Source organism: Lichenihabitans sp. Uapishka_5, assembly GCF_033947565.1.
Lineage (GTDB): Bacteria > Pseudomonadota > Alphaproteobacteria > Rhizobiales > Beijerinckiaceae > Lichenihabitans.
Genome location: NZ_JARPVX010000004.1, coordinates 55,606 through 149,928 on the forward strand (window position 1 = coordinate 55,606; position 94,323 = coordinate 149,928).

Below are 94,323 nucleotides of genomic sequence, written 5' to 3' on the forward strand. Positions count from 1 at the left end.
CTGCTCGAAGTGTCGATGATCCATTCGGTCGCCGGCTTGCTGGCCGATGGGCAACTGAGCGACCGACGACCGTTCCGCGCCCCGCATCATTCGGCCTCGATGCCGGCGCTCGTCGGTGGGGGCATTCATGCGCGGCCGGGCGAGATCTCGCTGGCCCATCACGGCGTGCTGTTCCTCGATGAGCTGCCCGAGTTCTCCGCCCCGGTGCTCGATTCGTTGCGCCAACCGCTCGAAACGGGAACGGTGTCGATCTCCCGCGCCAATGCCCGCGTCACCTACCCGGCCCGCTTCCAGCTCGTCGCCGCCATGAACCCGTGCCGCTGCGGCTACGCCCAGCAGCCCGACCAGACCTGCCGGCGTCAGCCGCCCGAGCGCTGCATGGCGCAATACCTGTCCCGCTTGTCCGGGCCGCTGCTCGACCGCATCGACCTGCAGATCGACGTGCCCCCTGTGTCGGCCGCCGACCTCATCCTGCCGCCGCCGACCGAAGGGTCGGCCGAGGCCCGGGCCAGGGTGGCGGCGGCGCGGCAGCGTCAATCCGAGCGCTACCTCGCGGCTGGCCTGCCGCCTGCCACCACCAATGCCTCGGCGCCCGCCACGGCCGTCGAGGCGGCGGTGGCGATGACCGGGGAGGCGGAAGCCTTTCTGCGCAAGGCTTCGGAGAGAACCCAGATGACGGCGCGCGGCTTCCACCGGCTGTTGCGGCTGGCCCGCACGCTAGCCGATCTGGACGGTTCGGTGCCGGTCGCCCGCGCCCATCTGGCGGAAGCCCTGTCCTACCGGCGCACACCGACGCGGCTGCCGGCGCCCGCTTAAGCAGAGGTTAAGGCGATGCCAACAAAGCGGATCGATCGGGGAACGCCGACGCAACGAAGCTCCCTCTAGGGTCGCCCCACAGCGCGGCCGATGCACGGCAGGCTGGGAGGAGCGCCCATGCCGATCGGCAGCCTGTTCGGCATGGCTCTAGTGACCGTTCTGGCGATCGCAGTGACGATCGGTTCGACGGTGCGGCACAACCGGAACGGCCGCGCCTGGAGGCGTGAGCGGGAGCGGCTCAGCGACGAAATCTTGGAGCTCCGGGCCGCCACGGCGGGGCGCGACAAGGCGGAAGCCGCCAACGAGGCCAAATCGCGCTTCCTGGCCATGGTCAGCCACGAGATCCGCACACCGCTGAACGGCATCATCGGGATGGCGGACCTGCTCAACGGCACCGGGCTGAGCGACGAACAGCGGACCTATGTGTCGGCCGTTCGCATGTCGGGCGAGGCCCTGGCCGATCTGATCGACGAAATCCTTGATTTTTCCCGCATCGAAGCGGGCCGGCTCGACCTTGCGCAGGACTGGTTCAACCTGGCGGACCTCATCGCCGGCGTCGTCGAACTGCTTGGCCCCAAGGCGCAGAACAAGGGCCTCGAGATCGCGGCCCACATCGATCGCGCTTTGCCGAGCCAGATTTTCGGTGATGTCGCCCGGCTGCGTCAGGTGCTGCTCAACCTTGCCGGCAACGCCGTCAAATTCACCAATACGGGCGGTATCGGCCTGCGAGTCGAGCGCGATGGCGACCGCATGCACTTCAGCGTGTCCGACACGGGACCCGGCGTGCCCCTCGAACGACGCGAGGCGATCTTCGCCGAGTTCGAACAGGCCGATAATTCCACCACGCGGCGCCACGGCGGCACCGGGTTGGGGCTCGCCATTTCGCGCCGTATCGTGACGGAGATGCATGGCGCGTTGCGCTACAGCCCACGGGAGGCGGGCGGGTCGGTGTTCGGCTTTGCGCTGCCGCTTTCACCATCGGAGGCGCCGTCCTGCCAGGATGCCGATTGGCCGAGCCTCACGGGGCGGCGGGGCCTGATCGTCTCGGCGGCGCCCTTCATGGCCGCGTATCTGGCCGAGGATCTCGCGGGCTGCGGCCTGGAAGTCGTGCTGTCGCCCGATGCTGGGGCTGCCATGCGCGCCCTCGCAGGCGAAGCCGTGCGCCCCGATTGGGTGTTCGTCGACGGTGGGCTCGGCCCGGCGGTAGCGCGCGATGCCGTTGCGGCGGCGCGGACCGCGGGCGTCGCCCAGGTCATCATGCTGCTGGCGCCCCGCGACCGCCAGCCAGGGGCGGGCGACCTGATGAGCTTGGGAGATGGCTGGTTGGTCAAACCCGTACGCGGGGCGTCGCTCGTCGAACGGCTGCGGCCCGAGGAGCGCTTGCAGCGTGTGCCGCCGCCTCGGTTGTCTGGGCCGCCATCGCAAACCCGCGTGCCGCAGGTGTTGTTGGCGGAAGACAACCCCATCAATGCCCTGATCGTGCAGCGAACGCTCGAGCGGCTCGGCGTCCGGGTCACCCATGTGGCCGATGGTCACGAGGCGCTCGCGGCGGCCCTGGCGGTGACCGATCGGCAGGCAAGCCCGTTCGATCTGATCCTGATGGACGTCAATATGCCAGGGCTCGACGGGCTCGACGTGACGCGTCGCCTTCGGGCCAGGGAAGCGACCCTCGACGCCCACAGGGTCCGCATCGTGGCCCTGACGGCCCACGCGCTTGGTGAACAGCACGCCGCCTGCCGGGCTGCCGGCATGGACGACGTGTTGACGAAGCCGCTCGATCCACGACGCCTCGGCGCCTTGTTCGACAGCGAAACGGCCTGGCAGGCGGCCGGCTGATCGGAACCTGACCGTATCGGCCGGTTGTCCCGATTGCGCCCGCAGGGCTGTGCGATCCGCGATTCGGCTGCGATTTCGCCACGGAACCGTCGTCTTGGCTTGTTTGAACGGACCCCGCCGCCACGCGCCGGAAATGCTCCCGGTTGGTCCGGCCTCCGTCATGGCCGCTTAGGCTGCCATTAACCAAACTCGGTTTCAGTAGGGCTGTGGCGAAACTGGCTCGTTTCCGAGAACGGGCGCCCGATGCATCGCTGGAACGGCCGCGCTCGCGCGGTCCCTGGAGATCGCACCGGACGCATCGGCGGAACCTGCAACAGGATCGCGGACCGGTCCTAGGGCTCTGGTGAATGACGGACGCGACCTTCTATACGGCCTATGACGACATGCCGCCGGTGATCCGGTTGCGCCGTGGCCGCAAGGCGCGTCGTAGCGGCGGCGCCGTCGCTCCCCGGTGGGTGCTGGCCACCGGGCTGACGATCGTCAGCGCACTACCGGCTCTCGCTCCGGGCCACCGACACGGGCCGGCCGTCGTGGCTCAGACCCCCTCGCCCTTGCAGACTGCCGCGGCCTTGCCGATGCCGCCGCAGATCGCCACCGGGCCTTTGCTGCAGGCGGCCTACCTGGCTGGGGCTCCCCTCGGCTTCGATGCCGCCGCCCCGCTGCCGACGCGCTTCATCTCCGCCGACACGCCTGTCATCACGGCGACGGCCGAAGCCGCGGCTCCGACACCGCAGCGCGCCGCCCTCGTCGCATCCGCCGTCGAGCCCGCGACTCCCGGCCCGCAGGCCATGGCAGCGGCCGACCAGGACGACGACGAGGCCATCCTGCCGCCCGTCCGTACCACGCCGCTCATCGTCGCCGATGTGCCGGTGCCGATGCCGCGGCCGAGCGACTTCGCCCCGACCGTGACGCATCTGCCGCCATTCCGGGCCGACCGCCCTGTGGTGGCGACTGCCAAGACCATGCCGCCCGCCGCCCGCCCGACCGTGACGGCCGACAACCGGGGCTTCCTCGAAAAATTCTTCAGCATGGGCGGGCAGGCGCCCGCCACTCCGGCCCTTGGCTATGCGGCCCCGGAAGATGGGTTCTTCTCGTCGCTCCGCGGCGGCGGGGAAAACCCGACGCGCGGCTACGGTTCCGCCACCGCGGTCTACGAGATCGCCAGCCACACCGTGTTCATGCCGGACGGCAGCCGGCTGGAGGCTCATTCGGGCCTCGGCGCCCGGCTCGACGATCCGCGTTTCGTGCATGAGCGGATGCGGGGCCCGACGCCGCCCGCCACCTACTCGCTGACCATGCGCGAAAGCCTCTTCCACGGCGTGCAGGCTTTGCGCCTCAGCCCGATCGACAGCGGCGTATATGGGCGCAATGGCCTGCTGGCCCACACCTACATGCTGGGCCCGAAAGGCGACTCGAACGGCTGCGTGTCGTTCCGCAACTACCAGGCGTTCCTGCGCGCCTTCCAGAGTGGCGACATCAGGCGCTTGGTGGTTGTGGCAAAGCTGTCCTGAGCCGCGTCCAGCGCCAATATAATAGCGCCGCCGTGGCGCAAAGGCCGGCCGTCAAGCCGACCCAGACACCAGGGGCGGCGGCCCGCACCGCCAGGGCGGCCGCCATCGGCAGGCCGACACCCCAATAGCCGAGAAGCGCGATCACCATCGGCCCCCGGCTGTCCCGCAGGCCACGCAGCATGCCCGACAGCACCACCTGGGCGCCATCGGCCAGCTGGAACAGCCCCGCGATGCCGAGCAGCACCGCCGCCGAAGCGGCCACCTGGGCGCCGCCCTCTTCTCGCGCATCGACGAAAAGCGCGATCAAGGGTGCAGGCAGTCCGATCAGCAACAGCGCCGATACGGCCATGGTACCGATGCCGAGCATCAGGGCCACGGCGCCAGCCCGGCCGACCGCAGCGCCATCATGGGCGCCCGCCGCCTTGCCGACCCGCACGGTCGCGGCTTGGGCGATGCCGAGCGGCACCATGAAGGTGAAGGAGGCGATCTGTAGCGCGATGGCATGCGACGCCAGCGCGGCCACGTCGTAATGGCCGATCAAGGCCGTGGCGGCCGTGAACATGCCGACTTCGAGCATGATGCCGATGCCGATAGGGCCGCCGAGGCGCCACAAATCCGCACAGGCCCGAAACGGCGGCCGTCCGAACCCGGGCACGATCCGGAAGGGACGGATGTGCCGATCGAGCATCGTCACGGCCAGCAATCCCCCGGCCATCACGATATTCGACGTGACGGTGGCGATGGCCGACCCGTTGATTCCCATGGCCGGCAGGCCGGCATGTCCGTCGATCAACAACCAGTTCAACAATGCGTTGAGCGGCACGGCCGCGAGGCCGATCACCACAGTCCAGCGCGGGCGCTCGAGCGCCGCCAGCACGGAGCGCAGCGACAGGTAGATGAGGGCCGGCAGCAGCGACCATTGCAGCACGTGCAGGTAGGATGCTGCGGCGGCACTGAGCTGCGGGTCTTGCCCGGCCAGCCGGAACAATGGCTCGCACCACCAGAGCAGCACCCAGATCGGTACCACCAGGGCGAGGCTGTTCCACAGGCCCCCTTGCGCCAGGCGACCGATGGCGCGGGCCCGGTCAGGCGAAGCCTCGCCGCGCTCCCGCGCGATGAGGGGCGACACGGCAGCCGCAAGCCCGATGCCGAACATCAAGCAAAGATTGTAGAAGGCCAGCGCGATTGTGCTGGCCGCCAGCGCCTCGGGCGCGATGCGGCCGATCATGGCGGCGTTGGTGAGGTTCAGCGCCATTTCGATGGCGTTGGTCAGGATCAAGGGGACGCCGAGCCCGAGACAGGCCCGAAACTCGTCCCGCCAGGGTGTGGCGGCCATACGGGTCGATACGAAAAGCATGCCTTTCCATACGACCCGCGGCCCCCGGAGGCCATGCCTATCGGCCAGTACGGGATGCGGTCAGCGGTCCTGCGACGACGTAGGCCCGTTCAAGCTTATCAATGGGGCGGGCCGCGCCGTCGGCAGGCGATGCTGATGCTGCGCCTCAACAGCCGTTGCAGATGGTCATCATGCGATCGATGCGCTTGATCTCCGCATCGATGGCGCGGTCGCTGGAAACGGGGTCACGTGCCGCATCCGGTCCACGCTGCGCCTTGGCGTGAACGGCATGGATCGGCTTCTCCCCTGCGGTCGTCTCGGCGCTCTGGGCAAAGCTCGCCCCGGAACTCAGGCAGAGCAGCCCGGACATCAGGATCGTCGCGATTTTCATCGTCTCATCCTCCCTGGTCGCGGGCAGGCTTGGCCCGCAAAGGAAAGATTAGGCTCGCGCCAGAAAGGCGTCGATGGAGCTGCGATCAGGTCTTCGTGATGATCGGCGGCGACGAATTCGGTTCTAGTCGAACAGGTGCGGGCAACGAAGGCGTAGCGCCTGCGACAGTGCAAAGGTCTTCATGTCGGCCGGCGTGCGGCCCTCAAGAATGGCCGTCAGGTCTGCCAGGGGCGTCTCGACCACGGTGATGTTTTCGTTCTCTTCCAGCAGGCCGCCGCCCGGTCCGGTGCGATCGGACACGCCATAGGGTGCGAGGTAGAGCGAGATACGTTCGGTCGACAGGCCGGGGCAGCTCCACAGCGTGGCCACGAACTCGAGAGTGCCGAGACGAACGCCGGCTTCCTCCTCGGCTTCGCGACGGATGGCGGCTTCGGGCGCCTCGCCGGGCTCGATCAGGCCCGCCGGAACTTCCAGCAAGGCCGGCGCCTGGACGAACAGCACCGGGGCGCGGGGCATGCTGACGAGAAGAACGACCCGGCGTTCCGGGTCGTAAGGCAGCACCGCGACGGCGGTGCCATGATCCTCCACCTCGCGGGTAAAGGTCTGCGCGCCGTCGCTGAGGGTCAGTTTATGGATCGTGGTCCAGCCGCGATAGACTTCCTTCCGCCCCTCGATCGTGACCGTCATGCGGGCGCCCCTTCAGTGCCAGGTCGGCAACGCCGCGACGGCGGCCTTGCCGGATCGCAGCGAGCCCTCGATGGTCGAGGGCAGGCCGTTCTGCACCCAGTCGCCCGCCAACACGAGGTTGCCGAGCGCCGTCGCGTGGCCGGGCCGCAGAGCGTCCTGCTCGGGCAGGGCCGCAAAGGTGGCGCGCTTCTCGGTGATGATCTTGTGGGTCGGCATCGATTGACCGGGTCGGCCGAGGGCGGTTGCCACCTCGCCCCAGATCTGCCGGGCCAGCGCGTCCTTGTCATGGCCAAGGAAGCGGTCGGCATCGCTGATCGTCACAGACACGCGGTTGGGAAAGCGGAAGATCCATTCCGTGGCGCTGTTGATCGTGCCCAGCATGGTCGGGAACCCGTCGGGGGCATCGGTCAGGAAATGCGCGTTGACGATGGAGCGGAACGCCGTCGGCACGCTCAGTTCCGGCAGCAGGATCTTGGCCACCGGCGCCGTGACGGCCAGGACCACCCGGTCGTCCGGGCCGAGCGCCAGCTGTTCGTCGCCGAAATCGAGCCCGACCACCCGGCCATCGCGCACTTCGAGGCGGCGCAGACGGCGGTCGAACCCGACCGTGACGCCGCGCTTGGCCAAGGTCGCCAGCGCGGGTTCGACCAACGCTTCGGCCAAGCCGTCATGGGCGATCAGCGGCCGGCAAGCGCCCGCTCCCTTGGCGAGCGTTTCCCGGATCACGGTAGCGGCGAGGCCGGCGGCCGAGTCCTTCGGCTCCGTGTTGAGCGCCGCCACCAGGAACGGCCGCCACAGCTTGTCATAGAGCGGACCCGAACACAGCATGGCCTGGCCGATCGGGATGCGGGACTTGGCACGCAGCAGCTTGGCGAGCGCCAGATAATCCGACCAGCCCGTGCCCGGCACCCGCCGGCCCGGCACGAAGATCCACCAGGGCAGGGGGCCGGCGTTGGGACGCACCTGCCACCGCTCGCCCGATGCGATGTCCATGAAGTCGAACACGGCGTCGGCGGGCCCGGACATCTTGTGCTCGGCCCCCGTCATACGCAGGTGGTCGCGCACGGCGGTGTTTCCCGACAACACGAGGTGGTTGCCGTTGTCGATCGTCAGGCCGAGGTCACGGTCGAAATAGGAGCGGCAGCGACCACCCGCATGGCGCGCCGCCTCGTGGATCACGATCGTGGCGCGGGCGGGATCGAGCGCCAGGGCGGCCGACAAGCCCGCCAGCCCGGCACCGACCACATGCACGGTGGGTTTTGGCATCACACCAGACCGTGACGCAGCAGGGCGAGGATCAAGCGGCTTTTCGGCACCTTCACCCTGTGGCGCGGCACAGCGAACCCCTGCTGCTCGAGCCGTGCCAGGATGAGGCGGTAGACGGCACCCATCAGCCGCGGCGCCCGTGTGGCACGGCGACGCTCACGCGCCATCAGGGCATCGGCGGCATCGAATTGTCCGCGGGCGCGCTTCAACAGGATGGCACCGACCTGCGGCAGGTTGGGATGAGCCAATACCGCGGTCGGCGTGGTGATCGGGATGCCGGCCTGCTCGAGCAGCTCGCGCGGCAGGTAGAGGCGCCCCATGGCGGCATCCTCGTCGAGATCGCGCAGGATGTTGGTCAATTGCAGGGCGCGACCGAGGTGGTGGGCGAGGTCTTCGCCCCGCTCAGGCGAAACGCCGAACACCTTCACCGACAGGCGACCCACCGCGCTGGCGACGCGGTCGCAATACAGGTCGAGCGTCGCCTCGTCGGGCGCCTGGATGTCCTCACGGCCATCCATCTCCATGCCGTCGATGATGGCGAGGAAATCGACGCGCGCCAGCTTGAAGTGGCGGATCGGCTCCAGCAGCCCGATGGTGGCGGCCGTGGTACGGCCCGCATAGGCGGCCTCGATCGCGTCACGCCATCGCTTCAGCCCGGCAAGGCGTTCGGGGCGGGTGCCGCCTTCGTCCGCCACATCGTCGACCGCGCGACAGAAGGCGTAGATCTCGTACATGGCCTGGCGCTGCGCCTTGGGCAGCACCCGCATGCCGGCATAAAAGGACGACCCCGAGGCTTGCCGGGCCGCGGTGGGGAATTGTGCCTCGTCGTGCTGCACGCCGGCGCTCACGAAGGCCGCGCCGCCGTGGCGAGGCGTGCGCCCGGGTGGGTGAGACGACCGGCGGCGGCCCGCAGGGCCCCCATCAGTGCGATGCCGGCGAAGGCCGCCTTGTTGTGATGCACGGTCTGGCTCAACGGGTCGTGGGTCTGCAGGGTGCGGGTGAGATGGCGCGCGAGGGTGATGATGACGCCCGTCTCGAGGCTGAGCCTGAAGTCGCGCACCTGACGCGGCAGCGGAGCGCCTTCGTCGAGCAGCACCAGCGTGCGGGTCGCAAGATCGCTCAGCACGCCCCGCAGCGCCGGGGACGCCTTGGGCTCGGCCAGGGCCGCATGCGACACGCCTGCATTCGCCAGCATGTCGTCCGGAATGTAGACGCGGTCGAGGTCGCGGTAATCTTTGCCGCAATCCTGGATGTGATTGATCACCTGCAGGGCCGCGCAGACGGCGTCCGAAGCCGGCCATGTGGCCTCGCTTTCCCCGTGCAGGTCCAGCACATAGCGGCCGACCGGCATGGCCGACAGCGAGCAATAATGGATCAGGTCGGCCCAGTCGGCCGTGCGCGGCTTGGTGCAGTCGAGCTTGAAGGCGGCCAGCAGATCGAGAGCGTGGCGGGGCGACAGCCGGCGCTCGGCCAGCACGGCCCGCAGCGGCCGGGCCACAGGCTCGGTGTCGGCGCGGCCGAGCAGGCAGGCTTCCATGCGGTCCAGCACCGCGAGCTTCTCGTCCGACGACAGGGTGGCGTGATCGGCCACATCGTCGGCGGCCCGCACGAAATCGTAGAAGGCCATCACGGCGGGCCGGTGCCGGGCTGCGATCAGGTGCGACGCGACGGGGAAGTTCTCGTCAGTGGCGCCCTTGCCGGACGCGGCATCGGCTGATGTCGTCATGAAACCGAGGTGATCCAGGTGGGGCGGGCGAAAGCGTGGCGACGGCTACCGGATCGGCCGGAGTGAACCCCGCTTCGCTCCAACAGCCTTGGACTGTCTATTCGCCGTTTTCTTAAGGTCAAATCGCGGCGAAAGCCACAGGATCATGCGGCCCGGCGCCCGTCGAGCAGCCCGGCTGACCGGAACCAGGCGATGGCGTCGCCGAGCGCTTCCCGATAGGGCCGCGCCCGGTAGCCAAGCTCCCGTTCGGCTTTGGCGGAGGAAAAATACATGCGGTATTTCGCCATCTTCAATCCGTCGACGGTGGCGAAGGGCTCCTTGCCGGTGAAGCGCGCCACGAGCTCGGCCGCATAGGCGAGCGGAAAGATCGGCGCGCGGGGCAGCTTCACGGTCGGCGGCTTGCGGCCGACCAGGGTGGCGATGTCGCCCAGCATGGTGCCGAGGTCGACGTCCTGCCCACCCAGGATGTAGCGTTCGCCGATGCGGCCCTTCGTCCAAGCCAGCAGATGGCCGGCCGCCACGTCGTCGACGTGGACGAGGTTCAGGCCGGTGTCGATGAAGGCCGGCATCCGGCCGGTCGCAGCTTCGACGATGATGCGGCCCGTCGGCGTCGGCTTCACGTCGCGCGGGCCGATCGGTGTCGACGGCTGCACGATCACGGCCGGCAGGTTGTCGCGCCCCACCATCTCCTCGACCAGCCGCTCGGCCAGGGTTTTCGACCGCTTGTAGGCCCCGATCGCATGGGCGGGGTCTTGCGGTGCGGTTTCGTCGACCGGGACGCCGTCCCGGCGCAATGCCAGCGTGGCGACGCTGCTGGTATAGACGATGCGCTTCACCCCGGCGGCTTGCGCAGCCTGCATGATGGCCCGCGTGCCTTCGAGGTTCGAACGCACGATCTCCTGGGGATCGGGGGCCCAGAGCCGGTAATCGGCCGCCACATGGAACAGGTCGCTGACGCCCGCGAGTGCGTGCGCCAGCGACGCGGGGTCGCGCAGGTCGCCTTCGACGATCTCGGCCCCGAGACCGGCCACGTTGGTGCGCGGGCTCGAGGGGCGGACCAGAAGCCGCAGCCGATGTCCTTGCGCCAGCAGCGCCCGGGCGACGGCCGATCCGACGAAACCGCTCGCGCCTGTCACAAGAATGGGGGCGTTCGTCATGGAGCCATCTTCCGCAAGGGGCGATCGTACCGGGCCTGTCTACAGGCGCGGGGCGGCATGCGGGAGAGTGAAAATGGGCTTCGAGCCAGGGTGGCCACTGGCGCCAATGAGAAAGGCGCCACCCTTTCGGATGGCGCCCTTGCGGATGATGGCATTGGATCCGGCGGCGCCGGATCGCTACTGCGATCAGGCTGCGGCCTTGGACGACTCGGTCGGCACCGCCGCGATGGTCTTCAGCACCTGCGAGGCGATCTGGTAGGGGTCGCCCATGGAATTCGGGCGGCGATCCTCGAGATAGCCCTTGTAGCCATTGTTGACGAAGCTGTGCGGCACCCGGATCGAGGCGCCGCGGTCGGCGATGCCCCAGGAGAACTGGTCGATCGAGGCGGTCTCATGCTTGCCGGTCAGGCGCATGTGGTTGTCGGGGCCGTAAACGTCGATATGCGCCTGACGGTTCTTGGCGAACTCGTCCATCAGGGCCTCGAAATACGCCTTGCCACCGACATCGCGCATATGGGCGGTCGAGAAGTTGCAATGCATGCCCGAGCCGTTCCAGTCGGTATCGCCGAGCGGCTTGCAGTGCCATTCGATGTCGATGCCGTATTGTTCAGTCAGACGCAGCAGCAGGTAGCGGGCGATCCACATTTCATCGGCGGCCCGCTTGGAGCCCTTGCCGAAGATCTGGAATTCCCACTGGCCCTTGGCCACTTCGGCGTTGATGCCTTCGTGGTTGATGCCGGCCGCGAGGCACAAATCGAGGTGTTCCTCGACGATCTCGCGCGCCACGCTGCCGACGTTCTTGAAGCCGACGCCGGTGTAATAAGGGCCCTGGGGGGCCGGGTAGCCGTTCTCCGGGAAGCCGAGCGGCCGGCCGTCCTCATAGAAGAAATATTCCTGCTCGAAGCCAAACCACGAACCCTCGTCGTCCAGGATGGTGGCGCGCTTGTTGGACGCATGCGGGGTCTTGCCGTCCGGCATCATCACTTCGCACATCACCAACGCGCCGTTGGTGCGGGCGGCGTCAGGATAGATGGCGACCGGCTTCAGCACGCAATCCGAGCTGTGGCCTTCGGCCTGCATGGTCGAGCTGCCGTCGAAGCCCCACAAGGGAAGCTGCTCGAGCGTCGGAAAGCTGTCGAAATCCTTCAGCTGGGTCTTGCCGCGCAGGTTCGGGGTCGGCGTGTAGCCGTCGAGCCAGATGTATTCGAGCTTGTACTTCGTCATTCCTCGTCTCTCATCAGCTCTGGGACGCGATGCCCTGCGCACCCGCCGGAGCGTGTCGCGGGTTCGGGCGACATTAAGCATTGGGCGTGCCAAATTTTCCGCGAACCCTGACGGTTTCGCAAGATGTGGCAGTAGAAGGATCGAAGTTAGATGCTCAATAAACAAGCAATCACTGAATGTTTATCGGGCAGTTGGTGCAAGCTGCAAGCAAATCTGGCACACTCGCAATCCGCCATTGATTGGCGGCCGGAGACAGACGATGACCGATGTTCCGCCTCGCTGCACCGCTAAAATCTACCGCTTTCCCACCCGCCTGCGCGTGGCGGTCCCCGATGGAACGCCCCCGGGACGCGTGGCACCGGCTCGGCTTTATGCGTTCTGCGAAGCCGGAAGCGGCTGGTACCACGAAGCCGCGATCCAGGATGATCCTCGCGGCCGTAAGTCCTGACGCCTTTCAGACGCCGAAGATCGACCAGCCCATCGCCTTTGTGAGGCGTTCCAGGGCCAGACGCCCCAGGTGCGAGTTGCCGGCGCCATCGAGGCCCGGCGCCCAGACCGCAATGGAGGCATGGCCCGGCGCCACCGCAAGGATGCCGCCACCGACGCCGCTCTTGCCGGGCAGGCCCACCCGGTAGGCGAAATCGCCGGATCCGTCATAATGGCCGCAGGTCAGCATCAGGGCGTTGATGCGGCGGGCGCGCTCGGCCGACACCACGCTATAGCCGGTCGAAGGGTTGCGGCCCGAATGGGCCAGGAAGCGTCCCGCCATGGCGAGCTGACGGCACGACATCGCGATCGCGCAATGGTGGAAGTACACCCCGAGGGTGAAATCCACCGGGTTGTCGATGATGCCGAAGGATTTCATGTAATTGGCCAGCGCGGTGTTGCGGAACCCCGTGCGCCGCTCCGAGGCCGCGACCGCCTTGTCGATGGCGATGCTGGTGTCGCCGGCTAGGAACTGCATAAATCGCAGGATCTCGCCGAGCGACTCGCGTGGTTGGTGGCCCGACACGATGAGGTCCGTCACCGCGATGGCGCCCGCGTTGATGAACGGGTTGCGCGGCCGGCCCCGTTCGCGCTCGAGCTGGACGATGGAGTTGAACGGGTTGCCGGAAGGCTCGCGCCCGACGCGGGTCCACAGGTCGTCGCCCGCCATGCCGAGCGCCAGCGTCAGGGTGAAGACCTTGGAGATGCTCTGGATGGAGAAAGGCTGGTCGGCATCGCCGCCAGCTGCCACGCGGCCGTCTTCGAGGATCACCGCGAGGCCGAACTGGTGCGGGTCGACGCGGGCGAGCTCGGGGATGTAGCGCGCCACCTCGCCGCGGTCGGTGCGGTGCCGCATTTCGGTGGCGATCTCCTGGACGATGGCGTCGATGTCGGGCAAGGCGGGGCTCCTGCGGCAGCGCTTGCGACGGAACACGGCGCAACCCGCAAAGGCAAGATCCGGACCGGCCCCGGATCGTCGGCCCCTAGCCGCGTGCCGCCTTCGGCCGCCGCCTGGAGCTGCCGGCATAGTGTTGCCGGAAAGACGCCTTAGGCGGAGCGCATGCTCCGCTTCCTCGAGACGATCGTCGAACCCACCCGCAACGTGGGCGTCGAACAGCCGCCGACGCGCCTGCTCGGCTTTTACTGGCACTATGCCCGGCAGGCGAAGCCGCTGCTGCTGGCCTTGTTCGCGGCGGGGCTTTGCGTGGCGCTGCTCGATGCCTCGGTCCCCTGGTTCATCGGCCACCTGGTGCGCTACATCGCGGCCGCGGCGCCCGCCGTTTTCCTCAGCCAGCATGGCGGCTTTTTGGTCGCGATGGCGATCGTGGTGCTGCTGGCACGGCCGCTGGCCATCGCGGCCCAGAACCTCATCTCGAACATCGGCATCGTGCCGAGCGTCACCAATCTGGTGCGCTGGCAAAGCCATCGCTACGTGGTGCGCCAAAGCTGGCCCTTCTTCCAGAACGACTTCGCCGGGCGGATCGCGGCCCGGGTGATGGAAACCGGGCCGGCGGTGCGGCAAAGCACGGTGGCGGCCATCACGGCCGTGTGGGGCATCCTGGTTTATGGCTTAAGCGCCCTCGGGCTGCTCGGCTCGGTCGACCTTTGGCTCTGCCTGCCGATCGCGTTCTGGTTCGGCGCCTATGCGGTGCTGCTGCGCCTCGTCGTGCCGCGCATCCGCGACCGGTCGCGGAAGAACTCAGAAGCGCGCTCGCTCGTCACGGGCCGCGTCGTCGACAGCTACACCAATATTCTGACGCTCAAGCTCTTCGCGCGGCTGCACCACGAGGACGCTTATGTGCGGGATGCCGTCGATGCACATACGCGGGTCTACCGCAACCAGCTGCGCATGATGTCGCTGCTCACCATCGGGCTGCAGATCCTCAACGCCCTGATGCTGTTCGGCGAGGTGGCGCTGGCGATCGCGCTATGGCGCCGCGGCGCCATCGATGTCGGCACGGTCGCAATGGCGATCCCGCTGACCTGGCAGATCGCCTCGGCGGCCGGTTGGGTTGCCACCCAGGTGACTGACATCTTCGAGCATATGGGCACCATCCAAGAGGGCATGATGACCATCGCGCGCCCGGTGGCATTGAGCGATGCGACCGACGCCGGCGCGCTGCAGGTGACCAAGGGGGCGATCCGCTTCGACCACGTGCGGTTCGGCTACGGCCGCGACGAGTCTCTGATGGCGGACCTCGATCTCAAGATCCGGCCGGGCGAAAAGGTTGGCCTTGTCGGGCGTTCGGGCGCCGGCAAAACGACGCTCACCAACCTGCTGCTACGCTTCCACGACGTCGAGGGTGGCACGATCACGATCGATGGCCAGGACATCGCCGGCGTGACGCAGGAAAGTCTGCGCGGCGCCATCTCGGTCGTGACGCAGGATACCTCGCTGCTGCATCGCTCCATCCGCGAGAACATCGCCTATGGCCGACCCGATGCGGCATTTTCAGAGATCGTCGACGCCGCCAAACGGGCCCACGCGCACGACTTCATCCTCGACCTCGAGGACTGGCAGGGGCGGCGCGGCTACGACGCTCAGGTGGGCGAACGGGGCGTCAAATTGTCGGGCGGCCAGCGGCAGCGCATCGCGATTGCCCGGGTGATCCTGAAGGACGCACCGATCCTCATCCTGGACGAAGCCACCTCGGCGCTCGACAGCGAGGTCGAGAAAGCCATCCAGGAAAGTTTCGCGGTGTTGATGGCCAACAAGACCGTCATCGCCATCGCGCATCGGCTGTCGACCATCGCCCGGATGGACCGCCTGATCGTGATGGATCGCGGCCGCGTGCTGCAGGAGGGCACCCATGCCGAACTGCTGGCCAGCGGCGGGCTTTACGCCGACCTTTGGAGCCACCAGTCGGGCGGCTTCATCGAAGAAGCCGCCCCGTTGCCGGTTTAGCGCCCGGCCAAGTGATGGCGCCTATCGACCGGCTGGTTCATGCCGACGCCACGAGGGCTCGCGTCACTGGCTGGTGGAGCCGGCGCCCGTGCCGCCCTGCATGCCGGAATTTGCCCCGCCCTGCATGCCGCTTGTGCCCGACATGTTGCCGCTCCCGTTCATGCCGGAGCCGCTCATGCCCGTGCCGCCCATCCCGGTGCCTGCACCGGCCGGTGGCATTGCGTTGGACCCGGCAGCCGCGCCACCCCCCGACATCGATCCGGAGGACATCGCATTGGTGCCCGAGCCGCCAGTTGCCGACGATGTGCCGGCGTTGCCGGTCTGCGCCATCGCGGCGCCGATAGAGAACACACAGGCCGCGGTCACGGCCACGAAGGTGATGGTCTTGGTCATGGAGAACTCCCTGAAGCAACAAGGGCTTTGCCGCGACACATCCTAACTTGAGTTATGTGTCAGTGGCTTGGCTCTGTTGGTTCAACCTGTCCGGGACGCACCCGTTCCCCGGCATCGCTCCAGCGTCGTATCGGTCGCAGGCGGGAACCGATCCCGTTCAGGCGGAGTCCGCGACCGGCTGCAGATCCGACCGGGCAAAGCCGAGCGTCACGGCGCTGCCGCGTTCGGGCGGCGGCGACGCGGGATTGTTGAACGTGTCCAACGACACCCGGGTCCCGCCGACATCGACCTTGATGCGGACGATGGCCCCCAGGAATGCCACGTCCTCAACCGTGCCGCGAAGGCTGTTCTCGCCTTCGCGCGGCTCGAGCGTCACGGCTTCCGGGCGTAGTGCCAGCGTCATGGCGGTGCCGGCTGCGCCGAGAGTGCCGCCCGTGCGCACCATTTGGTCGCCGACCGCGACGACGCCGTTTGCGGCATCGCGCACCGTGCCCTGCAGCAGGTTGAGGTGACCCACGAAGGAGGCCACGAAGCGCGTCGCCGGCTTGTTGTAGACCTCGAAGGGCGTGCCGACCTGCTCCATGCGGCCCTCGCTCATCACCACGATGCGGTCCGACATCGACAAGGCTTCCTCCTGGTCGTGCGTCACATAGATGGTGGTGATGCCGAGTTCGCGCTGCAGCGTGCGGATGTCGTCACGCAGCGACACGCGGATCTTCGCATCGAGCGCCGACAACGGCTCGTCGAGCAGCAGAATCTGCGGCTTGGTGGCGATGGCGCGGGCCAGCGCCACGCGCTGCTGCTGGCCGCCGGACATCTGGTAGGGGAAGCGGTCGGCGAGCTGCGGCAGCTTGATGAGGTCGAGCATCTCGCCGACGCGGCGCTTGATGGCGTCGGCCGGCTGCCCCGCGACCTTCAAGCCGAAGGCGACGTTCTGCGCCACCGTCATATTGGGGAACAACGCGTAGCTTTGGAACACCATGCCGACTTTGCGCTGGTTCGGCGGCAGATGCGTCACGTCGCGTCCATCGATGCGGATTGCGCCGGCTGTCGGGGTTTCGAAGCCCGCCACCATGCGCAGCGTCGTGGTCTTGCCGCAGCCGGACGAGCCCAGGAACGACACGAACTCGCCACGTGCCACCTCGAGGTCGAAGCGCTGCACCACCGCATGGGTGCCGTAGACCTTGCGCAGGCCGTCGAGGTCGAGAAAACTCATCGGAGGGGTCTCAAGGCCGCGCCGCGACGCCGGTGCGCCGGTCGCGAGCGAAGATCTGGATCAGGCCCATGCAGGCCCAGGTGATCGCGAAGGCGATGATCGACAGTGCGGCGGGCTCATAGGCCCGGTTGGCCCCGACGAGCTGCAGGTAAGGGCCAAAGGCCGGCCGGTCGAGCAGCGCCGCGAAGGTAAATTCGCCAATCACGATCGCGAAGGTCAAAAAAGCGCCCGAGATGATGGCGACCCGCACGTTCGGGAAGATGATGGTGAACAGGATGCGCGGCCAGCGCGCCCCGAGACTTTCGGCAGCCTCGGTCAGGGTGCGCACGTCGATGGTGCGCAAACCGGTGTCGACCGAGCGGTACAGGTAGGGCAGGGCGAGGGTGACGTAGCCGCAAACGAGCAGCAGGTTGGTGCTGCCGGGCGTCGCGGTCAGGGGCAGCCAGGACGAGGAATTGTAGATCCGAAGGTAGCCGAACACGATCACGATGGCCGGCACCACGAGGGGCAGCAGCGTGACGAATTCCACCACCGGACGCAATCCGGGAAGGCGGAGCTGGATCACATAGGCGGTCGGCACCACCAGAAGCACGCCCACCACGATGGTGGCGAGCGCCACCAGGGTCGAATAGCCGAACGAGGCCTGAAAATGCGGGTCGCCCAGGACGTTGCGATAGGCGTCGAAGCTATATTGCCCGCGCCTGACCCGCAGCGAGAACTCGAAGGTGGCGATCAGCGGCAGCAGGAAATACACCGCGCCGAGGGTCACGGCCAGCCAGGGGCCGATGCGGCTCGCCTTCATCGCAGCCACCGTTCGCTGCGGGTTCGCAGCACGATATAAGCGAGATTCGACAGCCCGGTGATGACGATCATGCCGAGCGCCAGCGCATAACCGAGGTTCTGGTTGTGCAGCACGTCGCCGCGGATCTGGGCGTAAAGCAGGATCGTCACGATGTTGAGGGTCGAGCCCGTCAGTCCATAGGCGGTCGCGACAGCGCCGAAGCTGTTGGCGAACAGCAGAAGCGTGGCGCCGAGCAGGCTGGGCCAGATCACCGGGAAGGCGATCATCCGCCAATATTGCCATGAGCTGGCACCGAGCGTCTGCGCCGCCTCGCGCCATTGGGTCTTCAACCCGTCGAGCGCCGGGGTCAGGATCAGCACCATCAGCGGGATCTGAAAATACAGGTAGGTGAGGGTCAGCCCCCAGAAGCTCAGGATGTTGAAGCCGCTGCGGTAAAGGTTGAAGCCGAGGCTGCCGAGAAACACGGTGACGAGGCCGAGCCGCCCGAGCGTGGCCAGAAACGCAAAGGCGAGCGGCAGTCCGGCGAAGTTCGAGGCGACGCCGCTAAAGGTCATTAGCGTCGGCCTGAGCCAACCCGGCAGTCCATTCAACACCACGGCGGCGGCCAGGATGCCGCCGAGGACCGCGCCACCGAGCGCCGAGGCGGCGCTGATCTCGATCGAGATCCAATAAGCCGACAGGATGTTGGGCGCGAACAGGTCGCGCAGGTTTTGCAGGGTGAAATGACCATCCGGGTCCTGAAAGGCGCCGACGATGAGAAACAAGGTCGGCAGCAGCAGGAACAAGGTTGCGAAGGCAAAGAACGGCAGCACGCCGATCCAGGCGAGCGGCACGGCTGGCCCCCGCCGCGGCGCCGGCGCCGCGACCGGTATCGCCAGAGCTTCGAGGGGCTGCTCCATCGGCGGGCTGTCGTTCCTAAGGGAGGAAACCGGTCGCATTCCCGGCGGCACAGAACCCGTCACTGCGAGCGGAGCGACGCAATCCACAACCGCGGCGCCGCCTGGATTGCTTCGTCGCTACGCTCCTCGCAATGACGGGAGTGGGCCTACTTGACGTTGGCGCCGACGACCGAATCCCACTTCTTGGTGATATCGGCCTTCGAGCTGTTCTGTTGATCGAGCGTCGGGAACACCGCATGGGCATAGGCCTCGGCCGGCGGCAGCTTGCTCATGATCGTGGCGTCGACCTTGCTGCCCTTCACGAGATCGGCGAAGCGCACCGGGTGGCAATAGCCCCTCAGATAGCCGTTCTGGCCTTCGTCCGAATAGATGTACTCGAGCCAAAGCTTGGCGGCATTCGGGTGCGGCGCGTAAGCCGAGATTGCCTGCACGTAGACGCCCGCCACCACGCCGGTCTTCGGCACCACCACGTCGACGTTCGGGTTGCCCTTCAGCGTGTCGCGGTCGGTCAGGGCGTTATAGTCCCAGCGCACCACGATGGGCGTCGCGCCTTGGGCCAGCGAAGCGGCCTTGCCGATGGTCGGCACGAAGTTGCCGGCCTTGTTGAGCTTGGCGAAATAGTCGAGGCCCGCCTCGGCGGCCTTGCCGGCATCGCCCTTGCCGGCCGAAAGGCCCGCCGCGTAGACGGCCTGGATGGCCTGGTTCGAGGTGCGCGGGTCGCCGGCCAGCGCCACCGAATTGGCGTAGTCGGCGCCGAGCAGGTCGGACCAGTCGGCCGGCGACTGCTTGACGATGTCCTTGTTCACCTCGAAGGCCAGCACGCCGTAATAATCGCCGGTCCAATAACCGTCGGCGTCCTTCTGGTCGGCCGGGATCGAGTCCCAGGTCGAAACCTTGTAGGGCTGGGTGAGCTTGTCCTGCTTGGCCTGTGGGCCGAACGACAGGCCGACGTCCACCACGTCGGGAGCCTGCGAGCCCTTGTTGCCCTGGTTGGCCTTGATGGCCTCGATCTCGTCGCCCGAGCCGGCATCCGGGTTGAGCTCGTTGACCGCCAGGCCGTATTTGGCCTTGAAGCCGTCGATGAGCCCACCGTAGCCGCACCAATCATGCGGCAATGCGATCACGGTGAGCTGGCCTTCGCCCTTGGCGACCGTGACCAGGGCGTCGGGCGCCTGCGCCTGGGCGGCACCCGTGGCAACCAGCAGCCCCAGGGCCGTCGACCAGAAAAGTCCGTGATGGGCGCGTGTCATGGAAACCCCTGCCTGAAGAAGACGGGCTGCGGTAGCAGCGCTGTCTGACAGCTATATGTCAGTCCCCAGGCTTGCGGTTTGCTCCGAGCGACATATCCCCACGTTTGCGCGCCGAGCCCTCAAGGGTCCTCGTGGCCGAACACGGCGTTGATGACCGCGACAGCCTCCGGGGTGGTGGCGAGCTTGGCGTTGAAGCCCTGTGCCCGGGCGGCCCTGCATTCGGCCAGGAACGCATCGCGATCGGGCGCCATGCTGGCCGAATCGATGGCCGCCACCTCGGCGGCGCGTGCCGCGAAGAGCGTGAAATGCCGCATCGTTTCGAGCGGCCCCGGCAAGGCCGTGCCGTCGTGGCGGCTGCCGAGATCGGCCGCGAGGTCTTCGGCGCTCCAGGTCAGGCCCACCAGCCGCGGGCTGGCCTCGACGTAGCTGCCGAGGCTGAACAGCGCCTTGGCTCGCGCCCCGGCACCCGCGATGATGCCCGTCTCGCCGTCGCTGAGCCCATGCTCCGCCTCGAACACCGCCAGCTTGGCGCCAAGGTGCTGCACGTCGGCGCCCGAGCGGCTGCCGGCCAGCAGGACGCCGTCGGGCTCGCCGATCATCACGGCCGCGAGGTCGAGCCCGAGCGCCGCATCCTCGAGATTTTCGACCCGGACATAAAGGAGCGGCCGCGTCGGCCAGAGTTGCGCCGCGCGCAGCACATCGCGCGCGTTCAGGCGGGCTCGCTCGCGAGCGGACGCATCCTGCCCGCTTGCGGCAAGGTCCAGCACCAGGGCGTCGGCACCCGCCGCGACGGCGCGGTCGATGGCCGAGGTCTCGTCCATCGGCACAAGAAGAAGCGATCGCATGAAGAACCCTTTCCGCACCGCCAGCGTGGCGGCCCTTAAGGGCGCCTTTACCATAATCGGAGGATCATCCCCCTGGGACGACCGGCCTTCCGGGTCCGCGTCCGGGATCGGCCATCAATGCAGCTGCATCGCTTTCACCAATGGGTCGCCGCCGCCCCGGCCCAGGCGCGTGCCGAGGCCGCGAAAGCGCTGATCGACGCTTATGGCCACATCGGTGCCGACCGGTGCCGGGCCGAGCGTCTCGACCGCATGGTCGCCGTGTTGCTCGACGATGCGTCGGTGGCGGTGCGCCGCAGTCTGGCCGAGGCGGCGGCGCGTTCGCTCGACGTGCCGCGCTGGGTCGTCGTGGCCCTGGCGCAGGACGATACGCCGGTAGCGACGCCGGTGCTGGCGGCCTCCGCCTTGTTGTCGGACGCCGATCTAGTCGAGGCGGTGGCGACCGGCGATGCCGAGTGCCACTGCATCGTGGCCGCCCGTGTCCGTGTCCCCGAGGTTGTGGCCGCCGCCATCGTCGAAGCCGGCCATCGGGACGCCGTATTAAGTCTTCTGGCCAACGCGACCGCGGTTGTGACACCCTGCGTGCTGCGGCGCATCCTGCACCGGTTCGGCTGCGACGCTGAAATGCGCGAGGCGCTGCTGAACCATGCCCACCAGGACCCTGCCTTTCACCACGAGCTCGTCCTCGCCGGCACCGAGGCGCTGACGCGCTTCGCGCTCGATTGCGATTGGATGTCCCCCGCCCGGGCCGAAAGCCTGCGTCGCGAAACCCACGACAAGAGCGTCGTCACCATCGCGGCCGGATGCCGCGACGTGGCCGGCCCGGACGGGCCTGTCACCCTGGTGATGCACCTGCGTTCCCGAGGTCAGCTGACGCCCGCCCTGCTGCTGCGGGCCTTGCTGAGCGGCAACCTTGACCTGTGCGAGGCGGCACTGTCGAACCTGTCCGGCATCGCGCCCGCACGCTGTGCCGGCCACATGCGGGCGCCGTTCGGGCTCGGCTTCGCGTCGCTCTACGCCAAGGCCGCGATGCCGGCGCCCCTCCTGGCCGTGTTTCGGGCCGCCTTGCAGGCCGTGACGTTGATCCCGGGGCGCGACGGCCAGGACCCCGCCTTGTCGCGTGACGCCATCGGTCGCGTGCTGGAGGTGTGTTTGAGCGACGACGCGCCGGAACTCGCCCGGGTGGCGGCCCTGATGCGCCGCTTGGAGGCGGAAGCCTTGCGGGAAGGCGCCCGCCTGGTGTCGGTCGAGCAAGGGGAGCCGATGCGGCATCCGGCGGCGCCCGACATCGCCGTTCTCAGGGGACCTCGCTGGCGCCGCCCGGTGGTCTTGAGCGCCGCCGCCTGATCGGCTGCGCGCGTCCGGCCCTTAGTGGCCGAACTGTTCCCGCAGAATGCGCTCGTCGAGCGAATGGCCGGGATCGTGCAGCAGCACGAGGCCGATGGAATGATCCATGCGGATCGACAAGCGCAGCACGTTGCGCACCTCGAACTGGTCGGCAGCTGCCACCACGGGCCGCTTTTCGGCCTCGAGAACATCGATCGTCACCTCGGCCCTGTCGGGCAGCAACGCCCCGCGCCAGCGTCGCGGCCGGAAGGCCGAGATCGGCGTCAGGGCCATCAAGGGTGATTCGAGCGGCAGGATCGGCCCGTTGGCCGACAGGTTATAGGCCGTCGAGCCGGCCGGGGTGGCGATCATCATGCCGTCGGCCACCAGCTCCTCGAGCCGCTGCTTGCCATCCACCGACACCCGCATCTTGGCGGCCTGAAAGGTTTGTCGCCACAAGGCGACCTCGTTGATGGCCCGCGCCTCGGCCATCGTGCCGTCGATCGATTGCGCCACCATCAACAGCGGATGCACGATCGAGGGTTTCGCGGCGGCGATGCGCTCCGGCAGGTCGCCGACCGCGTAATCGTTCATCAGGAAGCCGACCGTGCCGCGGTTCATGCCGTAGATGGGTTTGCGCGACCCCATGGCCTGGTGCAGCGCCTGCAGCATCAGGCCGTCGCCGCCGAGCGCCACCAGCACGTCGGCCTCGGCCAGGGGAACGCCGCCATAGGTGGTCTGCAGCTCGATCAGCGCCGCGTCGGCCTCGGGAGTTCCCGACGACAGAAATCCGAGGCGTGGCACCGCCGCCATCGGTTCAGCCCGCTGCATCCAAAGATCCCCTATCGGCCGAACTGTTCCCCTCGGAGCGTCGAGACCCTAGAAGAATGGGGAGCACCGGTAAAGCCGCGGCCGATCCGCGAGAAGGAGCCGACTATGACGCGCTATGCGATCTTCGCCACGCCAGGAGCCGATTCGGAGCTTTGGCAGCTCGGCTCGTCGGTGCTCGGCTATGACGCCGTGACGGGCCTCGATGTGCCGTTTCCCGAACATCCCCTGTTCCATGATCCGCTGAGCCTCGCCTGGAGCGCCGAGCCGCGGCGCTACGGACTGCACGCGACCTTGAAGGCGCCCTTTGCCTTGGCCGAGGGCCGCACGGCGACGCAATTGCGCGATGCCCTGGCGGCCTTCGCTGCGACGCGGCACCCGGTGGCGATCGATCTGACCTTGTCGGTGGTCGGGCATGTCCTGGCGCTCGTGCCGGCCGAGCCGCTCGAGCCGCTGCAACACCTCGCCGATGATTGCGTGCGGCACTTCGATCCGTTCCGTGCCCCGCTGACGGCCGAGGATCGGGAACGTCGCCATCCGGAAGGGTTGATCGAGCGTCAGGTCGAGTCGCTCGACACCTGGGGCGACCCTTACGTGTTCGACGATTTCCAGTTCCACCTGCCGCTGACGGGCGATCTCGACCCGGCGGACCGGCACCGCCTCGAGCCGGTCCTTCGAGGCCTGCTTGCCGCGGTACCGTTACGGCTGACGGTCGATGCCGTGTCGCTGGTCGCGCAGGAAGACCCCGAAGGACGCTTCAAGGCACGCGATCGGTTCGCCTTCGCGGGTTGAGCCTCAGGGCTCGGCCTTCAGGCCCGCCGCCGCGATGCCGGCCAGCAGGGCGGCCTCGTCATTGTCGGACAGGTCGCCCGAAGCACCCGCCGCGCCCACCAGCGTGCCCGCACCGTCGCGCAGCAGCACGCCGCCCGGCACCGGCACCAGGCTGCCACCCACCACATGGCTGACGGCTGCGATGAAGGTCGGCTGATCCTCCGCCCGCTTCGTGATGGCCCGCGACCCCATGCCGAGCGACAGCGCTCCGAAGGCCTTGCCTTGGGCGATCTCGAAACGCTTCAGCGAGGTGCCATCCTCGACGGCTGCGGCTTTGACGACGCCGCGCGCATCCAGCACCACGAAGGCGAGGGGCTTGAAGCCGCGCGTCCGCGCTTCCGCCATCGCGGCGGCGATCAGGGTCTGGGCGGTATCGAGCGTCAACTGCATGGGCGGATCTCCGATCGGGGGCTTGGGCGTCATTGGGCCTGCAGCCATTGCCCTGTCTCGTCCGAGACGACGCAAAGGTCCAGCAGGCGTTGCACCGCCGCAGCCGTGCGGAAGTCCGGCGCGCCGGTCCGGCCCGACATCAAGGCATCGGCGAAGCGCTTTTCGTTGCGCGGCGTCGGCGGCGCCTCGCACGGACGCCAGGTCTGGGTTTGCAGGTCGGGGCCGAGACACACGGACAGCCGCGAATCGGCATGGTTGGCCCACACCTTCACGGCCCCCTTGTCGCCATAGATCGCCAGATTGAGGTCGTTCAGATTGCCGGACGCGAAGCGCGTCATATGGATCGACGCCAGGGCGCCGTTGCTCATCTCGGCCGTGATGGCGACGGAATCGTTGGCATCGAGCGTATAGGCGCCGATACGCCCGCCTTCCGCCTTGTCGAAGGTCTTCAAACGCGCCTGCAGGGCCTTGAAGCCGAGGCCGCTGCCGTATCCGGTGAAATCGAGGAGATGCACCCCGATGTCGCCCAGCACGCCCATCGAGCCATGCGCCGACGACAGCCGCCACAGCCAGCGCTCCTCGGTGCGCCAGTCGCCCCAATGGGCTGCCGTCAGCCAGCTTTGAAGGTAGCTCGATTCGATGTGCCGCACGGCGCCGATCTCGCCGGCATCCACCATGGCGCGGGCTTTTTGCAGCGCATGGGCGTTGCGATAGGTGAGGTTGACCATCCCGACGAGACCGGCCGCGTCCGCGGCTTCGGTCATCCGCAGCGCGTCGGCTTCGTTGGTGGCGAGGGGCTTTTCGCAGAACACGTGCTTGCCGGCCGCGATCAGTTTCAAGGTCGTGGCCGCATGGACGGCATCCGGCGTGGCGTTGACGGCGGCGTCGAACGCTCCCCAACCGAGGGCGTCGTCGAGGCTGCCGAAGCTGTGCGGAATGCCATGCTCGGCCGCATAGGCGGCGGCACGCTCACGATTGGTGTCGGCTGCCGCCACCAGCTCGCAATCCGGCAGCAGGCCGAATTGCTCGCCATGGCGGTGCGCGATCGATCCCGTGCCAAGGATGAGAATGCGCTTGCTTTCGCTCACTTGAAGCCTGCCTCGCCGGCCGCATGCAGCGAACCGCCGCGTTGCTCGATCGGCTCGGGCGCCTTGCCGATCGGACGGTTCGGCGCCTGCTCGACACCGACCCAGGCGGGTGCCGGGTTGTGGGCCCAGCGCACCGCATTGCGCAGCACCTGCTGCACGTCCTTGTCGTGGTAGATCGGATAGGTCTCGTGGCCGGCACCGAAGTAGAAGATGCGGCCAGCGCCCCGCTGGTAGGTCAGCCCGGAGCGGAACACTTCGCCGCCCTGGTACCAGGACACGAACACGGTCTCCAGCGGCTCGGGCACGAGGAAGGGCTCGCCATACATCTCGGAATTTTCGAGCACCAGCGCTTCGCCGATGCCGTGGGCGATCGGGTGGCTCGGGTTGATGGCCCAAACCCGCTCGCGCTCACCGGCCTCGCGCCAGCGCAGCGAGCAAGGCGTGCCCATCAGTCGTTTGAAGATCTTCGAGAAATGGCCGGAATGCAGCACGATCAAGCCCATGCCTTCCCAGACCCGCTGGGCCACGCGCTCGACGACGGAATCCTCGACCCGGCCATGCGCCTTGTGGCCCCACCAGACCAGCACATCGGTGCGGGAGAGGGTGTCGGCCGATAGCCCATGCTCGGGTTGGTCGAGCGTCGCAGTGCCGGCTTCGATGCCTGAATCCTGGCGCAAGGCGGCCGCGATGGTGGCGTGAATGCCGTCCGGGTAGACATCCCGCACGACGGCGTTTTCGCGTTCGTGCAGGAACTCGTTCCAGACCGTGACCCTGGTGGCCATGCTCATGCCCTTCCGCTTGGGAGACCCCCCGATGCCGAGAAGGTGGAGCGACAGGTCGCCGGAACAAGTCGAGCCCGTCTCGGTGTAACCGCGCCTGTCAGCCTGGACGCCGGGCTCCTTCGCCACGGCGCCTTCGTTGTCCGTCCGCGAACCATTGGGACGTTGCGGGCGGTCTCAGTTCTTCCGCGTCGAGGCCTGGTAGATTTCATCGACCGATCGCGCCAGCGTGTCGTCGAACTGGGTGTCGCTCATGCCGTGCTGCAGCCCTTCGGCCAGCGCGCGGGAGAAGCTTGCGATCATGCCGTGATTGTCGGCCAGCAGCTTCGAGGCTTCGTCGCGCGAATAGCCGCCCGACAACGCCACCACCCGCACCACGCGGTCGTGCTTCATCAGCGGCAGGTAGAAATCCGGCACGCTCGGGATGGTGAGCTTCAGCATCACCTTGCGGTCGGCCGGCAGAGCGTCGAGTGCCTTCGACAAGGCGTCGCGCAGCAGGGCCTCGGCTTCGGCCTTGGTGGTGCTCTTGATCGACACCTCCGGCTCGACGATCGGGATCAGCCCGTGGTTGCCGATCTGGGCCGCCAGTTCGAATTGTTGCGCCACGACGGCCGCGATGCCGGTCGGCGAGGCGCTCGAGATGGTGGAGCGCATCTTGGTGCCGAAGACGTTGAGCTTGACGGCGCGCGCCAGCAACGGATCGAGGTCGGGGATCGGCTTCATCAAGCAGACGCCGTCCTTTTCCTCGGCAAGCCCCTTGTCCATCTTGAGGAACGGCACGACGCCGCGCTTTTCCCAAAGGTAGCTCGGCACCGGCATGCCCTCGGCATCGCCATCCATGGTGCGCTCGAACAAGATCGCCCCGATCACCTTGTCGCCCGTGAAGGCCGGCGCCGTCATGATGCGCACCCGCATCTCATGCATCAGCCGGTACATCTCGACATCGCCCTGGTAGGCGGTTTCGGGGATGCCGTATTGCTTGAGCGCGCCGGGCGTCGAGCCGCCGCTCTGGTCGAGTGCGGCGATGAAGCCTTGCTTCTCCGCCATCTGGGTCAACATCTGAGCTTGGGCCATCGTCGTCCTCCACCTCGGTTGAAACCGGCGTGGACGCCGGTCACTCGATCGTTCCCTGTCCGGTCGCGTCTGCGCGCAACGCCCCAAGGTCTACGCGATGGCGGCGCGCAAGATCAATCGTTCGCGGAGGCATGACGCCACGCCGCGCAGCCCGGAACCTGTTCGGCCGCAAAGGGTTCTGCAGCTATCGACCGTGTTCGAAACTCGCTCATCCGGCGCACACCGTCACGCTCGACCTTATTCCACGGTTCAGGAGGTTCGTGATGCATTCCAAATCGAAAAAGCTCGGCCTGGCCGGCATGGCAGCCTTGGTGCTCGGTGCCACCCTGGCCTCGACGGCACCGGCCTCGGCTTTCGGCCGGCATGGGTTCTATCGGGGCGGTCATCGTGGGCTCGGCGTCGGTGCGGCTGTCGGCGTCGGGCTTGGCGCTGCGGCGTTGGGCGCGGTGGCTGCATCGGCCGCAAGCGAGCGTTACAACGGCTATCCGGTCTACCGTGACGGCACCCACCCGGCTTATGGATATGATTATTATCCGGACCACGGCGGCTATTACGGACCTTATTGAGGTCAACCGTCCACCACGGCCATCCCAAGCTTCCCTAGGTCGCCCGGGATGGCCGCCTGTCTCGTTGCCGCCCGCATGGCTCTTCCTCGGCCCAGCGTCTGCACACACCCCTTGGAGTTGACCTCGTGATCACGGTCCGTCGCCTCACGCTCACATCCCTTGTCGCATTGTCGGCGCTCGCCTCCCCGGCCAACGCCTCCGACGCCAAGGGCGCTCTGGGCGCTGCGGTCAAGAAGGTGGCCGGCACGACCGGCAACGCCACACTCGAGCGCGTCGCCCATTTCGACCATCAGGTCACCGGCGTGGCCGCAACCGAAAACGGGCGGGTGTTCGTCAATTTCCCGCGCTGGTCCGAGGATGCGCCGATCTCGGTTGCCGAGATCAAGGACGGCAAGCCCGTGCCGTATCCCGACGCCGAATGGAACCGCTACCGTAACGCGGCCCCGCTGTCGCCAGCCGACCATTTCGTGTGTGTCCAGGCCATGACGGCGGATGGCAAGGGCAACCTCTGGGTCATCGATCCGGCGGCGCCCAACACCGAATTCATCGTGCCGGGCGGTCCGAAACTGGTGAAGATCGACCTGAAGACCAACAAGGTCGTGCAGACCTTCGCGTTCGGCACCGACGTGGCACCCCAGGGCAGCTACCTGAACGACGTACGCTTTTCACCCGATGGAAGGTGGGCCTACATGACCGATTCCGGTGCCACCGGCGCCCTGGTGGTGGTGGATCTGACGACCGGCAAGGGTCGGCGCTTGCTCGAAGGCGATGTGTCGACCATGCCGGACAAGAGCGTCAAGGTGGTGGTCGACGGAGTGACGCTGCAGCAGCCCGACGGACGTGGGGTGCAATTTGCGGCCGACAGCATCTCGATCGATCCGAAGGGCGAGTTCCTGTACTGGCAGCCGCTGACCGGCAAGGTGCTGTATCGCATCGCCACCGCAACCCTGCAGGATGCAGGCCTGTCGCCCGAGGCCGTCAAGGCCAAGGTCGAGAAGGCGGCCGACAGCCAGCCGAATGACGGGTTGTGGACCGACAGCTCCGGCCGGATCTTCTTCTCGAACCTCCACGACAGCGCCATTACGACGCTGGAGCCCGATGGCAAGAAGACCACCCTGGTCGCCGACCCGCGCCTGCGCTGGCCCGACACCTTCGCGGAAGGGCCCGACGCCACGCTCTACGTGACCAACTCCGCCATCAACGACTCGCCACGTTTCAACGCCAAGGGCTGGAAGAGCACGTCGTTCAACCTTTGGAAAATCGTTCCGAAGGACAAGAACCTCGTGGCCACCAACCCCGCCTTCGGAAAGTAGGTCAGCGCGGCATCGGCGATAGCGCTCCGAGACGGACCAGGTGCGGCCAGAGGGCCGCGATGCTGGTGTCAGTTTCGGAGTGCCAGTTCGGCGGAGCTTCGGTGACTGGTGTGCGTCCGTCGCCCGGCACCATGTGGACGATGTGGAAGCCGTCCGTCTTCAGGCGCTTCAAAAAGGCGGGAAGCATGGCGGCGGTCTGCGGCTTGATGTCGTGAAGCAGGATGATGCCGCGTCCTGCCTTGGTCAGGCGGTCCATCATCAGGGCAAGTTCCTGCTCGGGCGTCATCTTGATCCAGTCGGAAGCCCAGAGGTCGGCGCCGAACACCGTCACATGGCGTGACGCCAGCCAGGCATCGAGGGCTTCCGTGTCGGCAAAACCCGGATAACGGAAGAACGGGACGCGCGGGGTCGCGTCGTCGATCCCGAACCCAGCCGTGTTGACGGCGCGAAACCCTTTCTCGATATCCGCTTCGGCGGCCGGTTCAGCCAAGCCCCGCAGCGTGATCTCGGGATGCGAAAAGCTGTGCGAGCCGACATTGTGCCCGGCCGCCACCTCGCGCTTCACGAGGTTCGGGGCCGCCAGGGCGTTGCGACCGATCAAGAAGAACGTTGCGCGGACGCATTGCGCGGCAAGAGCGGCCAGCACCGCCGGTGTGGTGCGTCGCGACGGGCCGTCGTCGAAGGTCAGCACCACCTCGTGATCCCCGAGCCCCAGGGTCTCGTGGTAGGTCTTCAACCCGAGGTCGGATGGTCCCTGGTTTCCGATGGTCATGATCCGCGATGTGCCGAGCGCATCCGGGCCGCAGGCGGGAGGCGCTGGCGACGCGCCGGCCCAAGCGGATCCCGACAGCATGACGAAGGCCGGGGCGAACAGAAACGCACGAAACAACACGGGAAGGCTCGGATTGATGGATGCCAGTGGGTGTATCATGGCGGCACGCGCGATCGTCCCATCAAAGCCGCACGGCTGGCGTGCGAGCCGGTGCGACGCCGCTGCGGCATTTTCGTTTGCCGCGTCGTTAAGCGGCCGTTACGACCTTCTGCCTAGTTTGAGCCCTTGTTCTCGGTAAGGTCTCGACCCCGTATGACATTGTCGAAACTCATCTGCATCTGTCTCGGGGCCTTGGCGCTCGCCGGCTGTTCGACGGTGGAGATGAGCGGCATCGGCCACACGCATCTTCCCGCCAACCTGCCGCAGCCTGCGGATTTCGTCGTGCACGGGATCGACGTGTCCAAGTACCAGGGCCTGATCGACTGGGATCGGGTGCGCGATTCCGGTGTGAAATTCGCCTGGATCAAGGCGACCGAAGGCGGCGACAACGCCGATTCGCAGTTCCGCCGCAACTGGCAGCTCGCCAAGGCGGCCGGCGTGCCGCGCGGTGCCTACCATTTCGTGTATTGGTGCCGCCCCTGGCAGGAGGAGATGCGCTGGTTCGAGGCCAATGTGCCGGTGGAAGCCGATGCGCTGCCGCCGGTGCTCGACGTGGAGGCGACACCGACCTCGAAATCCTGCAAGCGCACGCTCTACCGCGAACAGGTCCTGGCCGAGATGCGCCAGATGCTGCAGGAGATGGAGCGCCACTTCGGCAAGCGCCCGGTGATCTACAGCACCGTCGACTTCTACGCCGGCATCCTGGCCGGCGGCGGCATGTCGGATTATCCGATCTGGGTGCGCAGCACGAAATATTCCCCATCCATCAAATACGGGGATCGCCGCTGGCACTTTTGGCAATACCAGTCGGATGCCCGCGTGCCCGGCATCCAGGCCAAGGTCGACCGCAACGCCTTCTTTGGCAGCCCCAAGCAATGGGAAGCCTTTCTCGGGGGCAGCGGGCTACCGATGGCCTATTAGCGGCGCCACGCCAACAGGGCGCCGCCCCAGCGCCTACAAGGCCTTCGGGTTGCCGGGGAGGATCTCGAAGGCATCGGCCGTGCCGTCGGCATCGGTGAAATGCCCTGTGTCGGCCGCGACCGACACCTGCAAGCAAGCGTGGTCGTCGTCGTCGGGATAATCGAAGCAGACCTGCGTGCCGTCCTGGTTCCATCGTCCCGTGGTGGCGCCGTCGCCGTCGAGGCGCCGCAGCGTGCCGTCGGGGGCATAGAACTCCGTGTAGCTGCCGCCCTTGGTGGTCACCACCACGGTGTTGCCGACAAGCTTCTGCCAGGCCGCCGAGCCGTTCAGCGTTGCCTCCTGGGCGCGGCTGGTCGTAATCCCGAGCAGCATCAGGGCCGCCAGCGCGGTGGCGCGAGATCGGTGAAACGTGGCCATCTTGTTCTCCCCGGCCGGGGTGCCATAAGTCGCGCTGCCGCTCAAGCGAGGCCTGCCGGTCCTGCCGGCCGGACGGACCACACAACGATGACGCGTAATAAGCGCCAGGGCCACCAAGGCTTGCTCCCGCGGTGGGCCGCACCTGCATTGACCAGCCTGCGTGGCTGATCCGATGTTCTTCGTCCTATCGAAGCTGATCTGGTTCGTGGTCGCGCCCGCCAATCTTCTGATGCTCGCCAGCCTCTTCGGGCTTGTGGCGATCGGGCTGGGATGGAGCCGCGCCGGGCGGGTCGCCACCACGGTCGGGGTCGTCGGGCTCGCGGTGCTGGGCTTCTCGCCGCTGGGCGCCCTGATCCTGCGGCCGCTCGAGGATCGCTTTCCCGCGCCACCGGCCGACATGGTGGCCCCGGATGGGCTCGTGGTGCTAGGTGGCTCGACCGACGAAACCATCAGCGCGGCCCGCGACCAGCCGACCGTTTCGGATGCGGCCACGCGCATCACGGCCGCGGTCGAACTGGCGCGTCGCTATCCCGCGGCGCGCCTCGTCTTCTCGGGCGGTTCGGGGCGCCTGCTGCCGCATGCCCGCACCGAGGCCGAAGACACGCGCCGCCTTTGGATCGGCATGGGTGTCGATCCGGGGCGCATTACGCTCGAGGACCGATCCCGCAACACGGACGAGAACGCACGCTTCACGGCCGCGCTCGTCAGGCCCGCGCCCGGCGCCCGCTGGCTGCTGGTGACCTCGGCCTTCCATATGCCCCGTTCGGTCGGCCTGTTTCGTGCCGCCGGCTTCCCGGTGATCGCCTATCCGGTCGATTATCATACGACGGACACGGGCGACGACCTTCTGCCGCCACGCGGCCTCGCGTCCGGGCTGGCGCGCTTCGAGATCGCAGCGCGCGAATGGGTCGGCCTGTTAGTGTATCGGGTCACCGGGCGCACCCACGACCTGTTTCCCCGGCCGGATGGCGTAGCGGAGGAGCCCAAGCCGGTCGGCTGATCTCTGGTATCAGGACTTTCGGCTTGTTCTCGGGAAGCCGCCGCCGCATGACGGACTTCCTGAGCGACGCGGAGCTGTGAGATGGCCTGGACCCTGTTTATCGGCAACAAGGCCTATTCGTCCTGGTCGCTGCGGCCCTGGATCCTGATGCGCCATTTCGGCATCCCGTTCACAGACAAGACCATCCCGCTCGACCAGTCGACAACGGGGGAGGAGATCAGGCGTCATTCGCCGACCGGCCGCGTGCCCCTGCTCGAGGCCGACGGCGTCAGGGTCTGGGAGTCGCTCGCCATCATGGAGTTCCTGGCCGAGCGTTTTCCCGACTTGGCGATCTGGCCGGCCGACCCTGAAGCACGCACGCTGGCCCGCTCGCTGGCTTCTGAGATGCATGCCGGCTTCCAACGGCTGCGGCAGACCTGCCCGACCAACTTTCGTCGGCCGCAACGCGCCATTGCGATCCCGGACGATGCCCGCCGCGATGTCGACCGCATCGAGGAGGCCTGGGCCGGCGCTCGGGAACGCTGGGGGCAGGGCGGCCCCTTCCTGTTCGGCGCCTTCACGGCGGCCGACGCCATGTTCGCGCCCGTGATCAACCGCCTGTGGACCTATGCGATCCCGGTGCGGCCCGAGACCGCGGCCTATATGGCGGCCGTCATGGCATTACCGGCCTGGCACGCCTGGATCGAGGGCGCCGAGGCCGAGCCCTGGTTTATCGACAGGTATGAGGCGATCTGACGATTCGTCTCGTGGCTTCGCGGCTGGGCCTGCGCTAGACCACGCCGATGCCCCTCCACCTGCTGAAACTCTGCGTCGGCGCCGAATCGATCGACGACCTGGAAGGCTGGATTGCGGCGCGCCTCGAAACGCAACGCGCCGCCGGCGAGGCGACTGAGCAAAAGCACACCACTCGCATGGTGCCGACTCGCACGACTGAGCTGCTCGACGGTGGCTCGTTGTTCTGGGTCATCAAGGGCCATATCGCGGCCCGCCAGGAGTTGGTGGCCATCCGCCCGTTCACCGACGACGGCGGCATCGGCCGCTGTCATCTCGTGCTCGTGCCGACCGTCATCCCGGTCGACCCCCGTCCGTGCCGACCGTTCCAGGGCTGGCGTTACTTGCAGCACGACACGGCGCCGCAAGACCTCGGATCGTTCGGGCGGGACGTGGTCGGGCTGCCGGAACCGCTCCGCCGCGAATTGCGGCTGCTCGGGCTGTTGTAGCCCCGAGCCTCAGCGTGGAACGCCGTCCGCCTCTGCATTGGCCGGATCGGCCAGGAAGCGTTCCAGCCAATGAATGTCGTAGTCGCCGTTCTGCATGTCGGGATTGCGCACGAGACGGCGGAACAGCGGCAGGGTGGTCTCGATGCCGTCGATGATGAATTCGTCGAGTGCGCGTCGCAGGCGAAGCAGCGCCTCCGTGCGGGTCCGGCCGTGGACGATCAGCTTGCCGACAAGCGAATCGTAGTTCGGCGGGATCGTGTAGCCCTGATATACGGCGCTATCGACCCGCACACCGAGACCGCCCGGCGGATGGTAATAGGCGATCTTGCCGGGCGAAGGCCGGAAGGTCAGCGGGTTTTCGGCATTCACCCGGCATTCGATGGCATGGCCGGAGAAGCGGACATCCGCCTGGGTCAGCCCAAGCGGAGCGCCGGCCGCGATCTTGATCTGCTCGTTGACGAGATCGATCCCGGTGATCATCTCGGTGACCGGATGCTCGACCTGGATGCGGGTGTTCATCTCGATAAAGTAGAACTGCCCGTTCTCGTACAGGAACTCGATCGTGCCAGCGCCCAGATAAGCGAGCTTGCGCATGGCATCGGCGCAGATCTCGCCGATTTCGCTGCGCTGGTCTCCGTCGAGCGCTGGGGACAAGCCTTCTTCCCACACCTTCTGGTGCCGGCGCTGCAGCGAGCAATCGCGTTCGCCGAGGTGGACGGCCGCACCGCGCCCGTCACCCAGCACCTGCACCTCGATATGGCGCGGCTTTTCGAGGTATTTCTCGAGATATACGGCGTCGTCGCCGAAGGCGGCCTTTGCTTCGCGCCGGGCGGAAGACAGCGCTTCCGACAGGTCGGCCGCCGTGCGGGCCACCTTCATGCCGCGACCGCCGCCGCCTGAGGCCGCCTTGACCAGCACCGGAAAGCCGATGTCGGCCGCCACGCGGGATGCTTCGGCATCATCGGTGACGCCGCCTTCGGATCCCGGCACGCAGGGGATGCCGAGCGCGCGGGCGGTCTTCTTGGCCTCGATCTTGTCGCCCATCACCCGGATATGCTCGGCCTTCGGGCCGATGAAGGCGATGTCGTGCTCGGCCAGGATCTCGGCGAAGCGCGCGTTCTCGCTCAGAAAACCGTAGCCAGGGTGGATGGCATCGGCGCCGGTGATCTCGCAAGCCGACAGGAGGGCCGGGATGTTGAGATAGCTGTCGCGGGCCGGCGGCGGCCCGATGCAGACGCTTTCATCCGCCAGCTTGACGTGCATGGCATCGGCGTCGGCGGTGGAATGCACCGCCACGGTCGCGATGCCGAGCTCTTTGGCGGCGCGCAACACCCGCAGGGCGATCTCGCCCCGGTTGGCGATCAGGATCTTGTCGAACATGGCCGAACTCCAGCGGGCGCTCAGGCGATGACGATCAAGGGTTCGCCATATTCGACGGGCTGGCCATCTTCGACCAGGATGGCCGAGATCGTGCCCGACTTGTGGGCCACGATATCGTTAAAGGTCTTCATCGCTTCAACCAGCAGCACGCGGTCACCGGCCTTGACGCTGGCGCCAACGTCGACGAAGGGCTTCGATTCCGGGTTGGCGCGGCGGTAAACGGTGCCGACCATCGGCGACTTGAGCAGCGAAGCGGGATCGATCTCGGCCGGGGCTTCCTCGACCACTGGGGCGGCCGCCAGGGCCGGCGCGATGGCCGCGGGCGCCGCCACATGCGCCATCATGGGTGCCACCGCAGTGGTCTTGGACCGGTGATGCCGTGTCAGGCGAATGCGCAGGTCGCCCTTCTCGATCTCGATCTCGGCGAGGTCGGTCTCGCTGACGAGTTCGGCCAGCTGCCGCACCAGATCCGCATCGATCAGCGAAGCATCCGCCTGGGCATCGGACGAGGAAGAAGGCTTGGCGCGCACACGCAGACCGTTTCGGATCATCGTTGGAACAACTCCCGGCGTCCCGCACGCGTCGAAGCGTCGGGCGGGGCCGTCAGAAAGAAAGCATCGCGACGCCGGCAGGCTCGATGCGCCGTATCGGCCCGAGGGGCCGGAACCGGAAGGGCTTCAAGGATCGTCACGCGACACAAGGACATGGTCGAGCCTCCATAGACCCGCTCCGGAGCGATGGAAAGAACCGGAGCGGCGCCAAAGGCCGCTTTTCTCAGGAACAGGTCGACTTCCCGCATTTGGCGACGTTGTCGACGTGCTCCTTCAGCTCGTCATAGCCAACCGCGCCCACCACCACATCGGACCCGACCACGAAGGATGGCGTACCGGTGAGGCTCAAGGCGTCGGCCAGTTGCAGGCTCTGCTGTATGCCGGCCTTGATCTCCGGCTTCGCCAGATCCTTGGTGAGCTGATCCATGTCGACGCCCGAATCCTTGGCGGCCGCGAGCGCCTGCGCTTTGGCAACGGGACCATGGGTCGAGAGCAGCTTATAATGGAAGGCCCAGAACTTGTCGCCATTCAGCTGGGTCCGCACGGCGCCGGCCACCTGGGCGGCTTCGACCGAGCCCGGGCCAAGCACCGGGAAGTCGCGCAATACCACCCGCATGTCCGGGGTGGTCTTCATCAGCTTGGCCATGTCGTCGAGCGCGCGCTTGCAGTAGCCGCAATTGTAATCGAAGAACTCGACCAGCGTGACCTTGCCGTTCGGATTGCCCACCACCTCGCCATAGGGCGAGTTCAGCAGGGCATCCGACTGGTCGCGCATGATGGTCTCGCGCTTGGCCGCCTCCTGGGCCTTGTCGCGCTTGTCGAGCTCGACCATGGCGTCGCGCAGCACCTCCGGGTTCTGGACGAGGTAATCCTTTACCAGCGCGCCGATCTCGGCCTTCTGGGCCGGGTTGAATTCCGCGGCCTGCGTGGCCGGGGTCATGGCCAACAGGGCGGCCCCGGTTGCGGCCGCTGCCAGCCAGCGGCGCGTTCGGCGGGAAGGCTCGAGAAAAAACATCGGGAACTCCTGGTCGGCCGGACGCAAGAACGGCGATCGCATGCACAAGTGGGCTCAGCATGGACCTTCGCATTATGTCGATCTCGGGGCTATGGCCCGTTCGGCGGGGCGGAGCCCTTGCCGCGCAGCCCGGCTGTATCCAGGCGAGCATCCAGCCCGCTACAAGCGGCCGCATTGCAGTCTCGCGCCCTCAAGGGTCTCCATGTTTCAAGCTTCGCGTCGTAGCGCCGTGTCCCCCTTTCTGGCCATGGATGTGCTGAGTGCCGCCACCCTGAAGGAACGCGCCGGCGAGCGGGTGATCCACATGGAGGTGGGGGAGCCCGGTTCGCCCACCCCGCTTCCCGTGCGGGCCGCCGCCCAGCGCGTGCTCGAAGCCGGTCGCGTCGGCTACACGGAAGCCCTCGGCCTGCCGGCCCTGCGGGCCCGCATCGCGCAGCATTATGCCGATTGGTACGGCGTTTCGCTCGATCCGGCCCGCGTCGTTGTGACCACGGGCTCGTCCGGCGGCTTCACCTTGAGCTTCCTGGCCTTGTTCGATGTCGGGGCACGGGTCGCCATCGCGGCGCCGGGTTACCCGGCCTATCGCAACATCCTGCAGGCGCTCGGCCTCGTGGTGGTCGATCTGCCGACCTCGAAGCTAAGCCGCTATGCCGTGACGGCCGAGATGATCCGCCGCGCCCATGCCGAGCAGCGGCTCGACGGCGTGCTGCTGATGAGCCCCGCCAACCCGTCCGGCACCATGATGCTGCCGGAAGAGCTGGCTGCCGTCGCCGCGACCTGCGAGGGTCTGGGCATCCGGTTCATCTCGGACGAGATCTACCATGGCCTGACCTATGAGCGTCCAGCCGAGACGGCGTTGCGCTCTTCCGACAGCGTCGTGGTGGTGAACTCGTTTTCGAAATATTTCTGCATGACGGGATGGCGGGTCGGCTGGCTGGTGGTGCCGGAACCCCCGGTGCGCACCATGGAGCGCCTGCAGCAAAGCTTGTCGATCTCGGTGCCCACCCTCAGCCAGGTGGCGGCGCTGGCAGCCTTCGAGGCCCAGCCGGAGCTCGAACGCATCCGCGACGCCTATGCGGCGAACCGGCAGGTGCTGCTCGAGGCACTGCCACGCCTCGGCTTCACAGACCTGCATCCGGTCGATGGAGCCTTCTATTGTTACGCGGACGTCAGCCGGCTGAGCAACGACTCGGTCGAACTCTGCCGCCTGATGCTCGACCAGACCGGGGTGGCGGCGACGCCCGGCATCGACATCGATCCGGAACGCGGCCGCAGCACCCTTCGGCTGTCCTTTGCGGGGCCGCAGGCCGACGTCGTCGAGGCGGTGCAGCGGTTGGAAACCTGGTTGCCGCGCCTTTGAAGGAAAGATCGCCCAACCCTTTCGGGCGGGCGATCTTCGGGCTCATTCCCCCGTGATGGTGGCCTTGGCGCGCTGCCACCAGCCGGACCGCTTCGGCCGGGAAGGCTCGTCGGCATCCGGCTCGGGCGTTGCGGCCGGGGCTGTCAGGCCCTCGTCGCCGGCCGGGGCTTCGGCCGCAGTCACGAGTCCGGGCAGGGCCGGTTCTTCGGCCGGCGTCTCGACAGCGTCGGCGGGGTGGTTCTTCACCGTGTCGGCGCCGATGTCGCGATCGGCCGAAGGTGCATCCATGGCGTAGGCTTCGGTCGGCGGCACGTCGGCCGGCACGGCGAGATCGAGGCTCGGCTCTTCCACCACGGCCCGGCTGCGCGACCGGCGTGACCGGCGCGGCGCCGCGGGAGCAACCTCGGCCTCCGGTGCCTTTTCGGCGGCTTCGGCCTGCGGCGCGGCGCGACGACGGCTGCGACGGCGCGGGGTCGGCTCCGCGACCGCCTCCGCCCCTTCGGCCTCGGTCACCTCGGCCTGGGCCGCAACCGGCTCGGCAGCCGCTTCAGCCACCGCCACGACCGCATCGTCAGCCGCCACAAGGGCGGGAGCCGGCGCGTTTCGCGCGTCCGACGCGATGTCGTCGTCGGCTCGAAAATCGCCCTCCGGGAGGTCGCCTTCGGCGCGGGCCAGGACTTCCATGCCGGTATCGGAGGGCTGATCGCCATCGGCCTCGACGCTGGACGGACCACGATCCCGGCCGCGACGCCGACGGCGGCGGCGGCGCCGGCCGCCCCCTTCGCCCTCGCCATCCTCGTTAGACCCAGCTTCGGACGCGGTGACGTCGGTCTCCAAGCTTTCCGCGGTCTCCTCGACCACGACCTCCGCTTCGATCTCCTCGACCTCGACTTCGAGGATTTCGTCTTCGGTGCCGCCGTTATAGCCGAGCGCCTCGCGCTTCGGCGCGACCACCGGCGTGGCTTCCTCACCGCGATCAATGGCGTGGTAGACGGTGCCGGTCAGCGACGCATCGGCCGTCACCGTCAGGCTGACGCCGAAGCGGCTTTCGAGATCCGTCAAATGCGGACGCTTCTGGTTCAGGATGTAGAGCGCCACGTCCATCGGGGTGCGAACCACGAGGTTAAAGGCGTTCGAGCGGATCAGATTGTCTTCCAGCACGCGCAGCACATGCAGCGCGATCGAGGATGTCGAGCGCACCGTGCCGGCGCCCATGCAATGCGGGCAGAGGACGGTGGAGCCTTCCAACACGCCCGTGCGGATGCGCTGGCGCGACATTTCGAGCAGGCCGAAATGCGAAATACGGCCGATCTGGATGCGGGCGCGATCGTTCTTCAGCGCATCCTTCATGCGCTTCTCGACCGCCCGGTTGTTGCGGCTTTCATCCATGTCGATGAAATCGACCACGATGAGGCCCGCAAGGTCGCGCAGCCGGAGCTGGCGGGCCACCTCGTCGGCAGCCTCGAGGTTGGTGCGGACCGCCGTGTCCTCGATATTGTGTTCGCGGGTCGAGCGACCCGAGTTCACGTCGATGGCGACCAGCGCCTCGGTCTGGTTGATCACCAGATAGCCGCCCGACTTCAGCGTGACCTGGTTCGAGAACATGGCGTCGAGCTGCGCTTCGGCGCCCGACTTGGCGAAGATCGGCTGCGGATCGCGGTAGGCCACGACGCTGCGGACCTGGCTCGGCATCAAGAGCCGCATGAACTCCTTCGCCTCGCGGTAGCCCTCGTCGCCGGCCACCACGATTTCATCGATCTCCTTGGAATACAGGTCCCGGATGGCGCGCTTGATGAGCGAGCCTTCCTCGTAGACCAGCATCGGAGCGGACGAGCGCAGCGTCAGTTCGCGCACCGTTTCCCACATGCGCAGGAGGTATTCGAAGTCGCGCTTCACCTCGCCTTCGCCTCGCGCGGCGCCCGCCGTGCGCAGGATGATGCCCATGCCTTCCGGCACCTCGAGCTCGCCCGCGATCGCCTTCAGGCGCTTGCGATCGTCCGAATCGGTGATCTTGCGGGAAATGCCGCCCCCACGCGCCGTGTTGGGCATCAGCACCGAATAGCGGCCGGCGAGCGACAGATAGGTGGTCAGCGCCGCGCCCTTGTTGCCGCGCTCTTCCTTGACGACCTGCACCAGCAGGATCTGCCGGCGCTTGATGACTTCCTGGATCTTGTAGTGCCGGCGCAGCCGCGGTGCGCGGACCGGCACGTCCTCGAGCGCGTCGCCGCCGAGCTGTTCGACCGCCTCGTCCTCGTGGGCGTCCTGGTCGTCGGTGTGGGCGGTTTCGTCCTCGCCAGCCTCGGGACGGCCGGGCTCGTTGACTTCAAGCGTCTCGACAGTCGGCGTTGCGACGTCTTGCACAAAACCGGCTTCGACGGCCGGACTGTCCTCGACGATGCGGTGATCGTCGGGCTCATAGGCGCTGGCCGGGATGGCCGGGCTACGCGCTGCATCGTCCGGGTTGCCACGGTCGGGCTCGGACGCCTCGCCCTCGGGCGTGGCCTGCTCATCGATCGGCGCGGTTTCGTCCCGGACGGCTTCGGCCTCGGCAGCAGCTTCGGGCGTCAGCAGGGCTTGCGGCTCGACGTCGTCGGACGCGACGGCCACGCCCGGCTGCTCGGAGGGCGAAGCGTCGTGCGCCTCGCCAGCACCCTGCCCATCAACGGGAGCTGCCTCGGACTCGGGGGCCGCACCCTCCTCGCCGCCGCGACCACGGCCGTTATGCCGCCGGCGACGGCTGCGCCGCGGCGCGGTCTGGCGCTGCTCGTCGTCTTCCTCGCGATGGGCACGGGCTTCCTCGTCGAGGAGGGCCTGCCGATCGGCAACGGGGATCTGGTAATAATCCGGGTGGATTTCCGAGAAGGCCAGGAAGCCGTGCCGGTTGCCGCCGTATTCAATGAAGGCAGCCTGGAGCGAAGGTTCGACCCGGGTGACCTTGGCGAGATAGATGTTGCCGCGGAGCGGCTTCTTGGAAGCGGATTCGAAATCGAAGTCTTCGACGCGGTTACCGCGGAGCACTACGACCCGGGTTTCCTCCGGGTGCGCGGCATCGATAAGCATTTTGTTGGCCATGGGAAACTCGTTTTGGGCGCGTGGCCGAGCCGGAGACCTCAGCGACCGGCCGACCTGAGGTCGGTGGCGTCGAGTGCAGTCCCATGCAGCGGCGTCGCACGAAAGGATGGGGAAAAGCGTGGTGGTCCGTCCAGAGCCGGACCGGTGGAACGGTGTGGCCGAAATCGGCCGGGCGGTCCGCCATGGCTCCCGAGGGGCCGACGAAGCGGAGATGACCCGCCGCTTGCTGCGGCGCGCCTTCCGTCTTCATCGTCATACCCCGATCCGGGAGGCTCATGGCCTACAACCCTTCAAACCAGCGACCGCGAATGGATCACTTCATTCGGGCGGGCGACATGCGACCGTAGGCCGGCGTGAAATGCCGAGCGGCACCGCAAACCCCTGAACCATCAAGGAGGCGGACCGTGCCCCGTGCCGGTCGCATCGACGAAGACTGCGCTTCCATCGACCGCGACCTGTTGCGTCGAAGCCCGAATGCAAGGGAGATAATCAGCTTGCCATCGGTTTGGCAAGGATGGGTCGCCGGGTTGGTGTCCGACAGCCCCGCATGGCCGTGGTTGGAGCAGGAGAATGCGAAAGCCTCACTCGAGCCATGATCTCGGCCAAGAAGCCGTCCCGGTGCTGTTGGCAGAGGCAGACTTGTAAGCGTGGCACGCCTTGATACAACGTCGACCGTGCGGTTCCGGCCGGCGGTGCGATCCGTCCATGACCGCAGGAGCGGGGCGCCAGGGCCGTGATGGCTTTCTCGTCCGGCTTGCGGCCACAGGACCACGTGTTGCTGATCGATCTCGGCGTCGAACCCCCCATCGAAGCGAGTGGCCGGCGCCATGCCGCCTTCGACCGGCGGCGCGTGTCGCTGCGCTGGATGTTCGGCACCATCCTGACGGGCCTGGTCGGTGGCGGGCTGATCGGCCTCGCCATCTACGCGTCGCTCGAACAGAACGCGATCGCGCCCCGTCAGCCTGATTTTGTCGCGAGCGTACCCGTCGAGCCCGCGAGCGGGCCCGACGACGGGCCGCGTCGCGCCGACCGCCTGATCAAGAACGCCGACATCGTGGCCGACAAGCAGACCTTCTCGGCGCCTGTCACCGTGGCGGTGGGCGACAAACAGGTGATGCGCACGCAAAGTTTCACCCGTGTGTCGACGACGCTGGCGCTCGCCCCGACGGGCTTCGCCGACCAGGTGCCGGACTTCAACCCGATGAAGCTGCTGGCGGGCAATGACCAATCGCCGGCCGAAGGGCCGATCGATCCCGGCCCCGCCCTCGACGACAGCGACATGTCTTTCACGGTGAAAGACCTCTCGACCGCGGACCCGAGCCACTTCAGCGGCGGCCTCGGCAAGGAGGAGGTGCAGGCGCAGGTGTCCGAATTCCTGCGCGGGGCCGAAAGCCCCAGCGACAAGCTCACCATGCTGCCGGCGCAGATGCTGTTGATGCGTACCAGCCGCGCCAGCTTGAATTTCGCCGGCACGCTCGGTTTTGCGGCGCCGGAAAACCCTTTGGCGAACCCGTTCTCCTCCATCGAGGTCAAGATGGTGCCGGAGAACGTCACCGTGGTGCAGCAATCGATGCGCGGCCACGAAGGCGCCGACACGGCCGAGCGCCTGGTGGTGCTCCGCCACGGCGAGACCCTGGAAGGCGTGCTGCAGGCCAATGGCGCCGATGCGGCTGCCGTGCGTGGCATCGTGACGGCTTTTGGCGCTCGTCGCGGCGAGGCCCCGGTGGCCGAAGGGCGCCGCCTCCGGTTGCTGATCGTCGGACGTAGCGGCAAGTCCGCCGGCCAGATCGCGCGTGTGGCGGTATATGCCGACGAGACCCTTGAGACCACGGTGGCGCTCGAGGATTCGGGTGACTACGTGCAGGTGTCCCGCCTCGAAGCCAAGCCGGTCGTGGCCGCGAAGCCGAAGGACGACGATGACGAGGACGACGATGCCGGCGGCATGCGGCTTTACCAGAGCTTGTACGAAACGGCTCTGAAACAGGGCATCCCGAAGCCCATCATCGACGACCTTGTTCGCATTTTCGGCAACGATGTGGATTTCCAGCGCTCGGTGTCGGCCGGAGACACCCTGGACTGTTTTTATGCCGACGCCGACCAGGACAGCCATGACGAACTGCTGTTCGCCTCCGTGACGGTCCATAACGAGAGCTATCGCTATTACCGCTTCCAGGATCCCGAGGGCAGCGTCGATTATTTCGACGAGAATGGCCGTGCCACGCAGAAATTCCTGATTCGCAAGCCCGTGCCGGTCGGCGAGGTGACGTCCGGCTTCGGCATGCGGTTCCATCCGGTGCTGGGTTACAGCCGACCCCATACGGGGGTCGATTGGGGCGCCCCGATCGGCACGCCGATCCTGGCGGCAGGCAGCGGCGTGCTGCTCACGGTCGAGCGGAGCTCGAGTTATGGCAACCATATCGAGATCCAGCATCCGAACGGCTATGTGACGACCTATTCGCACATGTCGGGATTCGCGCGCGGCATGGCGGACGGCACGCATGTGCGGCAGGGCCAGGTGATCGGTTACCTCGGCCAGACCGGGCTCGCGACGGGACCGCACCTGCACTACGAAGTGATCGTCAACGGCCACTTCGTCGATCCGATGCGGGTGAAGCTCGCCCGGACCCGCGAAATGGACGGCAAGATGATGACGAGCTTCAAGAAAGAGCACGACCGCATCAATGCCCTGATGGCGAGCGCCCCCAACGCGATGCCGGACCTCGGCACGCACGCGGCCGCCAATTAGGCCGAACTCGGGCGCTCGTCCGCTGCCTCTCTGACGCGCTCAGCGGCTTGATCGTGGAGATCGTGACCTGCACGCGTGCATCGACACCATCAGGATCCGCCGCAGCAACCTTTGCCCGAATCTCTGACGCCAGGATAAAGCGTGAGGCAACGCTCGACCGGGCTCTCGCCGGTGACGTAGCTGATCGGCTCGGTTTCCCGCTAACAATTGTGGTATGGGCCTGTTGTGCACTTTGGCGGGCGGTTCCGTGCTGATCGCGAAGCAGGACGGCACCGGGCGCCGCGCGGTACTTTCCGGTGCGCCCAGGGTCTTCGGAGGGGGCGCCGGCTCTGCGGCAACGTGCGCAGCCTCCAGGGCTTGGCCAGCCGCGTTGCCTCGTGTGTCGATGCGTCGGTCGCAGCGTTGCGGCTCGTGAGTTGAGGGAACGGCCATGATGAAGTCTGACGATCCCTGGTTGCCGTTCAGCCTCGGTTTTGCAGGCCTGATCCCGTTCTGGGGGCTCGCTCTCGCGCATGGGGCCGGCGTGCCGCTCGGAGCCAGCACGGCGGCGCCGCTGACGGCGCTCGCCACCTATGCGGCGACGGTCCTGTCGTTTCTGGGCGGCATCCGCTGGGGCCTCGCGATCCGCACCGATAATCAATCTCTTGCGGCCCGCGATTATGCGGCTTCGGTGATCCCGCAGATCCTCGGCTGGGCGGCGCTGGCGCTTGCGGATCCCTGGCGTCTGGTGACCCTGGCAGGGCTGCTGGTGGTGCTCGGGCTGCTCGACCACGACCTTGTCACGCGCGGCATGGCGCCGGCCTGGTTCGGCCGGCTGCGCTTCGTGCTGAGCGTAGGGGCCGGCGCGGCGCTGTTGCTGGCCGCAAGCGGCTGAGCGCGGGCGGCTAGCGCTCCAGGCGAAGGCGCCGCTCGAGTTCGACGAGGTCGAAGTCCCGGGCCACGAAGCCGTCGAAGGCCCGCTGCATCGTGGCCGATACGCTGCGGCCCTCGATGGTGGCGACCAGCAGGGCTTCGCGCACCAGTGCCGGCCGGTCGGGCTCGCCGACCGCCTGCAGGAACGTCACGTCCAATCCATCGAGGACGGCCGCGGTCAAGATGCCGGACCGGTACGCCCCCGTGTCGATCGAGATCCGGTGCGGCCGCATTTCGGGCTTGTCGCCCATGATGGTGTGACCGTGCACGACCCGTCGCGGCAGCAGGCCGTCGTGATGCAGGAACTCCTCGCGAATCCAGATCAGGTCGTGCTGGAGTTGGTCCTCGATGGCGATGCCGGGGCGGATGCCGGCATGCACGAAGAGATAGCGGCCATTGTCATGGAATAACGGCAGGCTGGCCAGAAAGGCGGCATGGCGGTGCAGGCCGGGATCGGTACGCCAGGCCCCGTCGCGGTCCGTCCCATAACTGCGGATCGTGTGCCAGAACAGCTGCCAGGCCCAGTCGGGCACCTCACGCCCGTCCGTGACGGCATGGACGAATAGGTCGTCGTGGTTGCCGCGGATCGGCACGAAGGAATCTCCCGCGCGGCGCGGGCCGGCCATCACGCGCTCGACCACGCCGAACGAATCGGGGCCGCGATCCATGTAATCGCCGGTGAAGACGATTTTGGCGGGCGTGCCGCGGCGGGCCGCATCTGCCTCGATGAGGGTCAGCAGCTGGTCGAGCAGGTCGAGCCGGCCGTGGATGTCGCCGATCGCATAGGTGGTGGGAGCCATGCCGTGCCGTGTAGGGATTGCGCCACGACCTTGCAATGGCGCTTCGTGCATGGGCCCGCGTCTCCGCCGACGCGAGGACAGGCTCGGCGATCCCGCCTATGGTGCATTGCGGACCGCCCGATGCGGCGGGGTCACGCGAGGAGGGGCGGCATGGCGGTAGCGGAAGGGCATTGGCCCCAAGCCAGAACGGCGATCCTCGATTGGCTGGTCCGAGACCTGTCATCCCAACCTTTCTTCGACAATCTGCTGGTCGACCTGTGTACGCGGCTGCATGCCGAGGGCGTGCCGATCGCCCGTTCCATGCTGATCGTGCGGACCAACCACCCGGAGTGGATGGGCGCCCGGATGATCTGGCGCCCGGGACTCGCGCAGGCCGAAATGCGCACCGTCGACTACGACGCCCTGCTGCAGGACGCCTACCTGCAAAGCCCGTTGAAGGCGGTGCACGACGGGGTCGACGTCCTCCGGCGCCCATTGGCGTCGACCGACCCCACCGAGGATGATTTCGCCCTCCTGACCGACCTGCGCCGCGACGGGATGACCGACTACGCGATCTTCGCGCTGTTGTTTACCCGAGGCGAGCGCCACGCCATCAGCTTCGCCTCCGATCGGCCGGGCGGTTTTTCGCCGGACGACATGCGGGTGCTGACCGACATCCTCCCGGTCGTCACGCTGTTGATCGAAAGCCGTATGCGCAATCGGCTTGCCCGAACGTTTCTCGAAACCTATGTCGGCCCGCATGCGAGCCGCGAGATCCTGGCGGGCGCGACGCGGCGCGGCAGCGGATCGACGGTTGAAGCCGTCATCGTGATCTGCGACCTGCGCGGCTTCACGTCGATTTCCGAGCTTTGGCCGCGCGACGACGTGATCGCCATGCTGAACGAGTATTTCGACGCCGTATCCGAGCCGGTGGACCGGCATGGCGGCGAGATCCTGAAGTTCATGGGCGACGGCCTCCTGGCCATCTTCCCGCTGTCGCGGCCCGAGGCGCCGGCCGAAGCCCTCCAAGCCGTTCTGGAGGCCCGCGTCGCCATGACGGCCCTCAACCACCATCGCGAGCAACGCGGCCTGCAGCGGCTCGGCTACGGGGTCGGGGTTCATGTCGGCGACGTGATGTACGGCAATATCGGATCCCGCAAGCGGCTCGACTTCACGGTCATCGGGCCGGCCGTCAACGTCGCGTCGCGGCTCGAATCACTGACCAAGTCGGTGGGGCATTCGATCCTTCTGTCCGGCGCCTTTGTGGCGGCGGCCGGCCTCGACGACGAGGTCGAGCCGTTGGGGGCGCGCGATCTGCCGGGCGTCGCGCGGCCGACCGATGTGTTCGCCCTGAAGGACGAGCCGGGCGCCTGACGCGTCGGTCTGCCGGCAAAGCGCGGCAGGAAGTCAACACGGTTCACGAAACCGCCACATGGCAGCCATGGCGACCCGATGTCATGCTGGCATCTGGCCCGGGTTGTGCAAGACTCAGCGATGAAGCCCATGGGGAACGTGGGGGGGAGCCCAGGGGCATCAGGTATCCGGCAGTCCGAGTTTTCTCGGAGGGAAGGACCACATGTCGATGGAAGACGTCTTCGAGAGCTTCGCCCGATCCTACGATTCCCGCAAAGCGGCCGAGATGTCGCTTTCGGACTACCTGCAGGCGTGCCGCAACGATCCGATGATGACGGCTTCGGCCCCCGAACGCATCCTGGCGGCGATCGGCGAACCCACCATGATCGACACCGCCCGGGAAGCGCGCCTCGGTCGTGTGTTCATGAACCGCACCATCCGGGTTTATCCCGCCTTTGCGGAATTCTACGGCATGGAGGAAACGATCGAGCGGATCGTCTCCTTCTTCCGCCACGCCGCCCAGGGGCTCGAGGAGCGCAAGCAGATCCTTTACCTGCTAGGGCCTGTCGGCGGCGGCAAGTCGTCGTTGGCCGAGCGCTTGAAGGCGTTGATCGAGGCCTATCCGGTTTATGCCCTTAAGGCCGGCGACGAGGTGAGCCCCGTCTTCGAAAGCCCCCTCGGATTGTTCGACCCGGACCGCATGGGGCCCATGCTGGAGGAGCGTTACGGCATCCCCAAGCGCCGCCTCACCGGTTTGATGAGCCCCTGGGCGGTCAAGCGTCTCGACGAGTTCGAAGGCGACATTTCGCGCTTCACCGTGGTCAAGATGAACCCGTCGCGGTTGCGCCAGATCGCGGTCGCCAAGACGGAGCCCGGCGACGAGAACAACCAGGATATCTCCTCGCTGGTCGGCAAGGTGGATATCCGCCGGCTCGAGACGCTGAGCCAGGCCGATCCCGATGCCTACAGCTATTCGGGCGGCCTCAACCGCGCCAACCAGGGCATGCTCGAATTCGTCGAGATGTTCAAAGCGCCGATCAAGATGCTGCATCCGCTGCTGACCGCCACCCAGGAAGGCAATTACGTCGGCACGGAGAACATCGGCGCCATCCCGTTCACCGGCATCATCATGGCCCACTCGAACGAGGCCGAGTGGCAGAGTTTTCGCACCAACAAGAACAACGAAGCCTTCATCGACCGGATCTACGTCATCAAGGTGCCGTACTGCCTTCGCGTCACGGAGGAAAAGCTGATCTACGAGAAGCTGATCCGCGACTCCGAACTGACGGGAGCCCCTTGCGCGCCGGGTACTCTCGAGATGCTGGCGCGTTTCTCGGTGCTGTCGCGCCTCAGGATCCACGAGAACTCGAACCTGTTCTCGAAGATGCGGGTGTATGACGGCGAAAGCCTGCGCGAGGTCGATCCGCGCGCCCGATCGATGCAGGAATACAAGGATTCGGCCGGCGTCGACGAGGGCATGGACGGCATCTCGACGCGCTTCGCCTTCAAGGTGCTGGCCGCGACCTTCAATCACGACGTGTCCGAGGTGGTGGCCGATCCGGTGCACCTGATGTACGTGCTGGAACAGTCGATCCGCCGCGAGCAATTGCCGGCCGACACCGAGAAGCGCTACCGCGAGTTCATCAAGGCCGACCTCGCGCCGCGCTATGCCGAGTTCATCGGCCACGAGATCCAGAAAGCCTATCTCGAATCCTACCACGACTACGGGCAGAACCTGTTCGACCGCTACGTCGATTACGCGGATGCCTGGATCGAGGACCAGGACTTCAAGGATCCCGACACCGGGCAACTGCTCAACCGTGAGTTGCTCAACGGGGAGCTCACCAAGGTCGAGAAGCCGGCCGGCATCGCCAACCCCAAGGACTTTCGCAACGAGGTGGTGAAGTTCTCGCTGCGGGCCCGGGCCGGCAACGGCGGCCGCAACCCGTCCTGGACCAGCTACGAGAAGATCCGCGAAGTGATCGAGCGCCGCATGTTCAGCCAGGTGGAAGAACTGCTGCCGGTGATCTCCTTCTCGTCGAAACGCGATAGCGACACCGAAAAGAAGCACGGCCAGTTCGTCGAGCGCATGGTGGCGCGCGGCTATACCGAGCGACAGGTGCGCCGTCTCGTCGAATGGTACATGCGGGCCAAGCAGGCCGGATGAGTGGCGCCGGGCCGAGAAGCGATCAGCGATGAACATCATCGATCGACGCCTCAATGCGAGTGGCAAAAGCCTTGCCAACCGCCAGCGCTTCCTCAGGCGGGCAAAGGCGCTGGCCCAGAAGGCCGTCCGCGAGTCCACCAAGGACCGGTCGATCAAGGACTTCGACCAGGGTGGGGAAATCCGCATCCCGGTCGACAGCCTGCGTGAACCGCGCCTGCACCGCTCGGGGCAGGGCGGCACCCGCGAGGGACTGCTGCCCGGCAACAAGAAGTTTGTGCAGGGCGACACCATTCCGAAGCCGAAGGGCGGCGGCGGGGGGCCTGGCCAGGAAGGCGGCGAGGACGGGGAGGGCGAGGACGAGTTCCGGTTCGTGCTCAGCCAGGAGGAATATCTCGATCTGTTCTTCGACGACCTGGAACTGCCCGACCTCGCCAAAAAGACCCTCGCCAAGACCGAAAGCGTCGCGCTGCATCGCGCCGGCTATTCCACCTCAGGCTCACCGGCCAACCTGTCGCTAACCCGCACCATGCGCAACAGCTTGTCGCGGCGGGTCGCGCTCAATCGGCCGAAATCGGCCGACGTGCTGGCCATGGAGGCCGAGATCGAGGCGCTCGAGCGCAGCGGCGAGGAGCCCGGCCGGCTGATGCGGTTGCGGGCCGAACATGCGCATCTCGTATCGCGCGCCCGCCGGGTACCCTTCATCGACCCGATCGACATCCGGTTCCGCCGCTTCCAGGCGGTGCCGAAGCCCGTGGCCCAGGCGGTGATGTTCTGCCTGATGGACACCTCCGCCTCGATGACGGAGCCCATGAAGGATCTGGCGAAGCGCTTCTACGCGCTGCTCTACATCTTCCTGAAGCGGCGTTACCGCCACGTCGAGCTCGTGTTCGTCCGACACACCCACGAGGCCGAGGAGGTGGACGAGGACACGTTCTTCCATTCGGCCGAAACGGGCGGCACCGTGGTGTCGAGCGCCCTCGCCGAGATGGTGCGGATCGCCAAGGCGCGCTTCCCGACCGAGGACTGGAACATCTACGCGGCCCAGGCATCCGACGGCGACAATTCGGCCAGCGACACGGCGCGCTGCACGACCCTGCTGCGCGAGGGTGTGCTGCCGCTCTGCCAGTATTTCGCTTATCTCGAAGTCGGTCGCGACAGCGAGGCGAGCCAGATGGGCTTCATCCCCCGTGCCACGGAACTTTGGCGCACCTACGAGGCCGTGAACGACGGCGGCGCCGATTTCGCCATGGTGAAGGTTAACCACCGCAACGAGATCTATCCCGTGTTCCGCCGCCTTTTCGAACGCAAAGGTAGCGATGCCAGGAGGCAGCCCGCATGACGACCGCGATGCTTCAACGCTCGCCCTTGCTGTTCGAGGGCAGCGACTGGGACTTCCCGATGATCCAGCGCATCCACGATGCGGTGGCGACCATCGCGCATGGCGAATTCCGGCTCGACACCTACCGGAACCAGATCGAGATCATCACCACCGAGCAGATGCTCGACGCTTATTCGAGTGTCGGCATGCCGTTGTTCTACAAGCACTGGAGCTTTGGCAAGCAATTCGCCCAGCACGAGGCCGGCTACCGGACGGGGCTGCGCGGCCTCGCCTACGAGATCGTCATCAATTCGGACCCGTGCATCTCCTACATCATGGAGGAGAACACCGCCGTGATGCAGACGCTGGTGATCGCCCACGCGGCTTTCGGGCATAACCATTTCTTCAAGAACAACTACCTGTTCAAGCAGTGGACCGACGCCAACGGCATCCTGGCCTATCTGGATTTTGCCAAGGGCTATGTGGCCGAATGCGAGGAGCGCTACGGGCATACGGCCGTCGAGCGCACCCTCGATGCCGCCCATGCGCTGATGTCGCACGCGGTCCACCGTTACCCGCGCAAGCGCAAGCCCGACCTCGCCTCGGAGGAGCGGCGCGAGCGGGATCGCCGCATCCACGGCGAGCAGATGTACAACGACCTGTGGCGCACCGTGCCGACCGGCGCCAAGGCGAAGCCAGGGCGCGGCGACGAGGAACGCCGCAAGGCATTGCTCGAGCTGCCGCAGGAAAACATCCTTTATTTCCTGGAGAAGACGGCACCGCGTCTGGCGGCCTGGCAGCGCGAGATCATCCGCATCGTCCGCCACATCGCGCAGTATTTCTACCCGCAAGGGCAGACCAAGCTGATGAACGAGGGCTGCGCCACCTATTGCCATTATCGGCTGATGGGCCGGTTGTTCGAAACCGGCCAGATCAACGAAGGCGCCTATCTCGAATTCCTGCAGTCACACACCAATGTGGTGATGCAGCCGGACTACGACGACCGGCGCTACAGCGGTATCAACCCCTACGCGCTTGGCTTTGCGATGATGCAGGACATCGAGCGCATCGTGGTCAGCCCGACCGACGAGGATCGCGCCTGGTTCCCCGACATCGCAGGCGTCGGCGAGCCCTTCGAGGTGCTGAAACACGTTTGGGCCAACTACCGGGACGAAAGTTTCGTCACCCAGTTTCTCAGCCCGCGCCTGATCCGGCAGTGGAAGCTGTTTCAGGTGGTGGATGAAGGCGACAAGGCGAAGGCCTGGCGCGTCGCCGCGATCCACGACGAGCGCGGCTACCGCGGCCTGCGGCGTGCCCTCGGGCGGCAATATGACATTTCGCACATCGACGCCGACATCCAGGTGGTGGACGTCGACCTCGGCGGCGACCGTCGCCTCAAGCTGCAACACAGCGTGCTGAACGGCCAGACGCTCGAGGCCCGCGAAGCCCGCGAGGTGATGCAGCATCTCGCCGACCTGTGGGGCTACGATGTGACCCTGGAGGAGATCGACCCGGCCACGGGCGCGGTGTTGAAGGACCACGCCGCGAGCGCCCGGCCGAACTTCTTCGGCTGACGAGGTCCGTCGGCCAGGGAGCCTGTGGGGTCAGTCGAGGCCCTCGACGATCCGCATGTCGCGCTCGGCCGCCCCGTCGAGAGCCGCGATGGCCTTCTGGTAGGCGGGATCGGCGTAGAGCGCCTTGGCGGTCGCGAGATCGGGGAATTCGACCACGACGGTGCGCTGCAACTGCCCGCCCTCGTAGGCCTCGATCGCCATGCCGCGCACCAGGAAGCGACCGCCTGCCGCCGTGATGGCCGGGCCGGCGAGCTTCGAATAGGCGGCGAGCTTGTCCGGATCGGAGATCGCGCGGTACTGCACCACCAGATAGGCCTTCGGCATAATCAAACTCCCGTGCGTGGCTCGATCAGGTTTGGGGGTCGAGCGGGGCCGTGCCGGTCGGCGTGCCGTCGGCCGCCAGCGTGATCTTCTCGATCCGCATCTCGGCGGCTCGCAGCAGCGACTCGCAATGTTTGCGCAGATGCTCGCCCCGCTCGTAGATGGCGATCGAGTCTTCGAGCGTAACGTTGCCCTTCTCCAGGCGGGTCACGATGTCTTCGAGTTCCGCCATGGCCTTTTCGAACGGCAGGGTCGTCAGGTCGGGGGTGGCATCGGAAGGCTGCATGGCGAGCCTCATGCCGGCATTGGCGGGCGCCCGTCAAGCGCGCCGGTCGCGGGCGCATCCTCGAGGTCGAGCGCAAAGCAGGTGCCTTCGAAGCACTCGGCGCCGCGTCCGATGGCGGCCACGGCCTCCACCATGCGGCCATTTCGTCGGAGTGCGGCATCGGCAAGCGCCACGAGGTGCCGATTCGGCGTCGCGGTGGGCGAGGCTGCCCGCAGGCGACGCGCATGCGTGTCCTCGGTCACGTCGGGCACCAGACAACAGAGCGCGATGAAGGCCGCCGCGGTGGAGCGGCTGACCCCGGCATAACAATGGATCAGCATCGGTTCGGCCCGGTCCCAACACGCCAGAAACGCCAGCAGATCGTCGATGTGGCGTTGTTCGGCCAGCACATAGCTCGGGGTGGCCTGCACGATGTCGGACAGCGCGAGATGCAGCCGCCGCTCCGGTGCGACCCCCGGGAAGGCAGGGACGCGGTGTGGCAGGACCAGAAGCGACACGGCCCAGCCCGCCCGCGAAGCGGCCAGCACTGCGTCGACATGCGCCAGGGGGCAGACGTGGATCTGGCTCATCGACGCTCGATCACATTGGATTTGGACAAGGCCGCGAACCGCGCCAGGAATGCGCTTTGGGCACGGTCGGCCGGCCAGGGTTCGAGCGCGTCGGCTTCGAGCGGGGCCGCCGAAAATGGAGGTCCGAAGAACGCCGTCGCCTCGTCGTCCGCGAAGCCCGCGAGGGCGGTGGCCTCCATGCGGGCCACGGCTTGGTCGGCCCGCTTAATGATCTCGGCCGCAGCCGCAGCCGCGGCCGCGATGCCGAAGCGGGCCTGGATGGCCCCGAGCACACGATGCTCCACGGCCTTGTAGTCGTTGCCGAGCGCCGCCTTGAAGGGTGAGATGAGGTCGCCCACCACATATTCGGCCGCGTCATGCAGCAGGGCGGCCAACCGCTCGGCCGCCGGCGCATCGGGCGACCCGATGGCGAACACCCGCTCGACCAGCAACGAATGCTGCGCCACGGAGAACACATGGGCGCCGAGCGTCTGCCCGTTCCAGCGGGCCACGCGGGCTAGACCATGCGCCACGTCGGCGATCGCGATGTCGTCGGGGCTCGGCGCCAGCAGGTCGAGGCGGCGGCCGGACAACATGCGCTGCCAGGCGCGCGGCGGGGTTGCCGCACTCATGGGCGTCCCTCCGGCTGCGGCCCGCAGGCCGCATGGCGGAAGCAGCCGACCAGATGGTCGTTCACCATGCCGACCGCCTCCATGAAGGCGTAAAGGATGGTCGGGCCGCAGAACCCGAGGCCGTTGCCGCGAAGGTGGGCCGCCATGGCGCGGGACGCGGCGGTCTCGGTCGGCACATCGGCGGCGCTCGCAAAGGCGTTCTGCACCGGGACGCCGCCGACGAAGCTCCATAACAGGGCCGAGAAGCCGCCGCGCTCTTGTTCCGCCAACCAGAACCGGGCCGTGGCGATCGTATTGACGATCTTGGCCCGGTTTCGGACGATCCCGGCATCGGCCATCAGCCGCGCCACATCGGCCTCGCCGTAGCGGGCGATGCGAGCCGGCTCGAAGCCGTCGAAGGCGCGCCGGAACGCGTCGCGCTTGCGCAGAATGGTGATCCAGGACAGCCCGGCCTGGAAGCCGTCGAGGATCAGCTTTTCGAAGAGCGCACGGTCGTCCCACTCGGGCACGCCCCATTCGGCGTCGTGGTAGCCGACATAAAGCGGGTCATACCCGGCCCAGCCGCAGCGCAGGCAGCCGTCTTCGTGGCGCACCGGCGTCGTGGGGCGTGGGGGGGGTCGGGACGGGGCAGCGGCCATGCCGATCTTTTAGCTGCTCCGGATTGGTTTCTGAACCCGCGATCGCGGCGGGCTTTCGGTCACTGAGTTCTGGTTGGGCTCAAGGCGGCTTCAGATCTCGCGAACGACGTTCCGGAAGGCATCAACCAACGCGCCATCGAGTTTCGGCCCGAGCGACGTCAGATAGGCCGTGGCCGCCCTGGTGCTGACGGCCGCCTTGTAGGGCCGGCGTTCGATCAGGGCCGCGTAGATGTCGCAGATGGTGACCATGCGGACGAAGCGCGACACCTGGGTGCCGGCCTGACGGTCGGGATATCCGGACCCGTCGAGAAACTCGTGGTGGTGGCGCACGATATCCAGGATCGCCGGGTGATAGCCCTGCTGGCTTTCCAGCAGGGCATGGCCCAAGGCCGCATGCGACCGCACCAGCGCCATTTCGGCGAGCGTCAGCGGCGTGGTCTTGTTGAGAACAGTCCGCGGAATGCGGGACTTGCCGATGTCATGCACGAGAGCCGCCTGCGACAGCAGGTGCTGTGCCTTGGGCGGCAGGCCGAGTTCGATCGCAAAGGCGGCCACGAGGCCCGCAACAAGCAAGCAGTGCTGATAGGTGACGTCGTCGTGGGTCCACACCACATCGAGCCACGCCTTGATCCTGACCTGCTCGATGGCGGTCAGAAGAATGCCGCCCGCCTCCTCGACCATCGCGGGTGCGATTACCTGACGCTCGGCGCGTTTGCCGATGACCGCGCCAAGCACCGTCTCGATCAGGCAGACGCTGGCGGCGGCCTCGCCGACCGGCCTCGGACCAACTGCCATCTGTGGCCGCGTCGGCATGAGCGCCCGCACGGCCCGGATCAGCGTGGCGGGATCGACCTGCACCGGCATGGTGGTGGTCGCCCCCGCCATCGTGGCCTGTGCCTGCGTAAGATGGCTCGGGTCGCGCAGGAGGCCCAGCACCGGCACATCGACTGTAAGGGCGAGCCGCGCCAGGGCGAGCCGCGTCGCCTCGACGGAGGCGGTCGAGTCGAAAGCCACGTCGCAGATGACGAGCCGGGGTTCCACCCGGGGGATCTCGCTCAGCGCGAGCGGCAGAACGGTGCAAGGCGCGACCTCGGCGAGGATGCGCTGCAATCGTCGTGCTTCGCCGAGTCGATCCGTCAGAAGGAACAAGTCTCAGGGGCTCGCAAGTCAATCGGACTACCGAGCCGGATATATCGGGCAGTTCTTTCCAGGAGCTTGATCGAACTGACGCTACGTCATCGCCGCTTCACGGAGCCAAACCGAGCCCGTCAGATGGTCGCGACGCCCCGATTGGCGACGCCGCAGAAGGGTGAAGAAGCTGGTGGTGCGGCCGGAGCAGGAAGCGGCGTGCCACCGCGCCATAACCGTCGTACACGAGGCCGCCGTTCTCGGCCACGAGCCGGCTTCGGTTCTCGCGGTACCAGCGCGGCAGCTCGTACCACGGCATGCAGGGGCGCTCGTGGTGAGCGGCGTGCAGGTTGTTGAACAAGAACAGGGGGCCGAAGAACCAGGCGTTTTCCACGATGGCCGTGCGCTCGTGGACGGCATCCTGAGCGCGGTGCTCGGCAAAGGAGCGCAACAGGAGGATCGACGTGCCGCCATAGACCGCTGCCACATAGGCGAACGGGTTCACATGGCAGAGGCCGAACAGCCAGATCGACAGGGCCAAGGAGGCGACTGCGTGCGAGCGCCAGATGCGGCGCCTCAGCCGATCGCCACCCCGCATCGCCCGGACCTCCGAACCGATGTAGCGCGACACGTTCCACAGCGGTCCGAGCAGCAGCCGACCGGCCAGGGTGCTATGGACGTGAACCCACAGGCGACCCACCGGGCCGAGCGCCTGCCATTGCGCGGGCGTCCAATAATAGCTTTCCGGATCGTCGAGCGGATCCGTCAGGCTGTCGTCGCGATGATGCAGCAGGTGAGAGATCCGGTAGGATTCGAAGGGCAGCCACAGCGCCAGCGGTACATTGCCGAGCGCCCGGTTGACCTTGCGCCATGGGGTGGGGTGTCCGTGGATGAATTCGTGCTGCAACGACGAGTGCCACGCGATCAGCAGCGCCAGAGCCGGAATGATCACACCGGCCGGCAACGAAGCTGACCACCAGGTCAGCCCGACGAAGCCCCCATACAGGAGCGCGCAAAGAGCGATCGAGGGCCATTCCAGCGACTTGGTCCGGTGGCGGGTCATAGCGATCTCGCGGCCAGCACGGTGATTCGTGCCTGCTCGATCTGAGGCAACCCGGTGACGCGACTCAACGCGATGCTTGTCGCATAAATCCCGATCTGTTTACGATCATCACGATCCGCGACACTTTACATTTGATGCCACGGTGCGATGACGAAAACCCACACTGCCGTCGTGTTTCGGCGCCGCCTGGAAGAGGTGTTGGCGCGCTCGCCCCGATCGGCCTCGGCTTTTGCGCAGCAGGCCGGCATCGATCGATCGACCCTGGCGCAACTGCTCACCGCCGACGAGCCCCGCCTGCCGCGTGCGGAAACCCTGGTGGCCGTGGCGCGGCAGGCCCGGGTTTCGGTCGACTGGCTTCTCGGCCTCAGTCAGCGCGAGGAAACCGGTGCCGAGATCATCGGCGCCTTGTTGCAGGTCGAGGAACCGGGCCAGGGTCCGGTGGACGATCACTTCATGGCCTGGCTGAAGGAAGCGGAAGGGTTCCGTGTCCGCACCGTGCCGGTGGCGCTGCCCGACTTCCTGAAGACCGAGGCGCTGTTGCGCTTCGAATACCGCCGCACCTTCGAGGGCGCCTCTGCGGTGCAACTTGCGGCCGTGCAGGCGCGGCTCGACTTCATGTGCAACCCGGACAGCAACGTCGAGGTGGGGCTTGCGCTGCAATCGTTGCAGATGCTGGCCCGGGGGGAAGAGCGCTGGGCGGGGTTCCCGGCTGGGGCACGCCGCGAACAGATCGCCCACATGAGCCGCATCTACGCCGCGTCCTACCCAAGCCTGCGGCTCTACCTCTACGACCTGCGCGAGGTGTATTCGGTGCCGTTCACGGTATTCGGCGCCAAGCGGGCGGTGGTGTTCCTCGGGCCGAGCTATTTCGTGATGAACGGCGCCGACCACATCCGCATGTTCGCCCGCCGCTTCGACGACCTGATCCGCCATGCAGTGGTGCAACCGCACGAGGTCGGTCGCACCCTTGAGGCGCTGACCGGGCTGGTGTCCTGAGCCGACGCCGAGACGGTTTCAGCCGCGCGGCGGCATGCCGAGCCGCAGGGCGACCGAATCGGCATGGGCGTCGAGCCCCTCGGCGCGGCCGAGCGCCACGGCGGCCGGGCCGAGCGCCGCGAGGCTGGCCGCGTCGCAGCGCAGGATCGAGGTGCGCTTCATGAAGTCGAGCACCCCGAGACCCGAGGAAAAGCGCGCCGACCGTGCTGTGGGCAGCACGTGGTTCGAGCCGCCCACATAGTCACCGATGGCTTCGGGGGTGTGCCGGCCGAGGAAGATGGCCCCCGCATTGGTGATCGCCTCGCTCAAGGCGTCCTCATCGGCCGCGATGATCTCGAGGTGTTCCGGGGCGAGGCGGTCGACGAGCGGCACTGCGTCGGAGAGCCGAGGCACCTGGATGATAGCCCCATAGTCCCGCCAGCTGGCGCCCGCGATCGCGGCGCGGGGTAGGGCTGCCAGCTGCCTCATCACTGCGGCCTCGACCGTACCCGCAAAGGCCGCGTCATCGGTGATGAGGATCGATTGCGCCACGGCATCGTGTTCGGCCTGGGCCAGCAGGTCGGCCGCGACCCAGTCCGGGTCGGCGGTCGCGTCCGCCAGGATCACCACCTCGGACGGGCCGGCGATCATGTCGATGCCGACGGTGCCGAACACCCGGCGTTTGGCGGCCGCCACATAGGCGTTGCCGGGGCCGACGATCTTGGCCACCGGAGCGATCGTTTCGGTTCCGTAGGCCAGGGCCGCGACCGCCTGGGCGCCACCGACGCGGTAAATCTCGTCAACACCTGCCAGTTGCGCCGCCACCAGCACCAGCGGATTGAGCACGCCATCCGGCGACGGCACCACCATGACGACCCGCGAGCAGCCGGCGACCTTGGCCGGCACGGCGTTCATCAGCACCGACGACGGGTAGCTGGCCGTGCCGCCCGGCACATACAGGCCGACCGCCTCGATGGCGCGCCAGCGCCAGCCGAGATCGACGCCGAGCGCGTCCGTATAGCGCAGGTCGGCCGGCTTCTGGCGCTCGTGATAGGCCACGATGCGATCGCGGGCGAAGCCGAGGGCGTCCCGTGCCCCCTTTGGGGCCGCCTCCACCGCGGCCGCGACCTCGTCGGGGCCGATCCTAAGGGGGAGGCAGTCGAGGTCGACGCGATCGAAGCGGAGCGAGGCGTCGTGCAGGGCCGCGTCGCCGCGCCGACGGACATCCGCCATGATGACGGCCGCGGCACCGTCGACCTCTTCGCTCACTTCGCGTTTGGTTCCAAGCAGCCGAGCGAAGGCGGCGTCGAAGTCGGGGTCGGTCAGCTTCAGGCGGAACGGCATGCTAGGCTCGCGGGGGACGCGGGATCGGTTCCCCCGTGCCTAGCCCGGCAGCGTCACGTCGTCGAGATCGTGGCGGGGATGTTTATCGACGGCCCAGCAGGGCCCAAGGTCGCGCATCTCGGCCTCGAGGCAGTCCACGTCGAGCTTGATCATGCGCCCGCCCGCAAAGGTTAGCAGCACGTCGCCGGCCGGCGCATCGGTGGCGGCGAACGACACCGTCAACAATTGCAGCGCGAGGTCCGGGTCGGCCTGCTCGAAGCCGATGCGACGCACATGCCGCACGTGAGAAAAATGAAAGCCCGTTTCCCGGCGTGCCGGCTGGCCGATGGCAACATTGTCCCAATCGATCCGGCACGCCACGAGCGCGAAATGACGTGACCTCGGCAAGAACGCCATGTCGCCAAGCTTCATGTCGGCATCCTGAAGATGCGCCGACATGACGCCGAGGTCCTCCTCGTCGAGGACGGCGAAGTGCAGGCCGCTGGGGCCGGCCGATGCGGGGCGTAGGGTCATCTCTGCGGCGTCGCGTCCATTGCTTCGACAAGAATAGGCGCGGGGTGAGGTGAGGCAAGGCCAGGACCCCGCTCGTGCACCCCGGCAGGGAACTTACACGGCGTTGAAACGTCCTTTCGGTGCGGACCCACAACAATGCACGGGGACGAATCCGCAGCCCTGAAAGAGGATACGACCCGATGCGCATCTTGAATTTTATCGGCGGCGCCGCCCTGGCCGGCCTGATGATGGCCACGTGTACGCCCGCCTCGGCGCAGCCGATGGACGGCGCCATGGCTCGCCCTGGCATGCACCACCGCATGATGCGGCATGATCGCATGATGCGCCATCACGAGCGCCGCATGATGCATCATCGCATGATGCGCCACCGGATGATGCGTCACCGCATGATGCGCGACGGCATGTAAGACCGAGCGGGTCGGCGCGAGCCGATCCCCGAACGGCCGGCCTCGCGCCGGCCGTTTTTTTGTCAGTGGCCGGTCGAAAGGCGCTCGATGCTGGCGCCGCACTGGCTCAGCTTGCGTTCGAGCTGCTCGAAGCCGCGGTCGAGGTGGTAGACGCGGTTGACGATGGTTTCGCCCTCCGCCGCCAGCGCCGCGATGACCAACGACACGGACGCCCGCAGATCGGTCGCCATGACGGGCGCCCCCTTCAAGGTCTCGACGCCGTCCACGATGGCGGCATCACCATCAAGGCGGATGTGGGCCCCAAGCCGCGCCAATTCCTGCACATGCATGAAGCGGTTCTCGAAGATGGTCTCGGTGATGCGCGACGTGCCGCGCGCCTTGGTCATCAGGGCCATGAACTGCGCCTGAAGGTCGGTCGGGAACCCCGGAAACGGTTCGGTCGTCACATCGACGGCCGTGATGCCGGCGCCGTTACGGGCGACACGCAGGCCCTCTTCGGTCGTCGTCACCGTCGCTCCTGCGGCCTGCAAGGTGTCGAGAGCCCCTTGCAGCAGCTCCGGCCGTGCGCCCTGCAGCAGCACGTCGCCGCCCGTCATCGCCACCGCCATCGCATAGGTGCCGGTCTCGATGCGGTCGGGCAGCACCGCATGACGGGTGCCGTTGAGCTTGGCCACGCCCTCGATCTCGATCGTGGCCGTGCCAGCGCCCTTGATGCGGGCGCCCATCTTCGTGAGGCAGGCCGCGAGGTCGACCACCTCCGGCTCGCGGGCGGCGTTGTGGATCACCGAGGTGCCGTCGGCCAGCACCGCCGCCATCAGGGCCGTGTGGGTACCGCCGACCGTGACCTTCGAGAAATCGATCTCGGCGCCCTTCAGGCCGCCCGACGGCGCCTTGGCCACCACATAGCCGGCCTCGATGTCGACCTTGGCACCGAGGCGCTCGAGCGCCGTGATCAGCAGATCGACCGGGCGCGTGCCGATGGCGCAGCCGCCCGGCAGCGACACGCGCGCTTCGCCCATGCGGGCCAGCAGGGGCGCCACCACCCAGAAGCTCGCCCGCATGGTGGAAACGAGCTCGTAGGGTGCCGTGGTATCGACGATGTGGCCGGCCTGCAGATGAACGGTCTGGCCGGTCACGGCTTCTTCGCCGGCGCGCTTGCCCTGGATCGAATAATCAACGCCGTGGTTGCCGAGGATACGCACGAGGGAACTGACGTCGGCCAGCCGCGGCAGGTTCTCAAGCGTCAGCGCTTCGTCGGTCAGCACGCTGGCGATCATCAGCGGCAGCGCGGCGTTCTTGGCGCCGGAAATCCGTATCGTGCCGTTCAAAGGCCGGCCGCCTACCACGCAAATGCGATCCATGGGTCCTCGCTCGATCGGCGCCGGGGTTGGGGCGCCCTCAGGTCTCGGTTGCCGACCTGTCTTCGGGAGAGGGCGACGGCATGCCGTCGCGGCTGCGGGCCTGATCCTTGCGGCGCTTCAGGTTGGCCCGCAGGGCCTGGGCCAGCCTTTCGGCCCGCCGTGCCGCCTCGTCCCCGGCCTGATCCCCTGTCTTCGGAGGTTCGCGCACCGTCAGCTGTCCTGCACGGAGGCCTGTCTAAGCGCATCGGCGCCGACCGGCAAGTCGGGCAGGCTCGCGGCGGCCGGCGTGGCGCCGCTCAGCGCGGCCTTGAGCTTGGTCTTGTCGAGCTCGCCTTCCCAACGGCTGATGACGATGGTGGCGACGCCATTGCCGACGAGGTTCGTCAGGGCACGGCATTCGCTCATGAATTTGTCGATGCCGACCAGCACCGCCAGCGACGTGATCGGGATGTCGGGCACCACCGTCAGCGTCGCCGCCAGGGTGATGAAGCCGGCGCCCGTGACGCCCGAGGCGCCTTTGGAGGTCAGCGCCGCCACCAGCAGGATCTGCAGCTCCTGGGCCAGCGTCAGCGGCGTGTTGGTGGCCTGGGCCAGAAACAGGATCGACAACGTCATGTAGATGTTGGTGCCGTCGAGATTGAAGCTGTAGCCGGTGGGGATCACCAGTCCCACCACCGACTGCGAGGCCCCGAGGCCGCGCATCTTCTGGATCATGCGCGGCAGCACCGTCTCGGACGAACTGGTGCCGAGCACGATCAGCAGTTCGTCCCGGATATAGGCCACGAAGCGCAGGATCGAGAACCCGGACCACCAGGCGATGCTGCCGAGCACCACCAGGATGAACAGGATGCTGGTGCCATAGAAGGTGGCCACCAGGGCGCCGAGGCTGAGCAGCGACTTGATCCCGAAGGCACCGATCGTATAGGCCATCGCGCCGAAGGCCCCGATGGGGGCGAAGCGCACGATGATGCCGATGATGCGGAAGAACATCGCACCGGCCGCGTCGATGGCGCTCGAGATCTTCTCGCCTGTCTGGCCGAGATTGGCCACCGCGATGCCGCTCAGCACCGAGATCAGCAGCACCTGCAGCAGGTCGCCCTTGGCCAGAGCGCCGACGAAACTGTCCGGGATGATGCCGAGAAGGTGGGCCGCGATCGAGTCCTGCTTCGCGGCCGTGACGTAATTGGCGACGCTGCTGGCGTTGATCTTCGCGGGGTCGATGTTGAAGCCGGCGCCCGGCTTGACGACCTCGGCCACGATGAGGCCGAGCACCAGCGCGACCGTCGACACCACCTCGAAATAAACGATAGCTTTCAGCCCGACGCGCCCGACCCGCCTGAGGTCGCCCACCGTGGCGATGCCGTGCACAACCGTGCAGAAGATCACCGGCGCGATCATCATGCGGATCAGCGCCACGAAGGCGTCGCCGAAGGGTTTCATCGCCGTGCCGGTCGCAGGCGCCGCAAAGCCCAGCGCCACGCCGATCGCGATGGCGATCAACACCTGGACGTAAAGGTTCCGGTACCACACCGGGCGCGGCGCGATCGGGCCCAGTCCCACAGCCGCTTCACCCATGACGCATCCTCCGCTCCCGGCCGCTTGGTCCAATGGTGGGGTGCGGCATTGATGTTGCGCTCGGCATCGTCGGCCTTGGCGGCACTGGCGATCCCTGGCTCGCTTCACCATGGCAAGCTTTGTCGACCCGGGCAACACGGGGGACAGCCCGGCTGTTGCGTCGAGCCGGTCGAAACGGACGGCACTCCCCTGGAAATTCGAAGAGCGTTCTCGTCGCATCAGTCTGTGTGTCGAGGTTGGTGGCTCACCCCGTCGCCATGCCGATGCGCCCGACACCCGGAAGCTTGAGGGCCGGACGGCGAAGGTCGAAGCCGATCACGCCGCCCAGCAGGTTGAGCTCGAACCCCTCGATCCACCCGACCGTCAAGCCGAAATAGCCGCCGAGGTTGAGGCGAAGGCCGGTTCGGGATGGTGTCGGGCCGAACCAGCGGCCTTCGACGGGAAAGTCCTTGCCGATGGCGTTGGGCGGCAGCGTCGCGCCCATCTCCGGCACGGCCGCCATGACGGTTGCCACGAAAGTGTTGGAGTTCGGCCCCGGCCAGGCGCGATAGTCGCCCTGGTGGCGGAAGCGGTAGCGATCGATCGCGGCCCGCAGGCGTGGAATCATGGCTGCGGCCTCTGCGCCATCGGCTGTGAAAACGGGCTCGGGCACCTGCCCGAACCAGCGGCCATCCGGCGAAAAGCCGTCGACCCGGATGGGATCGCCCCAGGCGGTCAGGTCCCAGCGCTGGTAGGCGGGCGCATCGGCGGGCTTCAGCACGATCCAGCAATGCACCGCGAAGATGCCGCGCCAGCTGACCGTGGGGGCCGCATAGATCCGCACGGCGGCCTCGGGCGCCTGATGGGCCGGCCGCAACAGGCCGGCGCTCGACCGGTCGGCCGACCACCAGACCGAGGCAGGCGCCCGGTAATAAGCAAGGGCCCGCCAGGCGACGGGGCCGAGGTAAGCAAGACAGAACAACAACAAGGCGATCAAAGGACGGGGCATCGTGACGGTTCGAGCCGAAAGGTCCGGCGGTGTCGACGAGATGGCGACGGCTTTCTGTGCCCACAAGCCGGCGCGGCATTGAACCCGCGGGGCGGGTCCCCATCTCAGGCCCGTTCCTCAAGGGGTGTCGCCATGACCGCCTTCGCGTCCTTCCAGCCGACCGTGACCCAAGCCGCCCGCCTTGCCAAGCTGCGCCGACTGGCTTGGCTGCTCGACGCCGCCTTCGTGGTGCCGGGTACCAAGTTCCGCTTCGGCCTCGATGGTATCGTCGGCCTGGCGCCCGGCATCGGCGACACGCTGATGGGGCTGACGTCGCTCTACATCGTCTGGGAAGCGCGCAAGCTCGGCCTGCCGGCCGGCAAGCTGGCCCGCATGGTGGCGAACGTCGGGGTCGAGACGCTGGTCGGGTCGGTGCCCGTCGTGGGCGACCTTTTCGACGCTGCCTTTAAGGCCAATCTGCGCAATCTGGCGATTGTCGAGGACCACCTGGGCGTCACCCTTCGCGGCCGGGGCCCGAGCCGCTGAGGTCTTAGCTCCGTAGCACCGCACAGCTGCCGCGCGCAGCCTGAATGCTACGGCACAGCGCATCCGCCTCGGCCCGAGTCTGGGCCGGGACCCGGACCCGGTAGAAGGCATGAAAGCCACGGGTCCGGAGACGCGTCCCAACGATCATGGGCTGAATGCCACCCAGCAGGCTGGCATAGCGGCCCCGTGCGCGCTCGAAGCTGGCCAGCGCGATGGATTTCGAAAAGTTGCCGGACAACTGCACCCCCCAGGGCGCCAGCGCGGCCGACGCGATGGTGCTGGCACGCGGCGTCGTGAGACGGATGTCGCGAGCAATCTCCAGGCAGGGCTTGTCCGAAGGGCCGACGTGCGTCGCCGATGATTTGTGGCGCGCCTCCTCGGCCCAATCGCCGGCGGATCGCCCGGTGATGCGCTGCACGTAATCTTCTGTCTCACTCGGCAGGCCGCCATGCCCGCCGAGCCAGGCGGCGACGCGATTGGGCCCGCCGTTATAGGCCGCGGCCGCGAGGCCGAGGTTGCCGAAGCGTTGGGCCAGTTCGGCCAGAAAGGCGGCCGAGGCCGGGATCGCCTGTTCCGGGTCGAAGGGATCGTCGAGCCCGCGCTCGCGGGCCGTGCCAGGCATGAACTGGGCGATGCCCCGAGCGCCGGCCGGGCTGACCACCGTGGGTCGGAAGCTGCTTTCCTGCCAGAGCAGGCGGGTGAGAAAGCCCGCCGGCATGTGCTGGCGCGCCGCGGCGCCGTCGATCAGCCGGCAAAGCGCCTGCTCGACCGTTTCGCCGCCCGACGCGGTCGCCTGTGCCGCAGCCTCGCGGGACGGCAATGCAAGCACGGCCAGCGCGGCGGCGAGGCGCCCGAAGGCGGAAAGGGATCGGCACGGCAGCGGGCGCATCGCAAGGTCCGAGAGGGCTGTCCGTCCTACGCGACGGGGCGCCCGATTGTCGACGGGTGGCGGTCTGCGAGGCGCTGCGACCGCGGCGGCCTCATTTCCGCTTTCTTGCCCATGGATTCGCTGGGGCGCAGCCTTTGCGCCAGCGGCGCCGAGCCGGAGAGACCATGTCGAAAATCTGGGCCGCCCTGAAGGACATCTGGCGCCTGACCTATCCTTATTTCCAGCGCACGACGCCGGGAGAGGTGAGGCTGTGGTTCATCGGCCCGGTCAAGCTGCCGGAACGCACGATCGCCTTCGCGCTGCTGGGCGCCGTGGTGGCGTTGGAAATCGCCTTCTCCTATGTCGTGAAGCGCTTCAACTCCTGGTACGCGATCTTCGGCGACGCCATCCAGCAGAAGAACTTTCCCGGCTTCCTGCACGCCATCGAGCTGTTCAGCATCCTGGCGTTCTTCTACATCGTGGTTGCGGTCTACAAGAGCTACATCAACCAGGTGCTGCAGATCCGCTGGCGCAAGTCGATGACGGATTTCTTCGTCGACCGCTGGCTCGGCGACGCCCAGCATTACCGCCTCCGCATGGTTACCGGCCCGGCCGACAACCCGGACCAGCGGATCGCCGAAGACGTTCATTCCTTTGTCGGCCAGACCATGGTGCTGGGCATCGGGTTCTTCGGCAACGTCATGCGGCTGGGGATCTTCCTGTACGTCCTGTGGCAGCTGTCGCAGACCTTCCCGATGACGAGCTTCGGCCTGTCGTTCAACATCCCCGGCTATCTGATCTACCTTGCCGTGATCTATGCGCTGGTCGGCACGCTGGTGACGCACTGGATCGGCAAACCGCTGATCCGCTTGAAATACGACCAGGAGCGCTACGAGGCGAACTTCCGCTTCGGCATGGCGCGTATCCGCGAGAACAGCGAGCAGATCGCCCTGTTGAAGGGTGAGCCGGCCGAGCGGGCCGAGTTGGGTGAACGCTATGCTTCCGTGCTGGCCAACGTGTATGGCGTCATCAACCGGCAGAAGACGTTGACCTGGTTCACGGCTTTCTTCGGCCAGTTCTCGGTGATCTTCCCGTATCTGCTGCTGGCGCCGGCGTTCTTCTTCGGCAAGGCCACCTATGGGGCCTTCATGCAGACCAACCAGACCTTCTCGAGCGTGCAGGACGGCCTCACCTGGTTCGTCGATCAATATTCGACGCTGGCCGACTATCGCGCCGTGGTGCAGCGTTTGATCGGCTTCGAGGAAGCCATGGGAAAGACGACGGCCGAGTCGACCGCCAAGCCTCATATCGAGACGCGCGTGGCACCTGGACCGAACCTCGTCGCCGACGATCTCACGGTCGCGCTGCCGAGCCATCGTCCGCTGACCGCGGCGGCCCGCTTCAGCGTGGCGCCACGCGAGCGGGTGCTGCTCACCGGCCGTTCAGGCTCCGGCAAGACGACGCTGCTGCGCGCGTTGTCGGGCATCTGGCCGTTCGGGCAGGGGCGGGTGGAGGTGCCCAAGGGGGCGACCCTCTTTGTGCTGCCGCAACGCACCTACCTGCCGCTCGGCACCTTGCGCCAGGCGCTGGTGTATCCCCGCACCGTCGAGGCTTATCCGCATGCCGATGTGGCGGTGGCCCTCGAGGCGGTCGGGCTCGGCGCCTTGGCGCCCGAACTCGACGAGGCCGGCAACTGGTCGCAGCGCTTGTCGGGCGGCGAACAGCAAAGGCTCGGCGCAGCCCGGGTGCTGCTGGTGAAGCCCGACTTCCTGTTCCTCGACGAGGCCACCTCGGCCCTCGACCAGCAGGGTGAGGAGGACCTCTACCGCACGCTGATCGCGCGGCTTCCGACCACCGCCATCGTGTCGATCGGCCACCGCCCGACGCTCGAGGCCTTCCACACCCGCAAGCTGGTGATGAGCCGGTCGGCCGAGGGCCTGTCGCATCCGGTCGAGGCGGTCGCGCAGGCGGCCGAATAAGGATCGAAGTCGTGGCGGCGGTTGATCGGTTTCACCGCCACGGTTTCTAGAAGGTGGCTTCCTCGGTGGCAGCGGTTTCGATCTCGCGCACCGATCGACGCAAGGCGACCTCGGGCATCAGCAGGGCCGCCAGGAAGGCCGCCACGGCGACGCCGAGTACACCCCAGAACGTTTGGTGCAGGGCATCCTGCAGCGCCGCACGGATCGCGTCGGCCTTGGCGGCGCCCACCACGGCGCCTTTCTGCAGCAGCAGGCGCAGGTCGTCTCCCGTAACCGGTTGCGCATCGCCGCCCTGGTGGGCGAGGCCATAGTTCAGGATCGACCCCAGGATGGCCGCGCCAAGCGTGCTGCCGAGGTTGCGTGAAAACAGGTTGGCGGCCGTGGAACTGCCGCGCTGCGACCAGTCGACGATCTCCTGCACGATCACCAGGGCCGCGGTGCTGACGAGCCCCATGCCGAAGCCGACGATCGCCGAGCCGGCAGCGGCCAGGATGGGCGAACTCGCCGGATCGAGCATCACGAAGGGCAGGGCGCCGATCGGCATCACGGCGGCGCCGGACAGCAGGAGGAAGCGCAGGCCGGTGCGCACCAGCACCTTGGCGGCCAGGGTGGCGCCGATCGGCCAGCCCACCACCATCATGGTCATCGCGAGGCCCGCCACCAGCGGCGTGCGTTGCAGCACACCCTGCACATACATCGGCACGAAGCTCGTCAGGCCGACCAGCGCCACGCCGGCCAGCAACGAGACGCCATTGGCGACAGCGATGGCGCGCTTGCGCCATAGGTCGAAGGCCATCATCGGGGCAGGGGCGCGCCGCTCCTGGATGACGAACAGCACGAGGCCGATCACGAGGATCAGCGTGGCCAGTTCCGCGCTGCCGAGGTCGCCGGCGCCGCCTTGCGTCAACGCCACCATCAAGGACGCCACCACGACGGTGAAGAGGCCGGCGCCGAGCCAGTCGACCGACTGGGCCCGACGCACCACGTCTTCATGCAGGAACGCCACGAAGCCGAGCGCCGCCAGGATGCCGACCGGCACATTGATCCAGAACACCCAGGCCCACGACGTGTGCTGGACGATGAAGCCGCCCGCCAGGGGGCCGAGCACCGCCGAGATGGCCCAGATGCTGGCCAGCCATCCCTGTACGCGCCCGCGTTCCTCGGCGGCGTAAAGGTCGCCCACCACCGTAATGCCGACCGGCTGAATGGCGCCTGCGCCGATGCCCTGCATCAGACGAAAGGCGATCAGCACCGGCATCGAGGTCGCGAAGCCGCAAAGGATCGAGGCCACGACGAAGATGGCGATGCCGAACAGGAGAATCGGTCGGCGGCCGTACACGTCGGACAGCTTGCCGAACACCACCGTCATGGCGGTCTGGGTCAGCAGGAACGAGGCGAACACCCAGGCGTAAAGGTGCAGGCCGCCGAGTTGCGACGCGATCTGCGGCATGGCGGTCGAGACGATGGTGGCCTCGATGGCGATCATGAACATCGACGCCATGACGGCGGCGATGACGAGCGGGCGGCTGGTTTTCGGGAGGGCTGGCATGAGATCCGGCTCGCAAGCCCGATCGGGCGACGACGGTTGATGTTACAACTCGGTAACGCTGTTTGGCGCCAAGCACAATCGTTCGATGGTCATCGGACGATGCAGGGGCTGGCTCTCCAATCGTTCAGGTGGAGGGCTGAACTGCCGCCGGCGGCTCGCGTTGGCTTTTCAGAAACGTTTCAGAGCGGGCGTGAGCCGGGGATCAAGGGTATGTTCAAGCAATTGGCGATCATTTCAGTGGCGGCAGCGGCCTTGGGCGTCGGGACCTGCGGCTGCTTCGCGCAGACCGATGGCCCACCCGCCGGCCCAGGCATCTTCAACCGCACGGTGCCCTCGAGCATCGGCAGTGCGCGGCAAACTTACGATCGGCAGACTTACGACAGCTATCGCGGCGATCCGGGCGCACAATTCGAGTTGCGGCAGAAGCGTCAGAACCTGTGCCGCAACGTGCCTGAAATGTGCTGAGGCGCGTCAGCGCGAAAAATAACCGTCGATGACCCGCTCGTAGATGCGGGTCAGCTGTTCGACGTCGGCCACGCTGACCGCTTCATCGACCGCATGCATGGTCTGGCCCACGAGGCCGAATTCGACCACCGGGCAAAGCCGGGAAATGAAGCGGGCATCGGATGTGCCGCCGGTGGTCGACAGTACGGGCGTCCGTCCGGTTTCATCGGCGACCGCGGCCGACACCAGCGCCGTGAAGGGGCCCGGAGCCGTCACGAAGGCAAGGGCGTTGCAGGGCAGCAGGTCGAGGCTGAAGCGCGCGCCGGCGCCTGCCGTTTCGGCTCGCCGGTGCAGCTCGGCCGTCAGGCTGTCGGGCGTCCACACGTCGTTGAACCGGATGTTGAAGCGGGCTTTGGCTTCGGCCGGGATGACGTTGGTCGACGGGTTGCCGACATCGATGCTAACCACCTCGAGGTTCGAGGGGTCGAAATGCGGGGTGCCGGCATCGAGGGGTGTCGCCAGCCAGGCGCCGAGCAGCCGCAGCAGCGGCGGGATCGGATTTTCGGCCCGGTTCGGATAGGCCACGTGGCCCTGACGGCCATGCACCGTCAGCGTGCCCGATAGCGAACCACGCCGGCCGATCTTGATCATCTCCCCGAGGTGATCGGGATTGGTGGGCTCTCCCAGGATGCAATGATCGAAGTGTTCGCCACGCGCTTGCGCCCAGGCCAGGAGCTTCGGCGTGCCGTTCACGGCCGGGCCTTCTTCGTCGCCGGTGATCAGAAACGCGATCGACCCCTCGGCCGGGAAGCCATGCCGGCCGAGCCACGCGCAAACGGCCGCCACCGAAGCCGCCACGCCGCCCTTCATGTCGCAGGCGCCGCGCCCGTGCACGATGCCGTCCTCGACGAGGCCGGCAAAGGGTGGGTGGTGCCACGCCGCGGCATTGCCGGGCGGCACCACATCCGTATGGCCGGCGAAGACAAGGCAGGGGCGGCCGGTGCCGATTCGGGCGTAAAGATTTTCCACGTCAGGCTGGCCCGGCTCCGAGAAGGTCGGGCGCTCGACCGCGAAGCCCGCCTCACCGAGGATGCCGGCCAGGAGCGTCAGGGCGCCGCCCTCGGTGGGCGTCACCGACGGGCAGCGGATCAGGTCGCACAATAGATCGACGGGCGAGATCACGGCCATCCTCCTCGGCTCGGGGTCAGCGGGGCGCGCGGATGCCAAGGGCCACGATGTTCCACACTACGACCGCCGCGACCGCGAGGATCGCAAGGGTGCCGGTCCAGTCCGGAATCGTGCCTTGCGAGCGGGGCAGGACCCAGGCGAAGGCACCGCCGCATAGCAGACTGAGCGGCAGGATGCCCGCAAGGGCGCGCGGCTGTCCCCGGGCCGCGAAGCGCTTGGCGCTGAGGTTGTATTCGCACACCAGCAGCACGAGCAGCCCGAAGCTGAAAGCCAGCAGGTAGAGGTAGGCCCCCAGCACCGCGAGAGGCGGTTGTTCGAGGCCGTGCTGAACGAAGGGACGCACCAGCACCCAGCCGAGCTCGGCCAATGCCCCGATGACGGCAAGCGGCACGGTCCCGCGCCACCAGGTGGCGCGGTCGATCACCCCGCGGTCGGTCCGGAACAGGAAGCGAAACCCGTGCGGGCCGGCTTCGGCCGGTGGAATGCCGCCCCGGGGGGACGGCATCAATCCCTCAGCAGCTCGTTGATGCCGGTCTTGGCCCGGGTCTGTGCATCGACGGTCTTGACGATCACGGCGCAGGACAGCGACGGGCCGGGCTGCCCGTTGGGGAACGGCTTGCCCGGCAGGGCGCCCGGCACCACCACCGAATAAGGCGGCACCCGGCCGATGTGAATAACACCGGTGGCGCGATCGACGATCTTGGTCGAACCCGAAATGAACACGCCCATGGACAGCACGGAGCCTTCGCCGATGATGACGCCCTCGACCACCTCGGAGCGCGCCCCGATGAAGCAATTGTCCTCGATGACGGTCGGGTTGGCCTGCAGCGGCTCGAGAACGCCGCCGATGCCGACGCCGCCCGACAGATGCACGTTCTTGCCGATCTGGGCGCAGGAGCCCACCGTCACCCAGGTGTCCACCATGGTGCCGGCATCCACATAGGCGCCGACGTTGACGAAGGACGGCATCAGCACCACGCCCGGCGCCACATAGGCGGAGCGCCGCACGACGCAGTTCGGCACCGCCCGAAAGCCGGCCGCCTGAAATTCGGTTTCACCCCAGCCGTCGAACTTCGACGCCACCTTGTCGTACCAGGACGAGCCGCCAGGGCCGCCCGGGATCGTCGCCATCGGGTTCAGGCGGAACGACAACAGCACGGCCTTCTTCAGCCATTGGTGCACGGTCCAGCCATCGCCCGTCTTCTCGGCAACGCGGAGCTCGCCACGATCAAGCAGGGCGAGCGCGGTTTCGACCGCATCACGCACCTCTCCCCGGGTGTCGGACGTGACTAAGGCCACGCCCTCGAAGGCTGTCTCAATGGTGGTCTTGAGGGCGGCGTGGCTCATCGGAGATCCTTTGGCGGGTCGTCAGGGTGCTGCCACCAAGCCACCGGGCTTGTCAACGCGTTCGCCCCGCCCGCCATGGTCAGCGAAACCGCAGCACTGCGGATCGCTTGACGTCGGCATCCTCGAGCGCACGGGTGACCGGCACCTCGTAGGAGGCGATCTCGATGAGGCGGTCGCGCGGCAGGTAGCTCCGGCCGGGATCGCCCAGCAACACCAGGGCGCCGCGACGATGCAACGCCTCCAGCCAGTCGAGCAGGTGGGTGGCCATGTCGCGTTCGTAGGACACGTCGCCGGCCAGCACCACGTCCCAACCGTCGTCCGTGCCGACCCGGTCGCCGGGCAGCAGCTCCACCCCGACCCCGTTGGCCACCGCGTTGAGGCGCGCCGCAGCCTGGGCGAAGAGGTCGATGTCGTTGGCCCAGACGCGAAACGCGCCGGCGCGTGCGGCCGCGATCGCCACGAGTCCCGAGCCGGACGCGACATCGAGCACGCTGCGGCCGCGGACGACCTCGGGATGCTGCGTCAGATAGGCCGCCAGGGCCTGGCCGCCCGCCCAGGGGAACGCCCAGAAAGGGGGCGGCAAACCGATGCGGCCCATCTCGGCTTCGGTCTGCTCCCAGAGTTCGGTGGCCTCGTCGGCTGTGAACAGCTGGATTGTCGGTACCGCCGGCACGGCGACGAGCCGCGTCTTCGTCTTGATAAAGGTGTCCCGCCGATCGACGCCAGTGAGCCCCGCCTTGCTTTCGTCTGGCATGGCTTTAGCTTGGCAGCCGCATTGCCGCCGCCGTCCATTGGGAGATGACCTTGACCATTCGCGCTCCGAAATTGTCGCTCAGGGAAGAACTGAAGCAGTTCCGCTCCTTTGCCCTGAAAGGCAACGTCATCGACCTCGCCTTTGCGGTGATCATCGGCGCCGCCTTCAGCAAGATCGTCGATTCTTTGGTTAAGGACATCATCATGCCCATCATCGGGCTGGTGGGAAGCGCCGACTTTTCCAACTACTTTCTGCCGCTCAGCCACAACGTCACGGCCAACAACTTGGCGGACGCCCAGAAGCAGGGCGCCGTGCTGGCTTGGGGCAGCTTCGCCACCTATGTGGTGAATTTCATGATCGTCGCCTTCGTGCTGTTCCTGATCGTCAAGGCGATCCGGCGCTTCCAGACCGAGGCTCCGAAGCTCGACCCGATCCCCACCGGCGAAGAAAAGCTCCTCGTGGAGATCCGCGACATCCTCGCGCGATCAACGCCGATCCGCTAATCGGAAGCCGCGTAACGAAGGAGCGGACCCGTGCAGGTTGAGGGTGGACGAAACACGGCGGAACGGAGTCGGTGGCTCGACCGCGTGCAACCGAGCGCCCTTGCGGTGCCGGATAGCGGCATCGTCGAAATCTTCAATTACGGCCGCAATCGCGAGGGGGTGATTCCCCTCTGGGTTGGAGAAAGCGACCAGCCGACGCCCTCCTTCATCAGCGCGGCCGCGATCCGCTCGCTTGAGGCGGGCGAAACCTTCTACACCTATCAACGCGGCATCCCGGCCCTGCGCGAAGCGATCGCGCGTGACATGACGGCGCTCTACGGCCCGCGCGAAGCGTTCTCGCCCGAGCGGTTCTTCGTGACGATCGGCGGCATGCATGCGTTGCAGATCGCCATGCGGATCGTCGGCGGCCCGGGCGACGAGTTCCTGGTGCCGACGCCGGCCTGGCCGAATTTCGGCGGCGCCATCATGGCGCTCGGCGCGCGCGTGGTCGAAACGCCGATGCGGCTCGGGTCAGGCGTCCACCCGCGCTGGAGCCTCGATATGGCGGCGCTCGAAGCCGCCGTGAACCCCGCCACGCGGGCGATCGTCATCAATTCGCCTTCGAACCCGCTCGGCTGGACCGCGACGCTCGAAGAGCTCGAAGCGGTGTTGCGCTTCGCACGCCGCCACGGCTTGTGGATCATCGCCGACGAGATCTATGGCCGGTTCACCTTCGATGCGGTCCGGGCGCCGTCCTTCCACGACATCATGGCGGCGGACGACCTCATCCTGTTTCCGCAGACCTTCTCGAAGAACTGGGCCATGACGGGGTGGCGCATCGGCTGGCTCGAGGCGCCCGAGGCGCTCGGCCAGTTGATCGAGAACCTGGTGCAATATTCCACCTCCGGCGTCGCGGTGCCGAGCCAGCGCGCCGCCTTGGCGGCGATCGAGGGCGGGGCTGACTTCGTGGCCGAGCAGGTCCGGCGGGCCCGTCAAAACCGGGACATGCTTTGCGCGGCCTTCGAAGCGACCGGCCGGATGCGGTTCGCGGCGCCGGACGGCGGCTTCTACCTGTTCTGCGGCATCGAGGGGTATCCCGACGCCCGCCGGCTTGCCTTCCGGCTGGTCGACGAGGCGGGGATCGGCGCGGCGCCGGGCGACGCCTTCGGGGCGGCCGGAGCGGGTTCGCTTCGGTTGTGCTTTGCCCGGTCGCCGGCCCAGATCGCGGAGGTGGCGGACCGGCTCACGACCTGGGTCGCGCGGAACGCCTGAAAGCCGTCGGCTGCCGCTAACGAGCAGCCGACGCCCTCACTCCGCTGCCTGGGCCTGATGGTGCATCTCGGTCGGAAGGTCGAGCTCCTGCCACACGTTGCAGAGCGCTGCGGTCAGCGCCACGATATGCTGGTCCGAATGGTGGGGCGTCGGCGTGATGCGCAGCCGCTCGGCGCCGCGCTCGACCGTCGGGTAGTTGATGGGCTGGATGTAGATGCCATGCCGCTCGAGCAGCAGGTCGCTCGCCCGCTTGCAGCGGTCGGCATCGCCGACGAACAGCGGCACGATATGGGACGGGTTGTCCATGACCGGCAGGCCGGCACGTGTGAGCGCCTGCTTGGTGCGGGCCACCTGCCGGGCATGCCGGGTGCGCTCGTCGCCGGAGCGCTTCAGGTGTCGCACCGCCGCCGTGGCGGCCGCCGCGACCGCCGGGGGCAGCGCCGTGGTGAAGATGAACGAGGGCGCGAAGGACCGCACCGCATCGACGATCGCGGCATCGGCCGCGAGGTAGCCGCCGAGCGTGCCGAACCCCTTTGCCAGGGTGCCCTCGATGACATCGATCTCGTTCATGACGCCTTCGCGTTCCGCGATGCCGCCGCCGCGCGGCCCGTACAGGCCGACCGCATGGACCTCGTCGAGATAGGTCATGGCGCCATAGCGCTTCGCCAGGCGGGCGATGGCGGCCACGGGGGCGATGTCGCCGTCCATCGAATACAGGCTTTCGAAGACGATCAGCTTCGGCCGCGTGCCAAGGTCGCGCAGCTTGGCTTCGAGGTCATCGAGGTCGTTGTGCCGGAAGATCAGCTTGTCGCGGCCCGACCGCCGGATGCCTTCGATCATCGAATTGTGGTTGAGCGCGTCGGACAGGATCACGCAATCGGGAATCAGGCCCGCGATGGTCGAGATGCCGGCGAGGTTCGAGATCCAGCCCGAGGTGAACACGAGAGCCGCGGCCTTGCCATGCAGGTCGGCCAGTTCCGCCTCGAGCTGCACCACGGGGTGGCTGTTGCCCGATATGTTGCGCGTGCCGCCGGCGCCGGCGCCGTAGCGGCCCGCCGCTTCCACCATGGCGCCTGTGACGGCCGGGTGGCAGCCCATGCCGAGGTAATCGTTCGAGCACCACATGATGATGTCGCGCGGCCCCTCGGGGCCTCGCCAGACCGCGTGGGGGAAGCGGGTCACGTCCCGTTCGAGATCGGCGAAAACACGGTAGCGGCGCTCAGCGTGCAAACGACCGAGCGCATCCTCGAAGAAAGCGCGATACACCATCGAGACCTCTTGGACGGCGCCGCCACGCGGCGGCTCGTCAGGGACGGCCGCAGCCGCCAGTTTTTCATTATTACAGCTTCGGGGTGTTTACAAACCAGGGCCGATCGCCCCATCCCTGCCCTGCGCGCGATGCCAGGCGGAGACACAATGGACACCGATATCGAGATCGCGCGCCGAGCCTCGTTGCAGCCGATCGCCGCCATCGCGGCCGGCCTCGGCATCCCGGCCGATAGTCTCGAACCCTATGGCCGGCACGTCGCCAAGCTCGATGTCGCAAGCCTTCAAACGGCAAGGCGCCCCACGGCCGGCAAGCTGGTGCTGGTCACCGCCGTCAGCCCGACCCCGGCCGGCGAAGGCAAGACCACCACGACGGTCGGCCTCGGCGACGGGCTGGCGCGGCTCGGCCACAAGGCGCTTATCTGCCTGCGCGAGCCGTCGCTCGGTCCGGTGTTCGGCCTGAAGGGTGGGGCAGCCGGTGGCGGCCATGCCCAGGTGGTGCCGATGGAGAAGATCAACCTGCATTTTACCGGCGACTTCCACGCCATCACCAGCGCCCACAACCTGCTGGCCGCGATGCTGGACAACCACATCTATTGGGGTAACGCGCTCGGCATCGATCCGCGCCGCATCGCCTGGCGTCGGGTGTTGGACATGAACGACCGGGCCCTGCGGTCGGTGGTGTCGTCGCTCGGCGGCGTCGCCAACGGGTTCCCGCGTGAAGACGGCTTCGACATTACGGTGGCGTCGGAGGTGATGGCGATCTTCTGCCTGGCGGAAACGCTCGACGACCTAGAGGAAAGGCTCGGCCGTATCGTGGTGGCGGAAACGCGCGACGGCGTTGCCGTGACGGCGGCCGACCTGAAGGCCGCCGGCGCCATGACGGTGCTGTTGAAGGACGCCTTCCAGCCGAATCTCGTGCAGACGCTCGAAGCCACGCCGGCACTGGTGCATGGCGGCCCCTTCGCCAACATCGCCCATGGCTGCAACTCGGTGGTGGCCACCCGCACGGCGCTGGCGCTGGCCGATTTCGTCGTCACGGAAGCAGGGTTCGGGGCCGATCTCGGGGCCGAAAAGTTCCTCAACATCAAATGCCGGCAAGCCGGGCTGGCCCCGGATGCCGTTGTGCTGGTCGCAACGGTCCGGGCGCTGAAGATGCACGGCGGTGCTGCCAAGGACGGCCTTGCGGTCGAGGACCTCGGGGCGCTCGAGCGCGGCTTTGCCAATCTGGCGCAGCACGTCGCCGGGTTGCGGCGCTTCGGCCTCGACCCCCTCATCGCGATCAATCATTTCGCCACCGACACGGCGGCCGAACATGACTTTCTGATCGCCGCCTGCCGCGAACGGCTCGATGCAACGGCCGTGACGTGCCGGCACTGGGCGGACGGCTCGGCCGGAATCCTGGAACTCGCCGAACGGGTGGTTGTGGCGGCGAAGAACGGCACGAGCCGCTTCCGTCCGCTTTACCCCGATGGGCTCGGTCTTGCCGACAAGATCCGGACGGTGGCGCGCGATATCTATGGCGCGGCCGATATCGCGCTGAGCAGCCGAGCCGCCAAGGACTGCCGGCGCATCGAGGCCGCCGGGTTCGGCCACCTGCCGGTCTGCATGGCCAAGACGCAATATTCCTTTTCGACCGACCCGAACGCGCTCGGCGCCCCGGAAGGCCACACGGTCGAGGTCGCTGCCATGCGGCTTGCCGCGGGTGCCGGCTTCGTTGTGGTGCTATGCGGCGACATCCGCACGATGCCGGGCCTGCCGCGCATCCCCGCTGCTGAATCGATCGGGCTGCGGGACGGGGTGATCGAGGGACTGTTTTAGCGCGCCATCGATCGGTCGGACAGGGCTTTGGGCGATGCTGCGAGGCGGACCCGGTCGGCTTCGGACGTGCTCGCGTGCTATTGCCGAACTGTTTTGGCGCCTTTGTCGAACACGGAGCGGCATCCTGGCGTCAATTGGTTTCGGTTGGTGCGCATGCAGGCGAAAACCTGCTGCTCGTCGAACATGACAGTCGGGCAAAGGCGCAGAACGTCCCCGGTGCAGGCCGCCACGGCCGCCTGACGCAGTTCGGGCGTCGTGACCATCTCGGCCGCCTCGACGGACCGTGACTGAGCCACAGCCAACACAGCAACCAATACCGCGGTGAGCCTCATCGACGACGTCATTCTGTTCCGCCCACCTTCTAACGTCCGCTCATTCTGAATATCCGAACTTCAAGCAAAGGTTTAGCGGCGATAGCTGTTCGAGGGGTAAGTGTCGTCGCAGGCGCTATCGTTCTGGGGCATCGGTTCATCCGCCAGAGACTGCCAGATGCGGGCTTCCCGAAGCGTGCGGCATTCGGTGTCGTCACCATGCGAAGGGGCGCTGACGAGGTCGGCGACCGTGGGCCACGACGGATAAGGCGCATCGGCGGCAGGGCCGTCAGAGCCCATCTTGCTTGTTGAATTGATCATGCTGTGCGCTCCGCCCAGCCAGTGAACCGCAAAGGCGATGACAAAGTTCGGTCGTGGAGCGATGAATTGCCGCGTTCGTTAAATTTGTCACAAAGTCCGGTCGGTGACCGTAAGGTTTTTGTGGCGCTCCCTCCGAAACGAAACAGTGCAGAGGTTTTCCAGTCCGGCGCGGGCGTGTTGCACAACGCGACGTGCCGGCCGGGCCAGAACACCTGAGCGTCAGGCCCAGATGTCGCTGTCCAGCAGCCCGACGAGGGTTCCCCTTGCCTGGGCGAGGCTGGCCCAAGGAACCTCGCCGAGCGGGTATTGCACCGCCATGGTGGCCGAGATGACGCCGTTGACCCGGTCCAGCACCAAACGACTGAGGTCTGTCGGGGTTTCCCGGTGAGACGCGATGATCCCATCGCGAAACACCCCGAGGCCGGTCAGCGTGGCCGATAACAAGTGACCGTCCTTTTCTGGCTGCTTGGCCAAGGCGGCATCGAGATGGGTCAGTGCCTTGCGGCCGCTTTCATTCAGCGGCATGGCGCGGCACCGTTCCTGTTTCATCGAGCCGCCCGGGCCGGATCGCGCAGGTGATGGCTTTGGTGGTGTGAATGCTGGTGTTGGCATCGCCCGTGATGGCCAGCAGGACGTTGGCGACCGCACCCTGCGCATAGCCCTCGCGCCCGAAAGTCCACGGCATGCCGACCTGATGCACGGTGCGCCCGTCGATCACGAAAGGACGCACGCGTTCGGTCACCATCGCCTTCACCTCGATGGCACCCCGCAGGGTAGAGATCACGGTCCAGCCGAGATGCGTGATGCCGCATTCGCGTGCCAGCTCCGGTGACACCTCGACGAAGGCTTCGGGCTGCAGTTCCGCCGTATGCGGCATCACCCGGCTCGGGATGCCCCCGCAATGGATCTCGGTCAGCCGATAGGTGCTGAACACATGCGGGAAGCGCGGATCGGCCGGTGCATGCAGCGTGTTGCCGGGCCGGTCCCAGATCTTGGCGGTCGGGTTGTGCTGCTGCCCGTTCATCGGGTTGCGGACCGGCGCCTCGATGGGCTCGTAGTGGGTCGGCAGCGGTCCGTCCATGAGCCCGGTCGGCACGAACAACTGGCAATGCCCGTCGGCCTCCATGATGAAGGGCCGGTCGCCGCCGAGCGCGTCCATGCCGGTCGGGTGCTTGTCCCACACCGGCCGCTCGTCCGGCCGCTTGGTTTCGACGAAATCCGGCACGTCGTCGCCGTCCCATCGGGAGGCTGCCTCGTCCCACCAGACCAGCTTTTTGCGGTCCGACCAGGGCTTGCCGTCGAGATCCGCCGAGGCGCGGTTGTACAGCGTGCGGCGATTAGACGGCCAGGCAAAGGCCCAACCGGGATGGTTGCCGCGATTGCTGGTGTCGGTCTTGCGGGAGCGGGCGACGTTATGATGTTCGCTCGGGAAGACGCCGCAATACATCCAGCCCCCGCAGGCGGTCGAGCCGTCGTCCTTCAAATCCTGGTATTTCGCCACCTGCTTGCGATCCGACACCGTATAGCCGTTGATCTCCTTCAACACGCTTTCGGCGTCAGGCTCCTCCCGCGACCCCTTGAGCGGGTAATCCCAGGTCAGGGCCTTGATGGCGGCATCGCGCGGCGCTGTGCTGGCCGCGTACATGGTCTTCAGCCGCAGTCCCAGGTGGGTGATGAACCAGAGGTCGGAGCGACACGCGCCGGGCGCGTCGCAGACCATATCGTGCCATTGCACCAACCGGCTCGTATTGGTGACGCTGCCGTCCTTCTCGCCCGGCAGGGCCGCCGGCAGGAAGAACACCTCCGTGCCGATCGCCTCCGGTCGGGTTTCGCCCTTGGCAACGAGCCGGCCGCGCTCCCACCAATTGGCGCTTTCCGTCATGGCGAAATCGCGCACCACCAGCCAGTCGAGCTTACCCAAGGCCTTTTCGACCAAATCGGCGTTGACGGCCCCAATCAGCGGGTTCTGGCCCATGATGAACTGGCCTTTGACGATGCCATCCGCCATCGCAAGCGTCATCGGCTGCTGGGAAACGTCTCCAGTGAGCTTCGGCAGATGCTCGTAGCCCCACTGATTCCCCTTCGTGGCAGTGTCGCCGTACCAAGCCTTCAACAGGCTGACCATGTATTTGGGGAAGTTGTGCCACCAGCCGGTCGGCGGCGTTTCGACCTTCAGATAGCTGTCGAGCGTGGCGTGGTCGTGCAGGGCACTCGGCTGCGGCAGGTAGGTCGGCAGCATGTTGTAGAGCGTCGGGATGTCGGTCGATCCTTGGATCGACACGTGGCCGCGCAACGCCATGATGCCACCGCCCGGCCGTCCCATATTGCCGAGCAGGCCTTGGATGATCGAGGCCGCCCGGATGATCTGAACGCCCGTCGAATGGTGGGTCCAGCCGACCGCGTAACAGAACGCTCCCGTGCGATCGCGACCGGAGTTGCGAGCCAATGCGTCCGCCACCTTCAGGAAGGTTGCCTGCGGGCAGCCGGTGACGCGCTCCACCATCTCGGGCGTGTATTTGGCATAGTGCCGTTTCAGGATCTGGTAGACGCAACGCGGGTGCTGCAACGTCGGGTCGGTGGGCGGCGGACCCTTCGACATCGACTGGTAGTCGCCCTCTTCGCCTTCGTGCGAGTGCACCCGATGCTCGGCGATCGAGGAGGGCACGGTCTTGCCCTCATACTGCCAGGTGGCCTCGGCATAGCTTCGCGTTTCGGCGTCCCAACCGGAGAACAACCCGTCGTTGTCCTCGGAATCAACGTAGCCTTCCTCGATGATGTTGGCGATGTTCGAATAAGCCAGGGCCCATTCCTTGAACCAAAGGTCGTTGTCGAGGATGTGACGGATGATACCGCCCAGGAAGGCGATGTCCGAGCCCGAGCGGATCGGGGCATACACGTCCGCTAGCGCGCTCGTGCGGGTAAAGCGCGGATCGACGTGGATCACCGTGGCGCCACGGCGCTTGGCCTCCACCACGAAGCGGAACGCGATCGGATGGTTCTCCGCCATATTGGAGCCCATGATCACGACGCAGTCGCTGTTCTCCAGATCCCAGAGGGCCATGGTGGCTGCTCCGCGCCCGAACGACGTTCCCAAACTGGGTACCGACGACGAGTGTCAGATGCGGGCCTGGTTCTCGATGCTGACCATCCCGAGGCCGCCGCCGAACAGCTTCTTGATGAGGTAGTTTTCTTCGTTGTCCATGGTGGCGCCGCCAAGCGAGCCGACACCCAGCGTGTGGTTCACGGTCCGCCCGTCCGGCATGGCCTCGACGAAGGTCTCATCGCGCGTCTGCTTGGTCAGCGTGGCGATGCGGTCCATCGCCCAGTCGAGCGGCACGCTTTTCCACTCGGTCGCATAGGGGGCGCGATGCAGCACCTCGCTGATGCGCTTGGGTGACAACAGCATGCCGAGCGTGCCGGCCCCCTTGGGGCACAGCGTGCCTTGATTGACCGGGCTGCGCGGATCGCCCTCGACATGGATCGGCTTGCCGTCCTTGGCGTAGATCAACTGGCCGCAGCCGACGGCGCAGAACGGGCACACGCTGGTGCCGACCTTGTCGGCCTGCTCGAGGCGGGGCCGCAGGGCACGCGAGGTTTCGCTTTCGGCCGCCTTGTCGCGCAGGCTTTCGCCGGCCAACTGGCGCGGGATCGACCAATCGCGCAGGAAGTCGCCAAGGCGCTTACCGGGAGGTGTGCTGATCTTCTTCATCGGACCTCTGCGGTCATTGCGGCGGTGCGTCGCGCATCGCGGAGCAGGATAAGGGCGCCAGACCTGAATCAGGAAGGACGGACGCGCGGGTTTGGTTCCGGGCGCGCCCTTCCGTCACGCGTGCAACCCGCCGTAGGCTGGAACGTTTGCAAGCTGCACCTTGAGAAGCGAAAGCGAGCGCCCGACATGCCGTTCATGGAAGGGACGATCACGATCGTTCAGGAAAGCCGTTTTCAGATGACCGACGACCGGGGCGCCTCGCACCTGTTCTCGCTCAGTCCCCATGCGGCCGCAGACCCTTCGCAACTGGCACCCCTGGCGGCGCAGCAGTCGCGCATTCGGGTGAAGTTTCGCGAGGGCGACAATATCATCGGCGCCATTGCGCAGTCGATTTCGGTGATGACAGGCGGCGAGGCCCGATGAGCTTCCATCCCCGCGTCCAGGATCATACGCAATCGACGTTCGACCACGTGATCGCGGATGAGTCCGAGCTGACGGCCGGCTGCAAGATCGAACCCGGCAAGTCATACGGGTTCTTTACCGACACCACGGTGTGCATCGGCTGCAAGGCCTGCGAGGTGGCCTGCAAGGAATGGAACAACCTGCCGGCCGACAATTTGGGCCTGACCGGGCAAAGCTTCGACAACACGGGGGCACTGTCGGCCAACACGTGGCGGCATGTCGCCTTCGTCGAGCGCAGCGGTTGCGGCGGCGTGCGCGACATGGGCGAGGTGCCGTTCCAGAGCGCCTGGCTGATGATGAGCGACGTGTGCAAGCATTGCCACAACGCACCCTGCCTCGAGGCCTGCCCGACCGGCGCCCTGTTCCGCACCGAGTTCGACACGGTCGTGGTGCAGCAGGACATCTGCAACGGCTGTGGCTATTGCGTGCCGGCTTGCCCGTTCGGCGTCATCGACGTCAGCACCAACGACGGCAAGGCGCATAAGTGCACCTTATGCTATGATCGGCTGAAAGGCGGCCTGGAGCCAGCCTGCTCCAAATCCTGCCCGACCGACTCCATCCAGTTCGGCGAACTCGGTGACCTTCAGCAGCGGGCGGCCGAACGGGTCGACACGCTGCATGGGCTCGGCGTGACGAGCGCCTATCTTTACGGCACGCCTGATGCCCCCGGGTCGACGGGTGGCCTCGGCCACCTCGGCGCCTTCTTCCTGCTGACCGAACGTCCCGAGGTCTACAACCTGCCCGTAGCGCCGACCCGGCCTGCCGACCGCGTGGCGCCAAGTCTGATGACGGGGCTTCTCACCATGGCGGGGCTGGCGTTGGCCGCCACGGCCGTCCTGTCGCGTCGGACCTGATCGCATGAACCAGATCGTTTCTTCTTCTCCGTCGGTGCCGGCGGCCGTGTCGCGCTTCAGTGACTACGACGGCAGCACCTATTACGACCGCCCGCAGCTGAAACCGGCGCCGTTCGAGAACCTCGTGGTCGGTGGCTATATCTTCTTCGCCGGCCTGTCCGGCAGCAGTGCCCTCCTGGCCGCGATCGCGACTGCGGTCGGTGGCGACGACATGGCCGGTATCGCACGCCGCGGGCGGTATCTGGCGCTTGCGGCGCCGGTGCTCGGCTCGCCCTTGCTGATCTATGACCTGCATACGCCGGCGCGCTTCTACAACATGCTGCGGGTCGCTAAGGCGACGTCGCCGATGTCGATCGGTACCTGGATCCTGATGGGGTTCTCCGCGACCGCGATGCCGGCCGCCGCGCTGCAGCTGGCTTCGGACGCCGGTGTGGCGCGACCTTGGGTGTTGCGCGTCGCTCAGGCGCTCGGGTTGCCGGCCGCCCTGCTTGGCGCGGGCTTGTCGACCTATACGGCGGCCTTGTTGTCGGCCACGAGCGCGCCCGTCTGGGCCGCGGCTCCCCGCGCCCTGGCGGTGCGGTTCGGGTCCTCGTCGCTCGCGTCTGCCGCCTCGACCCTGGCCCTCGGCGAGCCGAATCCGGATGCACGGGCCAAGCTCGCGATCATCCAGGCGGCCGCGCTGGTGACGGAGGCAGTCGCGGACGGGGTGGCGCAACGCGCCTATCGGCAGAGCGGTATCCAGCAGGCTTTCGACAGCCCTGTCGGCAAAGCGGAGCGGCTGCTGACCACCGGCCTTGGGGTCGCGTTGCCGCTTGGCCTCCTGGCCTTGGCGCTGTTCGCCCCGCGGCAGCGTCGAGCTCTGTCCGCCATGGCCGCGGTGGCGACGATTGCCGGCAGCGCCGCCATGCGGGTCACGATGATGGGCGTCGGCGACGTATCGGCCGAGACGCCGGACATCTCGTTCCGCTATTCGACACCGGAAAACCTGGCGCGGCTGGTGACCTGAGCCGCGCCAAACAGGCTCAGGGCTTGCCGGCGGCAGCCGGCATCGGCGCCACGGGCATGCCGGGGCCGATCTTCTGCAGGTTGCCGGTGATCACCTGGTCGGTCGCCGATAGGCCCGTCAGCACCGCCACCTGATCGCCCTTGGCGGGCCCGAGCGTGACGATCTTCTGCTCGACGGCGCTGGTTGGGCTGACCGTGAAGACGAACTTGCCGAGCTGGCTCGAGCCGATGGCCGCCTGCGGCACCAGCAGGGCATCCGGCATGTCCCGCACATGCACCTGCGCCCGCACATATTGGCCCGGCAGCAGGCTGAGGTCCGCATTGGCGATGGTGGCGCGGGCCACGACCGTGCCGGTGGCGCGATCGACGCTGTTGTCGATGAAGGTAAGTTCGCCCTTGTGGGGCGGCACGTCGGCCCGGCCCGGCACGTCGACCGTGATCTCGACCGTGCCGCCGTGCTTCGCCGCCACGATGGCGCCGAGGTCGGTTTCGCTCGGGTTGAACGTCACATAGATCGGGTCGAGCTGCACAAGCGTATTCAACACCGTCGTGCCGGCACCCACCAGCGTCCCGACGGGTGCCTGGTTGCGGCCGAGGCGCCCCGGAAAGGGGGCGTGGATCTGCGCATAATCGAGATTGAGCTGGGCGCCCCGCAAGGCAGCTTTCGAGGCGGCCAGCGCGGCTTCGGCCTGATGCAGCGTGCTGGTGCGCTCGTCGAAGGAATCCTTGGCCAGCCAGCCGTTCTTGGTCAGCGAGTCGCCCCGCTGGAAGGCGGACTGCTGGTATTCCAGCGAAGCCGTGTCGCGTTGCACCTGCGCGGTCGCCTGATCGAGCGCCACCTGGAAATCGCGTGGGTCGAGCCGATACAGCAAGGCGCCTGCCTTCACGTCCGCCCCATCCTGGGCCGGTTGTTCGGTCAGGTAAGCCGACACCTTCGCCTGCAGCGTAATGGCACGCAGCGACTCGGTGCGGGCCGCGTAGTCGAGCGTCACCGGCAGATTGGCCTTGATGACGGCCGTGACCGGCACCGGCATGGCGGGCGGCGCGCCCGGGGCCGTTTCGGCCCGGGCGATGTCGGCGCCGGTGGCACCTCGGAAGAACAGCGTGCGTGGGACGAGCGGCGCCGTGATGACGGCCAGAAGCACGACCGCGGGGATCAGGTGGCGGGGGCGCATGAGGGCTCTCCGTTATTCCGCGGCGGCGCGATAATCAGGGGTGTCGTGTCCGGTCGCAACGTCGCCCGATCGGGCCGCCCGGCGTTCGCGGAAGTTCTCGATCACGGCATAGAAGACCGGGACGAAGATCAGCGTCAGGAAGGTGGCGGCCAGCATGCCGCCGAACACCGTGGTGCCGATCGATTGGCGGCTCGCCGCGCCGGCGCCCTCGGCGACCATCAACGGGATGACGCCGAAGATGAACGCGAAGGCCGTCATCAGGATGGGCCTCAGGCGCAGGCGCCCGGCCTCCATGGCGGCTTCGACGATGCTCAAGCCTTCTTCCCGCCGCCGCTTGGCGAATTCGACGATCAGGATCGCGTTCTTGGCCGCGAGGCCGATCAGCATCACGAAGCCGATCTGCGAATAAACATCGATCTGCATGTGGCGGACGAACAAGGCCCCGAGTGCGCCGCCGAGGGCCAGCGGCACGGCCAGCAGCACCATGAAGGGCATCGACCAGCTCTCATATTGGGCCGCCAGGATCAGAAACACGAACACGATGGCGAGCCCGAAGATGATGCTGGCCACCGAGCCCGCCTTGAGCTCCTGGAACGTGATGCCGGTCCATTCATAAGCGAAATCGCGCGGCAGCACTTGCGCGGCGACACGCTGCATGGCGGCAACCGCCTGGCCCGAGCTGTAGCCCGGGGCCGGCGCGCCGTTGATGAGCGCCGAAGCGTTCGAGTTGTAGTGCGGCACGGTTTCCGGGCCGACGATCGGCTTCAAAGTGCCAAGCGTCGACAAGGGCACCATGCCGCCCGCGGTGTTGCGCACGTAAAGCCGCGAGATGTCGGTCGCCGAGGCGCGCGCATCCTTGTCGGCCTGCAGCGTCACCCGGAAAGTGCGGCCGAACAGGTTGAAGTCGTTGACATAGAGCGAGCCGAGAAAGATCTGCAGCGTGTTGAACACATCCGGCAGGTTCAGCCCGAGCAGCTTCGCCTTGTTGCGATCGAGATCGTAATTGAACTGCGGCGTCGCGGTGCTGAAGGACGAGAACAAGGCTTGCGGATTGAGCTCCGGCTGCTTGCGGGCTTCCGTCAGGAACGCCTGCACGGTGTCGTTCAACGCTGCGGCGCCACGACCCGTGAGATCTTCGACCTGGAATTCGAAGCCGCCGGTGGCGCCGAGGCCCGGGATCGACGGCGGATCGAAAGCCAGCACGAAGGCGCCCGGGATGCCGAGCAGCTTCGGCCGCACGCGAGCCACGATCTCGGAAGCCGTCTGGCCAGCCGGTCGCTCGTCCCATGGTTTCAGGATCGCGAATTCGACTGCGGAATTCGATTGCGCCGCATTGGTCAGGAAGTTGAGGCCGCTGATCGAGCCGACGATGTCGATGCCCGGTTCGCTCTGCAACAGCTCGCGCACCTGCTTGGCGACGGCATCGGTGCGCTCGAGCGCGGCGCCGTCCGGGCCCTGGACCACGACAAAGAAATAGCCTTGGTCCTCGACCGGCAGGAAGGTCGAGGGCAGGCGGGTCCAAAGCCAATAGGTGCCGAACAGGCCAAAGGCGAAGACGATCATCAGGGCCCAGCGGAACCGAATGAAGGACCGCACCATCCGGGCATAAAGATTCGAGAGCTTGTCGAAGCCCGTGTTGAACCAGCGGAACAGGATGAAGGGCTTGCCTTGCCGGTGCCGCAGGAAAGCGGCGCTCAAGGCCGGGCTGAGCGTCAGCGAGTTGAAGGCCGAGATGCCGACCGAGATCGCGATGGTGAGCGCGAATTGGTTGTAGAGCCGGCCCGCCACACCCGGGATGAAGGCGACGGGAACGAACACCGCCATCAGCACGGCCGTGGTGGCGATGATGGGGCCGGTCACCTCGGCCATCGCCTTGCGGGTGGCGGCCAGGGGCGGCAAGCCGGCTTCGAGCTGCCGCTCGACGTTTTCCACCACCACGATGGCGTCGTCGACCACGAGCCCGATGGCCAGAACCATGCCGAGCAGGCTCAACATGTTGAGCGAGAAGCCGAGCGCCAGCATGACCGCGAGCGTCGCCACCAGCGACACCGGGATAGCGATGGTCGGGATGATGGTGGTGCGCCAGCTCTGCAGGAAGATGTACACCACCGCGACCACGAGCACCAGCGCTTCGCCGAGCGTGATGACCACGTCCTTCATCGAGGCCTGGACGAAGCGCGTCGTATCGTAGTGCATCGCGTATTCGATGCCCTTGGGGAAGCGCTGCTGCAGCTCCGCCATCTTGGCATGGATGTTGTTCTGCAGATCGAGCGCGTTCGAGCCCGGTGTCTGGAAGATGCCGAGCACCACCGTGGGCTTGTCGCCGAAATAGGCCGTCGAAGCATATTGCAGGGCGCCGAGCTCGATACGGGCGACGTCGCGCAGCCGCACCACCGAGCCGGTGGCGGGATTGGCCCGCACCACGATATCGCCGAAGGCCTGCGGGTCCGACAAACGGCCGACCGCGTTGACCTGCATCTCGAAGGCCGTGCCGGCGGGGGCGGGCGACTGGCCGATCTTGCCGGCCGCCACCTGGACGTTCTGCTCGGCCACGGCGGCCTGCACGTCGGTCGCCGTGATGCCGAGATCGGCCAGCTTGTCGGGGTCGAGCCAGACCCGCATGGAATACCGGCGCTCGCCGAAGATCTGCACGTCGCCGACGCCCGGCAAACGCTTCAGCGGGTCGACCACCTGCAGGTAGGCGTAGTTCGACAATTGCACCGGATCGACGGACCCGTCCGGCGACGTCAGGTCGACGATGAGCACGAAATTCGGGTTCTGCTTCTTGATCGTCACGCCGGCCTGGTTGACGATCGGCGGCAGCGAGGACGAGGCCTGGGCAACGCGGTTCTGGACGTCCACGGCCGCGATGGCCAGCGGATAACCGACATCGAAGGTGACGGTGATGTTCGCCGAACCGTCGTTCGAGCTGGTCGAGGACATGTAGGTCATGCCCTGGACGCCGTTGATCTGTTGTTCGAGCGGCGTCGTCACCGTATCGGCCACAACCTGGGCGCTGGCGCCCGGGTAGATGGCGCTGACCACGACCTGCGGCGGCGTCACGTCCGGAAGCTGGGAGACAGGCAACAGCCGATAGGCGATGGCGCCAGCCAGCACCATCAAGATGGCGACCGCGGAAGCGAAGATCGGGCGCTGCGTGAAGAAGCCGATCATGCGCAGCAGACACCCCGGAGGGCGGCGCAGGCCTGGCTCGCCACGAGGCTTGCGGCGCCAAACCGGCCCGCTGCCACCCGAGCGGAACCGGCCTCGACGCCACCGGCCGCCGAGCGGAGCAGGCGTTCGAAGGCCTGCGGCTCGACATGGTCGGCCCGCATCATGGCGCGGATCATCGGATCGGCCAGCACGGATTCGATGCTGAGGTCTCGTCCCATGGCGTGTCCTCCACGCGCGGTCGCGCATGCGTGATCGTGATGCCGGCCGGTCCTCGCGCTCGATTGACCCTGGAAGGGGTGCGTGTTACCGGTCAGTAACAACGGCAGGGTTACCGACTGGTAACAGGAGTGTCAAGGGCATGGGAAAGATCCCGGGTGGAGCAGAGGTGGCGGTGTCGTGCTGCCCAACGGCTCGTCCCCGCGAGCGCATCCTGTCCACGGCCCGCGACCTGTTCCGCCGTTATGGGATCCGCGGCATCGGGGTCGACACGATCGCGGAAGCGGCCGGCACCAACAAGATGACGCTGTATCGTCACTTCGGCTCGAAGGACGATCTCGTCTGCGAGTGCCTGAAGACCGTGGCGCGGGAAGGCAGCGAGATCTGGGATCGGTTCTCGGTGGATCATCCCGGCGATCCGACGGCACAATTGCATCAATGGGTGCGCTATGGCGCGGCCTGCATCGCGTCGGACGGCCGGGGGTGCGATCTCGCCAATGCGGCGGTGGAACTGACCGAGCCGGACCATCCGGCTCGTCGCCTGATCGAAGACGTGAAGCGTGATTATCGCGACCGCTTGGCCCGGCTTTGTGCCGCGGCCGGCGTCGTGCAGGCCGAGCTGCTGGCCGACACGCTGTCGTTGATGCTGGAGGGCGCACGGGTGAGCCGGCAAAGCGTCGGTGTCGAGGGGCCGAGCGCCCGCTTTCTTCGCATGAGCGAGGCCGTCATCGCGGCTTTCAAAGGCGCTTAATCGCGCCCAGCAAGCCGAGGACCGTTGTTGCGCTCGTGGGGGCTCGGCCGTGCATCGTCGGCGTTGATCGACGACGGGTCGCAACAGCCACCCCGTCGACCAAGCCTGGCCTTCAGCTTTGTGGGGCGCGCCACAAAGCTGAAGGCCGAGACTGCCACGCGGCCGAAGGTCGGGTCCGGTTCAAAGCCATAAATTCTCTTGTGAGGACGGCCGCGACGGCTTGCCGGTCGGGACATGGTCATGGCCCGCTTAAAGCCCGAGCCGCCCCGGTCGATACAATTTGGTGCTCGGGTGAAATTATCCGATAATCGTTTGTCATTATGCGGCACAAAGATATTTAGTAAGTTAATTTGCATTAACACATTCGAAGTCATGTCTCGGAAGATGCGAGCTCGGAAACAAAACCAAGACGGCATTCTCTCGTTTCTTCATCAGTCACCAGGCTGAAGGAGGATACGATGAAGTCGAATACTCTAGTCAAGTACCTGACTGCTAACACCAGCCCTGATTGGATGGCCGTGTTGCTATCTGCAGCGCTTTTGGCGCCCTCCGCTTCGAGCGTCTACGCGCTCGGGGTCGGCGCTTCGGTGGGCGGCAGCAGCCATAGCGTGGGGGCAAGTGTCGGTGCATCGGTCGGCGGGCACAGCGTCGGTGTAGGCGCGTCGCTGGGTGGTGGGGCGTCGAACGGCACGACCTCCGGCGCGAGTGTTGGCGCTGGAACGTCATCGCGTGGCGTGTCGGCCGGCGTTGGGGCATCTGTGGGTGGAACCGGTAGCACCGGGGGTGTGTCGGCGGGTGTGGGTGTGGGTGCGGGCGTCGGCGGCAGTAACGGCGCCAGTGCGGGCGCAGGTGCGAGCGTCGGCGGGAGCAATGGCGTCAGTGCGGGAGCAGGGGCGAGTGTCGGTGGCAGCAACGGGGCTGGCGTCGGGGCTGGTGCGAGCGTCGGCGGCAGCAACGGGGCGACCGCGGGGGCAGGCGCTGGGGTCGGCGGATCGACGGGAGCGAATGCCGGTGTCGGCGCGGGGATCGGCGGTCGCGGCGGCTTGTCGGCTGGCCTCGGCGCTGGGCTCGGCGGCACGAGCGGCGTCAATGCAGGCCTGGGTGCCAGTCTCGGCGGTACGAGCGGTCTGAATGCCGGTCTGGGTGCCGGTGTCGGCGGCACGACGGGCGTCAATGCTGGCCTGGGTGCGTCTCTGGGCGGCTTGTCAGGGACGGCAGGCGCCACGGTCGGCACTCAAAGCGGCGTCGGTGCAGGGTTGGGGATCACGCTCGGAAGCCTTGGCCTGGGGAATCTGCCAGGTGTCGGGTCGATGTACGACCCCGCCGGTTCGGTCGCGGTTCCGACGACCGGAACGGCCACCACGTCCCGGTCCCGTTCGCCAAACACGCGAACTGCCGTGCCGGTCGGCGCCGTTGTGGTCTCGCCCGAGACGATCGACAGCCTGAATGCGGCGCCCTACGACCCTTATACCGACGAAGCCCGGTACGTCGGCTCGTACGATGACGATGATTACGGTGCGCAGAACGCGTTCAACAACGGCGAGTCGCGATCGCTGATCGAACAGCGGAAGTGCCGGACGCGGTACTGCCTGCGCCACGTGGCCCGTGCCCACCGGTAACGAACATCTGGGTCAGGGACTCCATTGTCCCTGGCCCACCTTGTTGCTGGCGGCTTCAAACAGGCACCAAATACTTTGGTGTCACGCCAGACAGGACAGCCAGAAAGATCGAGAACTGAATGGCGGAGACGGAGGCGGCCGAACAGCACTAATAAGATGCTGTGAGCAAACGCATATTATTTGTCGTCTCTGAAAAGTACCCGGTCAAATACCCGGCTTTGTTCACGGCTTGCGTGGCGCAGGCGACACGCTCCCGTTATGCTCTGTTCAGGCGCGCTCGGCTTAAAACTGCCCTGCCTCGCGCGGCTCAGTCGCGTTGGGTCAGCCGGGGCGCCGATGCAAGCGGCGTCCCGGTTGGGGGCATTGCAAGGGCCGTTCGGACGGATGAGCCGGAACCAGCCGGCTTTCCTTTTCGCTGCAGCGAACCCTGCGAATCATCATCTCCTCGCGTGTCTTGAACACGGCGGCGGTTAGCGCTTCAACGGTGCCGCAGAGTTGGACGATGCTCTCAGCCATCGACTGAATGCGCTCGTTCTGCTGGCGCTCAATCAAGCCGACGAGGCTCGCGCGATCTCGTTCCGCAGTTAGGACGCTCTAACCGGATTGACGTTAAGGTTCTATCAGGTACGGGCTTCCGCCCAGGCGGATGGTCCTCGCTTTGGGGCAAGAGGAAACAGCAATGAGCGTCGCGTTCACTCGCGAGGAAGACGTCGAGGCCGCAGCTGCTCACTTACCAGATCGGCCGATCTCGCCACATGCGAACCTCGTCACGCCGGAAGGCGTAGCGTTCCTCGAGACTGCTCTGGCTGAAGCTCGAGCAGCGTTCTCCAAGGCTCAAACGGCGGGAGGCGTCCAGGTAGATCGAACCGCCATGGCCCGGGCCGCCCGCGATCTGAAATACTTCGCCGCGCGGCGCGCAAGCGCACAGGTCGTGGAGACGGTGCTCGGATCGGATCGGGTGATGTTCGGCAGCACCGTCACCTTTGATCGTGACGACGGCCGACAGCAGACGTTCCGCATTGTCGGCGAGGATGAGGCAGACGCGGCTCGAGGCATGGTTTCCCACGTGTCGCCGCTGGCCCGGGCGCTTCTTGGGAAAGCTGTTGGAGATGTCGGATCGGTAGCCGGCAAAGATGTGGAGATCTTGACCATCGCATGAGCGTCCGCCAAGCCTTTCACTGCGCCTGGCGAGAGCGGTCTGACCAGATCGCGGCAGAGGTCAGGCGAGCGTGACGGGAGCAGTGGCGGCAGTGACCTTCTCAGCCCAGTGGCGATAAACGCGAGCGCCTGCTTCGCGATGAGGCTTTGACCATCCTCGGTCGTTGGCTGGCTTTGGAAGTCGAATTGCTTGAACCTTTGAGAGGATCACCTGTTCAAGCGCCATGGAAGACACCTTCAAGGCGATCACACTCTGGCTTGCGAGCGGCACCGAGGCAGCGGCGGCGCTTATCATCGGTCTTGCCTCAATCGAAGGTACGCTTCGAGCGCTGATCCTGTTCGTGCCCGGCACAGGCCCGCAGGGAGAGAGTGCGGACCGGCGCAAGGAGGATGTTCGCCTGAAGCTTGGGCGCTGGCTGGCCGTAGCGTTAGAGTTCGAGCTTGCCGCTGACATCCTACGGACCGCGGTCGCGCCCACCTGGACCGAAATCGGCCAACTTGCCGCCATCGCAGTCCTACGCACGGCCCTGAACTACTTTCTGCAGGCGGAAATCGACAAGGCAGAGGCGCGTCGCGCGGTGCCGGCCAACATCGAAACACCTGAGGCCAGATGATGGCAGGCCTTGATGGACTGATCGACGGTGCCGCGGTGCTGATCGAATTCGGCGGCAGCATCATAATCGCTGTTGCCTGCGTGCGCGGCCTCGCCAGTTTGATCGCGGGGCAGGGCAGTCATCGCGCCCTCGTGCGTGCACGTCTTGTCGTCGCCGATGGCGTCATCGCAGCACTCGGCTACAAGACGGCGGCAACACTGCTAAAGACTATTGAACTGCAGACCTGGACGGCGATCGGGATGTTTTCGACCATCCTCATTTTTCGCACGGTGATCAAGCGCGTGCTCGTTTGGGAGGAGGCCCGCTTGCAATAGCCTACGAGGACGAACGAGCCCATTCGGGTATACCCAATTGGTCTTTTGTGTCTTAAAATGCGCCTGTTCTGTCTGTGAGACAGTGGTACGCGCCATCAGTGCTCGATCTGCGGATATGCGATGATCAAGCTTTGTGACGCGGATGTCCGGGATTGTTCCCGACGGACTAAGAGGCCGAGAATTGGTGGGCTGTCCACGCCCTTCACGCTCAAATCCAGCCAAGAAACATGCGCTCGAAGAGAGTTGTTCGCCACAGAGCTTGCTCCTTTGATCTCGTAATCGAGAGGCAAGGGAAGGGTTTGATCAAAACGGTAAGGGTACTGCCCATCCGTGATGAAGGCTTTCAGGCCCCGCGTACCGGTGGGTAACGTGATACTAGCTTCAGCACAATCGCGACCGGCGGGTAGTTCGATCCTCAGGGTATGGCCGTCGTCGACAACCTGTTGCTGACCGGTCGGGCATGACCCATCCAAGACCGCGGAAACAATCCATGGCCTTGTCGCGAAATGGCGGCAAGCCTCCCAGGTTGTCAGGCAGAGCAGGGCGACGAAAAGGAGAGCAGCCGCTCCCCACGCGGTCTCTCGAAAAAGCCGGCGCTCAGGCTCCCCCGAGGTCTGCTCAATTGATAGGCCGCCGAGGATCGCTATCGCAGGGAGACATATGATCAGGTATCGCGCCTGCACCTCGCCGATGAAGAGGATCTCGCCGGCGAAGGTGGCAGTGAAAGCCAGCGTCGCAACACCAAGCGGAGACCTCCTAGCGCGCAGAGTTCCAACGAACGCGAGCCCCAGCATCGGGATCAGCCAGGCGCGTTGAATTGCGGCGCGGCCGCTGAGCCACTGTGGGACAGTTGGGTTGGCTACGGTCAGGACCGTGTCGCGATTGCCGGAAAGATCGGCGCCGGCAAACCAAGTGTATCCGATGCCGGATGTCAGGGCGCGCGCTTTCGAGATGACATATTCCGGGTAAGCTGCCCCGTCCCAGAGAACCTCCTGCGCAAGCCGGCGCAAAGCAAACCCGGTCCGCTCCGCTGTCGGAATGGCCGGCCAGAAATTGTGGATCCAGTAGGTGCTCGCATCGAAGTTCGCGTCCGGCACAATGTGGAGGGCCGAGGCGAGGCGTAGGAGGGAATCGGTCCCGCTCTTTGAGTCAAGCGCGAGGCCCGCGACGGCCCAGGCCAGCGAGGCCGGTCACGAAGCAGGCAAGGGCCGGCAATGCCCGGCGAAGGCCGGCATTTGGGAGAACGCATAGCACCAGCACTGCTGCCGCTGCAGATGTCAGAAACAGTCCTGTGCTTCGGGCAAGATCTAAAGCAGCTGCAAGGATGCCTACGGCGCCGAAGCCGAGTAGCGCAGGCACGCCGCGCCGCGTTGCTGATGCTGCCAGGATCGCAAACGCAGCCGTCGTCAGGAGCAAACCGACGTGATCGCTGGTGGCGAGCGTCAAGGCGAAGCTTCGATCCGGGTAGATCGCAAAGAGTATGAGGCCCAGCAGAGCCGCCGACGAGCCCGCTTGCCTGCGAAGGAGCCACCAAAGCAGCGTAGCGGTACCCGTCTGAAAAGCGGCATTCACCACCTTCAGCCCCACATAGCTCACACCCATCAAGCCAGCCGGCACCGTGGAAAGGAGCGATCTGCGCCAGTACAGATCTCCATAGGTGTAAAATCGCTCGCAATAGTGACCCCCTGAGGGGGTAATTTCGCGGCCAATGC

General features: G+C 66.8%; 93 protein-coding genes (1 of these 93 only partly in view). 36 read left to right on the top strand and 57 right to left on the bottom strand.

Annotated features, from left to right (window positions below):
- The 3 genes from P7D22_RS02960 to P7D22_RS02970 form a co-directional block, all read left to right on the top strand.
- On the top strand, positions 1-816 hold the 3' portion of the coding sequence (locus tag P7D22_RS02960; RefSeq protein WP_319932716.1) for a YifB family Mg chelatase-like AAA ATPase. 723 nt of this gene lie to the left of the window's left edge; 816 of the gene's 1,539 nt are visible here — the last part of the coding sequence; its start codon lies beyond the left edge, outside the window; the stop codon is at positions 814-816.
- Between the two features lie 117 nt (positions 817-933).
- On the top strand, positions 934-2,652 hold the full coding sequence (locus P7D22_RS02965) for an ATP-binding protein (protein WP_319932717.1): 1,719 nt from the start codon (positions 934-936) through the stop codon (positions 2,650-2,652).
- Positions 2,653-2,999: 347 nt separating this feature from the next.
- Positions 3,000-4,163 (top strand): DUF2778 domain-containing protein, encoded by a 1,164-nt coding sequence (locus P7D22_RS02970; protein WP_319932718.1) that lies wholly within the window; start codon positions 3,000-3,002, stop codon positions 4,161-4,163.
- Here P7D22_RS02970 and P7D22_RS02975 read toward each other — a convergent pair.
- From P7D22_RS02975 to P7D22_RS03010, 8 genes are all read right to left on the bottom strand, one after another.
- Positions 4,129-5,520 (bottom strand): MATE family efflux transporter, encoded by a 1,392-nt coding sequence (locus tag P7D22_RS02975; protein WP_319932719.1) that lies wholly within the window; start codon positions 5,518-5,520, stop codon positions 4,129-4,131. The genes P7D22_RS02970 and P7D22_RS02975 overlap by 35 nt on opposite strands.
- 145 nt (positions 5,521-5,665) lie before the next feature.
- On the bottom strand, positions 5,666-5,890 hold the full coding sequence (locus tag P7D22_RS02980) for a hypothetical protein (protein ID WP_319932720.1): 225 nt from the start codon (positions 5,888-5,890) through the stop codon (positions 5,666-5,668).
- Between the two features lie 123 nt (positions 5,891-6,013).
- Positions 6,014-6,577 (bottom strand): NUDIX hydrolase, encoded by a 564-nt coding sequence (locus tag P7D22_RS02985; protein WP_319932721.1) that lies wholly within the window; start codon positions 6,575-6,577, stop codon positions 6,014-6,016.
- Positions 6,578-6,589: 12 nt separating this feature from the next.
- Positions 6,590-7,843 (bottom strand): hydroxysqualene dehydroxylase HpnE, encoded by a 1,254-nt coding sequence (gene hpnE / locus P7D22_RS02990; RefSeq protein ID WP_319932722.1) that lies wholly within the window; start codon positions 7,841-7,843, stop codon positions 6,590-6,592.
- A complete protein-coding gene (hpnD, locus tag P7D22_RS02995) occupies positions 7,843-8,610 on the bottom strand; it encodes a presqualene diphosphate synthase HpnD (protein WP_442916019.1) in 768 nt (255 codons plus the stop codon). The genes hpnE and hpnD overlap by 1 nt, the downstream gene beginning before the upstream one ends.
- 77 nt (positions 8,611-8,687) lie before the next feature.
- Positions 8,688-9,569, bottom strand: coding sequence for a squalene synthase HpnC (gene hpnC / locus P7D22_RS03000; protein ID WP_319932724.1), 882 nt, complete (start codon positions 9,567-9,569; stop codon positions 8,688-8,690).
- A gap of 143 nt (positions 9,570-9,712) precedes the next feature.
- Positions 9,713-10,726, bottom strand: a complete 1,014-nt coding sequence (hpnA, locus tag P7D22_RS03005; RefSeq protein ID WP_319932725.1) for a hopanoid-associated sugar epimerase — start codon at positions 10,724-10,726, stop codon at positions 9,713-9,715.
- A gap of 186 nt (positions 10,727-10,912) precedes the next feature.
- Entirely contained in the window at positions 10,913-11,950 is a 1,038-nt protein-coding gene (locus tag P7D22_RS03010; protein WP_319932726.1) for a glutamine synthetase beta-grasp domain-containing protein, read from the bottom strand.
- A 259-nt stretch (positions 11,951-12,209) separates the two neighbouring features.
- Here P7D22_RS03010 and P7D22_RS03015 point away from each other — a divergent pair, with 259 nt between their 5' ends.
- Entirely contained in the window at positions 12,210-12,398 is a 189-nt protein-coding gene (locus P7D22_RS03015) for a DUF2735 domain-containing protein (RefSeq protein ID WP_319932727.1), read from the top strand.
- Positions 12,399-12,404: 6 nt separating this feature from the next.
- Here P7D22_RS03015 and P7D22_RS03020 read toward each other — a convergent pair whose 3' ends face one another.
- Entirely contained in the window at positions 12,405-13,334 is a 930-nt protein-coding gene (locus P7D22_RS03020; protein WP_319932728.1) for a glutaminase, read from the bottom strand.
- 162 nt (positions 13,335-13,496) lie between these two features.
- Between P7D22_RS03020 and P7D22_RS03025 the strand changes: the two genes are divergently transcribed.
- A complete protein-coding gene (locus P7D22_RS03025) occupies positions 13,497-15,341 on the top strand; it encodes an ABC transporter ATP-binding protein (RefSeq protein WP_319932729.1) in 1,845 nt (614 codons plus the stop codon).
- A gap of 63 nt (positions 15,342-15,404) precedes the next feature.
- Here the strand turns inward: P7D22_RS03025 and P7D22_RS03030 are convergent, their stop codons facing one another.
- The 6 genes from P7D22_RS03030 to P7D22_RS03055 form a co-directional block, all read right to left on the bottom strand.
- Positions 15,405-15,734 carry a hypothetical protein gene (locus P7D22_RS03030; protein WP_319932730.1) on the bottom strand — a complete coding sequence of 110 codons (330 nt, stop codon included), beginning with the start codon at positions 15,732-15,734 and terminating at the stop codon, positions 15,405-15,407.
- Between the two features lie 157 nt (positions 15,735-15,891).
- Complete coding sequence (locus P7D22_RS03035) at positions 15,892-16,950, bottom strand: ABC transporter ATP-binding protein (protein WP_319932731.1); 1,059 nt, start codon at positions 16,948-16,950, stop codon at positions 15,892-15,894.
- 10 nt (positions 16,951-16,960) lie between these two features.
- Positions 16,961-17,752, bottom strand: coding sequence for an ABC transporter permease (locus P7D22_RS03040; RefSeq protein ID WP_319932732.1), 792 nt, complete (start codon positions 17,750-17,752; stop codon positions 16,961-16,963).
- Positions 17,749-18,651, bottom strand: coding sequence for an ABC transporter permease (locus P7D22_RS03045; RefSeq protein ID WP_319932733.1), 903 nt, complete (start codon positions 18,649-18,651; stop codon positions 17,749-17,751). Before P7D22_RS03045 ends, P7D22_RS03040 begins: the two co-directional genes overlap by 4 nt.
- A gap of 146 nt (positions 18,652-18,797) precedes the next feature.
- Positions 18,798-19,901, bottom strand: coding sequence for an ABC transporter substrate-binding protein (locus P7D22_RS03050; protein WP_319932734.1), 1,104 nt, complete (start codon positions 19,899-19,901; stop codon positions 18,798-18,800).
- Positions 19,902-20,020: 119 nt separating this feature from the next.
- Complete coding sequence (locus P7D22_RS03055; protein ID WP_319932735.1) at positions 20,021-20,746, bottom strand: aldolase/citrate lyase family protein; 726 nt, start codon at positions 20,744-20,746, stop codon at positions 20,021-20,023.
- A gap of 117 nt (positions 20,747-20,863) precedes the next feature.
- On the opposite strand from P7D22_RS03055, the gene P7D22_RS03060 reads away from it, so the two are divergent.
- Positions 20,864-22,090: a DUF2336 domain-containing protein gene (locus P7D22_RS03060; RefSeq protein WP_319932736.1), complete on the top strand. Its 1,227-nt coding sequence runs from the start codon at positions 20,864-20,866 to the stop codon at positions 22,088-22,090.
- A gap of 21 nt (positions 22,091-22,111) precedes the next feature.
- Here P7D22_RS03060 and P7D22_RS03065 read toward each other — a convergent pair whose 3' ends face one another.
- The gene (locus P7D22_RS03065; protein WP_319932737.1) at positions 22,112-22,900 is read right to left on the bottom strand and encodes an NAD kinase; all 789 of its coding nucleotides are present in this window, start codon (positions 22,898-22,900) and stop codon (positions 22,112-22,114) included.
- A gap of 105 nt (positions 22,901-23,005) precedes the next feature.
- Between P7D22_RS03065 and P7D22_RS03070 the strand changes: the two genes are divergently transcribed.
- Positions 23,006-23,689 (top strand): DUF1045 domain-containing protein, encoded by a 684-nt coding sequence (locus tag P7D22_RS03070; protein ID WP_319932738.1) that lies wholly within the window; start codon positions 23,006-23,008, stop codon positions 23,687-23,689.
- A gap of 3 nt (positions 23,690-23,692) precedes the next feature.
- Here P7D22_RS03070 and P7D22_RS03075 read toward each other — a convergent pair whose 3' ends face one another.
- The 4 genes from P7D22_RS03075 to P7D22_RS03090 all read right to left on the bottom strand — a co-directional run bounded on the left by P7D22_RS03075 (position 23,693) and on the right by P7D22_RS03090 (position 27,059).
- Positions 23,693-24,118 (bottom strand): GlcG/HbpS family heme-binding protein, encoded by a 426-nt coding sequence (locus P7D22_RS03075; RefSeq protein WP_319932739.1) that lies wholly within the window; start codon positions 24,116-24,118, stop codon positions 23,693-23,695.
- Positions 24,119-24,147: 29 nt separating this feature from the next.
- Complete coding sequence (locus P7D22_RS03080) at positions 24,148-25,206, bottom strand: Gfo/Idh/MocA family protein (RefSeq protein ID WP_319932740.1); 1,059 nt, start codon at positions 25,204-25,206, stop codon at positions 24,148-24,150.
- Complete coding sequence (locus P7D22_RS03085; RefSeq protein WP_319932811.1) at positions 25,203-25,988, bottom strand: ThuA domain-containing protein; 786 nt, start codon at positions 25,986-25,988, stop codon at positions 25,203-25,205. The genes P7D22_RS03080 and P7D22_RS03085 overlap by 4 nt, the downstream gene beginning before the upstream one ends.
- Positions 25,989-26,162: 174 nt before the next feature.
- Positions 26,163-27,059, bottom strand: coding sequence for a fructose bisphosphate aldolase (locus P7D22_RS03090; RefSeq protein WP_319932741.1), 897 nt, complete (start codon positions 27,057-27,059; stop codon positions 26,163-26,165).
- 263 nt (positions 27,060-27,322) lie between these two features.
- On the opposite strand from P7D22_RS03090, the gene P7D22_RS03095 reads away from it, so the two are divergent.
- Entirely contained in the window at positions 27,323-27,625 is a 303-nt protein-coding gene (locus tag P7D22_RS03095) for a hypothetical protein (RefSeq protein WP_319932742.1), read from the top strand.
- A gap of 125 nt (positions 27,626-27,750) precedes the next feature.
- The gene (locus P7D22_RS03100) at positions 27,751-28,938 is read left to right on the top strand and encodes an L-dopachrome tautomerase-related protein (protein ID WP_319932743.1); all 1,188 of its coding nucleotides are present in this window, start codon (positions 27,751-27,753) and stop codon (positions 28,936-28,938) included.
- 1 nt (position 28,939) lies between these two features.
- On the opposite strand, the gene P7D22_RS03105 is transcribed toward P7D22_RS03100, so the two are convergent.
- Positions 28,940-29,830: a polysaccharide deacetylase family protein gene (locus P7D22_RS03105; RefSeq protein WP_319932744.1), complete on the bottom strand. Its 891-nt coding sequence runs from the start codon at positions 29,828-29,830 to the stop codon at positions 28,940-28,942.
- Positions 29,831-30,022: 192 nt separating this feature from the next.
- Here P7D22_RS03105 and P7D22_RS03110 point away from each other — a divergent pair, with 192 nt between their 5' ends.
- A complete protein-coding gene (locus P7D22_RS03110) occupies positions 30,023-30,790 on the top strand; it encodes a glycoside hydrolase family 25 protein (protein ID WP_319932745.1) in 768 nt (255 codons plus the stop codon).
- Positions 30,791-30,823: 33 nt separating this feature from the next.
- Here P7D22_RS03110 and P7D22_RS03115 read toward each other — a convergent pair whose 3' ends face one another.
- On the bottom strand, positions 30,824-31,207 hold the full coding sequence (locus P7D22_RS03115; protein ID WP_319932746.1) for a hypothetical protein: 384 nt from the start codon (positions 31,205-31,207) through the stop codon (positions 30,824-30,826).
- Between the two features lie 160 nt (positions 31,208-31,367).
- On the opposite strand from P7D22_RS03115, the gene P7D22_RS03120 reads away from it, so the two are divergent.
- The 3 genes from P7D22_RS03120 (at position 31,368) to P7D22_RS03130 (ending at position 33,427) form a co-directional block, all read left to right on the top strand.
- On the top strand, positions 31,368-32,207 hold the full coding sequence (locus P7D22_RS03120; protein WP_319932747.1) for a YdcF family protein: 840 nt from the start codon (positions 31,368-31,370) through the stop codon (positions 32,205-32,207).
- Positions 32,208-32,288: 81 nt separating this feature from the next.
- Positions 32,289-32,942, top strand: a complete 654-nt coding sequence (locus P7D22_RS03125) for a glutathione S-transferase family protein (protein WP_319932748.1) — start codon at positions 32,289-32,291, stop codon at positions 32,940-32,942.
- Between the two features lie 47 nt (positions 32,943-32,989).
- Positions 32,990-33,427 carry a DUF1489 family protein gene (locus P7D22_RS03130; protein WP_319932749.1) on the top strand — a complete coding sequence of 146 codons (438 nt, stop codon included), beginning with the start codon at positions 32,990-32,992 and terminating at the stop codon, positions 33,425-33,427.
- A gap of 9 nt (positions 33,428-33,436) precedes the next feature.
- Here P7D22_RS03130 and accC read toward each other — a convergent pair whose 3' ends face one another.
- The 3 genes from accC to P7D22_RS03145 form a co-directional block, all read right to left on the bottom strand.
- On the bottom strand, positions 33,437-34,807 hold the full coding sequence (gene accC / locus P7D22_RS03135) for an acetyl-CoA carboxylase biotin carboxylase subunit (protein ID WP_319932750.1): 1,371 nt from the start codon (positions 34,805-34,807) through the stop codon (positions 33,437-33,439).
- Between the two features lie 20 nt (positions 34,808-34,827).
- On the bottom strand, positions 34,828-35,358 hold the full coding sequence (accB, locus tag P7D22_RS03140; RefSeq protein WP_319932751.1) for an acetyl-CoA carboxylase biotin carboxyl carrier protein: 531 nt from the start codon (positions 35,356-35,358) through the stop codon (positions 34,828-34,830).
- 223 nt (positions 35,359-35,581) lie between these two features.
- On the bottom strand, positions 35,582-36,373 hold the full coding sequence (locus P7D22_RS03145) for a DsbA family protein (RefSeq protein ID WP_319932752.1): 792 nt from the start codon (positions 36,371-36,373) through the stop codon (positions 35,582-35,584).
- 202 nt (positions 36,374-36,575) lie between these two features.
- Between P7D22_RS03145 and P7D22_RS03150 the strand changes: the two genes are divergently transcribed.
- Positions 36,576-37,733: a pyridoxal phosphate-dependent aminotransferase gene (locus P7D22_RS03150; protein WP_319932753.1), complete on the top strand. Its 1,158-nt coding sequence runs from the start codon at positions 36,576-36,578 to the stop codon at positions 37,731-37,733.
- Between the two features lie 42 nt (positions 37,734-37,775).
- Here P7D22_RS03150 and P7D22_RS03155 read toward each other — a convergent pair whose 3' ends face one another.
- Positions 37,776-40,805 (bottom strand): Rne/Rng family ribonuclease, encoded by a 3,030-nt coding sequence (locus tag P7D22_RS03155; RefSeq protein ID WP_319932754.1) that lies wholly within the window; start codon positions 40,803-40,805, stop codon positions 37,776-37,778.
- 772 nt (positions 40,806-41,577) lie between these two features.
- Here P7D22_RS03155 and P7D22_RS03160 point away from each other — a divergent pair.
- The gene (locus tag P7D22_RS03160; protein WP_442916020.1) at positions 41,578-43,551 is read left to right on the top strand and encodes a M23 family metallopeptidase; all 1,974 of its coding nucleotides are present in this window, start codon (positions 41,578-41,580) and stop codon (positions 43,549-43,551) included.
- A 430-nt stretch (positions 43,552-43,981) separates the two neighbouring features.
- Positions 43,982-44,425, top strand: a complete 444-nt coding sequence (locus tag P7D22_RS03165) for a DUF3429 domain-containing protein (protein ID WP_319932756.1) — start codon at positions 43,982-43,984, stop codon at positions 44,423-44,425.
- Positions 44,426-44,435: 10 nt separating this feature from the next.
- Here the strand turns inward: P7D22_RS03165 and P7D22_RS03170 are convergent, their stop codons facing one another.
- On the bottom strand, positions 44,436-45,263 hold the full coding sequence (locus P7D22_RS03170) for a metallophosphoesterase family protein (protein ID WP_319932757.1): 828 nt from the start codon (positions 45,261-45,263) through the stop codon (positions 44,436-44,438).
- A gap of 150 nt (positions 45,264-45,413) precedes the next feature.
- On the opposite strand from P7D22_RS03170, the gene P7D22_RS03175 reads away from it, so the two are divergent.
- The 4 genes from P7D22_RS03175 to P7D22_RS03190 all read left to right on the top strand — a co-directional run bounded on the left by P7D22_RS03175 (position 45,414) and on the right by P7D22_RS03190 (position 51,654).
- Positions 45,414-46,616 carry an adenylate/guanylate cyclase domain-containing protein gene (locus P7D22_RS03175; protein WP_319932758.1) on the top strand — a complete coding sequence of 401 codons (1,203 nt, stop codon included), beginning with the start codon at positions 45,414-45,416 and terminating at the stop codon, positions 46,614-46,616.
- 202 nt (positions 46,617-46,818) lie between these two features.
- The gene (locus P7D22_RS03180) at positions 46,819-48,762 is read left to right on the top strand and encodes a PrkA family serine protein kinase (protein ID WP_319932759.1); all 1,944 of its coding nucleotides are present in this window, start codon (positions 46,819-46,821) and stop codon (positions 48,760-48,762) included.
- A gap of 28 nt (positions 48,763-48,790) precedes the next feature.
- Entirely contained in the window at positions 48,791-50,101 is a 1,311-nt protein-coding gene (locus P7D22_RS03185) for a YeaH/YhbH family protein (protein ID WP_319932760.1), read from the top strand.
- On the top strand, positions 50,098-51,654 hold the full coding sequence (locus tag P7D22_RS03190) for a SpoVR family protein (protein ID WP_319932761.1): 1,557 nt from the start codon (positions 50,098-50,100) through the stop codon (positions 51,652-51,654). Before P7D22_RS03185 ends, P7D22_RS03190 begins: the two co-directional genes overlap by 4 nt.
- A gap of 30 nt (positions 51,655-51,684) precedes the next feature.
- On the opposite strand, the gene P7D22_RS03195 is transcribed toward P7D22_RS03190, so the two are convergent.
- The 7 genes from P7D22_RS03195 to P7D22_RS03225 form a co-directional block, all read right to left on the bottom strand.
- The gene (locus P7D22_RS03195) at positions 51,685-51,978 is read right to left on the bottom strand and encodes a DUF1330 domain-containing protein (protein WP_319932762.1); all 294 of its coding nucleotides are present in this window, start codon (positions 51,976-51,978) and stop codon (positions 51,685-51,687) included.
- Between the two features lie 25 nt (positions 51,979-52,003).
- Positions 52,004-52,261, bottom strand: coding sequence for an exodeoxyribonuclease VII small subunit (locus P7D22_RS03200; protein ID WP_319932763.1), 258 nt, complete (start codon positions 52,259-52,261; stop codon positions 52,004-52,006).
- 8 nt (positions 52,262-52,269) lie between these two features.
- Complete coding sequence (locus tag P7D22_RS03205) at positions 52,270-52,830, bottom strand: tyrosine phosphatase family protein (protein WP_319932764.1); 561 nt, start codon at positions 52,828-52,830, stop codon at positions 52,270-52,272.
- Positions 52,827-53,441, bottom strand: coding sequence for a hydrolase (locus P7D22_RS03210; RefSeq protein ID WP_319932765.1), 615 nt, complete (start codon positions 53,439-53,441; stop codon positions 52,827-52,829). The genes P7D22_RS03205 and P7D22_RS03210 overlap by 4 nt, the downstream gene beginning before the upstream one ends.
- Positions 53,438-54,079 (bottom strand): DNA-3-methyladenine glycosylase I, encoded by a 642-nt coding sequence (locus P7D22_RS03215; RefSeq protein ID WP_442916016.1) that lies wholly within the window; start codon positions 54,077-54,079, stop codon positions 53,438-53,440. The genes P7D22_RS03210 and P7D22_RS03215 overlap by 4 nt, the downstream gene beginning before the upstream one ends.
- 90 nt (positions 54,080-54,169) lie before the next feature.
- Positions 54,170-55,228 (bottom strand): HD-GYP domain-containing protein, encoded by a 1,059-nt coding sequence (locus P7D22_RS03220; protein WP_319932767.1) that lies wholly within the window; start codon positions 55,226-55,228, stop codon positions 54,170-54,172.
- Positions 55,229-55,325: 97 nt separating this feature from the next.
- Positions 55,326-56,270, bottom strand: a complete 945-nt coding sequence (locus P7D22_RS03225; RefSeq protein WP_319932768.1) for a fatty acid desaturase — start codon at positions 56,268-56,270, stop codon at positions 55,326-55,328.
- A 147-nt stretch (positions 56,271-56,417) separates the two neighbouring features.
- On the opposite strand from P7D22_RS03225, the gene P7D22_RS03230 reads away from it, so the two are divergent.
- Positions 56,418-57,266, top strand: coding sequence for a helix-turn-helix transcriptional regulator (locus tag P7D22_RS03230; protein WP_319932769.1), 849 nt, complete (start codon positions 56,418-56,420; stop codon positions 57,264-57,266).
- A gap of 18 nt (positions 57,267-57,284) precedes the next feature.
- Here P7D22_RS03230 and hisD read toward each other — a convergent pair whose 3' ends face one another.
- Together hisD and P7D22_RS03240 are read right to left on the bottom strand one after the other, a co-directional pair.
- Positions 57,285-58,589: a histidinol dehydrogenase gene (hisD, locus tag P7D22_RS03235; RefSeq protein ID WP_319932770.1), complete on the bottom strand. Its 1,305-nt coding sequence runs from the start codon at positions 58,587-58,589 to the stop codon at positions 57,285-57,287.
- Positions 58,590-58,628: 39 nt separating this feature from the next.
- Positions 58,629-59,102 (bottom strand): DUF2948 family protein, encoded by a 474-nt coding sequence (locus tag P7D22_RS03240; RefSeq protein ID WP_319932771.1) that lies wholly within the window; start codon positions 59,100-59,102, stop codon positions 58,629-58,631.
- Between the two features lie 179 nt (positions 59,103-59,281).
- Between P7D22_RS03240 and P7D22_RS03245 the strand changes: the two genes are divergently transcribed.
- Complete coding sequence (locus P7D22_RS03245; RefSeq protein WP_319932772.1) at positions 59,282-59,509, top strand: hypothetical protein; 228 nt, start codon at positions 59,282-59,284, stop codon at positions 59,507-59,509.
- A gap of 62 nt (positions 59,510-59,571) precedes the next feature.
- On the opposite strand, the gene murA is transcribed toward P7D22_RS03245, so the two are convergent.
- The 4 genes from murA to P7D22_RS03265 form a co-directional block, all read right to left on the bottom strand.
- On the bottom strand, positions 59,572-60,870 hold the full coding sequence (murA, locus tag P7D22_RS03250) for a UDP-N-acetylglucosamine 1-carboxyvinyltransferase (RefSeq protein WP_319932773.1): 1,299 nt from the start codon (positions 60,868-60,870) through the stop codon (positions 59,572-59,574).
- Positions 60,871-60,907: 37 nt separating this feature from the next.
- Positions 60,908-61,078, bottom strand: coding sequence for a hypothetical protein (locus P7D22_RS03255; protein ID WP_319932774.1), 171 nt, complete (start codon positions 61,076-61,078; stop codon positions 60,908-60,910).
- Positions 61,079-61,080: 2 nt separating this feature from the next.
- Positions 61,081-62,445: a dicarboxylate/amino acid:cation symporter gene (locus tag P7D22_RS03260; protein ID WP_319932775.1), complete on the bottom strand. Its 1,365-nt coding sequence runs from the start codon at positions 62,443-62,445 to the stop codon at positions 61,081-61,083.
- Between the two features lie 244 nt (positions 62,446-62,689).
- On the bottom strand, positions 62,690-63,433 hold the full coding sequence (locus P7D22_RS03265; RefSeq protein ID WP_319932776.1) for a DUF3750 domain-containing protein: 744 nt from the start codon (positions 63,431-63,433) through the stop codon (positions 62,690-62,692).
- 132 nt (positions 63,434-63,565) lie between these two features.
- On the opposite strand from P7D22_RS03265, the gene P7D22_RS03270 reads away from it, so the two are divergent.
- Complete coding sequence (locus P7D22_RS03270) at positions 63,566-63,958, top strand: DUF4112 domain-containing protein (protein ID WP_319932777.1); 393 nt, start codon at positions 63,566-63,568, stop codon at positions 63,956-63,958.
- A gap of 4 nt (positions 63,959-63,962) precedes the next feature.
- Here P7D22_RS03270 and P7D22_RS03275 read toward each other — a convergent pair whose 3' ends face one another.
- Positions 63,963-64,847 carry a lytic transglycosylase domain-containing protein gene (locus P7D22_RS03275; RefSeq protein WP_319932778.1) on the bottom strand — a complete coding sequence of 295 codons (885 nt, stop codon included), beginning with the start codon at positions 64,845-64,847 and terminating at the stop codon, positions 63,963-63,965.
- Between the two features lie 164 nt (positions 64,848-65,011).
- On the opposite strand from P7D22_RS03275, the gene P7D22_RS03280 reads away from it, so the two are divergent.
- A complete protein-coding gene (locus tag P7D22_RS03280) occupies positions 65,012-66,805 on the top strand; it encodes an ABC transporter ATP-binding protein/permease (RefSeq protein ID WP_319932779.1) in 1,794 nt (597 codons plus the stop codon).
- 46 nt (positions 66,806-66,851) lie between these two features.
- Here the strand turns inward: P7D22_RS03280 and P7D22_RS03285 are convergent, their stop codons facing one another.
- Entirely contained in the window at positions 66,852-68,354 is a 1,503-nt protein-coding gene (locus P7D22_RS03285) for an MDR family MFS transporter (protein ID WP_319932780.1), read from the bottom strand.
- Positions 68,355-68,564: 210 nt separating this feature from the next.
- On the opposite strand from P7D22_RS03285, the gene P7D22_RS03290 reads away from it, so the two are divergent.
- Positions 68,565-68,819: a hypothetical protein gene (locus tag P7D22_RS03290; RefSeq protein ID WP_319932781.1), complete on the top strand. Its 255-nt coding sequence runs from the start codon at positions 68,565-68,567 to the stop codon at positions 68,817-68,819.
- 6 nt (positions 68,820-68,825) lie between these two features.
- Here the strand turns inward: P7D22_RS03290 and dapE are convergent, their stop codons facing one another.
- The 4 genes from dapE to P7D22_RS03310 form a co-directional block, all read right to left on the bottom strand.
- Positions 68,826-69,986 (bottom strand): succinyl-diaminopimelate desuccinylase, encoded by a 1,161-nt coding sequence (gene dapE, locus P7D22_RS03295; protein ID WP_319932782.1) that lies wholly within the window; start codon positions 69,984-69,986, stop codon positions 68,826-68,828.
- 16 nt (positions 69,987-70,002) lie between these two features.
- Entirely contained in the window at positions 70,003-70,491 is a 489-nt protein-coding gene (locus P7D22_RS03300; protein WP_319932783.1) for a hypothetical protein, read from the bottom strand.
- Positions 70,491-71,333, bottom strand: a complete 843-nt coding sequence (gene dapD / locus P7D22_RS03305; protein WP_319932784.1) for a 2,3,4,5-tetrahydropyridine-2,6-dicarboxylate N-succinyltransferase — start codon at positions 71,331-71,333, stop codon at positions 70,491-70,493. The genes P7D22_RS03300 and dapD overlap by 1 nt, the downstream gene beginning before the upstream one ends.
- 79 nt (positions 71,334-71,412) lie before the next feature.
- Positions 71,413-72,087 carry a class I SAM-dependent methyltransferase gene (locus P7D22_RS03310; protein WP_319932785.1) on the bottom strand — a complete coding sequence of 225 codons (675 nt, stop codon included), beginning with the start codon at positions 72,085-72,087 and terminating at the stop codon, positions 71,413-71,415.
- Positions 72,088-72,137: 50 nt separating this feature from the next.
- Between P7D22_RS03310 and mscL the strand changes: the two genes are divergently transcribed.
- A complete protein-coding gene (gene mscL, locus P7D22_RS03315; protein WP_319932786.1) occupies positions 72,138-72,590 on the top strand; it encodes a large conductance mechanosensitive channel protein MscL in 453 nt (150 codons plus the stop codon).
- A gap of 30 nt (positions 72,591-72,620) precedes the next feature.
- Entirely contained in the window at positions 72,621-73,841 is a 1,221-nt protein-coding gene (locus P7D22_RS03320) for a pyridoxal phosphate-dependent aminotransferase (protein ID WP_319932787.1), read from the top strand.
- Positions 73,842-73,877: 36 nt separating this feature from the next.
- Here the strand turns inward: P7D22_RS03320 and hemA are convergent, their stop codons facing one another.
- On the bottom strand, positions 73,878-75,110 hold the full coding sequence (gene hemA, locus P7D22_RS03325; protein WP_319932788.1) for a 5-aminolevulinate synthase: 1,233 nt from the start codon (positions 75,108-75,110) through the stop codon (positions 73,878-73,880).
- Between the two features lie 147 nt (positions 75,111-75,257).
- Here hemA and P7D22_RS03330 point away from each other — a divergent pair, with 147 nt between their 5' ends.
- On the top strand, positions 75,258-76,928 hold the full coding sequence (locus tag P7D22_RS03330) for a formate--tetrahydrofolate ligase (RefSeq protein WP_319932789.1): 1,671 nt from the start codon (positions 75,258-75,260) through the stop codon (positions 76,926-76,928).
- Positions 76,929-77,005: 77 nt separating this feature from the next.
- On the opposite strand, the gene P7D22_RS03335 is transcribed toward P7D22_RS03330, so the two are convergent.
- The 4 genes from P7D22_RS03335 to fdh form a co-directional block, all read right to left on the bottom strand.
- On the bottom strand, positions 77,006-77,260 hold the full coding sequence (locus P7D22_RS03335; protein WP_319932790.1) for a hypothetical protein: 255 nt from the start codon (positions 77,258-77,260) through the stop codon (positions 77,006-77,008).
- Between the two features lie 72 nt (positions 77,261-77,332).
- Positions 77,333-77,560 (bottom strand): hypothetical protein, encoded by a 228-nt coding sequence (locus P7D22_RS03340; RefSeq protein WP_319932791.1) that lies wholly within the window; start codon positions 77,558-77,560, stop codon positions 77,333-77,335.
- Positions 77,561-77,779: 219 nt separating this feature from the next.
- Positions 77,780-78,085 carry a hypothetical protein gene (locus P7D22_RS03345; RefSeq protein WP_319932792.1) on the bottom strand — a complete coding sequence of 102 codons (306 nt, stop codon included), beginning with the start codon at positions 78,083-78,085 and terminating at the stop codon, positions 77,780-77,782.
- Positions 78,072-81,269 carry a formate dehydrogenase gene (gene fdh, locus P7D22_RS03350; RefSeq protein ID WP_319932793.1) on the bottom strand — a complete coding sequence of 1,066 codons (3,198 nt, stop codon included), beginning with the start codon at positions 81,267-81,269 and terminating at the stop codon, positions 78,072-78,074. Before fdh ends, P7D22_RS03345 begins: the two co-directional genes overlap by 14 nt.
- 186 nt (positions 81,270-81,455) lie before the next feature.
- Here fdh and P7D22_RS03355 point away from each other — a divergent pair, with 186 nt between their 5' ends.
- From P7D22_RS03355 to nrfD, 3 genes are read left to right on the top strand one after another with little or no spacing between them, the layout of a single operon-like run.
- Positions 81,456-81,692 carry a hypothetical protein gene (locus tag P7D22_RS03355; RefSeq protein WP_319932794.1) on the top strand — a complete coding sequence of 79 codons (237 nt, stop codon included), beginning with the start codon at positions 81,456-81,458 and terminating at the stop codon, positions 81,690-81,692.
- A complete protein-coding gene (locus P7D22_RS03360; RefSeq protein ID WP_319932795.1) occupies positions 81,689-82,585 on the top strand; it encodes a 4Fe-4S dicluster domain-containing protein in 897 nt (298 codons plus the stop codon). Before P7D22_RS03355 ends, P7D22_RS03360 begins: the two co-directional genes overlap by 4 nt.
- A gap of 4 nt (positions 82,586-82,589) precedes the next feature.
- Positions 82,590-83,591 (top strand): NrfD/PsrC family molybdoenzyme membrane anchor subunit, encoded by a 1,002-nt coding sequence (nrfD, locus tag P7D22_RS03365; protein WP_319932796.1) that lies wholly within the window; start codon positions 82,590-82,592, stop codon positions 83,589-83,591.
- A 16-nt stretch (positions 83,592-83,607) separates the two neighbouring features.
- Here the strand turns inward: nrfD and P7D22_RS03370 are convergent, their stop codons facing one another.
- From P7D22_RS03370 to P7D22_RS03380, 3 genes are read right to left on the bottom strand one after another with little or no spacing between them, the layout of a single operon-like run.
- The gene (locus tag P7D22_RS03370) at positions 83,608-84,765 is read right to left on the bottom strand and encodes an efflux RND transporter periplasmic adaptor subunit (protein WP_319932797.1); all 1,158 of its coding nucleotides are present in this window, start codon (positions 84,763-84,765) and stop codon (positions 83,608-83,610) included.
- A gap of 12 nt (positions 84,766-84,777) precedes the next feature.
- Positions 84,778-87,939, bottom strand: a complete 3,162-nt coding sequence (locus tag P7D22_RS03375; RefSeq protein ID WP_319932798.1) for an efflux RND transporter permease subunit — start codon at positions 87,937-87,939, stop codon at positions 84,778-84,780.
- Complete coding sequence (locus P7D22_RS03380; protein ID WP_319932799.1) at positions 87,936-88,157, bottom strand: hypothetical protein; 222 nt, start codon at positions 88,155-88,157, stop codon at positions 87,936-87,938. Before P7D22_RS03380 ends, P7D22_RS03375 begins: the two co-directional genes overlap by 4 nt.
- A 140-nt stretch (positions 88,158-88,297) precedes the next feature.
- On the opposite strand from P7D22_RS03380, the gene P7D22_RS03385 reads away from it, so the two are divergent.
- Positions 88,298-88,906, top strand: a complete 609-nt coding sequence (locus P7D22_RS03385) for a TetR/AcrR family transcriptional regulator (RefSeq protein ID WP_319932800.1) — start codon at positions 88,298-88,300, stop codon at positions 88,904-88,906.
- Positions 88,907-89,949: 1,043 nt separating this feature from the next.
- Positions 89,950-90,525 (top strand): hypothetical protein, encoded by a 576-nt coding sequence (locus P7D22_RS03390; protein WP_319932801.1) that lies wholly within the window; start codon positions 89,950-89,952, stop codon positions 90,523-90,525.
- 321 nt (positions 90,526-90,846) lie between these two features.
- On the opposite strand, the gene P7D22_RS03395 is transcribed toward P7D22_RS03390, so the two are convergent.
- Positions 90,847-91,077: a hypothetical protein gene (locus tag P7D22_RS03395; RefSeq protein ID WP_319932802.1), complete on the bottom strand. Its 231-nt coding sequence runs from the start codon at positions 91,075-91,077 to the stop codon at positions 90,847-90,849.
- 127 nt (positions 91,078-91,204) lie between these two features.
- On the opposite strand from P7D22_RS03395, the gene greA reads away from it, so the two are divergent.
- From greA to P7D22_RS03410, 3 genes are all read left to right on the top strand, one after another.
- Positions 91,205-91,684, top strand: a complete 480-nt coding sequence (gene greA, locus P7D22_RS03400) for a transcription elongation factor GreA (RefSeq protein ID WP_319932803.1) — start codon at positions 91,205-91,207, stop codon at positions 91,682-91,684.
- A 223-nt stretch (positions 91,685-91,907) separates the two neighbouring features.
- The gene (locus P7D22_RS03405) at positions 91,908-92,297 is read left to right on the top strand and encodes a DUF1622 domain-containing protein (RefSeq protein ID WP_319932804.1); all 390 of its coding nucleotides are present in this window, start codon (positions 91,908-91,910) and stop codon (positions 92,295-92,297) included.
- A complete protein-coding gene (locus P7D22_RS03410) occupies positions 92,294-92,611 on the top strand; it encodes a DUF1622 domain-containing protein (protein WP_319932805.1) in 318 nt (105 codons plus the stop codon). Before P7D22_RS03405 ends, P7D22_RS03410 begins: the two co-directional genes overlap by 4 nt.
- Positions 92,612-92,706: 95 nt before the next feature.
- Here P7D22_RS03410 and P7D22_RS03415 read toward each other — a convergent pair whose 3' ends face one another.
- Together P7D22_RS03415 and P7D22_RS03420 are read right to left on the bottom strand one after the other, a co-directional pair.
- The gene (locus P7D22_RS03415; protein WP_319932806.1) at positions 92,707-93,708 is read right to left on the bottom strand and encodes a hypothetical protein; all 1,002 of its coding nucleotides are present in this window, start codon (positions 93,706-93,708) and stop codon (positions 92,707-92,709) included.
- A gap of 52 nt (positions 93,709-93,760) precedes the next feature.
- Positions 93,761-94,323: hypothetical protein (locus tag P7D22_RS03420; protein WP_319932807.1), on the bottom strand; the 563-nt coding region annotated here is incomplete at its 5' end.

What these genes read in the sequence shown, in the direction of transcription:
- P7D22_RS03130 (WP_319932749.1), top strand. Translation starts at nt 32,990, where the DNA reads ATGCCCCTCCACCTGCTGAAACTCTGCGTCGGCGCCGAATCGATCGAC.
- P7D22_RS03085 (WP_319932811.1), bottom strand. Translation starts at nt 25,988, where the DNA reads ATGGCCACCAGGGTCACGGTCTGGAACGAGTTCCTGCACGAACGCGAA.
- hemA (WP_319932788.1), bottom strand. Translation starts at nt 75,110, where the DNA reads ATGGTGTATCGCGCTTTCTTCGAGGATGCGCTCGGTCGTTTGCACGCT.
- P7D22_RS03035 (WP_319932731.1), bottom strand. Translation starts at nt 16,950, where the DNA reads ATGAGTTTTCTCGACCTCGACGGCCTGCGCAAGGTCTACGGCACCCAT.
- P7D22_RS03070 (WP_319932738.1), top strand. Translation starts at nt 23,006, where the DNA reads ATGACGCGCTATGCGATCTTCGCCACGCCAGGAGCCGATTCGGAGCTT.
- P7D22_RS03370 (WP_319932797.1), bottom strand. Translation starts at nt 84,765, where the DNA reads ATGCGCCCCCGCCACCTGATCCCCGCGGTCGTGCTTCTGGCCGTCATC.
- P7D22_RS03385 (WP_319932800.1), top strand. Translation starts at nt 88,298, where the DNA reads ATGGGAAAGATCCCGGGTGGAGCAGAGGTGGCGGTGTCGTGCTGCCCA.
- P7D22_RS03360 (WP_319932795.1), top strand. Translation starts at nt 81,689, where the DNA reads ATGAGCTTCCATCCCCGCGTCCAGGATCATACGCAATCGACGTTCGAC.
- P7D22_RS03280 (WP_319932779.1), top strand. Translation starts at nt 65,012, where the DNA reads ATGTCGAAAATCTGGGCCGCCCTGAAGGACATCTGGCGCCTGACCTAT.
- P7D22_RS03340 (WP_319932791.1), bottom strand. Translation starts at nt 77,560, where the DNA reads ATGATCAATTCAACAAGCAAGATGGGCTCTGACGGCCCTGCCGCCGAT.
- P7D22_RS03150 (WP_319932753.1), top strand. Translation starts at nt 36,576, where the DNA reads ATGTTTCAAGCTTCGCGTCGTAGCGCCGTGTCCCCCTTTCTGGCCATG.
- P7D22_RS03115 (WP_319932746.1), bottom strand. Translation starts at nt 31,207, where the DNA reads ATGGCCACGTTTCACCGATCTCGCGCCACCGCGCTGGCGGCCCTGATG.
- P7D22_RS02970 (WP_319932718.1), top strand. Translation starts at nt 3,000, where the DNA reads ATGACGGACGCGACCTTCTATACGGCCTATGACGACATGCCGCCGGTG.
- P7D22_RS03145 (WP_319932752.1), bottom strand. Translation starts at nt 36,373, where the DNA reads ATGTTTTTTCTCGAGCCTTCCCGCCGAACGCGCCGCTGGCTGGCAGCG.
- P7D22_RS03175 (WP_319932758.1), top strand. Translation starts at nt 45,414, where the DNA reads ATGGCGGTAGCGGAAGGGCATTGGCCCCAAGCCAGAACGGCGATCCTC.
- P7D22_RS03375 (WP_319932798.1), bottom strand. Translation starts at nt 87,939, where the DNA reads ATGATCGGCTTCTTCACGCAGCGCCCGATCTTCGCTTCCGCGGTCGCC.
- greA (WP_319932803.1), top strand. Translation starts at nt 91,205, where the DNA reads ATGAGCGTCGCGTTCACTCGCGAGGAAGACGTCGAGGCCGCAGCTGCT.
- P7D22_RS03075 (WP_319932739.1), bottom strand. Translation starts at nt 24,118, where the DNA reads ATGCAGTTGACGCTCGATACCGCCCAGACCCTGATCGCCGCCGCGATG.
- P7D22_RS03300 (WP_319932783.1), bottom strand. Translation starts at nt 70,491, where the DNA reads ATGCCGTCCCCCCGGGGCGGCATTCCACCGGCCGAAGCCGGCCCGCAC.
- P7D22_RS03055 (WP_319932735.1), bottom strand. Translation starts at nt 20,746, where the DNA reads ATGCGATCGCTTCTTCTTGTGCCGATGGACGAGACCTCGGCCATCGAC.
- P7D22_RS03215 (WP_442916016.1), bottom strand. Translation starts at nt 54,079, where the DNA reads ATGGCCGCTGCCCCGTCCCGACCCCCCCCACGCCCCACGACGCCGGTG.
- P7D22_RS03270 (WP_319932777.1), top strand. Translation starts at nt 63,566, where the DNA reads ATGACCGCCTTCGCGTCCTTCCAGCCGACCGTGACCCAAGCCGCCCGC.
- P7D22_RS03335 (WP_319932790.1), bottom strand. Translation starts at nt 77,260, where the DNA reads ATGAGGCTCACCGCGGTATTGGTTGCTGTGTTGGCTGTGGCTCAGTCA.
- P7D22_RS03110 (WP_319932745.1), top strand. Translation starts at nt 30,023, where the DNA reads ATGACATTGTCGAAACTCATCTGCATCTGTCTCGGGGCCTTGGCGCTC.
- P7D22_RS03090 (WP_319932741.1), bottom strand. Translation starts at nt 27,059, where the DNA reads ATGGCCCAAGCTCAGATGTTGACCCAGATGGCGGAGAAGCAAGGCTTC.
- P7D22_RS03410 (WP_319932805.1), top strand. Translation starts at nt 92,294, where the DNA reads ATGATGGCAGGCCTTGATGGACTGATCGACGGTGCCGCGGTGCTGATC.
- P7D22_RS03260 (WP_319932775.1), bottom strand. Translation starts at nt 62,445, where the DNA reads ATGGGTGAAGCGGCTGTGGGACTGGGCCCGATCGCGCCGCGCCCGGTG.
- P7D22_RS03045 (WP_319932733.1), bottom strand. Translation starts at nt 18,651, where the DNA reads ATGGAGCAGCCCCTCGAAGCTCTGGCGATACCGGTCGCGGCGCCGGCG.
- P7D22_RS03180 (WP_319932759.1), top strand. Translation starts at nt 46,819, where the DNA reads ATGTCGATGGAAGACGTCTTCGAGAGCTTCGCCCGATCCTACGATTCC.
- dapD (WP_319932784.1), bottom strand. Translation starts at nt 71,333, where the DNA reads ATGAGCCACGCCGCCCTCAAGACCACCATTGAGACAGCCTTCGAGGGC.
- P7D22_RS03205 (WP_319932764.1), bottom strand. Translation starts at nt 52,830, where the DNA reads ATGAGCCAGATCCACGTCTGCCCCCTGGCGCATGTCGACGCAGTGCTG.
- P7D22_RS03125 (WP_319932748.1), top strand. Translation starts at nt 32,289, where the DNA reads ATGGCCTGGACCCTGTTTATCGGCAACAAGGCCTATTCGTCCTGGTCG.
- P7D22_RS03200 (WP_319932763.1), bottom strand. Translation starts at nt 52,261, where the DNA reads ATGCAGCCTTCCGATGCCACCCCCGACCTGACGACCCTGCCGTTCGAA.
- P7D22_RS03290 (WP_319932781.1), top strand. Translation starts at nt 68,565, where the DNA reads ATGTTCAAGCAATTGGCGATCATTTCAGTGGCGGCAGCGGCCTTGGGC.
- P7D22_RS03190 (WP_319932761.1), top strand. Translation starts at nt 50,098, where the DNA reads ATGACGACCGCGATGCTTCAACGCTCGCCCTTGCTGTTCGAGGGCAGC.
- P7D22_RS02980 (WP_319932720.1), bottom strand. Translation starts at nt 5,890, where the DNA reads ATGAAAATCGCGACGATCCTGATGTCCGGGCTGCTCTGCCTGAGTTCC.
- nrfD (WP_319932796.1), top strand. Translation starts at nt 82,590, where the DNA reads ATGAACCAGATCGTTTCTTCTTCTCCGTCGGTGCCGGCGGCCGTGTCG.
- hpnA (WP_319932725.1), bottom strand. Translation starts at nt 10,726, where the DNA reads ATGACGAACGCCCCCATTCTTGTGACAGGCGCGAGCGGTTTCGTCGGA.
- P7D22_RS03015 (WP_319932727.1), top strand. Translation starts at nt 12,210, where the DNA reads ATGACCGATGTTCCGCCTCGCTGCACCGCTAAAATCTACCGCTTTCCC.
- P7D22_RS03230 (WP_319932769.1), top strand. Translation starts at nt 56,418, where the DNA reads ATGACGAAAACCCACACTGCCGTCGTGTTTCGGCGCCGCCTGGAAGAG.
- murA (WP_319932773.1), bottom strand. Translation starts at nt 60,870, where the DNA reads ATGGATCGCATTTGCGTGGTAGGCGGCCGGCCTTTGAACGGCACGATA.
- P7D22_RS03030 (WP_319932730.1), bottom strand. Translation starts at nt 15,734, where the DNA reads ATGACCAAGACCATCACCTTCGTGGCCGTGACCGCGGCCTGTGTGTTC.
- accB (WP_319932751.1), bottom strand. Translation starts at nt 35,358, where the DNA reads ATGATCCGAAACGGTCTGCGTGTGCGCGCCAAGCCTTCTTCCTCGTCC.
- P7D22_RS03095 (WP_319932742.1), top strand. Translation starts at nt 27,323, where the DNA reads ATGCATTCCAAATCGAAAAAGCTCGGCCTGGCCGGCATGGCAGCCTTG.
- P7D22_RS03060 (WP_319932736.1), top strand. Translation starts at nt 20,864, where the DNA reads ATGCAGCTGCATCGCTTTCACCAATGGGTCGCCGCCGCCCCGGCCCAG.
- P7D22_RS03050 (WP_319932734.1), bottom strand. Translation starts at nt 19,901, where the DNA reads ATGACACGCGCCCATCACGGACTTTTCTGGTCGACGGCCCTGGGGCTG.
- P7D22_RS03240 (WP_319932771.1), bottom strand. Translation starts at nt 59,102, where the DNA reads ATGACCCTACGCCCCGCATCGGCCGGCCCCAGCGGCCTGCACTTCGCC.
- P7D22_RS03170 (WP_319932757.1), bottom strand. Translation starts at nt 45,263, where the DNA reads ATGGCTCCCACCACCTATGCGATCGGCGACATCCACGGCCGGCTCGAC.
- P7D22_RS03065 (WP_319932737.1), bottom strand. Translation starts at nt 22,900, where the DNA reads ATGCAGCGGGCTGAACCGATGGCGGCGGTGCCACGCCTCGGATTTCTG.
- P7D22_RS03165 (WP_319932756.1), top strand. Translation starts at nt 43,982, where the DNA reads ATGATGAAGTCTGACGATCCCTGGTTGCCGTTCAGCCTCGGTTTTGCA.
- P7D22_RS03155 (WP_319932754.1), bottom strand. Translation starts at nt 40,805, where the DNA reads ATGGCCAACAAAATGCTTATCGATGCCGCGCACCCGGAGGAAACCCGG.
- dapE (WP_319932782.1), bottom strand. Translation starts at nt 69,986, where the DNA reads ATGGCCGTGATCTCGCCCGTCGATCTATTGTGCGACCTGATCCGCTGC.
- P7D22_RS03210 (WP_319932765.1), bottom strand. Translation starts at nt 53,441, where the DNA reads ATGAGTGCGGCAACCCCGCCGCGCGCCTGGCAGCGCATGTTGTCCGGC.
- hpnD (WP_442916019.1), bottom strand. Translation starts at nt 8,610, where the DNA reads ATGCGGGTGCTGCCCAAGGCGCAGCGCCAGGCCATGTACGAGATCTAC.
- P7D22_RS03275 (WP_319932778.1), bottom strand. Translation starts at nt 64,847, where the DNA reads ATGCGCCCGCTGCCGTGCCGATCCCTTTCCGCCTTCGGGCGCCTCGCC.
- P7D22_RS02975 (WP_319932719.1), bottom strand. Translation starts at nt 5,520, where the DNA reads ATGCTTTTCGTATCGACCCGTATGGCCGCCACACCCTGGCGGGACGAG.
- P7D22_RS02985 (WP_319932721.1), bottom strand. Translation starts at nt 6,577, where the DNA reads ATGACGGTCACGATCGAGGGGCGGAAGGAAGTCTATCGCGGCTGGACC.
- P7D22_RS03195 (WP_319932762.1), bottom strand. Translation starts at nt 51,978, where the DNA reads ATGCCGAAGGCCTATCTGGTGGTGCAGTACCGCGCGATCTCCGATCCG.
- hisD (WP_319932770.1), bottom strand. Translation starts at nt 58,589, where the DNA reads ATGCCGTTCCGCCTGAAGCTGACCGACCCCGACTTCGACGCCGCCTTC.
- hpnE (WP_319932722.1), bottom strand. Translation starts at nt 7,843, where the DNA reads ATGCCAAAACCCACCGTGCATGTGGTCGGTGCCGGGCTGGCGGGCTTG.
- P7D22_RS03245 (WP_319932772.1), top strand. Translation starts at nt 59,282, where the DNA reads ATGCGCATCTTGAATTTTATCGGCGGCGCCGCCCTGGCCGGCCTGATG.
- P7D22_RS03285 (WP_319932780.1), bottom strand. Translation starts at nt 68,354, where the DNA reads ATGCCAGCCCTCCCGAAAACCAGCCGCCCGCTCGTCATCGCCGCCGTC.
- P7D22_RS03405 (WP_319932804.1), top strand. Translation starts at nt 91,908, where the DNA reads ATGGAAGACACCTTCAAGGCGATCACACTCTGGCTTGCGAGCGGCACC.
- P7D22_RS03330 (WP_319932789.1), top strand. Translation starts at nt 75,258, where the DNA reads ATGGACACCGATATCGAGATCGCGCGCCGAGCCTCGTTGCAGCCGATC.
- P7D22_RS03355 (WP_319932794.1), top strand. Translation starts at nt 81,456, where the DNA reads ATGCCGTTCATGGAAGGGACGATCACGATCGTTCAGGAAAGCCGTTTT.
- accC (WP_319932750.1), bottom strand. Translation starts at nt 34,807, where the DNA reads ATGTTCGACAAGATCCTGATCGCCAACCGGGGCGAGATCGCCCTGCGG.
- P7D22_RS03265 (WP_319932776.1), bottom strand. Translation starts at nt 63,433, where the DNA reads ATGCCCCGTCCTTTGATCGCCTTGTTGTTGTTCTGTCTTGCTTACCTC.
- P7D22_RS03345 (WP_319932792.1), bottom strand. Translation starts at nt 78,085, where the DNA reads ATGCCGCTGAATGAAAGCGGCCGCAAGGCACTGACCCATCTCGATGCC.
- hpnC (WP_319932724.1), bottom strand. Translation starts at nt 9,569, where the DNA reads ATGACGACATCAGCCGATGCCGCGTCCGGCAAGGGCGCCACTGACGAG.
- P7D22_RS03025 (WP_319932729.1), top strand. Translation starts at nt 13,497, where the DNA reads ATGCTCCGCTTCCTCGAGACGATCGTCGAACCCACCCGCAACGTGGGC.
- P7D22_RS03310 (WP_319932785.1), bottom strand. Translation starts at nt 72,087, where the DNA reads ATGCCAGACGAAAGCAAGGCGGGGCTCACTGGCGTCGATCGGCGGGAC.
- P7D22_RS03010 (WP_319932726.1), bottom strand. Translation starts at nt 11,950, where the DNA reads ATGACGAAGTACAAGCTCGAATACATCTGGCTCGACGGCTACACGCCG.
- P7D22_RS03185 (WP_319932760.1), top strand. Translation starts at nt 48,791, where the DNA reads ATGAACATCATCGATCGACGCCTCAATGCGAGTGGCAAAAGCCTTGCC.
- P7D22_RS03380 (WP_319932799.1), bottom strand. Translation starts at nt 88,157, where the DNA reads ATGGGACGAGACCTCAGCATCGAATCCGTGCTGGCCGATCCGATGATC.
- P7D22_RS03225 (WP_319932768.1), bottom strand. Translation starts at nt 56,270, where the DNA reads ATGACCCGCCACCGGACCAAGTCGCTGGAATGGCCCTCGATCGCTCTT.
- P7D22_RS02965 (WP_319932717.1), top strand. Translation starts at nt 934, where the DNA reads ATGCCGATCGGCAGCCTGTTCGGCATGGCTCTAGTGACCGTTCTGGCG.
- P7D22_RS03040 (WP_319932732.1), bottom strand. Translation starts at nt 17,752, where the DNA reads ATGAAGGCGAGCCGCATCGGCCCCTGGCTGGCCGTGACCCTCGGCGCG.